134 protein-coding genes, 1 pseudogene and 3 riboswitches are annotated in these 115,343 nt (G+C 35.9%); of the genes and pseudogenes, 34 read left to right on the top strand and 101 right to left on the bottom strand.

All coding sequences use genetic code 11. The features are described 5' to 3' along the window. The first annotated feature begins 29 nt into the window (after positions 1-29). Complete coding sequence (locus AC2CGR_RS17330) at positions 30-281, top strand: DUF3932 family protein (RefSeq protein WP_000665709.1); 252 nt, start codon at positions 30-32, stop codon at positions 279-281. Positions 282-315: 34 nt separating this feature from the next. On the opposite strand, the gene AC2CGR_RS17325 is transcribed toward AC2CGR_RS17330, so the two are convergent. After that, positions 316-846 carry a hypothetical protein gene (locus AC2CGR_RS17325; protein WP_484481019.1) on the bottom strand — a complete coding sequence of 177 codons (531 nt, stop codon included), beginning with the start codon at positions 844-846 and terminating at the stop codon, positions 316-318. Between the two features lie 110 nt (positions 847-956). Beyond that, positions 957-1,124: riboswitch (M-box (ykoK) riboswitch) on the top strand. A gap of 331 nt (positions 1,125-1,455) precedes the next feature. Between AC2CGR_RS17325 and mgtA the strand changes: the two genes are divergently transcribed. Further along, positions 1,456-4,161 carry a magnesium-translocating P-type ATPase gene (gene mgtA, locus AC2CGR_RS17320; RefSeq protein WP_400501303.1) on the top strand — a complete coding sequence of 902 codons (2,706 nt, stop codon included), beginning with the start codon at positions 1,456-1,458 and terminating at the stop codon, positions 4,159-4,161. Positions 4,162-4,236: 75 nt separating this feature from the next. Then, positions 4,237-4,938, top strand: a complete 702-nt coding sequence (locus AC2CGR_RS17315; RefSeq protein ID WP_060632205.1) for an MgtC/SapB family protein — start codon at positions 4,237-4,239, stop codon at positions 4,936-4,938. 41 nt (positions 4,939-4,979) lie between these two features. Here AC2CGR_RS17315 and AC2CGR_RS17310 read toward each other — a convergent pair whose 3' ends face one another. Next, the gene (locus AC2CGR_RS17310; protein WP_087966066.1) at positions 4,980-6,218 is read right to left on the bottom strand and encodes a DNA polymerase IV; all 1,239 of its coding nucleotides are present in this window, start codon (positions 6,216-6,218) and stop codon (positions 4,980-4,982) included. Positions 6,219-6,369: 151 nt separating this feature from the next. Here AC2CGR_RS17310 and AC2CGR_RS17305 point away from each other — a divergent pair, with 151 nt between their 5' ends. Further along, the gene (locus tag AC2CGR_RS17305) at positions 6,370-6,570 is read left to right on the top strand and encodes a hypothetical protein (protein WP_087966064.1); all 201 of its coding nucleotides are present in this window, start codon (positions 6,370-6,372) and stop codon (positions 6,568-6,570) included. Between the two features lie 42 nt (positions 6,571-6,612). Here AC2CGR_RS17305 and AC2CGR_RS17300 read toward each other — a convergent pair whose 3' ends face one another. Both AC2CGR_RS17300 and AC2CGR_RS17295 read right to left on the bottom strand, forming a co-directional pair. Further along, entirely contained in the window at positions 6,613-7,731 is a 1,119-nt protein-coding gene (locus AC2CGR_RS17300; RefSeq protein WP_484481018.1) for a tripeptidase T, read from the bottom strand. A 127-nt stretch (positions 7,732-7,858) separates the two neighbouring features. After that, entirely contained in the window at positions 7,859-8,404 is a 546-nt protein-coding gene (locus AC2CGR_RS17295; protein WP_131102641.1) for a GNAT family N-acetyltransferase, read from the bottom strand. Between the two features lie 189 nt (positions 8,405-8,593). Between AC2CGR_RS17295 and prli42 the strand changes: the two genes are divergently transcribed. Next, positions 8,594-8,686 carry a stressosome-associated protein Prli42 gene (gene prli42, locus AC2CGR_RS17290; protein WP_000549038.1) on the top strand — a complete coding sequence of 31 codons (93 nt, stop codon included), beginning with the start codon at positions 8,594-8,596 and terminating at the stop codon, positions 8,684-8,686. A gap of 72 nt (positions 8,687-8,758) precedes the next feature. On the opposite strand, the gene AC2CGR_RS17285 is transcribed toward prli42, so the two are convergent. From AC2CGR_RS17285 to AC2CGR_RS17195, 19 genes are all read right to left on the bottom strand, one after another. Then, complete coding sequence (locus AC2CGR_RS17285; RefSeq protein WP_000281168.1) at positions 8,759-8,998, bottom strand: DUF3894 domain-containing protein; 240 nt, start codon at positions 8,996-8,998, stop codon at positions 8,759-8,761. Between the two features lie 66 nt (positions 8,999-9,064). Then, positions 9,065-9,625, bottom strand: coding sequence for a L,D-transpeptidase (locus tag AC2CGR_RS17280; RefSeq protein ID WP_029439875.1), 561 nt, complete (start codon positions 9,623-9,625; stop codon positions 9,065-9,067). Between the two features lie 16 nt (positions 9,626-9,641). Continuing rightward, the gene (locus AC2CGR_RS17275) at positions 9,642-10,610 is read right to left on the bottom strand and encodes an aromatic acid exporter family protein (protein WP_000472668.1); all 969 of its coding nucleotides are present in this window, start codon (positions 10,608-10,610) and stop codon (positions 9,642-9,644) included. A 100-nt stretch (positions 10,611-10,710) separates the two neighbouring features. After that, complete coding sequence (locus AC2CGR_RS17270; protein ID WP_000590218.1) at positions 10,711-11,433, bottom strand: amino acid ABC transporter ATP-binding protein; 723 nt, start codon at positions 11,431-11,433, stop codon at positions 10,711-10,713. Next, positions 11,426-12,085, bottom strand: coding sequence for an amino acid ABC transporter permease (locus AC2CGR_RS17265; RefSeq protein ID WP_001046917.1), 660 nt, complete (start codon positions 12,083-12,085; stop codon positions 11,426-11,428). The genes AC2CGR_RS17270 and AC2CGR_RS17265 overlap by 8 nt, the downstream gene beginning before the upstream one ends. Before the next feature lie 36 nt (positions 12,086-12,121). Beyond that, positions 12,122-12,901, bottom strand: a complete 780-nt coding sequence (locus AC2CGR_RS17260; protein ID WP_000735471.1) for a transporter substrate-binding domain-containing protein — start codon at positions 12,899-12,901, stop codon at positions 12,122-12,124. 248 nt (positions 12,902-13,149) lie between these two features. Further along, positions 13,150-13,563 (bottom strand): BrxA/BrxB family bacilliredoxin, encoded by a 414-nt coding sequence (locus AC2CGR_RS17255; protein WP_001979317.1) that lies wholly within the window; start codon positions 13,561-13,563, stop codon positions 13,150-13,152. Positions 13,564-13,705: 142 nt separating this feature from the next. Then, entirely contained in the window at positions 13,706-14,113 is a 408-nt protein-coding gene (locus AC2CGR_RS17250) for a YjdF family protein (RefSeq protein ID WP_000424196.1), read from the bottom strand. Positions 14,114-14,234: 121 nt separating this feature from the next. Next, the gene (locus AC2CGR_RS17245) at positions 14,235-14,699 is read right to left on the bottom strand and encodes an NUDIX hydrolase (RefSeq protein ID WP_087966051.1); all 465 of its coding nucleotides are present in this window, start codon (positions 14,697-14,699) and stop codon (positions 14,235-14,237) included. Between the two features lie 69 nt (positions 14,700-14,768). Next, positions 14,769-15,473: a DUF421 domain-containing protein gene (locus AC2CGR_RS17240; protein ID WP_087966050.1), complete on the bottom strand. Its 705-nt coding sequence runs from the start codon at positions 15,471-15,473 to the stop codon at positions 14,769-14,771. Between the two features lie 107 nt (positions 15,474-15,580). Next, complete coding sequence (locus AC2CGR_RS17235; protein ID WP_000831198.1) at positions 15,581-16,759, bottom strand: FtsW/RodA/SpoVE family cell cycle protein; 1,179 nt, start codon at positions 16,757-16,759, stop codon at positions 15,581-15,583. 340 nt (positions 16,760-17,099) lie between these two features. Beyond that, on the bottom strand, positions 17,100-18,419 hold the full coding sequence (locus AC2CGR_RS17230) for a dihydrolipoamide acetyltransferase family protein (RefSeq protein ID WP_087966048.1): 1,320 nt from the start codon (positions 18,417-18,419) through the stop codon (positions 17,100-17,102). Positions 18,420-18,434: 15 nt separating this feature from the next. Beyond that, a complete protein-coding gene (gene bfmBAB, locus AC2CGR_RS17225) occupies positions 18,435-19,418 on the bottom strand; it encodes a 3-methyl-2-oxobutanoate dehydrogenase subunit beta (RefSeq protein WP_000290076.1) in 984 nt (327 codons plus the stop codon). 13 nt (positions 19,419-19,431) lie between these two features. Beyond that, positions 19,432-20,433, bottom strand: coding sequence for a 3-methyl-2-oxobutanoate dehydrogenase subunit alpha (bfmBAA, locus tag AC2CGR_RS17220; protein WP_000852554.1), 1,002 nt, complete (start codon positions 20,431-20,433; stop codon positions 19,432-19,434). Between the two features lie 27 nt (positions 20,434-20,460). Beyond that, positions 20,461-21,882 (bottom strand): dihydrolipoyl dehydrogenase, encoded by a 1,422-nt coding sequence (gene lpdA / locus AC2CGR_RS17215; RefSeq protein WP_001051296.1) that lies wholly within the window; start codon positions 21,880-21,882, stop codon positions 20,461-20,463. 4 nt (positions 21,883-21,886) lie between these two features. Further along, complete coding sequence (gene buk, locus AC2CGR_RS17210; RefSeq protein ID WP_033691477.1) at positions 21,887-22,990, bottom strand: butyrate kinase; 1,104 nt, start codon at positions 22,988-22,990, stop codon at positions 21,887-21,889. 87 nt (positions 22,991-23,077) lie between these two features. Then, positions 23,078-24,178, bottom strand: coding sequence for a leucine dehydrogenase (locus tag AC2CGR_RS17205; protein ID WP_000171362.1), 1,101 nt, complete (start codon positions 24,176-24,178; stop codon positions 23,078-23,080). A gap of 34 nt (positions 24,179-24,212) precedes the next feature. Next, complete coding sequence (yqiS, locus tag AC2CGR_RS17200; RefSeq protein WP_000763073.1) at positions 24,213-25,112, bottom strand: phosphate butyryltransferase; 900 nt, start codon at positions 25,110-25,112, stop codon at positions 24,213-24,215. Positions 25,113-25,307: 195 nt separating this feature from the next. After that, a complete protein-coding gene (locus AC2CGR_RS17195) occupies positions 25,308-27,380 on the bottom strand; it encodes a sigma-54 interaction domain-containing protein (protein ID WP_087966044.1) in 2,073 nt (690 codons plus the stop codon). A 136-nt stretch (positions 27,381-27,516) separates the two neighbouring features. Between AC2CGR_RS17195 and AC2CGR_RS17190 the strand changes: the two genes are divergently transcribed. Continuing rightward, positions 27,517-27,750, top strand: a complete 234-nt coding sequence (locus AC2CGR_RS17190) for a DUF2627 family protein (RefSeq protein ID WP_400501318.1) — start codon at positions 27,517-27,519, stop codon at positions 27,748-27,750. Positions 27,751-27,798: 48 nt separating this feature from the next. On the opposite strand, the gene AC2CGR_RS17185 is transcribed toward AC2CGR_RS17190, so the two are convergent. Next, a complete protein-coding gene (locus tag AC2CGR_RS17185; protein WP_087966041.1) occupies positions 27,799-28,527 on the bottom strand; it encodes a glycerophosphodiester phosphodiesterase in 729 nt (242 codons plus the stop codon). Positions 28,528-28,577: 50 nt separating this feature from the next. Between AC2CGR_RS17185 and AC2CGR_RS17180 the strand changes: the two genes are divergently transcribed. Next, the gene (locus AC2CGR_RS17180) at positions 28,578-28,724 is read left to right on the top strand and encodes a YycC family protein (RefSeq protein ID WP_001247671.1); all 147 of its coding nucleotides are present in this window, start codon (positions 28,578-28,580) and stop codon (positions 28,722-28,724) included. Between the two features lie 188 nt (positions 28,725-28,912). Here the strand turns inward: AC2CGR_RS17180 and AC2CGR_RS17175 are convergent, their stop codons facing one another. From AC2CGR_RS17175 to accB, 15 genes are all read right to left on the bottom strand, one after another. After that, positions 28,913-30,439 carry a glycosyltransferase family protein gene (locus tag AC2CGR_RS17175; RefSeq protein WP_400501320.1) on the bottom strand — a complete coding sequence of 509 codons (1,527 nt, stop codon included), beginning with the start codon at positions 30,437-30,439 and terminating at the stop codon, positions 28,913-28,915. 287 nt (positions 30,440-30,726) lie between these two features. Next, the gene (gene spo0A, locus AC2CGR_RS17170) at positions 30,727-31,521 is read right to left on the bottom strand and encodes a sporulation transcription factor Spo0A (protein WP_033686380.1); all 795 of its coding nucleotides are present in this window, start codon (positions 31,519-31,521) and stop codon (positions 30,727-30,729) included. A 287-nt stretch (positions 31,522-31,808) separates the two neighbouring features. After that, entirely contained in the window at positions 31,809-33,107 is a 1,299-nt protein-coding gene (gene spoIVB / locus AC2CGR_RS17165) for a SpoIVB peptidase (protein WP_061687160.1), read from the bottom strand. A 118-nt stretch (positions 33,108-33,225) separates the two neighbouring features. After that, positions 33,226-34,965 carry a DNA repair protein RecN gene (recN, locus tag AC2CGR_RS17160; protein WP_484481017.1) on the bottom strand — a complete coding sequence of 580 codons (1,740 nt, stop codon included), beginning with the start codon at positions 34,963-34,965 and terminating at the stop codon, positions 33,226-33,228. Between the two features lie 267 nt (positions 34,966-35,232). Beyond that, complete coding sequence (gene argR / locus AC2CGR_RS17155) at positions 35,233-35,682, bottom strand: arginine repressor ArgR (protein ID WP_001032581.1); 450 nt, start codon at positions 35,680-35,682, stop codon at positions 35,233-35,235. 142 nt (positions 35,683-35,824) lie between these two features. Next, the gene (locus tag AC2CGR_RS17150; protein ID WP_001274742.1) at positions 35,825-36,664 is read right to left on the bottom strand and encodes a TlyA family rRNA (cytidine-2'-O)-methyltransferase; all 840 of its coding nucleotides are present in this window, start codon (positions 36,662-36,664) and stop codon (positions 35,825-35,827) included. Between the two features lie 3 nt (positions 36,665-36,667). Then, a complete protein-coding gene (dxs, locus tag AC2CGR_RS17145; RefSeq protein WP_484481016.1) occupies positions 36,668-38,560 on the bottom strand; it encodes a 1-deoxy-D-xylulose-5-phosphate synthase in 1,893 nt (630 codons plus the stop codon). A gap of 303 nt (positions 38,561-38,863) precedes the next feature. Beyond that, a complete protein-coding gene (gene ispA / locus AC2CGR_RS17140) occupies positions 38,864-39,754 on the bottom strand; it encodes a (2E,6E)-farnesyl diphosphate synthase (RefSeq protein WP_270184811.1) in 891 nt (296 codons plus the stop codon). Continuing rightward, on the bottom strand, positions 39,754-39,984 hold the full coding sequence (gene xseB, locus AC2CGR_RS17135; protein ID WP_000428423.1) for an exodeoxyribonuclease VII small subunit: 231 nt from the start codon (positions 39,982-39,984) through the stop codon (positions 39,754-39,756). The genes ispA and xseB overlap by 1 nt, the downstream gene beginning before the upstream one ends. Further along, positions 39,974-41,332: an exodeoxyribonuclease VII large subunit gene (xseA, locus tag AC2CGR_RS17130; RefSeq protein ID WP_000415266.1), complete on the bottom strand. Its 1,359-nt coding sequence runs from the start codon at positions 41,330-41,332 to the stop codon at positions 39,974-39,976. Before xseA ends, xseB begins: the two co-directional genes overlap by 11 nt. 26 nt (positions 41,333-41,358) lie before the next feature. Next, positions 41,359-42,219: a bifunctional methylenetetrahydrofolate dehydrogenase/methenyltetrahydrofolate cyclohydrolase FolD gene (gene folD / locus AC2CGR_RS17125; RefSeq protein WP_042875514.1), complete on the bottom strand. Its 861-nt coding sequence runs from the start codon at positions 42,217-42,219 to the stop codon at positions 41,359-41,361. A 23-nt stretch (positions 42,220-42,242) separates the two neighbouring features. Further along, positions 42,243-42,635 (bottom strand): N utilization substance protein NusB, encoded by a 393-nt coding sequence (nusB, locus tag AC2CGR_RS17120; RefSeq protein WP_000830249.1) that lies wholly within the window; start codon positions 42,633-42,635, stop codon positions 42,243-42,245. A gap of 347 nt (positions 42,636-42,982) precedes the next feature. Beyond that, complete coding sequence (locus AC2CGR_RS17115; protein ID WP_000807630.1) at positions 42,983-43,375, bottom strand: Asp23/Gls24 family envelope stress response protein; 393 nt, start codon at positions 43,373-43,375, stop codon at positions 42,983-42,985. A 22-nt stretch (positions 43,376-43,397) separates the two neighbouring features. Further along, positions 43,398-44,750: an acetyl-CoA carboxylase biotin carboxylase subunit gene (gene accC / locus AC2CGR_RS17110; RefSeq protein ID WP_484481015.1), complete on the bottom strand. Its 1,353-nt coding sequence runs from the start codon at positions 44,748-44,750 to the stop codon at positions 43,398-43,400. A 16-nt stretch (positions 44,751-44,766) separates the two neighbouring features. Continuing rightward, positions 44,767-45,255 (bottom strand): acetyl-CoA carboxylase biotin carboxyl carrier protein, encoded by a 489-nt coding sequence (accB, locus tag AC2CGR_RS17105; RefSeq protein ID WP_101164775.1) that lies wholly within the window; start codon positions 45,253-45,255, stop codon positions 44,767-44,769. A 471-nt stretch (positions 45,256-45,726) separates the two neighbouring features. On the opposite strand from accB, the gene AC2CGR_RS17100 reads away from it, so the two are divergent. Continuing rightward, entirely contained in the window at positions 45,727-45,921 is a 195-nt protein-coding gene (locus AC2CGR_RS17100) for a hypothetical protein (protein WP_033678013.1), read from the top strand. Between the two features lie 123 nt (positions 45,922-46,044). On the opposite strand, the gene AC2CGR_RS17095 is transcribed toward AC2CGR_RS17100, so the two are convergent. The 9 genes from AC2CGR_RS17095 to AC2CGR_RS17055 are packed head-to-tail and all read right to left on the bottom strand — an operon-like array spanning position 46,045 to position 51,566. Next, on the bottom strand, positions 46,045-46,701 hold the full coding sequence (locus AC2CGR_RS17095) for a SpoIIIAH-like family protein (protein WP_270184809.1): 657 nt from the start codon (positions 46,699-46,701) through the stop codon (positions 46,045-46,047). Positions 46,702-46,716: 15 nt separating this feature from the next. After that, positions 46,717-47,379 (bottom strand): stage III sporulation protein AG, encoded by a 663-nt coding sequence (gene spoIIIAG, locus AC2CGR_RS17090; RefSeq protein ID WP_270184808.1) that lies wholly within the window; start codon positions 47,377-47,379, stop codon positions 46,717-46,719. Further along, a complete protein-coding gene (gene spoIIIAF, locus AC2CGR_RS17085; RefSeq protein WP_001161047.1) occupies positions 47,369-48,001 on the bottom strand; it encodes a stage III sporulation protein AF in 633 nt (210 codons plus the stop codon). Before spoIIIAF ends, spoIIIAG begins: the two co-directional genes overlap by 11 nt. Positions 48,002-48,013: 12 nt before the next feature. Beyond that, positions 48,014-49,186 carry a stage III sporulation protein AE gene (spoIIIAE, locus tag AC2CGR_RS17080; protein ID WP_000943695.1) on the bottom strand — a complete coding sequence of 391 codons (1,173 nt, stop codon included), beginning with the start codon at positions 49,184-49,186 and terminating at the stop codon, positions 48,014-48,016. 10 nt (positions 49,187-49,196) lie between these two features. Next, on the bottom strand, positions 49,197-49,580 hold the full coding sequence (spoIIIAD, locus tag AC2CGR_RS17075; RefSeq protein WP_077317075.1) for a stage III sporulation protein AD: 384 nt from the start codon (positions 49,578-49,580) through the stop codon (positions 49,197-49,199). A gap of 23 nt (positions 49,581-49,603) precedes the next feature. Continuing rightward, positions 49,604-49,807, bottom strand: a complete 204-nt coding sequence (gene spoIIIAC, locus AC2CGR_RS17070) for a stage III sporulation protein AC (RefSeq protein ID WP_000020914.1) — start codon at positions 49,805-49,807, stop codon at positions 49,604-49,606. Between the two features lie 14 nt (positions 49,808-49,821). Next, positions 49,822-50,337: a stage III sporulation protein SpoIIIAB gene (gene spoIIIAB, locus AC2CGR_RS17065; RefSeq protein ID WP_000238698.1), complete on the bottom strand. Its 516-nt coding sequence runs from the start codon at positions 50,335-50,337 to the stop codon at positions 49,822-49,824. Continuing rightward, entirely contained in the window at positions 50,331-51,257 is a 927-nt protein-coding gene (gene spoIIIAA, locus AC2CGR_RS17060) for a stage III sporulation protein AA (protein ID WP_484481014.1), read from the bottom strand. The genes spoIIIAB and spoIIIAA overlap by 7 nt, the downstream gene beginning before the upstream one ends. 27 nt (positions 51,258-51,284) lie before the next feature. After that, a complete protein-coding gene (locus AC2CGR_RS17055; RefSeq protein WP_000816050.1) occupies positions 51,285-51,566 on the bottom strand; it encodes a YqhV family protein in 282 nt (93 codons plus the stop codon). 191 nt (positions 51,567-51,757) lie between these two features. Between AC2CGR_RS17055 and AC2CGR_RS17050 the strand changes: the two genes are divergently transcribed. Continuing rightward, positions 51,758-52,336 (top strand): GNAT family N-acetyltransferase, encoded by a 579-nt coding sequence (locus tag AC2CGR_RS17050; RefSeq protein ID WP_144514143.1) that lies wholly within the window; start codon positions 51,758-51,760, stop codon positions 52,334-52,336. Then, a complete protein-coding gene (locus AC2CGR_RS17045) occupies positions 52,317-52,619 on the top strand; it encodes a hypothetical protein (RefSeq protein ID WP_270184806.1) in 303 nt (100 codons plus the stop codon). The genes AC2CGR_RS17050 and AC2CGR_RS17045 overlap by 20 nt, the downstream gene beginning before the upstream one ends. Positions 52,620-52,657: 38 nt before the next feature. Here the strand turns inward: AC2CGR_RS17045 and efp are convergent, their stop codons facing one another. From efp to AC2CGR_RS17025, 4 genes are read right to left on the bottom strand one after another with little or no spacing between them, the layout of a single operon-like run. Continuing rightward, entirely contained in the window at positions 52,658-53,215 is a 558-nt protein-coding gene (efp, locus tag AC2CGR_RS17040) for an elongation factor P (RefSeq protein ID WP_029439892.1), read from the bottom strand. A gap of 21 nt (positions 53,216-53,236) precedes the next feature. Beyond that, positions 53,237-54,298 (bottom strand): Xaa-Pro dipeptidase, encoded by a 1,062-nt coding sequence (gene pepQ / locus AC2CGR_RS17035; RefSeq protein WP_270184805.1) that lies wholly within the window; start codon positions 54,296-54,298, stop codon positions 53,237-53,239. 4 nt (positions 54,299-54,302) lie between these two features. Then, positions 54,303-54,743, bottom strand: coding sequence for a type II 3-dehydroquinate dehydratase (gene aroQ / locus AC2CGR_RS17030; RefSeq protein ID WP_000757087.1), 441 nt, complete (start codon positions 54,741-54,743; stop codon positions 54,303-54,305). 52 nt (positions 54,744-54,795) lie between these two features. Then, positions 54,796-55,284 (bottom strand): YqhR family membrane protein, encoded by a 489-nt coding sequence (locus AC2CGR_RS17025; protein WP_226640699.1) that lies wholly within the window; start codon positions 55,282-55,284, stop codon positions 54,796-54,798. 244 nt (positions 55,285-55,528) lie between these two features. On the opposite strand from AC2CGR_RS17025, the gene AC2CGR_RS17020 reads away from it, so the two are divergent. Beyond that, positions 55,529-56,449, top strand: a complete 921-nt coding sequence (locus AC2CGR_RS17020; protein ID WP_000807116.1) for a DUF1385 domain-containing protein — start codon at positions 55,529-55,531, stop codon at positions 56,447-56,449. A gap of 79 nt (positions 56,450-56,528) precedes the next feature. Then, positions 56,529-56,930 carry an SA1362 family protein gene (locus AC2CGR_RS17015; RefSeq protein ID WP_270184804.1) on the top strand — a complete coding sequence of 134 codons (402 nt, stop codon included), beginning with the start codon at positions 56,529-56,531 and terminating at the stop codon, positions 56,928-56,930. Here AC2CGR_RS17015 and AC2CGR_RS17010 read toward each other — a convergent pair. The 3 genes from AC2CGR_RS17010 to splB form a co-directional block, all read right to left on the bottom strand. Continuing rightward, positions 56,927-57,589 carry an HAD family hydrolase gene (locus AC2CGR_RS17010; protein WP_270184803.1) on the bottom strand — a complete coding sequence of 221 codons (663 nt, stop codon included), beginning with the start codon at positions 57,587-57,589 and terminating at the stop codon, positions 56,927-56,929. The two genes, AC2CGR_RS17015 and AC2CGR_RS17010, sit on opposite strands and share 4 nt — an antisense overlap. A gap of 53 nt (positions 57,590-57,642) precedes the next feature. Beyond that, complete coding sequence (mntR, locus tag AC2CGR_RS17005; protein ID WP_001143073.1) at positions 57,643-58,071, bottom strand: transcriptional regulator MntR; 429 nt, start codon at positions 58,069-58,071, stop codon at positions 57,643-57,645. A gap of 144 nt (positions 58,072-58,215) precedes the next feature. Beyond that, a complete protein-coding gene (splB, locus tag AC2CGR_RS17000) occupies positions 58,216-59,241 on the bottom strand; it encodes a spore photoproduct lyase (protein WP_333491287.1) in 1,026 nt (341 codons plus the stop codon). Between the two features lie 156 nt (positions 59,242-59,397). Between splB and AC2CGR_RS16995 the strand changes: the two genes are divergently transcribed. The 3 genes from AC2CGR_RS16995 to AC2CGR_RS16985 all read left to right on the top strand — a co-directional run bounded on the left by AC2CGR_RS16995 (position 59,398) and on the right by AC2CGR_RS16985 (position 61,435). Further along, positions 59,398-59,715 (top strand): PadR family transcriptional regulator, encoded by a 318-nt coding sequence (locus AC2CGR_RS16995; RefSeq protein ID WP_270184801.1) that lies wholly within the window; start codon positions 59,398-59,400, stop codon positions 59,713-59,715. A gap of 5 nt (positions 59,716-59,720) precedes the next feature. Beyond that, positions 59,721-60,392, top strand: a complete 672-nt coding sequence (locus AC2CGR_RS16990; protein WP_270184800.1) for a DUF1129 domain-containing protein — start codon at positions 59,721-59,723, stop codon at positions 60,390-60,392. A 200-nt stretch (positions 60,393-60,592) separates the two neighbouring features. Then, entirely contained in the window at positions 60,593-61,435 is an 843-nt protein-coding gene (locus AC2CGR_RS16985) for a hypothetical protein (protein WP_197243923.1), read from the top strand. Between the two features lie 28 nt (positions 61,436-61,463). Here AC2CGR_RS16985 and AC2CGR_RS16980 read toward each other — a convergent pair whose 3' ends face one another. After that, positions 61,464-62,300, bottom strand: coding sequence for a lipoate--protein ligase family protein (locus tag AC2CGR_RS16980; RefSeq protein WP_242296082.1), 837 nt, complete (start codon positions 62,298-62,300; stop codon positions 61,464-61,466). 170 nt (positions 62,301-62,470) lie between these two features. Here AC2CGR_RS16980 and AC2CGR_RS16975 point away from each other — a divergent pair, with 170 nt between their 5' ends. Then, the gene (locus AC2CGR_RS16975) at positions 62,471-62,854 is read left to right on the top strand and encodes a rhodanese-like domain-containing protein (protein WP_000108655.1); all 384 of its coding nucleotides are present in this window, start codon (positions 62,471-62,473) and stop codon (positions 62,852-62,854) included. A 39-nt stretch (positions 62,855-62,893) separates the two neighbouring features. Here the strand turns inward: AC2CGR_RS16975 and AC2CGR_RS16970 are convergent, their stop codons facing one another. Beyond that, the gene (locus tag AC2CGR_RS16970) at positions 62,894-63,430 is read right to left on the bottom strand and encodes a DNA polymerase III subunit delta (RefSeq protein WP_484481076.1); all 537 of its coding nucleotides are present in this window, start codon (positions 63,428-63,430) and stop codon (positions 62,894-62,896) included. A gap of 314 nt (positions 63,431-63,744) precedes the next feature. Between AC2CGR_RS16970 and AC2CGR_RS16965 the strand changes: the two genes are divergently transcribed. The 5 genes from AC2CGR_RS16965 to AC2CGR_RS16945 all read left to right on the top strand — a co-directional run bounded on the left by AC2CGR_RS16965 (position 63,745) and on the right by AC2CGR_RS16945 (position 66,393). After that, positions 63,745-64,722: a LacI family DNA-binding transcriptional regulator gene (locus AC2CGR_RS16965; protein WP_029439903.1), complete on the top strand. Its 978-nt coding sequence runs from the start codon at positions 63,745-63,747 to the stop codon at positions 64,720-64,722. A gap of 96 nt (positions 64,723-64,818) precedes the next feature. After that, a complete protein-coding gene (locus AC2CGR_RS16960; protein ID WP_003267456.1) occupies positions 64,819-65,400 on the top strand; it encodes a TetR/AcrR family transcriptional regulator in 582 nt (193 codons plus the stop codon). 71 nt (positions 65,401-65,471) lie between these two features. Then, positions 65,472-65,804, top strand: coding sequence for a DMT family transporter (locus AC2CGR_RS16955; RefSeq protein ID WP_000312349.1), 333 nt, complete (start codon positions 65,472-65,474; stop codon positions 65,802-65,804). A 1-nt stretch (position 65,805) separates the two neighbouring features. After that, on the top strand, positions 65,806-66,120 hold the full coding sequence (locus AC2CGR_RS16950; protein ID WP_000312623.1) for a DMT family transporter: 315 nt from the start codon (positions 65,806-65,808) through the stop codon (positions 66,118-66,120). Between the two features lie 15 nt (positions 66,121-66,135). Further along, positions 66,136-66,393 carry a DUF3975 family protein gene (locus AC2CGR_RS16945; RefSeq protein ID WP_000265380.1) on the top strand — a complete coding sequence of 86 codons (258 nt, stop codon included), beginning with the start codon at positions 66,136-66,138 and terminating at the stop codon, positions 66,391-66,393. Positions 66,394-66,409: 16 nt separating this feature from the next. On the opposite strand, the gene AC2CGR_RS16940 is transcribed toward AC2CGR_RS16945, so the two are convergent. From AC2CGR_RS16940 to gcvT, 12 genes are all read right to left on the bottom strand, one after another. Further along, positions 66,410-66,598 carry a hypothetical protein gene (locus AC2CGR_RS16940; protein WP_270184797.1) on the bottom strand — a complete coding sequence of 63 codons (189 nt, stop codon included), beginning with the start codon at positions 66,596-66,598 and terminating at the stop codon, positions 66,410-66,412. Between the two features lie 248 nt (positions 66,599-66,846). Continuing rightward, a complete protein-coding gene (locus AC2CGR_RS16935) occupies positions 66,847-67,473 on the bottom strand; it encodes an ABC-2 transporter permease (protein ID WP_484481075.1) in 627 nt (208 codons plus the stop codon). After that, positions 67,457-68,080, bottom strand: a complete 624-nt coding sequence (locus tag AC2CGR_RS16930; protein WP_484481013.1) for an ABC-2 transporter permease — start codon at positions 68,078-68,080, stop codon at positions 67,457-67,459. The genes AC2CGR_RS16935 and AC2CGR_RS16930 overlap by 17 nt, the downstream gene beginning before the upstream one ends. A 32-nt stretch (positions 68,081-68,112) precedes the next feature. Further along, positions 68,113-68,745 (bottom strand): ABC-2 transporter permease, encoded by a 633-nt coding sequence (locus AC2CGR_RS16925; protein WP_001186557.1) that lies wholly within the window; start codon positions 68,743-68,745, stop codon positions 68,113-68,115. A 14-nt stretch (positions 68,746-68,759) separates the two neighbouring features. Then, positions 68,760-69,428: an ABC-2 transporter permease gene (locus tag AC2CGR_RS16920; protein WP_087954309.1), complete on the bottom strand. Its 669-nt coding sequence runs from the start codon at positions 69,426-69,428 to the stop codon at positions 68,760-68,762. Further along, positions 69,409-70,281, bottom strand: coding sequence for an ABC transporter ATP-binding protein (locus AC2CGR_RS16915; protein WP_484481012.1), 873 nt, complete (start codon positions 70,279-70,281; stop codon positions 69,409-69,411). The genes AC2CGR_RS16920 and AC2CGR_RS16915 overlap by 20 nt, the downstream gene beginning before the upstream one ends. A gap of 3 nt (positions 70,282-70,284) precedes the next feature. After that, positions 70,285-70,659: a GntR family transcriptional regulator gene (locus tag AC2CGR_RS16910; protein WP_001021346.1), complete on the bottom strand. Its 375-nt coding sequence runs from the start codon at positions 70,657-70,659 to the stop codon at positions 70,285-70,287. 118 nt (positions 70,660-70,777) lie between these two features. Beyond that, positions 70,778-70,969: a hypothetical protein gene (locus AC2CGR_RS16905; RefSeq protein ID WP_000535933.1), complete on the bottom strand. Its 192-nt coding sequence runs from the start codon at positions 70,967-70,969 to the stop codon at positions 70,778-70,780. A 70-nt stretch (positions 70,970-71,039) separates the two neighbouring features. Then, entirely contained in the window at positions 71,040-71,243 is a 204-nt protein-coding gene (locus AC2CGR_RS16900; protein WP_000262496.1) for a DUF3929 family protein, read from the bottom strand. Positions 71,244-71,534: 291 nt separating this feature from the next. After that, positions 71,535-73,010: an aminomethyl-transferring glycine dehydrogenase subunit 2 gene (gene gcvPB / locus AC2CGR_RS16895; RefSeq protein WP_000795698.1), complete on the bottom strand. Its 1,476-nt coding sequence runs from the start codon at positions 73,008-73,010 to the stop codon at positions 71,535-71,537. Continuing rightward, positions 73,007-74,350, bottom strand: coding sequence for an aminomethyl-transferring glycine dehydrogenase subunit 1 (gene gcvPA / locus AC2CGR_RS16890; RefSeq protein ID WP_131100727.1), 1,344 nt, complete (start codon positions 74,348-74,350; stop codon positions 73,007-73,009). Before gcvPA ends, gcvPB begins: the two co-directional genes overlap by 4 nt. Before the next feature lie 20 nt (positions 74,351-74,370). Next, on the bottom strand, positions 74,371-75,471 hold the full coding sequence (gcvT, locus tag AC2CGR_RS16885) for a glycine cleavage system aminomethyltransferase GcvT (protein WP_000631769.1): 1,101 nt from the start codon (positions 75,469-75,471) through the stop codon (positions 74,371-74,373). A gap of 393 nt (positions 75,472-75,864) precedes the next feature. Between gcvT and AC2CGR_RS16880 the strand changes: the two genes are divergently transcribed. Beyond that, positions 75,865-77,547: a DEAD/DEAH box helicase gene (locus AC2CGR_RS16880; protein WP_131100729.1), complete on the top strand. Its 1,683-nt coding sequence runs from the start codon at positions 75,865-75,867 to the stop codon at positions 77,545-77,547. Beyond that, positions 77,534-78,328 (top strand): YqhG family protein, encoded by a 795-nt coding sequence (locus tag AC2CGR_RS16875; RefSeq protein ID WP_001183971.1) that lies wholly within the window; start codon positions 77,534-77,536, stop codon positions 78,326-78,328. The genes AC2CGR_RS16880 and AC2CGR_RS16875 overlap by 14 nt, the downstream gene beginning before the upstream one ends. Before the next feature lie 33 nt (positions 78,329-78,361). Here the strand turns inward: AC2CGR_RS16875 and AC2CGR_RS16870 are convergent, their stop codons facing one another. Together AC2CGR_RS16870 and AC2CGR_RS16865 are read right to left on the bottom strand one after the other, a co-directional pair. Further along, positions 78,362-78,493, bottom strand: a complete 132-nt coding sequence (locus tag AC2CGR_RS16870) for a hypothetical protein (RefSeq protein WP_000064669.1) — start codon at positions 78,491-78,493, stop codon at positions 78,362-78,364. Between the two features lie 97 nt (positions 78,494-78,590). After that, a complete protein-coding gene (locus AC2CGR_RS16865) occupies positions 78,591-78,818 on the bottom strand; it encodes a hypothetical protein (RefSeq protein ID WP_000032702.1) in 228 nt (75 codons plus the stop codon). Positions 78,819-78,891: 73 nt separating this feature from the next. On the opposite strand from AC2CGR_RS16865, the pseudogene AC2CGR_RS16860 reads away from it, so the two are divergent. Together AC2CGR_RS16860 and AC2CGR_RS16855 are read left to right on the top strand one after the other, a co-directional pair. After that, a pseudogene (locus AC2CGR_RS16860) lies at positions 78,892-79,009 on the top strand (GTP pyrophosphokinase). Positions 79,010-79,138: 129 nt separating this feature from the next. After that, positions 79,139-79,771: a VC0807 family protein gene (locus tag AC2CGR_RS16855; protein ID WP_001073109.1), complete on the top strand. Its 633-nt coding sequence runs from the start codon at positions 79,139-79,141 to the stop codon at positions 79,769-79,771. A gap of 67 nt (positions 79,772-79,838) precedes the next feature. Here AC2CGR_RS16855 and AC2CGR_RS16850 read toward each other — a convergent pair whose 3' ends face one another. From AC2CGR_RS16850 to comGA, 10 genes are all read right to left on the bottom strand, one after another. Continuing rightward, entirely contained in the window at positions 79,839-80,039 is a 201-nt protein-coding gene (locus AC2CGR_RS16850) for a YqzE family protein (protein WP_000106081.1), read from the bottom strand. 38 nt (positions 80,040-80,077) lie between these two features. After that, complete coding sequence (gene aroK, locus AC2CGR_RS16845) at positions 80,078-80,575, bottom strand: shikimate kinase AroK (RefSeq protein WP_270184794.1); 498 nt, start codon at positions 80,573-80,575, stop codon at positions 80,078-80,080. A gap of 118 nt (positions 80,576-80,693) precedes the next feature. Next, positions 80,694-81,344, bottom strand: coding sequence for a 2OG-Fe(II) oxygenase (locus AC2CGR_RS16840; RefSeq protein WP_087966005.1), 651 nt, complete (start codon positions 81,342-81,344; stop codon positions 80,694-80,696). Between the two features lie 140 nt (positions 81,345-81,484). Then, positions 81,485-81,856, bottom strand: a complete 372-nt coding sequence (gene comGG, locus AC2CGR_RS16835; protein ID WP_073543559.1) for a competence type IV pilus minor pilin ComGG — start codon at positions 81,854-81,856, stop codon at positions 81,485-81,487. Continuing rightward, positions 81,853-82,323 carry a competence type IV pilus minor pilin ComGF gene (gene comGF, locus AC2CGR_RS16830; RefSeq protein ID WP_029439915.1) on the bottom strand — a complete coding sequence of 157 codons (471 nt, stop codon included), beginning with the start codon at positions 82,321-82,323 and terminating at the stop codon, positions 81,853-81,855. Before comGF ends, comGG begins: the two co-directional genes overlap by 4 nt. Continuing rightward, the gene (comGE, locus tag AC2CGR_RS16825; RefSeq protein ID WP_131100733.1) at positions 82,293-82,595 is read right to left on the bottom strand and encodes a competence type IV pilus minor pilin ComGE; all 303 of its coding nucleotides are present in this window, start codon (positions 82,593-82,595) and stop codon (positions 82,293-82,295) included. Before comGE ends, comGF begins: the two co-directional genes overlap by 31 nt. After that, positions 82,588-83,043, bottom strand: a complete 456-nt coding sequence (gene comGD, locus AC2CGR_RS16820; RefSeq protein WP_087966003.1) for a comG operon protein ComGD — start codon at positions 83,041-83,043, stop codon at positions 82,588-82,590. Before comGD ends, comGE begins: the two co-directional genes overlap by 8 nt. After that, entirely contained in the window at positions 83,040-83,339 is a 300-nt protein-coding gene (gene comGC, locus AC2CGR_RS16815) for a comG operon protein ComGC (protein ID WP_002194509.1), read from the bottom strand. Before comGC ends, comGD begins: the two co-directional genes overlap by 4 nt. Positions 83,340-83,350: 11 nt before the next feature. Then, the gene (gene comGB / locus AC2CGR_RS16810; protein WP_484481011.1) at positions 83,351-84,382 is read right to left on the bottom strand and encodes a competence type IV pilus assembly protein ComGB; all 1,032 of its coding nucleotides are present in this window, start codon (positions 84,380-84,382) and stop codon (positions 83,351-83,353) included. Continuing rightward, a complete protein-coding gene (gene comGA / locus AC2CGR_RS16805; protein ID WP_061658329.1) occupies positions 84,375-85,418 on the bottom strand; it encodes a competence protein ComGA in 1,044 nt (347 codons plus the stop codon). The genes comGB and comGA overlap by 8 nt, the downstream gene beginning before the upstream one ends. A 205-nt stretch (positions 85,419-85,623) precedes the next feature. On the opposite strand from comGA, the gene AC2CGR_RS16800 reads away from it, so the two are divergent. The 3 genes from AC2CGR_RS16800 to AC2CGR_RS16790 all read left to right on the top strand — a co-directional run bounded on the left by AC2CGR_RS16800 (position 85,624) and on the right by AC2CGR_RS16790 (position 88,189). Then, positions 85,624-86,319 (top strand): helix-turn-helix transcriptional regulator, encoded by a 696-nt coding sequence (locus AC2CGR_RS16800; RefSeq protein WP_000434132.1) that lies wholly within the window; start codon positions 85,624-85,626, stop codon positions 86,317-86,319. Between the two features lie 125 nt (positions 86,320-86,444). Then, positions 86,445-86,687: a DUF2626 domain-containing protein gene (locus AC2CGR_RS16795; protein ID WP_000440713.1), complete on the top strand. Its 243-nt coding sequence runs from the start codon at positions 86,445-86,447 to the stop codon at positions 86,685-86,687. A gap of 107 nt (positions 86,688-86,794) precedes the next feature. Beyond that, entirely contained in the window at positions 86,795-88,189 is a 1,395-nt protein-coding gene (locus tag AC2CGR_RS16790; RefSeq protein WP_001094339.1) for an L-cystine transporter, read from the top strand. 214 nt (positions 88,190-88,403) lie between these two features. On the opposite strand, the gene AC2CGR_RS16785 is transcribed toward AC2CGR_RS16790, so the two are convergent. Then, the gene (locus AC2CGR_RS16785; RefSeq protein WP_001008328.1) at positions 88,404-88,619 is read right to left on the bottom strand and encodes a DUF3912 family protein; all 216 of its coding nucleotides are present in this window, start codon (positions 88,617-88,619) and stop codon (positions 88,404-88,406) included. 252 nt (positions 88,620-88,871) lie between these two features. Between AC2CGR_RS16785 and AC2CGR_RS16780 the strand changes: the two genes are divergently transcribed. Further along, positions 88,872-89,183 (top strand): hypothetical protein, encoded by a 312-nt coding sequence (locus tag AC2CGR_RS16780; protein WP_001093243.1) that lies wholly within the window; start codon positions 88,872-88,874, stop codon positions 89,181-89,183. 36 nt (positions 89,184-89,219) lie between these two features. Here the strand turns inward: AC2CGR_RS16780 and AC2CGR_RS16775 are convergent, their stop codons facing one another. The 6 genes from AC2CGR_RS16775 to AC2CGR_RS16750 all read right to left on the bottom strand — a co-directional run bounded on the left by AC2CGR_RS16775 (position 89,220) and on the right by AC2CGR_RS16750 (position 96,917). Next, on the bottom strand, positions 89,220-89,708 hold the full coding sequence (locus tag AC2CGR_RS16775; RefSeq protein ID WP_042875547.1) for a hypothetical protein: 489 nt from the start codon (positions 89,706-89,708) through the stop codon (positions 89,220-89,222). 79 nt (positions 89,709-89,787) lie between these two features. Continuing rightward, positions 89,788-90,162 carry a nucleoside 2-deoxyribosyltransferase gene (locus AC2CGR_RS16770; RefSeq protein WP_001012338.1) on the bottom strand — a complete coding sequence of 125 codons (375 nt, stop codon included), beginning with the start codon at positions 90,160-90,162 and terminating at the stop codon, positions 89,788-89,790. Between the two features lie 90 nt (positions 90,163-90,252). Beyond that, on the bottom strand, positions 90,253-90,513 hold the full coding sequence (locus tag AC2CGR_RS16765; RefSeq protein WP_000817964.1) for a DUF3966 domain-containing protein: 261 nt from the start codon (positions 90,511-90,513) through the stop codon (positions 90,253-90,255). 96 nt (positions 90,514-90,609) lie between these two features. Beyond that, positions 90,610-91,668 carry an undecaprenyldiphospho-muramoylpentapeptide beta-N-acetylglucosaminyltransferase gene (gene murG / locus AC2CGR_RS16760; protein WP_071726656.1) on the bottom strand — a complete coding sequence of 353 codons (1,059 nt, stop codon included), beginning with the start codon at positions 91,666-91,668 and terminating at the stop codon, positions 90,610-90,612. An 18-nt stretch (positions 91,669-91,686) separates the two neighbouring features. Beyond that, positions 91,687-95,085, bottom strand: a complete 3,399-nt coding sequence (gene metH, locus AC2CGR_RS16755) for a methionine synthase (protein WP_484481010.1) — start codon at positions 95,083-95,085, stop codon at positions 91,687-91,689. After that, positions 95,085-96,917: a bifunctional homocysteine S-methyltransferase/methylenetetrahydrofolate reductase gene (locus tag AC2CGR_RS16750; protein WP_000770330.1), complete on the bottom strand. Its 1,833-nt coding sequence runs from the start codon at positions 96,915-96,917 to the stop codon at positions 95,085-95,087. The genes metH and AC2CGR_RS16750 overlap by 1 nt, the downstream gene beginning before the upstream one ends. 70 nt (positions 96,918-96,987) lie before the next feature. Next, positions 96,988-97,097, bottom strand: a riboswitch (SAM riboswitch). Between the two features lie 203 nt (positions 97,098-97,300). Then, positions 97,301-97,410: riboswitch (SAM riboswitch) on the top strand. A gap of 93 nt (positions 97,411-97,503) precedes the next feature. Between AC2CGR_RS16750 and metI the strand changes: the two genes are divergently transcribed. The 4 genes from metI to AC2CGR_RS16730 all read left to right on the top strand — a co-directional run bounded on the left by metI (position 97,504) and on the right by AC2CGR_RS16730 (position 101,171). Further along, positions 97,504-98,616 (top strand): cystathionine gamma-synthase/O-acetylhomoserine thiolyase, encoded by a 1,113-nt coding sequence (gene metI, locus AC2CGR_RS16745; RefSeq protein ID WP_484481009.1) that lies wholly within the window; start codon positions 97,504-97,506, stop codon positions 98,614-98,616. After that, complete coding sequence (metC, locus tag AC2CGR_RS16740; protein WP_484481008.1) at positions 98,613-99,776, top strand: cystathionine beta-lyase; 1,164 nt, start codon at positions 98,613-98,615, stop codon at positions 99,774-99,776. Before metI ends, metC begins: the two co-directional genes overlap by 4 nt. Before the next feature lie 158 nt (positions 99,777-99,934). Beyond that, a complete protein-coding gene (locus AC2CGR_RS16735) occupies positions 99,935-100,447 on the top strand; it encodes a cysteine hydrolase family protein (protein WP_042515900.1) in 513 nt (170 codons plus the stop codon). 433 nt (positions 100,448-100,880) lie between these two features. Then, complete coding sequence (locus AC2CGR_RS16730) at positions 100,881-101,171, top strand: ArsR/SmtB family transcription factor (protein ID WP_000894375.1); 291 nt, start codon at positions 100,881-100,883, stop codon at positions 101,169-101,171. 144 nt (positions 101,172-101,315) lie between these two features. On the opposite strand, the gene AC2CGR_RS16725 is transcribed toward AC2CGR_RS16730, so the two are convergent. Both AC2CGR_RS16725 and AC2CGR_RS16720 read right to left on the bottom strand, forming a co-directional pair. Then, complete coding sequence (locus AC2CGR_RS16725) at positions 101,316-102,428, bottom strand: class I SAM-dependent methyltransferase (protein ID WP_087965982.1); 1,113 nt, start codon at positions 102,426-102,428, stop codon at positions 101,316-101,318. Positions 102,429-102,437: 9 nt separating this feature from the next. Then, entirely contained in the window at positions 102,438-103,067 is a 630-nt protein-coding gene (locus AC2CGR_RS16720; protein ID WP_087965980.1) for an MBL fold metallo-hydrolase, read from the bottom strand. 170 nt (positions 103,068-103,237) lie between these two features. Between AC2CGR_RS16720 and AC2CGR_RS16715 the strand changes: the two genes are divergently transcribed. Beyond that, entirely contained in the window at positions 103,238-103,411 is a 174-nt protein-coding gene (locus tag AC2CGR_RS16715; protein ID WP_000524850.1) for a DUF2759 domain-containing protein, read from the top strand. Positions 103,412-103,491: 80 nt separating this feature from the next. Here AC2CGR_RS16715 and glcK read toward each other — a convergent pair whose 3' ends face one another. From glcK to AC2CGR_RS16660, 11 genes are all read right to left on the bottom strand, one after another. After that, on the bottom strand, positions 103,492-104,475 hold the full coding sequence (gene glcK, locus AC2CGR_RS16710; RefSeq protein WP_000391706.1) for a glucokinase: 984 nt from the start codon (positions 104,473-104,475) through the stop codon (positions 103,492-103,494). A 19-nt stretch (positions 104,476-104,494) separates the two neighbouring features. Further along, positions 104,495-104,695 (bottom strand): YqgQ family protein, encoded by a 201-nt coding sequence (locus AC2CGR_RS16705; RefSeq protein ID WP_000253699.1) that lies wholly within the window; start codon positions 104,693-104,695, stop codon positions 104,495-104,497. A 103-nt stretch (positions 104,696-104,798) separates the two neighbouring features. Beyond that, positions 104,799-105,377, bottom strand: coding sequence for a 5-formyltetrahydrofolate cyclo-ligase (locus tag AC2CGR_RS16700; protein ID WP_484481007.1), 579 nt, complete (start codon positions 105,375-105,377; stop codon positions 104,799-104,801). A 104-nt stretch (positions 105,378-105,481) separates the two neighbouring features. Then, complete coding sequence (gene rpmG, locus AC2CGR_RS16695; RefSeq protein WP_001265616.1) at positions 105,482-105,631, bottom strand: 50S ribosomal protein L33; 150 nt, start codon at positions 105,629-105,631, stop codon at positions 105,482-105,484. 69 nt (positions 105,632-105,700) lie between these two features. Beyond that, positions 105,701-108,055, bottom strand: coding sequence for a sugar phosphate nucleotidyltransferase (locus tag AC2CGR_RS16690; protein ID WP_029439933.1), 2,355 nt, complete (start codon positions 108,053-108,055; stop codon positions 105,701-105,703). Positions 108,056-108,431: 376 nt separating this feature from the next. Beyond that, positions 108,432-109,088 (bottom strand): phosphate signaling complex protein PhoU, encoded by a 657-nt coding sequence (gene phoU, locus AC2CGR_RS16685; protein WP_087965976.1) that lies wholly within the window; start codon positions 109,086-109,088, stop codon positions 108,432-108,434. 167 nt (positions 109,089-109,255) lie between these two features. After that, complete coding sequence (gene pstB, locus AC2CGR_RS16680; RefSeq protein WP_000226683.1) at positions 109,256-110,071, bottom strand: phosphate ABC transporter ATP-binding protein; 816 nt, start codon at positions 110,069-110,071, stop codon at positions 109,256-109,258. A 28-nt stretch (positions 110,072-110,099) separates the two neighbouring features. Continuing rightward, positions 110,100-110,966 carry a phosphate ABC transporter permease PstA gene (gene pstA / locus AC2CGR_RS16675; RefSeq protein WP_087965974.1) on the bottom strand — a complete coding sequence of 289 codons (867 nt, stop codon included), beginning with the start codon at positions 110,964-110,966 and terminating at the stop codon, positions 110,100-110,102. Between the two features lies 1 nt (position 110,967). Further along, complete coding sequence (gene pstC, locus AC2CGR_RS16670; RefSeq protein WP_484481006.1) at positions 110,968-111,918, bottom strand: phosphate ABC transporter permease subunit PstC; 951 nt, start codon at positions 111,916-111,918, stop codon at positions 110,968-110,970. Between the two features lie 27 nt (positions 111,919-111,945). Beyond that, positions 111,946-112,863 (bottom strand): phosphate ABC transporter substrate-binding protein PhoX, encoded by a 918-nt coding sequence (phoX, locus tag AC2CGR_RS16665; RefSeq protein ID WP_071716035.1) that lies wholly within the window; start codon positions 112,861-112,863, stop codon positions 111,946-111,948. A gap of 323 nt (positions 112,864-113,186) precedes the next feature. Further along, on the bottom strand, positions 113,187-115,310 hold the full coding sequence (locus AC2CGR_RS16660; protein WP_131100741.1) for a peptidoglycan D,D-transpeptidase FtsI family protein: 2,124 nt from the start codon (positions 115,308-115,310) through the stop codon (positions 113,187-113,189). Positions 115,311-115,343: the final 33 nt, after the last annotated feature.

Here is a 115,343-nt window from a genome sequence, read left to right as displayed (position 1 = left end):
TATACTACATTTTAAGGGAGCGTTTTATTATGAAAGAAGTATTTCGTTTACAAACTGATTTTTCATCTTCATTTGATCGCTGGGTAAGTTCTTTCGTGTCTGATCACCCAGCACAATTAGAATGGACTACTTTAAAGGAATTAATCCATGAATATACAACATCACATACAAATGATACGTTACCAGCATATATTTCTTCAGCTTTAACATATTACGCCCAACGTGTTTCAACTACAAACAGTTCAGAGATTGTTATTTTTGAAAACCCTACAATCTCGTAATCTATAATAAAAAAGCACTGGTTACAGTGCTTTTTTATTTATACTTATTTAACAAATGATCATATTCCGTCCAAAAGTCGGTATACATACTTCGCTCAAACTCATTTAAAATTATCTTTTCACTTGATTTTTTAAATAATTCTTTTGCTTGTAGTGCAAAAGAAACAATTTGTTTTCTATATTCATTTTCATTCAATTCTATATGAAGCCCTTCATAGTATATAGCCTTTTGATCAGTAGAAATAACTTTGACAAAGTCCTTTAAAATCACATTTTTACCTATATGGTTTATAGTCCAATGAATTGAAATTGGGCATCCTAACATTAGCATAGTGCCACATCCGTGCAAAATAACCCCCTCTTCATTTTCAATATCACAAATATATTCTTTATCTAAAGTTCGTAACAAAGCTAAAGCTGATTCACTTATTCCCCATTCCTCATCCATACCTGTCCGCGTAATAATCGTTCCAGCCACATTTAAATATATTTCTCCGTGTGAACATAAATCTTCCTGCTCATTAAACAACCATTTTTGATTCTCAATATTTATAATCAATATCATACATTTCATCCCACATATCTATTATAAATCCGTTTAATATTTTAAAAACACAGATAAAAAAGATATTGACACTACAATTTTACAGTGCTAACATTCAACATGTAATTGAATATGGTCTCTGTTAGGTGAGGCTCCTGTATAGAGAAACGCTGCTGCCCAAAAATGTCGAGAGACGCCAATGGGTCAACAGGAAAGGTCGGAATGAAGGCCTTTTTTAATGTAGCTGGTTTCAGTACCTATGCTATACAGTGCTAAAACTCAACGAGGGAGAGGTGCATGTATTTTGTCATACACAAAAACTGTTTTTATTTATATCTACTAACAGTCTTTGTTGTGGACTCTTTTAACTGCGAATTCAGACCTTTACTCGTTTTGAGTAAAGGTCTTTTTACGTCTATATGCACCTTACTATGAAACAAACATAGCATATTCAGAAACTACTAAATTGTACGGAGGTGAGGAACAGTTGGCAATTGATGATTCGGCCCAGATACCCATATGTTTTACGTTAATATTTCATCATGTAGGTAGGAAAGAAACTGTTCCTCCTAATTTCAAATAGTCGAGTAACAGATTGTTTCCTCCTTCATGAAAAAGGAGGAACTACCAATGTTAAATATACAAAGACAAGAAACAAAGCATGCTTACAATCAAGAGAGCATGCAAACAAATAACGAATTATTAGTGGCAGTCGCAACACAAGATGTAAACAATGCGTTACGCCTTTTAGAAACAACAGAAGATGGGCTCTCTAAACTAGAAGCGTCTCGTAGACTTTCTTTATATGGCCTTAATGAAATAGCTCATAATAAAACATCACCGTGGTACATTCAATTTCTACTGGCATTTAAAAATCCATTTATTTTTGTTTTATTAGCTCTCGGTGCACTCTCTTTTTTCACAGATGACATACAAGGAACGCTTGTCGTATCTGTAATGGTAATGCTAAGTGCAACGATTCGCTTTTTACAAGAATTTCGTTCTCAAAAAGCTGCGGATCAGTTACAGGCTATGGTTCGAACAACAGCAAGTGTCTTTAGAATAGATGGATTTGTGCACGAAACAAAAAATGTAAAAAAGTTAAAGCAAACTGAAACAACGGAAATTCCAATTGAGGAACTTGTGCCTGGCGATATTATTTCACTTTCAGCCGGTGATATCGTTCCAGCTGATGTGCGTATTTTATCCGCTAAAGATTTATTTGTGAATCAATCTTCTTTAACAGGGGAATCACTTCCTGTAGAAAAATACGAACACTGCTACCATACAGAAAATAAACATCTATTACCGAAAAGCACGAAAAAAAATTACAATCCACTCGATATGGAAAATCTTTGCTTCATGGGGACAAATATTGTAAGTGGTAGCGCAAAAGCTGTTGTCATCTCCACAAGTACCGATACGTATTTCGGCTCTTTAGCAAATAAAGTAATCGGTAAGCGCGTAGAAACAAGCTTTGATAAAGGGGTAAACAAAGTAAGCTGGCTATTAATTACATTCATGCTTATTATGGCACCTATCGTTCTTCTCATTAACGGATTCACAAAAGGCGATTGGCAAGAGGCTTTCTTCTTCGCTATCGCTATTGCTGTTGGTCTTACACCTGAAATGTTACCAATGATCGTAACTGCTAATTTAGCTAAAGGGGCAGTTAACATGTCTAAACAGAAAGTAATTGTAAAACAGCTGAATTCTATTCAAAACTTAGGTGCTATGAACATTCTTTGTACCGATAAAACAGGAACGTTAACAGAAGATAAAGTTGTACTTGTCCGGCACCTAGATCCTAACGGTAATACATGTAATCGTGTATTACACTTTGCCTATTTAAATAGCTTCTATCAAACAGGATTGAAAAATTTAATAGATAAAGCCGTTATGAAACATACAGAAGAAAACCAAAAATTTGATCCATCCGTTTTTCAAAAACTAGATGAAATTCCATTTGATTTTGCTCGTCGGCGTATGTCTGTCATTGTGAAAAACAACTCAGGTGAACATACAATGGTCTGTAAAGGGGCAGTAGAAGAAATTTTATCTATTTGCAACTACACTGAAGTAGATGGCAAAGTTGTTTCTCTTACCGATGACATGCGTTTACATGTAAAACAACTAAGTGAGACATTGAATAGTGAAGGTATGCGTGTTATTGCTGTAGCTTATAAAAAAGATAGAAGAATAAATGATACAGAGTACGCAGTAAAAGACGAAACTGATATGATTCTCGCTGGATATATTGGCTTTTTAGATCCCCCGAAACCATCTGCAGCTACTGCCATTCAAGCATTACAAAAACATGGTGTACAAGTAAAAATTTTAACTGGCGATAACGAAATCGTGACAAAAAAAGTTTGTAAAGAAGTTGGATTAAATATTGGCGAGCCTGTCCTTGGTTACGAGATCGATGCTTTACCTGATAAAGCATTAGCAAAACTAGCCGAAGAAACAACTGTATTTGCTAAACTAAATCCAATGCAAAAATCTCGTATTATACGAGTATTACAAGGAAACGGACACACTGTAGGTTATATGGGAGATGGCATTAACGATGCCGTAGCGTTACGTGAAGCTGATGTTGGCATATGTGTTGATACTGCAACTGATATTGCAAAAGAGTCTTCCGATATTATTCTACTTGAAAAAAGTTTAATGATATTAGAAGCAGGTATTTTAGAAGGACGCACTACATTTGGTAATATTTTAAAGTACATTAAAATGACAGCGAGCTCTAACTTCGGAAATGTATTTAGTGTGTTAGTAGCAAGTGCATTCATTCCCTTCTTGCCGATGCTTGCCATTCACCTTTTAATTCAAAACTTACTTTATGATATTTCACAATTGTCTATTCCATGGGACAAAATGGATAAAGAGTTTTTAGAAAAACCAAGAAAATGGGATACTGCAAATTTACGGAACTTCATTATTTGCATCGGTCCCATTAGTTCCATATTTGACATGATCACCTATGTGGTCATGTGGAACGTCTTCGGTGCAAATACAGTTAGCGAACAATCATTATTCCAATCAGGTTGGTTTGTCGTTGGATTACTAACACAAACTTTAATTGTTCACATGATAAGAACACAGAAGATTCCATTCATTCAAAGTACTGCATCAGTACCAGTTCTTTTGTTAACCGCTTGTATTATGGCAATTGGAATTTACATTCCATTCTCACCACTTGGAGCAGCTGTTGGATTACAAGCATTACCACTTAGCTATTTCCCTTGGTTAGTAGGAATACTATTAGGCTATGCTTTCTTAACACAGCTCCTAAAAAAAGTTTATATTAAAAAGTTTCATAGCTGGTTATAAAAATGAAAATGAGCGGGTACTCCCCGCTCATTCTCAAAAACATAACTTGGACTTATATGTATGGAGGTGACCATGATGGTATGGTATGACATTGTACTAAGATTATTTATTGCAATTATTGTAGGTGCTTGCATCGGAATGGAACGGCAATGGAGACATAGGATGGCTGGACTACGGACAAATGCTCTCGTATCACTTGGTGCCTGTATATTTGTTTTATTATCCGTCATGCTTGATCACGATGCTAGCCCCTCACGTATTGCCGCTCAAGTCGTCAGTGGGATTGGTTTTTTAGGAGGCGGCGTTATTATCCGCGATGGCTTTAGTATTAGAGGACTTAATACTGCGGCTACCCTATGGTGCGCAGCTGCTGTTGGTACTCTTACAGGCGCTGGTTTCCTCATTGCAGCTATATTAGGTGCAGCCGGCGTTTTACTAGCAAATATACTACTTCGTCCAATCGCTCTCTTTATGAATCAAAAATCAAAAGAAGAATCACCTGAACAAACGAACTACTTACTTTCTCTTACTTGTTCAGAAGAACATGAAGCCCATATTCGCTTTTTACTTATGCATATGGTAAGTTCTGAAGGCATCGGTTTAAAAGAATTGTATAGTGAGGACGTAGATTCTAATCAAAAAGTGTGTATACAAGCGACATTACACTGCAACACAAATACAGCAGTCTTAATTGAAAAAATAGTGAGCAGAATGCTATTAGAATCTGGCGTTACTGCAGCTGGTTGGAAAACTTCATTAAATTTAGAAGCAAGTTGAAAATGAAAGGTGTCATGATATTTACAGTTTCATGACACCTTCTACATAAACTTATTTTCTAATTTTTGCTGAAAAGACTTTTCTTGCTTACGTAATAATTGACTACCTCGTTGTAAAAGGGGCATTCCATACTTATCATTAATTTGATCAATGACAGCAAGTAGCGGCTCTTCTTTCGCATCTTCTTCAAATGAAAACAAATCTAATTGCTTCACCGATTCTGTCTTCCACTCTATTTCAGTAGCTGTAACACCTAGTAAACGAACAGAATCACCATCCCAATGTTGCTTCCATAAACGGGATGCTGCTTGAAAAATATCGCGTTCTTCCCAAATGGCATTTTTCAGTTGCTTACTCCTCGTTACTGTCCGCCTATCATGATATTTAATCATAATTTGAATATTATAGCTGACAAGAGTTCGCTTTTGTAACCTTTTACTCACCGATTTTGATAGCCGTTCTAACATATCAAGCAATTCTTTCTCTTCATCCATATCCTTTGAAAAAGTCATCGAATTACCAACGCTTTTATGTTGTCCCATTTGACTCGGGTCAACTTCTCTATCATCCACACCTTTTGCCCGCTTTTGTAAATCAACACCATGCTTTCCAATTTTAGCACGAATGATATGTTCGTTCCCTTTCGCTAACTGCTCAATTGTTTGTATATGAATATCATTTAATTTCTCCGCTGTTTTTTCTCCAATCCCATGCATCGCTCCAACCGGAAGTGGCCAAATCATTTCTGGAATATCTCGTTTTCGGAGCACGGTAATACCGAGAGGCTTTTTCATATCAGAAGCTGTTTTTGCTAGGAAAAGGTTTGGAGCAATTCCGATGCTACACGGCAACTGTAACTCTGTTAATAATGCCTGCTGAATCATCTTTGCTATTTCAAGAGGCGAACCGAGTGCGTAACAATCTGTAATATCTAAATATCCTTCATCTATTGAGACTGGTTGTATTTTTTCCGTAAAACGGGAAAGGATTTGAAACATTTGAAATGAAGCTTCACGATATAATGTAAAATTAGGACGCCTTACAACTAATTGCGGACATAACCTTTTCGCTTCCCAAAGTGGCATCGTTGTACGTATTCCATATTCTCTCGCCTCATAACTACATGTTATGATAATTCCTTTTCTTTCTTTTTCATTTCCAGCAACCGCTAACGGCTTCCCTTGTAATGATGGGTCATGAGCAATTTCAACAGATGCGAAAAAACAATTCATATCTACATGTAAAATAACACGACCTTTTTTTGGATACATTTCTCGCATAGTACTCACTCCCTAATCAGAACGTTCGTTCTTTTATTATATCAAATTTTGCACAATAATTATAATCATTACTTGTTCTTTTCTATCATATTTATTTCTATAATTTAAATAAAGTGGATATATTTGTATTTTTAAAAAAGGAGTGATTATTATGAAATCAACTGATAAACTCAATTATACGTTTCTCGTAATTATACTCATCGTCGCAATCAATTATTTACTTCTTCCTATTTTTGATATGAACATGGCTGGTTTCCTCCCTCGCCTAGTCCATGTAGTAACAACTTACATACTGCCATGGATTTTCTTGTATTGGCTTATCCGCCTTGTAAAAGCAATTGACTCAAAATAAAAAGCGTGTAAACCACAATTGATTTACACGCTCTTTTGTTTATTACTTCGCTACTTCCTCAATGATTGCAACAACTAATTCTGCTGTTTTCGCTAATTCTTCAACAGGAATCTTTTCGTTTGTTGTATGAATTTCTTCATAACCCACTGCTAAGTTAACTGTTGGAATACCGTGTCCTGCAATTACGTTTGCATCACTTCCGCCACCACTTTGGTGAAGAGAAGGTGTACGACCAATTTTTTCAGCTGCACGTTTTGCAACTTCTACAACGTGATCGCCATCAGCAAATTTAAATCCTGGATACATAACGTTTACTTCAACGTCTGCTCGACCGCCCATTTCTTTTGCAGTTGTTTCAAATGCTTCTTTCATTTTCGCAACTTGCGCTTCCATTTTTTCATTGATTAAAGAACGCGCTTCTGCAAAGATTTGTACATGATCGCAAACGATATTCGTTTGTGTACCACCTTCAAAACGGCCAATATTTGCAGTTGTTTCAGAATCAATACGGCCAAGTGGCATCTTCGCAATTGCTTTCGCTGCGATAGTAATTGCAGATACACCTTTTTCTGGTGCTACACCAGCGTGAGCTGTTTTCCCGCGAATAATCGCATTCACTTTCGCTTGTGTTGGAGCTGCAACAACGATTTCACCAACTTTTCCATCGCTATCTAATGCGTAACCGTATTTCGCTGTAATGCGCTCACGATCTAATGCTTTTGCACCAACAAGACCAGATTCTTCTCCAACTGTAATAATAAATTCAATTGTACCATGAGGGATATTTTTTTCTTTTAAAACACGGATTACTTCGAACATTGATGCTAATCCTGCTTTATCATCCGCACCTAATATCGTAGTACCATCTGATACGATATATCCATCTTTAATAGAAGGCTTAATTCCATTACCAGGAACTACTGTATCCATATGAGAAGTAAAGTAAATTGTATCAACACCATCTTTTGTTGCTGGTAATGTACAAATTAAGTTACCTGCACCATGCCCAGTAACAGCCATTGTGTCATCTTCAAATACTTCTACACCTAAATCTGTAAATTTCTTTGTTAATACTTTGCAAATTTCTGCTTCAAATTTCGTTTCAGAATCTACTTGTACTAATTCCATAAATTCATTTACTAAACGTTCTTGATTAATCATAAGACTGCGCCTCCTGCACTACCATTATGTATGTAACACTGTTAATTATAACAGAATTTCGCAAAAGTTTCGAAATACAAGACAAAAAACAGACGGTTTATATGTCTAGATAACCATCTGCTTTTTATTACTCATTTAACAATACCCAGCGCATATGATCTTCCCACACTCCATTAACCATTAACATCTTCCTAGACACGCCCTCATACTGAAAACCTATCTTCGTCACTACTTGTATAGATGCTAAATTTCGTGGCATAATCGGCGCTTCTATACGATGTAATCGAAATTCCTCAAAAGCAACTTGAATAGCTTTCCTAAGCGCTTCTGTCGTATAACCTTTGTTTAACTCTTCTTTATCTAATTTATAACTAAGTACGCAAGATTGGTAAATTCCTCGAACAATTAAATTAAATGAAATACATCCAATTATTTTCGTATCATCACCCTTTTTAAAAATCCATAATCGGATAATTTTACCTTCTGCGAACTCTTTTCTATCCTTTTGTAACTTTTTCTTTTGATAATCTAACGTAAAAAAATCCTCCGGTCTATACTCTTCCCAAGCTTTTAAAAACTCACGATTTCTGTCGTAATATTGAAGAACTTTTTCAGCATACGACTCATCAATTTCCCTTAAATGTAAACGATTTGTTTCATATATTTTCATCATCGTATCTCCATTCTTCAGCTTGTCCAACTAAAAATTAACAATATACCCTTTTACTATATTCTATACACATACTCAAATTTCCTGTTATATTTTGCAACCCCTCCCCGAATTTTGTCCTTACTCTCCCCTTGTCCACAATATCATTTCTCGTTACAATGATATTGTACTGATTTGCAAGGAGGTTTAACGATGCATAAAAAAGCTCAAAAAGTTATGATTTATGTAATGCTAATTTCTATGCTTGTAACAACATTACTTGCTGGCGCAAGTATGTTTTGGTAAAAAGGACGACCTGTTCGTCCTTTTTTTACTTTTTATACATAACAAAATAAACCATCTCGAAATCGAGATGGTTTATTTTATGTAAAGCACAATCGCTACAATACTAAAGGAAAATGACATTACAAGTGCTATTACAAAACTTGTATATTGTTTCTGCTGAAATGCCCCAATAACAAAAGTAAGATTGAGTAATGCCATACATACAATCGCTACAAGATAAGAACATATATTAAAAGTTGCCAATATGAATGTAATAACAAATAGAAATCCCATAAAAAACTGCATATACGAAAGTTTTGGATTCAAGTACATATGAGCAACCCCTTTATCTAATTTTATCTTTCTATACTCTCATTAACTCATGCTTATGTACACATGTCAAGACAACTTATTACAATAGAAAAAGCCAACTTTGTCGTTGGCTTTTTCATATGCAATGGCTCCCTTTTCTTTTGCCAATTGCTGAAATGATTTTTTCGATTTTACAATCCACACTTTCGTTCCAATTGGAATACGATCAAATAAATATTCCACATCGTTTTTCTTCATTCTTATACACCCTTGTGAAATATACTTCCCAATTGAACTCGGTTGGTTTGTTCCATGTATTCCATATTTACTCCCATCAGTTCCTCTTGCATTAAATCCCATCCACCTAGATCCAAGTGGATTTTTCGGTGATCCCCCTGGAATATCTTTTGCAATATAATACGGATCCTTTGCTTTCATTACAATATCAAAAGTTCCTTCTGGCGTTAATTCATTTGTTTTTCCTGTCGCGACTGGAAAAACCTTTTGAATCTTCCCATCGTCAATATAAGCTAGTTTATTCGTCGCTTTATTTACAATAATAAAAGGATCCCCGGCACGCGGATTATCACCAAGAGGCCAAATAGGTGATAGAGAAAGACATAATATGAAAGAGAGAAGATACGGCATAAGTAATTCCTACCTTCTATATAAGTTCTTTTATATTATCCTTTCCCTTAAAGCGACTTTTAATGAGTAAATATTGTTCCATTTCGTATACAAGTTGAACAAGTTTTGCACGTATCTCAAATTCTTCACGTGTAGCCGGCAAAGGCATATCTCTAAATAATTCTCTCATTTCTTGCAGCTGTCTTAAGGAAATAACCCCGGTACTCTGAGGGCTAATAGCATTACCAATGTTTTCAACCACATCCGCAATCATGTCAGCTTGTTCATATGTCCACGATAAAGAAGCTGCTAACGGAATCATTCGCTCTAAAATTTCGAATTGTTGCATGCGCATATTAAAATAACGATAATAATAGTCATCTTCTCGCATAAATGCATTCTCAAGTTTCTTAAACGATAAATCTCTAGCTTCATTTAGCATATTTTCAGTTTCAATAAGTTCTGCCCCGCTCCAACTACTTTCTCGATTTCGTAAATACACAACCATTTCAAACAAAATCGTTTTAAAATTACTTTCTATTTTATCTTGATACTCTTTTAGCTTATTTTCACTACTTGGCATATACATATTCACTAATAGAGCCACGCTAATCCCTATCGTTAATATAGCAATTTCATTCCCAACAATAAGCCATGTAATTTGTTTCAATGAATACAGGTGCATAACAATAACTGAGCTCGTGACAATACCTTCTTGAATTTTGAGCATAACTGCAGTCGGAATAAATGTAAGTAATAATACACTAATTGCAAATGGTGTATATCCAATTGTTTCAAAAATGCAAAACGCGAACACCATTGATAATACACAAGCTAAAAAACGATGTAATGATACTTGAAGTGATTTTCGTTTCGTATTTTGTACACATAATATAACTAAAATACCCGCTGAACTATAAAATTCTAATCCTAATAACTGAGCAATAAAAACGGCTGCGCCAGTCCCTATTGCTGTTTTTACTGTACGGTATCCAATTTTGAACATATCATTGCTCCTATATGTATAAACGTATTTACAGCTAGTATAAAAAAAGGATGACACAATGTCATCCTTTTCTACTTATTATTCACATATCCTTTACATATTACAATATTTTTTGTAAAAATTGTTGCGCACGCTCACTTTTCGGTGCCGCAAAAAATTCTGCTGGTGCACTATCTTCTACAAGTTTCCCACCATCTAAAAAGAGAACACGATCTGCTACTTCTTTTGCAAATCCCATTTCATGTGTAACGATAGCCATTGTCATTCCTGTCGTAACTAATGATTTCATAACTTCTAACACTTCTTTTACCATCTCTGGATCTAGTGCAGAGGTCGGTTCATCAAATAACATTACTTCTGGTTCCATTGCTAACGCTCTTGCAATTGCTACACGTTGCTTTTGCCCTCCTGAAAGACGATTCGGATACGTATCTTTTTTATCTAATAAGCCGACCTTTTCTAACAGTTTTTCGGCTTTCTTTTCAGCTTCTTGTTTCGTTACTCCTTTTACATTGATAGGAGCATACGTAATATTTTCTAATACAGTCATATGAGGAAATAGGTGAAAATGCTGAAATACCATTCCGACATTTTCACGAACGTGCATAATATTCGTTTTCGGATTCGTTACTTCTTCCGTTCCAATCCAAATGTGACCATTTGTTGGTGCTTCTAACACATTCATACAACGTAAAAATGTTGATTTCCCTGATCCAGACGGTCCAATAATTGCTACTACTTCCCCTTTTTCAATCGTTGTTGTAATCCCTTTTAATACTTCGTTTTTCCCAAATGATTTATGAAGGTTTTCAATTTTAATCACTTTTCTTCATTCTCCCTTCAATTGCCTTCCCGACTAGTGTAAGAATAATGACTAACATATAATAAATCAGCCCAACAAAAAGTAATGGTTCAAGATATTTAAACGTTTCACCGCCTACAATGTAAGCACGGCGCATTAAATCCGTCGCGCCTATTACTGTTACTACAGCCGATTCTTTCGTAAGTGTCGCAAACTCGTTTACAAGTGCCGGTAATATATTTTTTAAAGCTTGAGGAAAAATGATATTTCGCATCATTTTTCCGTATGGAATTCCTAAAGCCATCGCCGCTTCTGTTTGTCCTTTATCAACCGCTTGAATGCCGGCACGGATTACTTCTGACATGTATGCACCTGAATTCAAACTAAATGCTAGTACAGCTGCCAAGAATGCTGGTATTTCATAACCAATTATTTGCGGGACACCGAAATAAATAATCATTAATTGCAATACAAGTGGTGTACCACGGAAAATTGATGTATAAAGATCTGCCGCTATATTTAATGCTCTTATTCTAGCAATTTTGCAAAGTGCTAATAGCGTTCCTAAAATAAATCCTGCTAAAGCGGATACTGCTACAATTTTCAAAGTAACTTCTAGACCTTTTAATATATACGGTATCGAAGGCGTAATCGCCGAAAAATCTAAGTTCATTCTTTTCATTCCCCTCACAGAAAAGTGAAAGGCAGCTTATTTTTCGCTGCCAAACCATTTCTTCACTAATTTATCCATTTCTCCATTTTCTTGCATTTTTTTAATTACTTTATTAAATTCAGCTGTTTTATCACTGTTTTTCGGAAGGGCAATTGCTGCTCCAACTTCTTCTGGCGCTTCTTTAATTTCAATTCCTTGTAAATCTTTCATTTTCTCTAAATAATTTTTAGCAACTGTGTCTTCTATAATTGCAGCGTCAAAACGACCAGCTTTAATTTCTTGTACGATTTCTGGTATACGGTCACGTCCCTCAACTTTGAAATCTACTTGCTTTTTAAATTCTGCTGCTTTCTCTTCTTGAATAGATCCTGTTTGTACCCCTACTTTTTTCCCTTTTAAATCCTCTATAGATTTAATGTTAGAGTCCTTTTTAGAAACGACCATGTTTTTCGCAACAAAATAAATATCTGTGAAATCAACATTATTTTTACGCTCTGCAGTTGGCGTCATACCTGCCATTACGAAATCAACTTTTCCTGAGCTAAGAGATGCTAATAAACCACCAAAATCCATATCTTTCACTTTCACTTCATAACCAAGTTCTTTTCCGATATATTTAGCAACATCAACATCAAAACCGATAATTTCATCACTTTTTGAAGCTTCCACGTATTCATATGGTTTATAATCTGCTGAAGTCCCCATAACGAGTACTTTTTTATTTTTTCCAGTAGCCTTTTCTTCCCCGTTACTACAAGCACTGAACATACTTACAATTAAAATAAGTGCAAACGATATTGATAATAACTTCTTCATCTTTCTTCCCCCTAATGATGTATATTTAAAAGTTTAATAGAATATTTATTCGATGTTTGTATTGTATCAGCACTTTTATTTTTATGCAATATATAAAATAAAAATAAATAAAAAATCATTAAAACCACTATTCATAATGCATAAAATAATGCATAAAACAAAAAACACTGTATATCCTATCATTTTGAATAATAAATAAAAAAGGCGCTACACCCACTTAATTGTGAGCGTAGCGCCTTTTCAATTATTTATAGTTCTTCGCAATTCTCTTCGAAATACGATTGTAGTTTTGCAATAACTTGCATCGGTTCATGACCTTCAATTTCATGACGTTCTACCATCGTTACAATTTTTCCATCTTTTAATAAAGCAAATGATGGAGAAGAAGGTGGATACCCTTCGAAATATTCACGAGCTCTTGCTGTTGCTTCTTTATCTTGACCTGCAAACACCGTTACAAGATGGTTAGGACGTTTATCATAATGTACAGAATGCGCAGCAGCAGGACGAGCAATGCCACCTGCACAACCACATACAGAGTTTACCATTACAAGTGTTGTTCCATTTCTTTTAAACGCTTCTTCTACTGCTTCTGGCGTCGTCAATTCTGTATATCCAGCAGAGACAATCTCTTCACGCGCTTGGCGGACAACATCATTCATAAAAAAGTTAAAATTAATCAATCTTTTCCCTCCTCTAAAACTACCTATTTGTATCTTACCAGTTAATGTTTATGAAATACAAGTAAGTTTACTTGTATTTGAGCATAGAAAAGGTGTTAGAGCCCTGCTCTAACACCTTTTCTTAATGACCACGATGTTTTTGCTTTGCTTTTTGTACTTTGATTAAACGTCTTCTTTGTTTTTCAGCCTCTCGCTTCTCCTTAGATTGCACTTTCTTTTCTTGTTTATGCAGTTCATAAGATAAGCTAATTGCCTCTTGCGCCTTAGTAAAGCGGTTTACATTTACTTCTTTTGCTGCTTGTCGTATGATTCGCTTTATATTTTTGGGACGCTGTTTTTCTTTCACTTCCACGCCACATTTTGCAAAGTGCTGAAAATACGCTAACATTGAACCGTTCACAAATATAAGCACTTCTTCGTCTGAAGGTTCCGCTCCAAAAATATACCTCGCTCCATACAACTTCCCTTTTTCTTTACATGTAATGATTCCAACAAAAAATTGACCATCATGATATACTGTCAACTCCATTGACAGCCCCTCCTTAAAAAAATTAGAAATACGGGACATCCCGGAGGGGAAGGTTACTGACATGAAATCATGCGTCTGGACTACCAACCAGAACTGTGTTTTTGTATTTCTTTCACTATTATTATATCTTTTTTTCCATAATCTTCATATATTCACTTATCATTTTTTTATGTGATCCTACAATATAGTCAGGTAGTTCTGTTAGTGGGAAGAATTTAAGCTGAACCGCTTCTTCTTTATTCATAACAAAATCTCCATCGTATTCATCTGTATAATAAGCAGTCGTTACAGATTGAAATTCATCACCGTTTGCTAATTTTGTAAAATAGTTCGCTCCAGAAAACACATTGATTAGTCGTAGGTTCTTTACTTCTATTCCCGTCTCCTCGTATACTTCACGGCAAGCTGTTTCTTCTGGTGATTCACCAAGCTCCATGAGCCCCCCAGGTAGCCCCCATTTTCCGTAAGGCTCTGTTCTTTGCTGTAATAATACATATCCATGTTCATTTATAACGAGTACAACGGCACCAACTAAAATTAAAGGGCGATGACCAACTATTTTCCTTAATTCTTCTACATATCCCATCGTATCCCTCCTTTTTCGTTGTCCACACTATTGTATCATATGTATGAAACGACAAAATGCGTATATTTTTCATTTTTTTAACAAAATATTTATTTTATGTGCTTCATCTACTGTGGCTAACATAATAGATTCGACTTCTGTATTCTCCTCTAGAAATTCTCTCGCCCACGCTTCTGTTTTTCCTAATAAAGCAAGAACATCTTTCTGAACCCTCCCATCCTTTACTAATACAAAAGAAACTGGAGATTTTTTTCCCGCCACTTTAAGATCAAGTCGCGAAACTGCTTCATATTCTGGATACCGAAATATAGAAACGACACCGTTCGCTTCCCATAATGCTAATTTGATCGTTTGAATATCGCTCACATTTCGCATACGAAGTTCAGAAAATAAATATTCCACGGTAATTCTCGCTTTTTTCAAATTGCTAAAATCAATGGCACCATTATGTATAAGAATGATAGGTGCCGGCTCTAAAAAACGTCTCCATCTATCCCATTTCAGCATTAAAACTGAGCTTATAATATGAAGGACAACGAGTATGAACGTTGTAATCATCGAGCCCAGTAACCCTACTTTTTCATCAGACAATGCGTTAGAAATATTGCCACCAAGCAATAACACTAATACAACATCTAAAAAACGAAGTTGTGCGATAGACCTTTGCCCCATCGCTTTCGCAACTAATATTAAAAATATGTATGCTATAATAGCCCGAATAACCCATTCACTATTAGAAAGATGCCGTGCTCCTTCAAAAATATGCATATGCATCACTTTACACTCCTTACGCGTCTCAAACTGCTATCCAGTTTTAGTTTGCAACGTTTAAGAGCATATATGTAAAAAAGCTGATTCGTTTAGAAACGAATCAGCTTTTTTTACTTGACGGAAAACATATACTTTTTATACGTTTTTCGTACCGATAATATGAGACCCATCATAATCATATTCGAGAACAAGGAACTTCCCCCATACGATAAGAAAGGCAATGCAATCCCTTTTACAGGCATTAATCCAACGATCATACCGATGTTTTGGAATATTTGAACCGTTAATATCCCAATTGATCCAGCACATAATAATGTACCGAATAAATTATCAGCAGAATAACCAATAATAATTGTTCTATATAGTAGTAATAGGAACAAGAACACAACTAACGCTGCTACGATAAATCCACCTTCTTCGGCAATTGTAGCGAAAATAAAGTCAGTATGCTTCTCAGGGATATAGACGTTCCCTTCGCCAAATCCTTTCCCTTCCATACCGCCACTACCTACAGCTAAAATCGATTGCTGTGTTTGATAACCTTGATCTGTATGTTCAAATGGATCTAACCAACCTAAAATACGTGATTGTTGGTGAGGTTTTAGTAACGTAACTAACTTATTAAAGAAGAAATCCTCATACCTTACGTAAATAAATATTAACGTAGTTAATATGGTGACTGGAATAACTGTACATAACGCTATCAATTTCTTCTGAATACCTGACATAAATAAAATACATGCAATTGCAGCAGCATATAAGAACACCATCCCTGTATCCGGTTGGCTATATACAACAGCCATAGGCGGGAGGGATACTAGCACAATTTTACCTACTAATTTTAAGTCCGTTTGGAATGTCCTTGCCATATACTGTGCATTATGTTTCACTGCTATACTTGCTACTACGAGAAGCAATGAAATTTTGAAAAACTCAGACGGCTGAATTTGTCCAACTAGCGGAAATACAAACCATCTTTTTGCACCTAATTTTTCAGGTGTGAAAGTCGAAACCGGTAGTATTTTTAAAAGAATAAGTGAAGCAAATCCAACGATATAAAGTGGCCAAGACAATTTTTGTAATTGATCTAGGTCAATGCTTGCAACAAGCAATAACAATACAACCCCAATTATGTAGTTCAAACCCTGTTTCATCGCAAAGTTTGCCTCTCCATATTGGCCAGTTTGCTGACTGCTATATATAGCAGCTATACTCGTAACACATAATGCAAACAAAATTAATATTAATTTTACATCTAAACTTTTTAGAAACTCGGTACTTCTTTTCATGACATCCTCCTGAAACATTGTTACAGCAAAATAAAAAACCAGGAGTCAACATTCCTCATGTTTTGACGACTGATTACACATTATCTATAAAACACTTATATAGAATAACTCTCTTTTTCATACAATACAATATATTATACTACAGTTTCGTCAGTAAGATTTGCCAAAAAAATTATTCTTTTCTTATTTTATATCCATATACCATATATCAGCAATGTATTTTCATAAATTCCTAATACATAATCGTTCATTGTAAGATTACTGGGAAAGGTATTATACATATAGTAGAATGTAGATGAAGAAATAAGATGATAAAAAGCTCGCATAAGCGAGCTTTTTATTAGTATACAGATGTATTATTTTCTGACGTATTTTCTAAAATTTCTTTTACACGTCCTAAGAACTTACCACAAATTAAACCATCTAGTACACGGTGATCAAGTGATAGACATAAGTTAACCATGTCGCGAGCACCGAACATACCATTTTCCATAATTACTGGGCGTTTTACAATTGATTCAACTTGTAAAATAGCCGCTTGTGGGTAATTAATAATCCCCATAGATTGAACAGAACCGAATGATCCTGTGTTATTAATTGTAAATGTTCCGCCTTGCATTTCGTCCGCTTTTAACGATTTCGTACGTACTTTTCCTGCAAGCTCTGTAATTTCACGAGCGATACCTTTAATTGTTTTCTCGTCCGCGTGTTTAATTACTGGTACAAATAGTTCGTCCTCTGTCGCAACAGCGATAGAAAGGTTAATATCTTTCTTCTGAACGATTTTATCGCCAGCCCACATTGAATTAATTTGAGGGTACTCTTTTAACGCTTGTGCTACTGCTTTTACGAAGAAAGCAAAGAACGTTAAGTTAAAGCCTTCGCGTTTTTTGAAATCACCTTTAATTGAATTACGGTATGACACAAGGTTTGTCACATCTACTTCAATCATCATCCAAGCGTGTGGCGCTTCGTGTTTACTACGTAACATGTTCGCTGCGATTGCTTTACGCACACCTGTTACTGGAATTTCGATATCGCCAGGCATTGTTGGTACAGAAACTGGTTTCGCAGCTTCTACTTTTTGTGCTACTGGCGCTGCTTTTGGTGCTTCTGGACGCGCTTCTACTACTACCGCTACCGCTTCCTCTTTCTTCGTCGCACCTGCTTGCGGAATATTTCCAGATTCCACTAGCTTTAAAATATCTTTACGAGTGATACGGCCGTTTGCTCCCGTACCTTCTACTAGATCTAAATCAACGTTATGCTCACCCGCAAGTTTTAACACAGCTGGTGAAAAACGAGGTTTTCCATCAGTTGGTTGTTTTGCTTTCGGTGCTTTTTCAGGTGTAGCTACTTCTGCCTTTGGTTCTTCTTTTGTTTTTTCCTCAACTGCTGTTGCTGCTACTTCATCTGCGCCTTCTATTTGAATCACACAAACTACTTCACCTACAGCTAATGTATCACCTTCACCGGCGATTAACTCTTTCACGATACCAGTGAAAGAAGATGGTACTTCAGCATTTACTTTATCAGTCATTACTTCTGCAAGCGGATCATATTTGTTTACGTGATCGCCAACATTAACGAGCCATTTACTAATTGTACCCTCTGTAACGCTCTCCCCGAGCTGAGGCATTGTAATATTTTCTACAGCCATGTATAGTCCCCCCGATTAAAATTCCGCAAGTTCACGCATTGCTTTTTCAACTTTATCTGGATTTACCATAAAGAATTTTTCCATTGTTGGTGCATATGGCATTGCTGGAACGTCTGGACCTGCAAGACGTGCGATTGGTGCATCTAAATCAAACAGACAGTTTTCAGCGATAATTGCTGCCACTTCACTCATAATACTTCCTTCTTTATTGTCTTCTGTTACAAGAAGAACTTTACCTGTTTTAGAAGCTGCTTCAATGATTGCTTCTTTATCTAATGGATATACAGTACGTAAATCAAGAATGTGTGCAGAGATACCATCTTGTGCTAACTTTTCAGCTGCTTGAAGAGCAAAATGAACACATAATCCGTATGTGATAACAGTAATATCATCACCTTCACGTTTTACATCTGCTTTTCCGATTGGTAATACGTAATCATCTTCTGGCACTTCACCTTTAATTAAGCGGTATGCACGTTTATGCTCAAAGAATAATACTGGATCTTCATCACGAATTGCAGCTTTTAGTAAGCCTTTTGCATCATATGGTGTAGAAGGGATAACGATTTTTAAACCAGGTTGGTTTGCAAACATCGCTTCTACAGATTGTGAATGATACAACGCACCGTGAACACCGCCGCCAAATGGCGCACGAACTGTGATTGGACAAGTCCAATCATTATTAGAACGGTAACGAATTTTTGCTGCCTCAGAAACAATTTGGTTTACTGCTGGCATGATGAAATCCGCAAACTGCATTTCAGCGATTGGACGCATTCCATACATTGCTGCACCAATTGCGACCCCAGCGATTGCAGATTCTGCAAGTGGTGTATCTAGCGCACGATCTTCACCAAATTGATCATATAATCCGTGTGTCGCTTTAAATACGCCACCTTTTTTACCAACATCTTCACCTAAAACGAATACTTTCTCATCGCGTTCCATTTCCTCGCGCATTGCTAATGTAATAGCATCAATATAAGACATTACAGCCATGAAACGTTCCCCCCTATTCTGCGTATACGTGCTTCAATGCATCTTCAGGTGCTGCATACGGAGCATTTTCTGCATATTCTGTTGCTTCGTTTACGATATGCATAATTTCGTCTAACATTTGTTTTTCAGATTCCTCAGTTAACACGCCAACCTCTTTTAAATAAGCAGCAAATGTTATAATTGAATCATTTTTCTTCGCTTCTTCTACTTCTTCTTTATCACGATAAACACGATCATCATCGTCACTTGAATGTGCTGTTAAACGATATGATACTGTTTCAATTAAAGTTGGGCCTTCACCGCGGCGGCCACGGTCTGCTGCTTCTTTTACAGCTTTATATACTGCAAGCGGATCGTTTCCGTCTACTGTATATCCAGGCATACCGTATCCAATTGCACGGTCTGATACATTTTTACATGCTAATTGTTTTTCAACTGGAATAGAGATTGCGTATTTGTTATTTTCACACATGAAAATAACAGGTAACTTGTGTACGCCAGCAAAGTTTGCACCTTCATGGAAATCACCTTGGTTAGAAGAACCTTCACCGAATGTAACAAACGTTACTAAATCTTTCTTTTCCATTTTTCCAGCTAATGCAATACCAACTGCATGTGGTACTTGCGTTGTTACTGGAGATGAACCTGTCACAATACGATTTTTCTTTTGACCGAAGTGACCAGGCATTTGACGACCACCAGAGTTTGGATCTCCAGCTTTCGCGAAACCAGATAGCATCAGTTCTTTCGCTGTCATACCAAACGCTAGTACAACACCCATATCACGGTAGTATGGTAATGCATAATCTTTCTCCCTATCAAGAGCGAATGCTGCTCCAACTTGTGCTGCCTCTTGTCCTTGACAAGAAATTACGAATGGAATTTTACCAGCACGGTTTAATAACCACATACGTTCGTCGATTTTACGTGCAAGTAACATCGTACGGAACATTTCTAATACTTGCTCATCACTTAAGCCAAGCTCTTCATGGCGCTTTTCTTTTACTTCTGCCATTTTTCATAACCTCCTAAATCCACATTTTTATGCGTGTAACGCTTTTCCATCTACAGCTAATGCTGCTTCACCAATCGCCTCAGATAATGATGGATGCGGATGAATTGTATGTGCTACTTCCCAAGGTGTTGCATCAAGTACTCTTGCAAGACCCGCTTCAGAAATCATATCTGTTACATGTGGTCCAATCATATGAACACCGAGAATGTCATTTGTTTCTTCATCAACTACAAGTTTTACAAAACCATCTGATTCGCCGTATACAAGTGCTTTTCCGATTGCACGGAATGAGAACTTACCTACTTTTAACTTATAGCCTTTTTCTTTCGCTTCTTGTTCTGTTAAACCGACAGAAGCAACTTCCGGACTGCTATATACGCATTTTGATACCATAGAATAATCAATTGGTGTAACTTCTTTACCAGCAATATGTTCTACTGCAACAATTCCTTCATGAGAAGCAACGTGAGCAAGCTGTAAGCCACCGATTACATCCCCGATTGCGTAAATATGAGATTCTTTCGTTTGATAAAACTCATTTGTTTGAATGTATCCTTTTTCCACAACGATATCCGTATTCTCTAAACCAATATTTTGCGTATTGGCTTGTCGTCCTACAGATACAAGCATTTTTTCTGCTTTAAATTCTTTATTCTCACCGTTATGTTCAGCTTGAATTGTTACTCCATTATCTTTTACCAATGTTTCTGGTAATACTTTTGCACCAGTTACCACTTTAATACCTTTTTTCTTGAATAGACGTTGCATTTCTTTTGAAACGTCTTGATCTTCTAGTGGTAGTATCGTTTTCGCATACTCTAATACTGTAACTTCTACACCGAAGTCAGCAAGCATAGATGCCCACTCAATACCGATTACACCGCCACCAACGATAATAATCGAACTAGGAAGCGTTTCCATTTTTAGGGCATGATCCGAAGACATTACGTACTCCCCGTCTAATTCTAAACCTGGTAATGAATTTGGACGAGAACCTGTTGCAACAAGTACATTTTTTGGAATTAACATTTCATTCTCTTCTCCACTTGCAAGTTCAACTGAAATTGTCCCTGGCATCGGAGAGAAAATAGACGGGCCAAGAATACGGCCAATACCTTCAAACACATCAATTTTACCTTGTTTCATTAAATGTTGAACGCCTTTATGAAGCTGCGTTACAATCTTCTCTTTACGCTCTTGTACTTTCGCAAAGTTTAGTTCTACATTGCTTGCAATAACTCCGAACTCTTCGCTTTTTTTAGCAGTTGCATATACTTCCGCACTACGTAAAAGAGCTTTACTAGGAATACATCCTTTGTGTAAACAAGTACCACCAAGATTTTCTTTTTCGACTAGTGCAGTTTTTAACCCTAGTTGTGATGCACGAATTGCAGCAACATATCCACCAGTACCGCCGCCAACGATGACTAAATCATATTCTTTTGCCATTATCTCAACCCCTAGCTACCGTTTCTTTTTCACGTACAACATATTCTTTTGGAGCTTCTTCTTCACGTAATACACGAAGTGCTCCTTCTGCTAATGCTTCTAACTCATCTTCGCCTGGATGTACGATAACATCTGCAATCCAGTCCACTCGCTCTTTTATTTCATCGACAAGAATTTTACTGTATGCCAGTCCACCAGTTAATACGATTGCATCGATTTTCCCGTGAAGTACAGCGCTAGCTCCGCCAATCTCTTTTGCAACTTGATACGCCATTGCCTTATAAATAAGAGTTGCTTCAGGATCACCTTTTTCAACCATTTGCTCTACTTTAATCGCATCATTTGTACCAATTAAACTTACAAGTCCACCTTGTCCGACAAGTTTTTTAATCATTTCATCTCGGTAATACTCACCAGAGAAACACATTTCTACTAGTTGTCCTACTGGTACTGTACCAGCGCGCTCTGGACTAAATGGGCCTTCTCCGTTTAAACCGTTATTCACATCGATTACTCTTCCTTTTTTATGGGCACCAACTGTAATACCGCCACCCATATGTGTAACTAATAAATTTAAATCCTCGTATTTGTGATTTAACTGTTTAGCTACTTTACGAGCAACTGCTTTTTGATTTAATGCATGGAAAATACTTTTGCGTTCCATACCAGCAATACCACTTATACGAGCAACTGGCTCCATCTCATCTACAACAACAGGATCCACAATGAATGCAGGAATGTTTAATCCAGAAGCAATTTCATATGCTAAAATGCCTCCAAGGTTTGAAGCGTGATGACCGCTAAAGCCATTTTTTAAATCTTCTAACATCGCATCGTTTACTGTATACGTACCGCCTTCGATTGGACGAAGTAATCCACCACGCCCACAAACAGCGTTTAATTTTGAAATGTTAATACCGTGAGAATGTAAAACTTCTAAAATCGTTTCTTTTCGAAACTCATATTGGTCGATAATTCGCTTATATTTTCCAATCTGTTCTACGTCATGACGAATCGTTTCTTCTAGAACGGGTCTTTCATTATCAAAAACACCTATTTTTGTGGATGTACTACCTGGATTTATAACAAGAATTCGATTTACAGACAATGTTGCTACCTCCACTAATAAATTCAAAAGGAAGTGGGGACCTCATAAGAGGTAACCACACCTTTTGTAAAAGTTATATATGAATGATTAGCGACGGCTAATAATATCGTGACCGTTGCGTAAGTATGTGCTACGAGAATTTTTCAAGCTTGCGATACGCTCTTCAGCTAGACGATCTGCCGCTACATAAGTTGCTATGCCATCGCGTTTTGAAATTTCGATTACTTTTGCAATTGTGTCATAAATTGACTCAACACGTTTTAGTGCACGTTCTCTATTGTATCCATATAATTCGTCTGCTACGTTAATTACGCCACCTGCATTAATTACATAGTCTGGTGCGTATACAATACCCATTTCATGAATGATGTCGCCGTGACGATCTTCTTTTAATTGGTTATTTGCAGAACCTGCGATTACTTTTGCTTTAAGTTGTGGAATAGTTTCGTCATTAACTGTTGCGCCTAATGCACATGGTGCGTAAATATCACATTCAACACCGTAAATTTCATTTGGTTCAACTGCTGTTGCACCGAATTCTTCTACTGCACGTTGTACAGCTTCTTTATTAATATCTGTAACGATTAGTTTTGCTCCCTCAGCGTGTAAATGTTTGCATAGGTGATATGCTACGTTACCAACGCCTTGAACAGCAATTACTTTTCCTTCTAAATTATCAGTACCGAAAGCCTCTTTCGCAGCAGCTTTCATACCACGATAAACACCGTATGCAGTTACTGGAGATGGGTTACCAGAAGAGCCGAATGATGGTGAAATACCTGTTACAAAGTCAGTTTCTTCGTGGATAATATCCATATCATCTACTGTTGTACCAACATCTTCAGCTGTAATGTAACGTCCGTTTAGTCCTTGAATATAACGACCTAATGCACGGAACATCGCTTCGCTCTTATCTTTACGTGGATCACCGATAATTACTGTTTTCGCACCACCTAAGTTTAAGCCAGCTGCTGCGTTTTTGTATGTCATCCCTTTTGCAAGACGCAATGCATCTTCAATCGCCGCTTCTTCAGAATCATATGTCCACATTCTTGTTCCACCAAGAGCAGGTCCAAGTGTTGTATCATGAATTGCAATAATTGCTTTTAAACCTGATTCTTTATCTTGACAAAATACTACTTGCTCATAATCATATTTTTCTAAGTATTCGAAGATTTCTAATGTCATTGTCGTTTCCCCCTAATGTTTTACCCTATTTGGTTTATTTTGAAGCAGTGGCAACTGCCAATGCTAATGAATATACTTTTGTTTCTGCTGAATCAGCACGAGATGTTAAAACAATCGGTGCTTTTGCGCCAGCAATCATTGCTCCTACTTTTGCATCCGCAAAGTATACGAGTGATTTATATAGCACATTTCCAGCTTCAATTGTTGGGACGAGTAAAATGTCTGCCTTACCTGCTACATCACTTACTATGCCTTTATGTTCTGCTGCAATTTGTGATACTGCATTATCTAAAGCAAGTGGCCCATCAACAACACAATTTTTAATTTGTCCGCGGCGATTCATTTGAGTTAACATCGCTGCATCAATTGTCGCTTGCATCGCAGGATTCACAACCTCTACCGCTGCAATTGGTGCTACCTTTGGCAAATCAATTCCTATTGCTCGGGCAACTTCTACAGTATTCTGTATAATAGCAGCTTTTTGTGTTACATCAGGTGCAATGTTCATCGCTGCATCTGTAACAAAAATGAGACGATTGTAGTTTGGAACTTCAAATGCTGCAACGTGTGAAAGTACGCTACCTTTACGAAGTCCCCACTCTTTATTTAATACAGCTTTCAAAATATTTGCTGTTGGGATGTTCCCCTTCATAAGCACATCTGCTTCGCCATTTCTTACAGCTTTAACAGAAAGTTCTGCAGCCTCAGCACTTGACTGTGCTGCAATCACTTCAATATGTTCTGAAGTTTGTAAACTATGTTCTTGTAGCATCCCCATTATTTTTTCTTGGTTTCCATATAGACGAAATTGAGCTAGCTGTAATGTAATTGCTTTCGCTACAGCTTCAATTACCTCATGATCTTCAGCTACTGCTACAGCCACAGTTTTTTTAGGTTGGCCTGCCGCTTGATCAATTAAGTGTTCTAACTTCATATTTTGTAATCAACCCTTTCCGTCGTCCCTCGTCTTTTTATTAAGCAAATACCGTGCCAACTTTTAAAAGTGGTCTTACCAATAATGAAAACGCATTCAAAACACAGTAAAATCAATACTTTGGAAAATAACAAAAAATTCTGTCTTATTTTGTCGCTTTTTGTATACCATGCAATAAATTGCACGGTACGCAATTTATTGCATGCTATTTTTTGCACACTCATACTTTTCTAGCTTGTAATATAAATTTCGAACCGAAATTCCTAACGCTCTTGCTGTTTGTGTTTTATTTCCACCAAATCTCTCTAAATATTCATGAATGATATTCCCTTCAAACTCCGTCACTAAATGCTCAAGTGGCTTTTCTTCTAAATCCGGTAATAAATGAGCTTGCTTTGACTCCACCTGCTCTTCGTTATGTAATGGCGGTAAATGTTGTACATCAATATAGGTCTCGTTATAATTCATAAAGATAATAGCTCTCCCCAAAATATTTTCAAGTTCCCTCACATTCCCTGGCCATTCATATGATTGTAAATATGAAATAGCAGAATTAGTGAGCCCCTCTATATTTCGACCATAATCTTGGTTAATTTTTTGAATTAATCTGTCTGCGATTGCCGGTATATCCCCTTTACGCTGACGAAGAGATGGAATTTGAATTGGAATTTTATTTAATCGATAATATAAATCCTCCCTGAACTCTCCTTCTAAAATGGCCTTTTCTAAATTCACATGCGTCGCTGCAATTACTCTGACATTGATAGGAATTGCTTTCGTTCCACCAACTTTTACAATTTCTTTCTCTTGCAAAACGCGAAGGAGTTTCGCTTGCGTATTGGCAGATAGCTCCCCTATTTCATCTAAAAAGATACTGCCGTTATTCGCTTCCTCAAAAAATCCACGTTTTCCGCCTCTTTTCGCGCCAGAAAATGCACCTTCCTCATAACCGAATAATTCACTTTCTAACAACGTCTCCGAAATAGCTGCACAGTTTACACGAACGAACTTATTATACTTTCGATTGCTTCCATTATGGATAGCATGTGCAAACAATTCTTTACCTGTCCCAGATTCCCCGCGTAGTAACACTGTTGCTGGTGTATTCGCCCCAAGTTTCGCCTGTTCAATAGCGGCCGTTGTTTCATCTGAATTTCCGACAATGTCATCAAATGAATATTTCGCTTCTAACGTTCGAATGATTTGCCTTGCTCTATTCAATTCATTTGTTAATTTTTGAATTTCTGATACGTCGCGAATTACACCGACGCTTCCTTTCAATATTCCATCCACAATGACTGGTGCTACGTTTACAATTACATCTCGCTTTTTTTGTCCGATTTTCATATGTATGCCTCGTACTGCTCTACGTGTTCGAAGTACTTTCATATGCATACTTTCACCTTCTACAATATCGGTTGTAGCTGGCTTCCCAATAATGTCTTCTTCTGTTAAACCTGTTAATTTCGTATAAGCAGGGTTAATTACTAACCCTCTTCCTTTTTCATCCACGACCGAAATCGCTTCCTCAGACGAGTTAATAATCGCTTCAAGTAACGTTTGAATCTCCTTTAAATCTGTAACTTCTTCCGCAAGATCTACCACTTCTGTTATATCTTTAAAAATCGCAAATGCCCCTTGTACTTCTCCTCCCTCTTTTAATATCGGAATACGGGTTGTAATAATTTTCTTTTCATTCTCCAGCGTCAATTCATAATTCACTTCTATTTGTTTCGTACGTATAATACGAAGCAACTTACTAGTCGGAATAACTTCTAAAATATATTTCCCTACCGCATCTTCTTTTTTATACCCGATAATACGCTCTGCACTTTTATTAAATAGGCGAACTTGTCCCTCTCGATCAATCACAATCATACCGTCATGCGTAGAATTTAAAATTAAATCCCCTTGCTGCGTCTGTTCTTCTAACTTTCCAATTAAATCTTCCTTCTCATGTGCTAATCTCGTAACAATTTTTGCAATATCACCTGGTATAAGAAGAGTATCTTTATGCTTTTTCTTTAATAACTCTTTATGTAAATCATCATCACCTGTCATATCAAACATTACATCAATGTGCATAGAAAGAAACGGCGTTACACTCTCTCCAATGGTAACCCCGTATTCCTTAGCCATTTGCAATCCTTTTGCTACCGGATTTATATCAATAATCCCTATAATTTGAAATATATTTGAACTTTGCAACAGATTCAGCAATGTACTGCCACCTTCACCTGCACCAACAATTAAAACTTTTTGTTTCATGTATTACACTTCCTTTCGAAGTATCTCTGCAAAATTTTTCACACCCTTATCTTACTCGTTCAGCCCCCTCTTGACAAACCCCCTTTTCATATAACATCATTAAAATAAACGAAATAATCTGAAAAGGAGAGTTTATATGCAGCGTTACCTTGCTCTATTATTAGCACTCATCCCTATTTCATTAGCTGTGTTTGGCATTAAATTAATGAGAGATACCGTATTCGGGATTCTATTTCCTCCACTCTCCATGCTTTGGTTACAATTTTTAATTGGCGCTCTCTGCTTCGGGTTCGGGTTTTATATTTTTGGCGGCTTCGTCTTACACCGAGACCGTAAACGAAATAAAGTACAAGCTCGCTTTAGAAGATAAGAAAGCCCTACTATTTATAAATAAAAAATGAGACCGTTACACGCGGTCTCATTTTTTTATTGGCAATAACGTTCTTGCCGTTTCAGGATAATCCGTAATAATCGCCGATATATTCATATCAAAATATTTACGCATAAGTGTTTCTTCATTAATTGTATACGGCCGAACCTCTACATCACTTTCCATCGTTAATTCAGCAATGGCATCTTGAAGATAACGATAATTCGGATGCACTGCTGTAGCGCCCATTTTTTTCGCATATGCCCACGGGCTGTGCAAGCCTTCACGATATAAAATCGCTGTTTGAATATCAGGAGCCATCATATGACACCTTTTCATACTGTAATGATTAAATGAAGAAAATATAACACGATCTTCTAGATTAAATTTCCGTACAAGCGTTATAACTTCTTCCTCTAAACCTCTGTATGGAATTTTATTGTTTTTAAGTTCAATATTAAGTAGCAACTCTGTTTTTTCAATCCATTTTAACACCTCTTCTAAAAGAGGTATTTTACAAAATCCTACTTTATCACCAAATTTATAGCTCGCATCTAATTTACATAAATCCTCATATAAATAATTTCGGACCGCACCTTTTCCATTCGTTGTCCGATCCACCGTTTCATCATGAATGACGACAACCTTTCCATCTTTCGTTAATTGAACATCAAGCTCAATTCCGTCCGCTCTAAAAGCCTCCGCCGCTTCAAATGAAACCATTGTATTTTCCGGATACGTTCCCGCTGCACCACGATGTGCAAATATAAGAGTCATCCTCACTCCCCCAATCTTATGCTATACTATACGAAAAAGGAGGTACTTCTATGAGACCATTACAAATTTCTCCAGACACTGCAGTCCGCTTATCAAAAGCATTAGGTGTTCCACTTGAACAACTTATGCATATGCCGCAGCACATTTTGATTCAAAAGTTAGTTGAATTAGAAAAACAAAATAAAGACGAAGAATAATACAGTCCTGTTTTGCAGGACTTTTTATTATTTTCTATTATATCACGGATGACTTGCTCGCTAAAATCCCTTAACCGATATACTATGATTCCATTTAATCTTTTCTTCAAACATTTATAGTCAATTAAATGAAACCCCCTCTTTTAACAAAAGAGGGGGTTTCTCACTACTCGTTTTAGTTACTCAAATTATACATTTTGCTTTTCTTTGTTAAAAATCATAAACAATTTATACAATCCTAAAGAAGCTGGAATATTCATAAATGCAAATGCCTCATACGTATAATGGGGAGCTGTTTCCCATAGTAACAAGAAAGCAAATACCCCTAATGTACTAATTATCGTAATTCGTATAACTTCCGATTCATTTTCATCTTTCTTTTTATAAAGAATAACAGCCGCCAGGACAGCTATATATACGAATAATTTGATAACATACGAATATATGGTAACAATTTTATAATTTGTTGTACTATAGTTCGATACGTAATGAGTTACCGTGTCATTTTTCTGCTCAAACCATTCTCCAATACGATACATAGAGAACTGACTTGATACCCATTCTCTAGTTATTTTTTCATTTAAATGTTGTACATAACCCATTACACCAAGTTCATTGAAACGCTGCACAATAACTTCTTTATTGTGTTCATTCATATCCTTCGTATTCTTCATGCTTTCATCATCAATATAAATTGAATCTGCCTGATTCCATACACCATACGTATCTTTGTTCAGACCCATTTTCACCCAATGAGTAAATGGAATTTTTTCAATTTCATTATCGGTACTGAGATTTAACTTTGTCGTTATACCTTTAAAACTTACAATAAGGATTAAACAAAATAAAACACTACTTAACACCTTTACAGAATATGCCTTACGAAACTTAAAAATATTTTCAATTACAATCGCTAACGCTACGGCTAATGCTGTCGGTCTTATAATATAAGTACAAGCTGCAAAAACCCCTAATAAAATCCATAAAGTAATCTTCCTTCTTTTTGTTTCCGCCGTTTTCAAGCACAAATATGTATACATCGTTGCTGAAATAAAAAATATTACTAATGTATGCGTATAGAAAACTGGTGCCTGCCAATAGATAAAAATATTTAGCACAGATAACACGATCGATATGTGAGCAACTTTAAAGTTTGTAATTTTCCTTACAATCAATACATTTAAAATAATACTACCTGTTATACAAGCTATTGGTAATATTTTTATCGCTACATCTACGCTTCCTACCAATTTAGCAAAATATCCTCCTAATAATACAATATGTGTATTATATGGATAAAATAGAAGCTGTCCCATTTCTAAAAATTTCTTATCTCCATTAAACACAGAGACAATTCCTTGTTTAAGAATGGCATAATCCCCTACAACAGGGTTAAATGCTATGGAAGTAATAATTATTTCTATCGTCAAAATGATTATGATACCTAAAGTAATCATAATATTTGTGTACGTTCTTTTCATTGTACTAATAACCCATTTATAATACATAAAGAAGAGCGCAAATAAAAATAACGTAGCTGCTATAACAATACTAACTTTTATTGTAGTATACTCCTCAGTCGGATAAGGAAATTCACTACTCATCAAAATTGTTTTTGGAATAAAAAATTTACTTACTATCATTGAAAATATACATAAAAACAATATCTTAACAATGATTAGGTAAGCTCGATTCACTATTTTTTTTACAGTCATTCTTCCATTCTCCTATTTCTCTATTTTTTCCAAATCAATGATACGTTATAGATATTATGATGTCAAACCTTCGTATTTTCTGTACATATCCTTATTTTCACTGCATTTTTCTATATAAATATGTATTCCTTTAAAATCCTTAAATCGAAGTAAATAAAAAGACCAACGAATTCTAACATTCATTGGTCATTAAATAAAAGTTTCATTGGTTTTAAATTTACTATCGAGTATAAATTTCGAGAATTATTAAGCTTTACTAAAACTTAACTCCCTTACTTCTTCTATTCTCAGCTAGCCTTATGTTCAAGTCTCAGCTTATCCGCAACCATTGCGATGAACTCGGAATTCGTAGGTTTTGCTTTTGACATGGATACTGTATAACCGAATAAGGACGAAATAGAATCAATATTCCCACGACTCCATGCTACTTCAATTGCGTGACGGATTGCACGCTCAACACGGCTTGCTGTTGTATTATATTTCTTCGCGATATCTGGATACAATACTTTCGTAATAGATCCAAGTAATTCGATATCGTTGTACACCATAGAGATCGCTTCCCTTAAGTACATATACCCTTTAATATGAGCAGGCACACCAATTTCATGGATGATACTCGTAATGCTCGCATCTAAGTTTTTCGGCTTGCCATCTATTGTCGTTGCTGAACGGAAAGATGGAAGTGGACGTTTAATGGTAGCGTTCGCTTTACCGCTCACTTGACGAATATGACTCGTTAAATTCTCCATATCAAATGGTTTTAATATGAAATAGGAAGCACCTAAGTCAACCGCTTTTTTCGTCACATCTTCTTGACCAAATGCTGTCAACATAATTACGCTAGGCTGTCTTAACCTTTCAATATGTCGCATTTTCTCTAGTACAGCTAAACCATCTAAATGTGGCATAATAATATCTAAAACAAGTACATCCGGCTGCTTATCTTTTAATAAATTTAAACACTCTTGACCATTATAAGCAGTACCGATTACTTCCATATCATCTTGAGCAGCTACATAACTCTCTAACATTGATACTAATTCTTTATTATCATCCACAAGACATACTTTAATTTTCTCCACAGCTTTTCCTCCCTTACCGAATCGATTCTCCGACATGTGTATCCTTCTAGGCTACATGAATTGTTCGACAATTGTGTGAAAATTCCCTTTTAAAGTTTGTTACTTTCCGATAAAATCACAAAAAAATATGTTTATCGTTCATTTATTCCCTTTCGCAACACATTCCATCATAGAAATACAACGAAACGTTCAACCCTTTTCTTTTATTTTACAACAAAAAACACCTCTTGCGGAGCTTTTACAAAATTTCAACGAATTTTTCAATAGAAAAGCGAGCTAATTATTAATTAGCTCGCTTTTCTTTCTTGATCATAAATGTTAATTCCAGCCTCATGTAACATCCATTCAATATGAACACCATACCCGGATGTTGGATCATTTACAAATACATGTGTAACAGCACCAATTACTTTCCCATTTTGTACAATTGGACTTCCGCTCATCCCTTGTACGATACCACCCGTTTTTGCTAATAAACGTTTGTCTGTCACTTTTATTACCATGCCCTTTGTTGCCGGAAACTTTTGCGGTACTGTACTAACAACTTCAATATCAAACGCTTCCACTTTATCTTGATCAATAACCGTTAATATTTTTGCTGGTCCCTCTTTTACTTGATGAGATAGTGCAATAGGCATTGCTTTATCCATTACGCCATTTGTCATATTTGTATTCAATTTGCCAAAAATACCAAATGGACTATTTATTGTAATATTACCAATCACTTCACGATCTGGTGAGAACCTCGCTAATTTCTCTCCTGGATTCCCATGACTACCTCTTTCAATTGATGTAACTGTCGAACGCATAATTTGTCCATCTTCGACTTGAATCGGCTTTTTCGTATCGTTATCAGAAATGACGTGACCAAGTGCCCCATACTTCATAGAATCTGGATGAACAAATGTCATTGTTCCAATTCCAGCTGCCGAATCACGAATATATAAACCAATGCGATAAGACGATTCTCCACTGTCTTTTTGTGGTGTTAATTTAGTGCGGATATGTTTTCCATCTCTTAACAAAACAAGATTAAGTGGTTCACCTGTTTCACCACTATTATGAATAAATGGTGCTACATCGCTCATCCTTTCAATTGTTTTGCCATTAATTTCAGTAATCATATCTCCAATTTGTACACCAGCTGTTTCACCAGGAGATACTTTCCCTTTTTCAGTTTGAATTAAATGATGGCCTACAACAAGTACTCCTTTTGTGTTTAACTTCACACCAATTGATTGTCCACCTGGAATAACTTTAAAATCTTTTAATACTTTCACATTTACTTTTTTCACTGGAAAACCAGCAAGTTGAAACACCATATCCGCTTCACCATTTTGATGAGAATTTACCATAAGTCCTTGTTTTTGTTCATTTGAACTCACTGTAAACACATGACGATCTGTTGATGCAGCTTTAAATACTGGTAATGAAGCTATTTCTGATTGTTGTCCTTCAAAAACAACAAGTTGCTTCGGGGATGAAATAAACGTACGAAGTGGTTTAAAACATCCAATAAAAACTAAAGAAACAAGGAGACAAATACCTATTATTTTGCGAAATCTTTCTAATTTCAATTTGTTCACTCTCCTCGCTCCTACCCCACATTCAGCCTCTTGGCTTCACTTTTTAATCTCTCCTTGCAATGCTTTATTTATAACCGGAAGAATTAAGAAATCATCATTTGAGAAAAAAAGCTATCCATTACTGGATAGCCTCTGCTGTCTGTTTAAAATGATGCGCTTGCGTAAGTAATTCTTTCGCATGTTCTGTCGTTAAATCTGTAATTTCTACACCCGAAATCATTCGAGCTATTTCTGTTACTTTATCTTCCATAGTTAAAACCGTAACGGATGTAATTGTTCGATCATTCGCTACTTGTTTTCGAATAAATAAATGCGAATCCGCCATTGATGCTACTTGAGGTAAGTGCGTAATACAAAGTACTTGTGAGTTTACTGATACTCGATAAATTTTTTCCGCAATAGCCTGTGCAACCCGGCCACTTACACCCGTATCCACTTCATCAAAAATAACAGATGCAACACCTTGATGCTTAGAAAAAATGCTTTTTAAAGCTAAAATAATACGAGATAACTCTCCGCCAGAAGCCACTTTTGAAAGTGGTTTTAGCGGCTCACCTGGATTTGTTGAAATATAAAATTCCACATGATCATAACCATCCGCCGTAAGTCTTATCGGTGCTCCCTCCACGAGAGGCTCTTCCGCATTTCCTTCTCGCTTCATAATTCTCACTTCAAATTTTGTTTTTTCCATATATAATTCTTTTAATTCCTGATGAATGGCATTTGTAAGATGCTCTGCAAGTTCATGACGCATATTACTTAACAACGTTGCTTCTTTCAGAATAACACTTTCTAATTCCTTCAACTGTTTCTTCGTCGTTTCAATATGAACGTCTTTATTTTCAATCGTAAAAATCTCTTGTTCAATTTTATCAGCATACGCTAAAATCTCTTCTACAGTATTTCCATATTTTCTCTTTAGCATACGAATTTCATTTAAACGCGTTTCAATTTCATCTAAACGATTCGGATCATATTCCATCATATCGAGCTTTTCTCTCAGTTGGTACGCTACTTCTTCTAATAAGTAATAGCTATTTGCAATGGAATCATGATTTTCTTGATACACTTCATCTAAATGTGTAATACTCTCCATTTGTCCCATTGCGCTTCGTACATTATCTAATCCTTGTCCGTCAGCACTTAACGAGCGATATGCATCCCCTAATGCTTTGTAAATTTTTTCAAAATTAGAAATTTGCAATCGTTCTTCAGTTAAGTCATTTTCTTCATCCATCTTTAAATCCGCCTTACGGATTTCTTCATGTTGGAATTGGATTAAATCTAAGCGATGCGCCATTTGTTGTTCATTTTCACTTAACGATTTTAACTGTTTTTTTAACTTCTCATAGTCAGCGTATACGTTTTGGTATATATCCAATTGTTTAACAATACGATCTCCATCAAAATGATCAAGCATAAATAGATGACGTTCTTCATTCATTAAGTCTTGCGTTTCGTGCTGCCCATGAATATCAACAAGTGTTTTTCCAATTTCTTTTAATACACTAAGGGTAACTAGTTTTCCATTTACACGACATACACTTTTTCCGTTTGCAGCGATATCACGCTTCAAAATAATCATGCCGTCTTCTATTTCTATGTCCAACTCTTCAGCCTTTTCAATACATGGATGCTTATCATCTTCTACATAAAATAGCCCCTCTATTTCAGCTTTTTCTGTTCCGTATCGAACAAATTCTGCTGAACCACGGCCACCTACAAGTAAACTAATCGCATCAATAATAATCGATTTTCCGGCCCCTGTTTCACCACTTAAAACCGTTAATCCTTTTTGAAAAGAAATATTTAATGCCTCAATAATAGCAAAGTTTCTAATCGATAATTCCGATAACAATGCCCCATTCACCTCGTTATAAACTAATCCCCTATGAAGGGCTTTTCTCAGTTCTTTATTCAAATAGTCATACTATATGTTTGTATGTATAAATTACTTTTCTAACCGCTCCATTGTACCAAACATTTGTTTTACGGGTCAATCCACCTATTTTCTAATTTTATTCAAAGAAAATATTATATTACAATTAAGAATTCACGTTTTTAACCAATAAAAATATCCTGTTCACTTTCCACTTTACAGAGGAAAGCAAACAAGATTTTTTTGTTACAGCATATTTAAGAAACGATCAGAGACAACACCTGTATCTTCAGGTGTACGGCAAATAATTAAGCAAGTATCATCACCACAAATGGTTCCGATGATCTCATCCCACTCTAAATGATCAATAAGTGCTCCAAGTGAATGAGCGTTACCAGGCAATGTTTTTAGCACAAGCATATGTCCTGCCGTGTCTAATTTTACAAATGAATCCACTAGATTGCGTTTTAATTTTTGTAACGGGTTAAATCGTTGATCTGCTGGCAAGCTATATTTATAGCGACCATCATGTAATGGCACTTTCACTAAGTGCAATTCTTTAATATCGCGCGATACTGTTGCTTGCGTTACATTAAATCCCTCATTACGTAAAATATCAACTAATTCATCTTGTGTTTCAATTTCTTTGTTCGCAATAATTTCCCTGATTTTAATATGGCGCTGACCTTTATTCATACATTTGCACCTCACACTATCTCTTACCATAGTTTAAACATTGGTATACTTCACTTATTTATGTTAACTTATAATTCGTTACTTGTACACAATTGTTTTTACAATCATTATACAATTACAACAAAAAGAGGAACAACATATGTTATTCCCCTTTCCCTTTTTGTTTTAGGACATCATGTGCCTCTGTAACTACTTGCTCAACAGAAACTGGAGAATGATTTTCGCCATTCTCACGTTCACCATGCCATTTCAGATGAATTAAAAATTCAATATTACCATCCCCGCCGGTAATTGGTGAGAATGTTAAACCTTCTACGTCGTATCCTTCTTTTATAGCAAAGTCGACAATCATTTCTACGACAGCCTCATGTACTTTTCGATCACGAACGATACCCTTTTTACCAACTTGCTCTCTTCCAGCTTCAAACTGCGGTTTAATTAACGCTGCTACATCCCCATTCGGCATAAGCATCGTTTTTAAAACTGGCAATATAAGCTTTAATGATATAAATGAAACATCGATACTAGCAAATTGCGGTAAACCACGTTCTAAGTCTGCTGGTGTTACGTAACGGAAGTTTGTTCGTTCCATTACGACAACACGCTCATCTTGACGTAATTTCCACGCAAGTTGATTGTACCCTACATCTAATGCATAAGATAATTTCGCTCCATTTTGAAGCGCACAATCGGTAAAGCCACCAGTTGATGAACCAATATCTATCATAACTTTATCTTGTAAATCAAGATGAAATGTCTCTAATGCCTTTTCAAGTTTATAACCACCACGGCTTACATACGGCATAACTTGCCCCTTCACCGTAATCTCTGTATCTTGTGGGATTTTTTCTCCTGGCTTATCCAATCTCATCTCATTCGCATATACAAGGCCGGCCATAATGGCGCGTTTTGCTTTCTCACGTGTTTCTATAAGCCCTCGCTCTACTAATAGTACATCTACTCTTTCTTTTTTTGCACTCATTTGTTACGCCCTTTTTTGTTTTGATGGAATCATTGTATGAATACGGTCTATAACAGCATCTGTCGTTAAACCGATTTCTTCTAATAATTTTGTTACACTACCGTGCTCTATGAAACGATCTGGAATACCCATTCGTTCAACTAACGCACTATGGTACCCGTTCTCAGACGCAAATTCAACTACTCCTGTTCCAAAACCACCGATTAAGCAAGCTTCTTCAATTGTTAAAATCGGTATATTTTTTCCTAAGAGATCATGTAAATATGCTTCATCCATTGGCTTAATAAAGCGAGCGTTCACCACTTTCACTGAAACTCCAGCCTTTTCAAGACGCTCAGCCGCTTCCATTGCCATTGGTATTGTCGTACCAAATGTTAAAATAGCTGCTTGTGTACCTTCTTTTAACGTTTCCCATGAACCGATTGGAATCGCCTTTAATTCTTCATCCATATGAACGCCAAGTCCATTACCGCGCGCATAACGTAATGCGATCGGCCCATCTTCATATTGCATCGCCGTATATACTAAATGTTGCCCTTCATTTTCATCTTTTGGCATCATAAGTACCATATTCGGCAAGTGGCGTAAGAATGAAATATCAAATACACCTTGATGCGTTTCACCATCTGCTCCTACTAAACCAGAGCGATCGATTCCGATAAAAACATTTAAATTTTGACGGCATATATCATGAACAACTTGGTCATATGCTCTTTGTAAAAACGTTGAATAAATTGCTAAGAATGGCTTCATACCTTGCGTTGCCATACCCGCTGCCATTGTTGTAGCATGCTGTTCTGCAATACCTACATCAATCATACGATCTGGGAATTCTTTTTGGAATTTCTCAAGTTTTGATCCAACAGGCATTGCAGGGGTAATTGCAACGATACGCTCATCCGTTCTCGCTAGCTTAAGTACTGTTTCACTTACAACAGCACTCCATGCTGGTGCAACTTCTTTCGGTTTAACGAAGTCACCTGATTCAATTTTATAAGGTCCTGTTCCATGCCAAGTGCCAATAACATCACTCTCAGCTGGTTTGTAGCCTTTTCCTTTTTTCGTAATAACATGAACAAGCACTGGGCCTTTTGTTTTCTTTGCATATTGCAACGTTTCGAATAACTTTTCATAATCATGTCCATCGACTGGACCTAAATATGTAAAGCCTAACTCTTCGAAAAAGACACCGGATACTAGTAAATATTTAAGACTATCTTTTATTTTCTCTGCTGTCGCAGCAACTTTCCCGCCAACTGCTGGGATTTTCTTCAATATATACTCTAGTTCGTCTTTTACCCAATGGTATTTTCCTGCGGTACGTAGACGTCCAAGTACATTATGAAGTGCACCAACGTTTGGCGCAATTGACATTTCATTATCATTCAAAATAACAATCATGTCTGTTTTTTCATGTCCAATATGGTTCAATGCCTCTAAAGCCATTCCGCCCGTTAAAGCACCATCACCAATGATTGGTATAACATATTCTTTCGTTTTCTTTAAATCACGTGCTAGAGCCATTCCCATTGCAGCAGATAATGATGTTGAGCTATGGCCAGTTTCCCACACATCGTGCTGACTCTCGCAACGTTTTGGGAAACCACATAGACCTTGATATTGCCTTAATGTGCCGAATTCTTTTGCACGTCCTGTCAAAATTTTATGTACATAGGATTGATGTCCTACGTCCCATAAAAATTTATCTTTCGGACTATCAAATAATTTATGCAGAGCAATTGTGAGTTCTACTACACCTAAATTAGGTGCAATATGTCCACCTGTTTGAGAGAGCTCTTCAATTAAAAACTTACGAATATCCTCACTCAATCCCTCTAGTTCGCTGATAGACATATCTTTCAAAAAACTAGGGTTTTGAATTTGCGTTAGATCCACATGGATCACTCACTTTCATTTCATAATCTGTCAACATGTCAAATATTATAAAAAACATTTACACCAAACAAGAAATTCTCTTTTTTTTATCTTTTACCTTATCCTGCTATTAGCCAGTCTATTGCGCCCTAATCCTATTATAAACCATATTTCTTTAGGCGATGAAAAAAATAGCCGCTAACACGAAGTGATAACGGCAATGTAATCTACATATATTTTTGCCAATAACAAGAAAAGAAAAACCTTTTCCTACATTTATATCATAAAATGATGAATGACTCAACAAATGAAAACGCTGTTATATTAGTTATTACGTTTTGCAATCAAATCGCAAATAGATAGTAAATATTCATCTTGTAATTGCAAGGAACCAATAGCATCTTTTGCTTTGGCAATAGTTTCTTCTAAAATATCCTTTGCTCTATCTACAGTAAATAACGTCGTATATGTGCTCTTTTCGTTAGAAACATCACTACCAATTGGTTTTCCAATCTCTTCTTCGGTTCCTTCCACATCTAAAATATCATCTCGAATTTGGAAAGCTAAGCCGATATATTTTGCAAACTCAAGTAGTTTTTCTTCCTGTTCTTCTGTCGCATCAGAAAGTATCGATCCTGCAAGTACAGCGAATTCAAGTAGTTTTCCAGTCTTATGCTTATGAATATACTCCAACTCATCGATCGTAAGCTGTTTCCCTTCCGCTTCCATATCTGCCACTTGTCCGCCAACCATTCCTTCTGGTCCTGCCGCTTTTGCAAGCTCAAGTACAAGTCTTACTTTTTTCTCAGCAGAGATTTCCTTTTGTTCATATGCCATAATAACTTGAAAAGCATATGTCAACAAACCATCTCCTGCTAAAACTGCCATCGCTTCACCAAATACTTTATGATTTGTGGGCTTCCCTCTTCTTAAATCATCATCATCCATACAAGGTAAATCATCATGAACTAACGAGTATGTATGTATCATTTCAAGAGCACAAGCTGCACCTACACCAAGATCTTTTTCTTTACCAAACGCTTGTAATGTTGCAAATAAAAGTAACGGGCGGAGACGCTTTCCACCCGCTTCCAAAGAATATGCCATCGCTTCACGAAGTACATTTGGACATTGTAATTCATTTGCATAGCTTACAAGCTTCTCTTCTACGAAAGTTTTACTTTCTTTCAAAAAAGTATCAAAAGCAATTGTCACTATGCTTCATCTCCTAAAGCAGTAAACGGTTCAAGCTCTCCATCTTCCCCAAGAATAACTGCCATTTGTTCTTGTACGTTCTTCAACTTCTCATCACAAAGCTTAGATAATTCCATACCCTCTTTAAAATAAGAAATTGCTTCTTCTAAAGGTACGTCACCTTGCTCTAGCTTAGAAACGAGATGCTCAAGTTGCGAAATTGCCTCTTCAAAGCTTAATTTATTTTCCATTATTCAATTCACGCTCCTCTATGCCTGATACGCTACAATCTAGTATTCCATCTTGTAATTGAACTGAAACAGCATCTCCAAGGCTGACATCTTTCACACTTTTTAACACTTGCTTCTCTTCATCATATACAAGCCCGTACCCTCTCATCATTACTTTAAGCGGACTTAGCGCTTCAAGTTTTTGAGCAGCTCTTACAAAGGCAAATTCTTTCGTTTGGAGTAATGTTTGCATTTCACGTTGCAATTGCTTTTGCAATGTTTCAACTGCTACCTTCGTTTGCATAATTTTTTGAGATGGGTGGTGCTTCTCTAAATAAAATGAAAGCTGTTTTAACTGATTTACCTTTTTATCAATATAGCGCTCTTTCGCTAACACAAGCTGTTCTAACGCTCTATCCAATTGCTCTTCTTTTTGCTCATATACTTGTCTTGGATAACGGAACGCATAAGATTTTTGCAATACTTGTAGTTTTTCTTCTTTTTTATGTACTAACTCTCTCATCGCTCTTTGCAATCTTAGAGTTCTTTGTAATACCTTTTCTTGTAATTCTATAATATTAGGCGCTGCCAACTCAGCCGCTGCAGTTGGTGTTGGTGCTCTTAAGTCGGCAACAAAATCCGCAATTGTAAAGTCTGTTTCATGACCTACTGCTGAAATAATAGGGATCTCACTCTTGAAAATAGCTCTTGCAACCATTTCTTCATTAAACGCCCACAATTCCTCAATAGAGCCTCCACCGCGCCCAACGATTAGGACATCTATCCCTTCCATTTCATTCGCTGTACGAATCGCTTGTACAATTGAGGGAGCTGCTGACTCCCCCTGTACAAGTACTGGAAACACAATTACATTTCCAATTGGATAACGACGTTTAATCGTTGTTATAATATCACGAATCGCTGCCCCTGTTGGTGACGTAATCACACCTATTGTTTTCGCGTAAGGAGGGATTGTTTTTTTGTAAACTTGAGAAAACAAGCCTTCTTCCTCTAAACGAACCTTTAATTGTTCGTAAGCTAAATGCAAGTTTCCGACTCCGTCAGGCTGCATGTCTTGAATATAAATTTGATAAGAACCACTCGCCTCGTAAACAGAGATTTTCCCTTTCACGAGTACCTTCATCCCATTTTCAGGTCTGAATTTAATATTACGATTATGACCCGCAAACATAACCGCTGCGATTCTTGCATTTTCGTCTTTCAATGTAAAATACATGTGGCCACGGCTATGATTTTTAAAGTTGGAAATTTCACCTTTTAACCAAACAGACTGCAAATGCGGATCATATTCTATTTTTGTTTTTATATAGCGTGTTAACGCTGTAACGGTTAAATATTGTTTCTCCATTTCTCTCTCCTCATAGCCGATTCAAATTATTTACAAACGACACCTGCACGCTTAGCCGATTCAACAGTATTATGAAGAAGCATTGTGATTGTCATTGGACCAACACCCTTTGGCACAGGTGTAATGTAACCTGCAACATCTAGCACGTTGTCAAAGTCAACATCACCACAAAGTTTTCCTGTTTCTAAACGGTTTACACCAACGTCGATTACAACTGCTCCTTCTTTCATATAATCAGCTGTTATCATTTTAGGTCGTCCTACTGCTACGATTAAAATATCAGCTAACTTCGTTAACTCTTTCATATTTTGCGTCTTAGAATGACAGTATGTGACAGTTGCATTTTCATTTAAGAACAATTGTCCCACTGGCTTGCCGACAATATTACTTCTTCCAATTACTACAACATGTTTTCCCGAGATATCAAGATTTGTTTCTTTTACTAACTCTACAATACCATGCGGTGTACAAGGAAGGAATGTATCTTGTCCCGTCATCATACGTCCCACGCTGATTGGGTGAAATCCATCTACATCTTTTTCTGGTGAAATTCTTTCAATGATAGCTTTTTCTTCAATATGTTTTGGTAAAGGTAATTGCACTAATATGCCATTAATACGGTCATCGCCATTTAAGCGATCGATTTCAGCAAGCAAACGCTCCTCCGTAATTGTTTCAGGAAGTTCAATTAGCTCTGAATAGATTCCTACTTGTTCACAGCCCTTTTCTTTTCCTTTTACATAAGAACGAGATGCTGGATCTTCTCCAACTAGAATAACTGCTAATCCTGGTACAATCCCTTGCTCTTTCAACTTCACAACTTCTTCTGTTAATTGTGCTCGTTTTTTCTCCGCAACTTCATTTCCTTTGATGATTACTGCTACCATTTTAAGATTCCCCCTTAAAGAAATTACAGTGTATCTTTTATATTAGATAAAACGCCGTTAATAAAACGACGAGATTCCTCATCCCCAAATGTTTTAGCAATTTCAATTGCCTCGTTAATTGTTACGTTGTGTGGAATTTCTTCCATGTATTTCATTTCATACACAGCTACACGTAAAATACTGCGATCAACAATACTAATACGCTCAAGCTTCCATTTTTTTAAGTTTTGACGAATCGCTTCATCAATTACTTCTTTATTTTCTACAAAACCTACTACAAGTGATTCTAGAAACTCATTTGTTTCTTCACCTTCGTCTAGCGTGTTCTCCACCGCTACTTTCGGTTCTAATTCACCTGTAATATCCATTTGATATAATGCTTGCATAGCTCTTTCTCTAGCCGTCCTACGTTTCATTGTAACTCTCCTTTATGCTTCAAGTCTTTCCTTATACTTTGTTATATTATTATAATTTATAAGCCGTCAATTCACTTACTCTTACAGTTTTCATTGATTTTCCAACCTTATAATACAATGATAATAACACAATTTATCGTTTCACACACGGGTTACAAGGCTGAAAAATAATAAAAAGATTAACTTCAAGTTCCATATCTTATCACAATGTACGTTTTTTGGTAAAACGAAACATTTTCTTTTTAATTTCTTATTTTTTGAAATAGTATAATAATTAGAGGTTTTTAATTTGTGAAGAAATGAAACGATAAAAAAGATGCCTATGTTACTAGGCATCTTTTTCATTCTTACACTGGTTCGATTTCTGTTTTTTGTGTTTCGAATGTTACGCCAACGATGTGAACATTCACTTCTTTTGGCTCAAGCCCTGTCATTGTAAAGAGTGCTTGGCGAATGTTGTCTTGAATCTTTTGTGCAACAACTGGAATTGCTACCCCAAAGTACATCACAACATAAAGGTCAACGATAATATCTTCGTTTGCTAATTCAACCTTTACACCTTTACCATGATTTTTCTTACCTAACTTCTCAACAACATCTGTAGCAAAATTGCCACGCATTGCCGCTACGCCTTCTACCTCAGCAGCTGCAATACCTGCAATTACTTCAATTACTTCTGGTGCAATTTCTACTTTACCAAGAGTTGTATCTTGACCCATATCTAACATATGTTCAGCCATGAAAAAAACCTCCTTTAATGTATCACTGCGTCACAAGTTCATGCTCTTCCAAAAATTTCGTATTAAACTCACCTTTTACAAAATCAGGATGATCTAACAATTGCAAATGGAACGGGATTGTTGTATGTACGCCTTCAACGACAAACTCACTGAGTGCACGCTTCATTTTTGCAATTGCCTCTTCACGTGTTTTTCCGTGAACAATTAATTTAGCAACCATCGAATCATAGAAAGGTGGGATTGAATATCCCGGATATACAGCTGAATCGACGCGAATACCAAATCCGCCTGGTGGCAAGTACATTTCTACTTTACCTGGAGATGGCATAAATTTTTTGGCAGGGTTTTCCGCATTAATTCGGCATTCAATTGCCCAACCATTAAATTGTACTTCTTCTTGCCGTAACGATAACTTTTCTCCAGAAGCAACAAGAATTTGTTCTTTAATTAAGTCCATCCCTGTTACCATTTCAGTAACTGGATGCTCAACTTGAATTCTCGTATTCATCTCCATGAAATAAAAGCTTTTCGTTTTATATTCATAAATAAACTCAACCGTACCAGCACCTGTATAATCAACCGCTACCGCCGCTTTAACTGCCGCCTCACCCATCTGCTTACGCACATTTTCATCAAGTGCAGGTGATGGACTTTCTTCTAGTAGTTTTTGCAAGCGACGCTGAATTGTACAATCACGCTCTCCTAAATGAATGGCATTTCCGTGTGTATCTGCCATTATTTGAATCTCAACATGGCGGAAATCTTCAACGTACTTTTCTAAGTATACACCAGGGTTCCCAAAAGCGGTACTAGCTTCTTGCTGTGTAATTTGAATTCCTTTTACAAGCTCTTCTTCATGGCGCGCAACACGAATACCTTTTCCGCCGCCACCTGCAGTCGCTTTAATAATAACTGGATATCCAATTTGATTAGCAAGTTCGATCGCTTCTTCGGTATTTTTAATAATTCCTTGTGAACCCGGTACAATCGGAACCCCTGCTTCTTTCATTGTATCACGAGCAACGTCTTTTGTGCCCATCTTTGAAATAGCTTCTGGACTTGGACCGATAAAAATCAAGTTACATTCACGGCATAACTCTGCAAAATCTGCATTCTCTGCTAAAAATCCGTATCCCGGATGAATCGCATCGCAGCCTGTTAACTTCGCAACACTAATAATGTTCGTCAAATTTAAATAGCTTTCTTTCGAAATCGTTGGTCCTACACAATACGCCTCATCAGCAATTTGTACGTGAAGTGACTCTTTATCTGCTTCTGAATAAATTGCAACTGTTTCAATATCCATTTCTTTACAAGCACGAATAATTCGTACAGCAATTTCTCCACGATTGGCTATTAATACTTTTTTTATCATCACAAAGACTCCCTTATTACGCTTTTACAAGAAATAGCGGTTGTCCATACTCAACAAGCTGTCCGTTATTAACAAGAATCTCAACAATTTCGCCATCTACATCTGCATCGATTTCGTTAAATAATTTCATAGCCTCGACAATACATACAATAGAATCTTTCGATACTCTATCCCCTACACTTACATATGGAGGTGTATCAGGAGAAGAAGATGAATAGAATGTACCTACCATTGGTGATGTAATTTTATGTAGGTTTTCATTTTGAACAGCTTTTTTCTCTTCTTGTTTTGGCACTTCCACTTGCGCTGCCGCTACTGTTGTTTCAACTTCAACAGGTGCTACTGGTTGCAGGGCTTGTTTTGCTACAGGTGCTTGCACCGCAACAACTTCATTACCACGCTTTTTCATTTTGATTGTCGTACCATCTTTTTTGTATTCAAATTCATCAATATTAGAGCTATCAATTAATTTAATTAATTCACGAACTTCTTGAATTTTAAACATGTAAAATCCACTCCCATACTCTTGTTTGTCCCGTTTTTACAGATTTCTCGTCACTAAAAACTAGATTGACTGTAAAAATACGATGTACTCTATTAGAAAATGCGTTTCATTTACTAATAGAAATAGTTACTATTTCCATCTTACGATAAATTTTTTAAACATTCCAATTTATATTTCTTTATAATAAATCGAAACTCCTGTAAAAATATTATTCCAATAAAAAATTATTACCTAGTAATAATACCAAGTTTCACACAAAATTGGCAAGACCACTTCCTAAAAAACATTTCTTACTTTTTCAAAATACTACAAAATAAACCTACCATTACCGCTCCACTCTTCACCTCATCTATAGTCAATAACATATTTTTACCAAATATTATTTTTTTGTTTACACTTCGTTCATCATTCCTTCATATAAGAATAGTATGTTCAAAGTGTAGAAAATATATCGTATCGAGGTGTGGACATATGATATGGCTCATTCTCTTCTTACCTGCCGTAATGGTCTGGGCATTCGTTCTCTTCATCCACGTCAAATCCGGAAAAAGTAATCATCGCTACCATGAACCACTAATCTTTTACTCACAACGTATTTCTCCGTTCCGAGTTGAACATAGTAAAAACAATTACAAAGACGAAACAGAAAAAAGCTATCGAAAATGATAGCTTTTTTCTGTTATTATTTTTACTCCACTGATTAAAGTTCCACTTTATCTAACTATTTTCAAACAATCCGATTCTTAAAAACTAATAATCCGCGAAGGATTTCCCCGCGGATTATTAGTTTTATTTTGTTGGTGGATCAAATTTTACACCTACATCTTTTGATCCGCCTTCACTTCTTACAAGTTGTATAATTTTATTCGCTTCTTTTTGTGAATGTTTTGCTGCTTTTACAGTTACTTTAATGTCCGTTCCATCAGCTCTTACAAGAGCATCTTTATATCCACCTTGAGATTTAATTACTGTCTCAAGTAATTCTTGTTTCGTTTCCATTGTAGTAATTGCATCAAAATTATCTTTTGCTTTACTCTTTTCTGTTGCTGAAGATTTTGCTGAATTCATCACTTCTTGTAATCTTGCTTTTTGTTCACTTCGCTGATCTTCCATTTGCATACGTAACGCTGTGAAATTTTCATCACTTGATTGAACTGTTACGTTAGCTTCTTTTTTACTTGTTTCTTTTGTGGCACTCTCTTTTTTATCTGTTTCTTTGTTTGTTTCTTTATTTGATGTTTCCTTGTTTGCATTTTCTTTTTTAGGCGTTTCTTTAGGCGCTTCGTTTGTTACTGCTTTATCAGTACCTTGTTTTTCTTGTCCAATCTTTTCACCTGTTGCTGGCGATGCTGTATTCATTTTGTCTGGAGTTGTTACGTAATACACAGATAGTACAACAACTAAACTTAACATCGTTAATAGCCAAACCGTTTGTTTTTTTAACACTTTATTTCCTCCCTATCAATTTTTCGGTGAAACTGAAACGCGATGGGCTGGCACATCTAGTAGCCGTATTACAGCTTCTTTTACCATCGCTTTAACTTGTATATTATCCACTCCCTTTGCTACGACAAGAACACCTCGCACTTTCGGTTTCTCTGTTCGTAAAACAACGGGAGTTTCTTTATCCCCTTCACGTATAATGACTGTCTTTTCATCAAGAGACTCGTCTTCTACTTTCCTCTGACCGCCTGTTTTATCTGTTTCACCTGTTGTTTGTGAACGTTTCACTGTATTTTTTTCTAATATTTTTTCCTCTGATGAATCTAAATTTACATTAATCGTTACATCTTTTACTCCTGCTATTTCTTCTAAGGCTGCTTTTAATTCTTGTTCATACGCTTTTTCATATTTTTCTACATTTGACATATTATCATTATTTTTTTGTCCAAAAGTTGGTACATCTTTTTCCTGGTTTTGAGTTTTTTGTTCTTTAAATACAGGTACGTCTTCTTTTTTACTTGAAAAAAAACTACTAGAAAACATAAGCAACATTCCAAGTATGAGTAGGACAAGTAAGAACTTAGGTGTTACCTTTTTTCCCTTCTCATTACTTTCTTTTTCATCTCCATTCAATAAGTTTCGAAAAAATGAGAACTTCGAATTTTTATCTTTATTGTCCATTTACTCTACCTGTCCTCCCTTCCATTTGAACTTGGATTTGTTTATTCTCTAGTTGCCACCTGCTTGAAAAGAAGTCTTTCATTTCTACATTCGTTTCCTCTACTTTTTTCGGTGGTTCTTTCGTATTAATTTCAACTGGTTTTACTGTTTCGATTGCATCATTTTTACTACGTTCTTTTTCTTTCAACGTCACAACAACAGATTGAATATCTTTCGCTGCCTTTACTTCCGCTGTGCTTTCCGCTGCGACTATTTGTATTTCAGAGACTGACATACCATACTGTTTCTCAAACTCTTTTCCTACTTCTTTTTTCATTTTGGTAGCCATCTCTTCTAAACTATATGCACGTGTTAGAGCTTGTATTTCTTTTTTCTTCGAATCTATTGAATTTTTTACAGATCCTTCTGCTACGTACTTCTCTTCATTAAAATTTGCGATTACTTCATTTACATCTGTTTGCAATAGTTTAAAAAGGGGCGTTAAAATTAAAACAACTAATAATAGACTTACAACGAATTTAACGTACTTTTGTAAATTAGAATTTGGAAGAATAAGATGAAGCATTGTCGCTAAGAGTAAAAAAACGATAATATTTCTAATCCACTCTGTAACAAATTGCATACCCTTCACCTCCTACCGCATCATAAGTGTAATGTTCCCCGCAGCAATAATAATTGTGATACTTAAAAAGAACATAAACGATACGATAGCTAAGCAAGCAAATACATAAATGATGCTCCGTCCAATGATATCTAAACATTGAATAATTGCTCCTCCGCCAACTGGCTGTAATACTGCTGCTGCGAACTTATAAATAAATGCGATGCAAAAAATTTGAATCGCTGGAAAAGCGACAATTAAGCATAGAATGACGAGCCCGATAATTCCGACTGTGTTTTTTAATAATCCCGACGCACTAATAACGGTATCCGCCGCCTCTGTAAACATTCTTCCTACTACGGGAATAAAGTTCCCTGTTACAAATTTAGCAGTTTTCACAGCGATTCCATCAGCAACAGCTGTTGCTGTTCCTTGTACAGATAATACCCCTAAAAAAATCGTTAAAAAGATACCGATAATCCCAACGCTAACGTTTTGCAGAAGCTTGGACAATTTCGTAACTTTATATTGATCACTCATCGTACTTACAATACTTAATATCGTTGCAAGTAATAAAAGTGGTAGAACGATATAATTCATCAAAAGCCCACTCGTATTCATTAAGAAGATGATAATCGGATGAAAAAACGATACGGATACAACACCGCCCCCTGTTGCTATAAGTGCAAGCAAGATTGGCAATAACGCTAATATGAAATCTACCATTGTTTGTATCGTTTCTCTTGCATATGTCATGACGACATAAAAGCTATTTAAAGCGAAAATAATTAGTACCATATATACAACTGCATCGGCTATTTTGCTTACGCTACTCTTTGAAAATGCAGATTGCAACGATTGCAACAATGCACTAAAAATTGTGAGCATAATGAGCGTTCCGAGTAGTTTCCCATTTGCAACAAGTTCGTGAAATAAGTACTTTAATAAACCTAGCATCCACTCTTTTATAGAGATTTCCTTTTCTCCCTTTACAAACTCCATAAAGCTACCTTTTTGACTCTCTGGTAAATAGCCTCCATATTTTGTAACAAGCCCGTCCCAAAATTGCTTCACATCTTCAATTCCGAGCTTATCCAATTGTTGATCAACGACGTTTGTTTCTACAGGAGAAGCTTGTACAACAACCGGTAAAGAAAAGAAAAGGAAGCAAGCAAATAGCAGCTTAGCTCCAAACCCCCTCAACATTCACTCCCCCTTATCCCGTCGGTAAAAATCCGAGAATAGTTTCAATTACAACCGTCAAAATAGGGATCGCCATAACGAGAATTAAAATCTTTCCAGCTAATTCAATTTTCGAAGCGATTGCCCCCTGCCCTGCATCCTTTGTAATTTGCGCTCCAAACTCAGCAATATAAGCAATTCCAATAATTTTTAGCAACGTTTCTACATATACGTTGCTAACTTTCGCTTCACTCGCTACTCTCTCAATCATTTGTAAAATAGCGTGAATTTGATCGATTAATAGAAGGAACATTACGCTACCTACGAACACAATAAATAATGACGTAATGCTAGATTTATGCTGATTTAATACAGCTGCTAAAAACGTAGCAACGAGGCCTAATCCGACAATTTGTATAATTTCGATTCGAACCGCCCCCTTTACTGGAAGAGAAAGACACTTTTAATCTTGTCGAATAGCGTATTAATTAAAAATGCGACATGAAATAAAATAACGACAAAACCGACAAGGATAACCCAATTTGCAATATCCTCACGCTTTAATTCTTTTAGTACAGTATGAATGAAAGCTAAAACAATGCCGATTCCGGCGATTTGAAATATTAATCCAACATCAATGGACATCGCCTTTCTCCCTCCTATAGCAGTAAAATTACGATAAGTAGCCCCGCTAGTACTCCTAAGCTCTTAATCATCTTTTCATATTGCATTTGTAATACTTTCGCCTCTTCTTCTTCTCTCTCTAAATGTGTAATACATAAGCGAATATGCTTTTGCTGTGATTCACGATCATGTTGTCCAAGCGTTTCACCAAATTGCTGCAAAATCTCATACTCAGTTTGTTGAAATGCTGTTAGCTTCCAATTTTCTTTCAAACTATCTATCCAAGCTTCTCTTACTGTTTGTTCTCCGCTTTCTAGCCTGCTAGCGAAACTTTGAAATATCCAATTTAACGGCTTCGGCATTTGTTTTACTAATCGCTCAGCGGCTTCAGACAAAGGTGTATGCCCGTACATAATTTCTGCCTCTAGTGATTGAAGTGCCGCTTTTAATAATCTAAGTTGCCTTGGCCTCTCACTATATCTTTTAGCGTATGAAAACCCGAAGAAGGTGCTGACCGCAACGATTAACACTGCACCAAATATCTTTACCATACGCCCTCAGCCTTTCTATGAGGTAATACCGATTTTCCATTCTTATCTTTCACTTGCATAACTGTTCCTGGCCCTCTTGCTTTTGACAATTCCACAAACCTATCAAAAACGCCGAGCTCTAGCACTGCCTTTAATGATGGGCGTTTCACAACATCATCATAAGAAAATCCATGCGCGCTTATAAAAAGCTGAACCCCTGCATGTACTGCCTCCATAATTGCTTCACTATCTTCTTTACGACCAATTTCATCCACAATTAATATATCTGGGCTCATAGAACGAATCATCATCATCATTCCTTCAGCTTTTGGACATGCGTCTAACACATCTACTCGTGTGCCAAAGTCATACTGCGGGATGCCTTTCACGCAGCCAGCAATTTCTGACCGTTCATCAACGATCCCTACTTTACACGAAGGTATTTTCGAAGCACTTACACCTTGACTCATGCAACGTGCTACATCTCTTAAAAGTGTTGTTTTCCCCGTTTGCGGCGGCCCAATTACCATCGTGTTTAACCATCGTGATTCATACAAATATGGCAAAAGCGGTTCAGCAATCCCTATTTTTTGACGAGCAATACGAATATTAAAGGAAGAGACATCACGAATCATTTTCACTGCGCTTTTTTCTGTAATGACTTTTCCTGCTAACCCGATTCTATGCCCCCCGCGAAGCGTCACATACCCACGTTTTAATTCCTCTTCCATCGTATAAATTGAGAATTGACTTAACTTATTCAACAAGTAAATAGCATCCTCTGCAGTAGTGATATAGTCATAAAAAAACACCTTTCCGTGTGCAATACACTCTAGCGGTCTTCCAATTCGAACACGAATTTCCTCTAAAGCATCGTATTGCTCACATTCTTCAATTAAGTACTTCATCGTTTTTGGTAAAACTTCTAATACCTCTTTCATCGGCTTCTCCCCACTATACTCGACTTACTATTTCAGTAATGCGATAAAAATACAGCAAATTCCAAGCGCTAGAAAAAAGAGCTTCAAGAAAGAAATTTCACTTGCTACACTCGCTATCCCAATTGTCATTGTTAAAATTAATACAGTAGGTCCAACAAACGCTAACATACCATTTATAAACAACGCTTTCTTCGCATCATTCACATAAAGCATAAGCAAAGCAGCAAATATCTCCGCACTACCTGAAAATAATCGAAGTGCCCCCATAACAAGCACGGATGTTTCCATTGCCGCTAGCCACTGTTTCATTCTTCCACCTTCTCCCGTAACAGTTACTAACTTCGTATTCTAAAAAAGAATATATTTGTACAACCATATGCAGAGGTTGTCTATTTCAGAAGTAAAAACATAATTTTTCTCTAAAGTCTGAATTAAAATCTGAATATTCATATTATTACACGGTATATTATGGTGTATTTAGTTTAAAAGGGGTTTAAACCATGCAGCACGTCACTTTATTACCACTAGATTTATGCTATACAAATATGATTTTCGAGCTATCAAGTGATCCACATATAAAAAATGCATTGGGGATAACGGTAGAAAACATCGAAGACACGAAAACATTTCTTCTTTTTGCAATAGAAGAAGAGCGTCAAAAGAAATCCTTATCGAGAATGATTGTGAATGAAGAAAATGAAATAATTGGCCTCACCACACTTAAACATATTAATAATGAGAAAAAGCAATCTCACATTGGTAGTTGGCTCGGCTATCCGTACTGGGGAAAAGGCTATAACGAGGCTGCTAAAAAAGAAATCTTTAAAATCGCCTTTTTAGACTTACAACTTTCCTACGTATTTGCTGGTGCTAAAACGAATAATATTCGCTCTTTAAAAGCACAAGAAAAACTACCTTATATTTCATTGCATGTGGAAAACAAGTTTCCAGACGAACACGCTGCACTAGAGAAAGAAGTAAAGTCACCTTGCTCTCTGCACGTTGTGTCACGTGAAAATTTTTTAAACTGGTTGAAATTACAGAATGAGGAGGCAAAATATGAAGGTATTGAAAGTTAGTTTAACAGTTGTAGTAGAATTAGCTCTTATTTATCTTTTTTCATTATTGGTCGGTTGGTCATTTATGGAGGCCTTTTTCCTTGGTAGTTTAGCGATATTCGGGGCAATTTGGCTCATTGCTTTAAATATAAACCAAAATAACAACATTGATCACACTATATATAAAACAGGTACGGTAAAACCTTTTCAAATGACATGGAGTCCTTACACAACAGGTGCTGCTAGTCTTACAGCTTTCAGTTTTATAATAACCACTATTTATTATCTGCCCTATTTCCTATAAATAAAAAAGCACTCGTGATAATCACGAGTGCTTTTTTACTATGCACGAGAAACGTATTTACCTTCACCAGTGTTGATGATAAGCATTTCGCCTTCGTTAATGAAGATTGGTACTTGTACAACAAGACCAGTTTCTAATGTAGCTGGTTTTGTTACGTTAGAAGCAGTATCACCTTTAATACCTGGCTCTGTTTCTGTAACTTGTAATTCAACTGTGTTTGGAAGTTCAACACCAAGTACTTCGCCTTGGTAAGTCATAATAGATACTTCCATGTTTTCTTTTAGGAATTTAAGCTCGCGCTCGATTTGATTTTCACCAAGTTCGATTTGCTCATAAGTTCCGTTATCCATAAATACGTGAGCCTCACCGCTTGCGTATAAGTATTGCATACGACGGTTTTCGATGTGTGCTTTTTCTACTTTCTCACCTGCACGGAATGTTTTCTCTTGAACAGAACCTGTGCGAAGGTTACGTAGTTTAGAACGAACGAATGCAGCACCTTTACCTGGCTTTACGTGTTGGAAATCAAGTACTTGCCAAAGGCTATTATCCACTGAAATTGTTAAACCTGTACGAAAATCGTTTACTGAAATCATGTAAAAAAATCCTCCTGTGTATTACAAAATAATAAGTTCTTTTGGTGATTTCGTAATTACTTCATTACCTTCACTTGTTACAATGATATCATCTTCAATACGTACGCCGCCAATACCTGGAATATAAATACCTGGTTCTACTGTTACAGCCATACCTGGTTCAAGTACTGTATCAGAACGGAACGCTAAACCTGGTGCTTCATGGATTTCAAGACCAATTCCATGACCAGTAGAGTGTCCGAAGTATTCACCGTATCCTTTTTCCGTTATGTAATCGCGCGTTAACGCATCCGCTTCACGGCCTGTTAAACCAGCTTTAATACCGTTCACACCACGTAATTGTGCTTCTAAAACGATATTATAAATTTCTTTCAATTTATCAGATGGTTCACCAACTGCGATCGTACGAGTAATATCAGAGCAATACCCTTTGTAATAAGCGCCGAAGTCTAATGTAACGAAATCTCCTGTTTCTATCACTTTTTCAGATGCCACGCCGTGCGGTAATGCCGAACGAAGACCTGAAGCAACGATAATATCAAACGAAGAAGATGTTGCTCCTTGTTTTCTCATGAAAAATTCAAGTTCATTTGACACTTCAATTTCAGATACTCCCGGGCGAATGAATGATAGAATATGTTCAAAGGCAGCATCTGCAATCTGTGCAGCTTCCTTTAATATCTTAATCTCTGAATCAGTCTTTATCAAGCGTAACTTTTCTACAAGCCCAGAAGTTGGGATAAATTCAGCATCGATCGCTTCTTTATGAGCTGAATAAGAACTATATGTAAGAGTATCTTGCTCAAAGCCAAGCTTTTGAATTCCTAATTCTTTCACTTGCTTTGCAACTTCATCAATGATTAATCCTGCATGCTGTACAATCTCGTATCCGACAGCTTGTTTACTAGCCTGCTCTACGTAACGGAAATCTGTAATAAAATGAGCACGATTTTTCGAAATCAGTACAACACCGGCTGTTCCTGTAAAGTTAGCCATATATCTACGACTATGTTCATTTGTTAACAAAATACCGTCAATACCAGCCTCATCAAATGCACTTCTTAATCTTTCGATTTTCTCCATTACTTTATGCCTCCCTCAATTTCTCCATTAATGCAAATAACGCTAACTTATAGCCATAAAAACCAAATCCAACAATTTGTCCCGCACAAACAGCTGCCGTCACAGATTCGTGACGGAACGACTCACGCTGGTGAATGTTAGAAATATGTACTTCAATAACAGGAATCGAAATGCTCGCAATTGCATCTCGAATCGCATAGCTATAATGCGTAAATGCTCCAGGATTTAAAATGATCCCTTCATATATATCTTCCGCCTCATGAATACGATCGATAATCGCACCTTCATGATTCGATTGGAAACATTCTAATTCCACTCCCATTGTTTCTGCCTCTTGCTTCATATCTGCTTCAAGTGTCGCTAGCGTGCCCTTTCCATATACATTTACCTCCCTGACACCGAGGCGATTTAGGTTAGGACCGTTTACGAGGAGTACCTTTTTCATATGCTTAAAACTCCTTAGTATTAAATGTCTATACAACATTTTAACATAGGAGTTACTTATTTGAATAGTTTGTCTTCTCTCCCCCTTCTCGCTCGGCCTTATTGGTATTTACTGCGTAAGAAACAGAGTATGCTATAAATACACCATACAATATAAAAATGCATATCGTCGTAACAATTGTTTCTTTCGGTAAATGGAGTGCACTTTTAATAGCAGGCGCTATTAACCCCATTCCGAAAAATAATAACGCCCACCAAAATAAACCATAAATCATCCCTGGAAGAATTCCTTCAAATTTTGCCAAAAACGCTTTATATAAAAAGGCAATTAAAATCGAAAGTAGTCCCATACAAACAATTCCTGACACATTGCCCCATACCCCTTCTTTCCAGTTTCCAAAGGCAAATGGTAAAAGTAAATAGTTCGGTCCGGCTTCTGTAAATGAAAATATATGAAGGAAATACCATATTCCTCCCCAAAAGAGTCCACCAAATAAACCAATTTGTACAAAATTCCTTGTTCCTAATTGTTCTTGACTCACATCGACACCTCCGCTCAATAGTATGCCCGAAACTATTTTGAACCATGTTTAAATACTGCGAAATTTGTCTATAAAAAGAATAAGAAATGTCCGACTCTCGTAACATTTTTCCTTGTCATATACTTGTATTTGTCGATAAAATAAAGGAAACTCGGTGATTGTCTTATTTCAAAATGACAGAACCCAGTATGACAATTGCCTCTTTTTCTACATAAGAGAGAAACAAATACAGGTTGGTGTTAACATGGCAGAAGAGTCAAAACAAATATATGGCGGGCAAGCAGTCATAGAAGGAGTTATGTTTGGCGGTAGAGAATATACTGTTACAGCGGTTCGTCGTAAAGATAAATCGATTGAATTTTATCGATTACCACGCGTTCGTAATAAAGCATTATCTATCCTAAAAAAAATTCCATTTTTACGAGGGATTGCCGCTATTGTGGATGCAAGCGCGAACGGGGCAAAACATTTAAACTTTGCTTCAGAACGATTTGATGTCCACCCCGAAGAAGACGAACAAATCGCAAATAACAAAGAAGAACAATCGAAATTAACGATGGTATTAGGAGTTGCAGCAGTTGGTGTTTTATCTTTCATATTTGGTAAAGTCATTTTCACAGCAGTTCCTGCACTACTAGCTGAATTAACGAGACCGATTTTCCCCTCTCATACAGGGCAAATCATTGTCGAAAGTGTCATTAAGCTCATGCTATTATTGAGCTATATATACTTTATTTCTTTAACCCCACTTATTAAGCGGGTATTTCAGTACCATGGTGCGGAGCATAAAGTAATTAATGCCTATGAGAATAATCTTCCAATGACTGTAGAAAATGTGCAAAAACAAACTCGCCTTCATTATCGTTGTGGCAGTAGCTTTATTATATTTACAGTCATTATTGGAATGTTTGTTTATTTCCTTGTCCCTACTGATCCACTTTGGGCCAGAGTCGTAAACCGAATTTTATTAATTCCAGTCGTTCTCGGCATTTCTTTTGAGGTGTTACAATTTACCAATCGATTACGCGACATTCCAGTATTACGCATACTTGGATATCCGGGATTGTGGCTACAACTATTAACAACGAAAGAACCAACAGATGATCAAGTGGAAGTAGCCATTGCATCGTTTGAAGAATTATTACGTTTAGAAAACAAACAATAATTATTTAAAAATGGTGTTCAACTCCTTTCCTCATCGTTAATATACTATTTTTAATATATGTTTTTAGGAGGTGTTCCTTATGAACGGTCGTTCGTTTACTTTCGCTATATTTGTGCTTATTATCGGATTAGCAATATTCGGCCTTGTTTCATCTGTCATTACAAATCCAATGGGAGTGTTAAGAAATATCGGTATCATGTTGGCTGTCGTTGGTATCTTTTATTTACTCTACAAAATGTTTACAAACTCTAGTGGTTCTGCAAATTCGCAAAGCTCTTATAAGCGTGCTGCAAAACAATCGAACCGCAAACATGGGAAACAAAATGTAGCACCCCTAAGCAATTCTTTCTTTAAATCAAACGCTTCTAATGACAAAGGGAAAAAAGGCACTCCTTCCACTTTGAAGCGTAAAAGAAAACAATCTCATTTAACTGTCATTGAAGGTAAAAAGACAAAAAAGAAAGACCGTGCTTCCTTTTAGGAAATACGGTCTTTTTTTATACTTTGAAGCACTTCTTTCAAACTTTTATCTTTCATACTTTCAATTCGAAGGTGATGATTTTCAAAGGGTAAATTCCGTGTTACATCATTCGGTACAACAACGCACGTTAACCCTGCCGCAATCGCTGCTTTCAATCCGTTTAATGAATCCTCAAATACAACAGCTTCAGACGGATCAATCCCTAAATCTTCTATCGCAATTTGATAAAGTGCTGGATCTGGTTTTACCTTTTCAACATCTTCTCTCGTTTTAATGACTTCAAAATAATCTCGAATTTGTAGCTCTTCCAAAAAAGGAATAACCCATTCTCTAGATGAACTAGAAGCTAATGCGATTTTCAATCCCATTTCTTTCGCTTCCTCTAAATATTCTTTTACACCGTCACGAGCTTCTGTTATTTTCATTTTCTCTTTATGTAAAGTTTTCACTTTTTCTTTTAATACATGCTTGTTAAACTTCTCTTTTAATTGCTCATTTAAATATGCATATAGTACATCATCTGTCGTTCCAATACATTTTGCAAATTCCTCTAAAGGTAACTCCCCGCCATACTCACGAACGGCTTCTCTGAAAGAGTGAAACCATATTGTTTCTGTGTCCACAATTAATCCATCAAAATCAAAAATAATTGCTTTCATAATTCTCCCATCCTTTACAGTTGAAATAAAAAAGGAAACGACATACGTTCCCCTTAATTACTTTTCTCTTCATTTGCTTTTTGAACACCGCGAAGAGTTTCCACTCGAACCTCATCTTGTTCAAAGTATTGCACTAAATCACCAATGCGGTCAATTGCTTCCCAGCTTAAATGATGTTCAATTCCTTCTACATCATTGTAAATTTTACTTTCATCCACACCGATAATACGCATAAATTGCTCTAGCAAGTCATGACGGTATACGAGACGTTCTCCGATTTTTTTACCTTTTGATGTTAATACAAGCCCTCTATATTTTTCATAAATTAGATATTCATCTTTGTCTAATTTTTGCACCATTTTTGTTACAGAGGATGGATGTACACTCAGCGCTTCAGCAATATCAGATACGCGGGCATAACCCTTTTCATCAATCAACAAATAAATTTGTTCAATATAATCTTCCATACTAGGGGTAGGCATCGGTTTCCTCCATCCAATTTCATTTTGCTCATTCCGTACGAAGCAATCAATAAAATGATACACCAGAAAGAATAACGTGACAAGTTGAAAACAAGCCTAAATATATAAAACAAAAAAGAATCTGTATTTGTATACAGACTCCTCTTAAGTAAAGTATTGTATTTCTGCATCAGGAAAAAACTCATGTATATAACCTCTTATTGTTTCTTCCAATACTTCTGCATCATCTTTTTTATATACGTATTTCCCGATTCCGTATCGTCCCCATTTATATTTACGCTTCTCTTCATCCATTTCAAGTTTCGTTTTCGGATAACGCTCTTGAATGACCTTTTTTGCCGGTTTTGTAAAGCGATGTTGAATTAATTCAAACGTTAAATTCGGTATCGACACATCTTTTAGTGCATTGTACAGTCGTTCAAATAATTCACGGTATCCTTCTTCCCATCCTTCATGCATATAAAGTGGCGCAACTATAAAACCAAGTGGATAACCAGCGCCTGCTACTTTACGTGCTGCTTCAATACGCCCTTCAAAGGGTGATGTCCCCGGCTCAAAATTTTTAATCACATACCGTGAATTAATACTAAACCTGAAACGAGTTTTCCCGTTATGTTTTGCATCTAACAAATGATCAACGTGCGAATATTTCGTAACGAAGCGTAAACGCCCATGCTCACTTTCTCCAATAAATTCGATTGCCCGCTTTAATGCATGTGTTAAATGATCAATCCCAACGATATCTGATGTACAAGCAGCTTCAAATCTTGTTATGTCAGGTGCTCTTTCATCCATATATTGCTGTGCCTTCTCAAATATTTCATCAAGATTCACATACACACGAACGTAAGGCTTACTTCCAAGTGTCGTTTGCAAATAGCAATAATGACAATGTCCCATACACCCTGTTGCAAGCGGAATTGCATATTCAGCTGACGGCTTTGACGTATCAAACTTTAATGTCTTCCTCACCCCAACGACAAGCGTTGCCTTTGCATTGCGATACTTTTGCAAATCATTTTCACCTGGCAAATTTCTAATTTGATTATGGGATGTCGTTTCACGAATTTCTAATCCCATCTTCGTAAACCTCTCATACAGCTCTTTTCCAAGTGGATATTCAAGTGCCTTCGGTTCAAAGTAAACGAGTTTTGGCATAAACGGTTTCATATACTTCCCTCCTCTCGTTAGTATGAGGAACGTGGAAAAATTAAAACGCATTAAAGTTTTCCACCTCAGTAACTTGCGTTGCAAGTTACTGAATGTTATAATTTGGATAACAGCTACCTTGCACAGCAAGTTACCTGAGTAAAAGGTGGTGAAATCATGCACAGCCAAATGTTAAAAGGTGTACTCGAAGGTTGCATCCTATACATCATTTCACAAGAAGAGGTGTACGGATATGAACTGAGTGCAAAATTAAATAAACACGGATTTACATTCGTAAGCGAAGGAAGCATATATCCGTTATTGTTACGTATGCAAAAAGAAAAATTGATTGAAGGAACATTAAAAGCCTCCTCACTTGGTCCAAAACGTAAATATTATCACATAACCGATAAAGGATTAGAGCAGCTTGAAGAGTTTAAACAAAGCTGGGGAATGGTTTCAACAACGGTGAACAATTTATTACAGGGGGAGTGATGAGGATGAATGCACAAGACATGATTAAATTGAACAACAAACAACGCGAACTTCTAACACCTGAAAATGAAGTTGCTTATAGCGATATGCTAGTTTATCTTCGTTTATCTAACGTGCCAGAGCAACAAGTAGAAGAACTATTACTAGAAATATTAGACCATCTCATTGAAGCACAAGCAGAAAATAAAAATGCTTATGACATTTTTGGTGATGACTTACAATCTTATTGTGATGAACTCATATCGTCTTTGCCGGTTCAAACAATGTTAGAAAAAACTTCTTTAATCGGCTTTGTTATTAGCTTACTTCTCGCTATACAGTTTGGAATAGATACCATTGCTTCTCTTTTCATTTTCTTTTTTGAAAAGAATACCGAAATAATAAGTCCACCTTTTAGTATCCTTGGAACTACTTTGTCTGTTTCAATAATTATACTAGGTATACTATTCATTTTATATTTATTAAAGCGGTACTCCTTTGATCAGAAAATGAATTGGAAAAGAAGAATTCTATTTGGATTCGCATTTGCTACCCCATTTTGTTCCGCTATATTCTTAAATATTTATTTTAAAAAACAACCTTATCTCATTTATCATCTAACCTTTTGGCAAAACGCTTTAATCGCTATCCTATTTTATGCTTTATATAAATTCCTATATACAAAATCTAAATTTTAACAGCCCTTCAAAAGGCTGTTTTTCTTCTGTCTAATTTTACAAATTGAAAAATTTCATAAAGAAAATAAGAAAAATGCAAAATAATTAAAGTTAATTGTTGACGTGATGCTTTTATTATCGGTATCATAAATCTTCGTGAGCAATTATTTTTCGTTATACGATTTTTTTATTATTACTGAATTTTTGAGAGGAGAAATTAGATGTCAGTTAAGAAGAAAACGCAAGTACGCACCGGCAAAATGGTACGTGAACTAATGTTAGCAGACGAAGATGTAAATGCTTCGCTAATTATGGTATATAGTGAAAACGGTGTAAACGCAGAAATTAAAATCGAGGGCTTAACGCCGAAATGTAACGAAGAATTATTTTTGAGCGGAAACGTGGATTGGAACAAGAGTGTTATTTATAAAATTGTTGATTTCACTGGAAACGCTGAAGTTGGTAAAGTTACATTAACAGCGATGAACAAAAATAATGTTTCTCTAGAAATAGAACGCGTTATGTGGAGTAAAGAAAATAAAGAGGCTGCTGAACAAGAAGAAACAGTTGTAGAAGCTACTCCGAAAAAAGAAGTAGTGGTAGAAGCTCCAAAAGCAGTTGCACCTGCTCCAAAGCCTGTTACACGTGTGGAAACACCTGCTACAGCACCTAAACCTACTCCGGCACCGACACCGAAGCCAGTAAGTGTAGAAGCAGCTGTAGAATTATCTACTCCAGCACCTGTGAAACGAGAAGTACCAACTCCAGTTACAAAGCAAGAGACAGCACCGGTCGCGCCTGCAAAACCGAAGCAACCTGCTTTGACTGAAACAAATTCAAAACTACAAGAAAATTATGTGAAACTCGTGAAAAAGACAATTGAAGTTTGTCAAGATTACGAGCTTGGCATCGACATAGATGATTCTATTGAAAGCTTAAAAGAAGAACTACAAAGCCAAGGTATTAGCGTTACATTTGACAAAGAAATTATGGACGTTGTCAATCGCCTTCGTTCTTTACAAGATAAAGGAATCAAAGTAGAAAAAGTACTTAATTTACTATAAAAAAATAAGAGGCGGCAATTGCCACCTCTTATTTTTTATAATTCCATTCTTTACTTTCATACTTTTCTTTTGCTAATGTTTGCACTTCCTGTAATTGTTCTTCCGTTAATTCATACGGAACAAGCTCTACATCTAATCCTTTTTCAAACCCAACCTCAAACGCTTTAATTAACTGCTCGATTGTAAACGTACGGTCTGTTAATTCATTAATTGCTACCGCTTTAGAAGAGAACATACTCTTCATACGTTCTTTTACACGTTCATTCGGGAATAAAAACAAATCATATAACTCATCTAAATCTATTTCTAACGGAATCGACCCGTGCTGTAAAATAACACCTTTTTGACGTGTTTGCGCACTACCTGCGATTTTTCTTCCTTCAACTACAATTTCATACCAAGACGGCGCATCAAAACATACGCCTGAGCGTGGATTTTTTAAATTTTCACGATCTGCTTCTGTTTTTGGAACTGCATAATACGCTTCTAACCCTAATGCTTTAAAACCATCTAGTAAACCTTGCGAAATAACACGATACGCTTCTGTAACTGTTTTTGGCATATTCGGATGATCTTCAGACACAATAACACTGTACGTTAATTCTTTATCATGTAGTACACCCCTACCGCCTGTTTGACGACGAACGAAGCCATATTTCTTTTCGTTAACTACATCCATATTAATATCTTTTTCAACACGTTGGAAATACCCGACTGTTAATGTTGGTACTTCCCATTCGTAAAAACGAATGGTTGGTGGCATTTTCTTTTCACTTTGCCAATTTAATAAACATTCATCTAACGCCATATTAAATGCCGGTGAACATTGACCAGAGTTAATATAACACCATTTTTCTTTTCCCATCCTGCACCTCATATAACCAATTATTTTTCACATTCTCTAGTCTACCAAATTCGACAAAATTTGTGAAAGAATACGAAATTTCTTCTTATATACAAATGAATCTGTTGCATAAATACATACGGGCATTATAATATTGAAAGTAGGATAAGAAAAAAGGGAGCGATAGAATCGTGTCAACAACTTGGATTATTTTATTAGCCGTAATCGTAGCGTTCATCGGTTACACTGTATGGATGTATTTCTATCAGAAAAAATTAATTACAACACTTTCAGAAGAAGAGTTTCGCGCTGGCTACCGTAAAGCACAGCTTATCGATATTCGCGAAGCAGACGAATATACTGCAGGGCATATTTTAGGCGCACGTAACATTCCGTTATCACAAATTCGCCTTCGTCATAAAGAACTTCGTAAAGATCAACCAGTTTACTTATACTGTCAAAGCGGATTCCGTACTGGTCGTGCGGCTCAATACTTAAAGAAACAAGGCTACAAAGATTTCTACCAATTACAAGGTGGATTCAAAACGTGGACTGGAAAAATTAAAAAGAAATAATAACATACAAAAACTAGCTGAATGATTCAGCTAGTTTTTTCATTCCATATTATTTGCAATGTATACTAAATTTTTCTTAATCACATCTTGATCATTTTCTTGTGCATTACGATACAGCAGCTGATATTCAAGTCCTTTCTCTTTCCATATAAGTGCAGCAAATTCATCTCCTCGCTCAGAGCCATCCTTATTTTTAAAATAAGCGAATGCTCCATTATTCAATTTCATTTGTTCTTGAAATCGCTTCTCTTCCACAAGATCCGGAAAACTATAAGGAAAGTTCGCAACATTTAACTCAATATAATCATTTCTACCTGACTCCTGCTGTTTATATTTAATCATTAAGACAGCGTTCTTTTTTCCAATCGTTCTGACTTCCCCCTTCACATCACTCGTAATGTCATACGGTAAAAACGCCGGAACTTTAAATTTCACTGGAAAATATTTCGAAAGCTCTTTCAGCGGAATTGGATCCGTAACACGATCCATAGCTCCCCCTGTTGTTCCCACAAAGTGTTTTTCTTCTTGCATCGTTTGCTGAAACGAACATGAACTTAGCACTAGACTAGAAAACACGAAACAAATGATTCCTTTTTTCAATTTGTTTCCGCCCTTTCATACCGCTATCTTTATGAATCAAGTGTTTATATGCTATTCATATTCGCCTTATTAACAAACTCCCCCTTTGAAAACTTTCCACGTTATTCTCACACATTTTGACAAAACCTTTTTACAAACCAAAAAGACCCCTATCATTCTTACGCCCAAGTGAAAAGGTTACGCGAATAAAAAGAAGCCTTATTAATAACATAGTTTGTGAAAAGCTTTTCAGGTCAAGATTTTTTCATTCTTATTATTTTCCCTTTATAATAAGGAGAGAGGTGATACATATGGCCAATATAAAACAAATTGCAAAAACCGCTGGTGTATCCATATCAACTGTTTCTCGCGTCCTGAATAATCACCCTTACGTAAAAGAAGAAAAACGTAAGCGTGTTCTAGATGCTGTTGAAGAATTGAACTATGCCAAAAATATAAATGCTATTCATTTAATAAAGGGAAAAACATATACGATCGGTGTTATGCTCCCTTTCATTAACCTTCCATACTTCAGTACCATTATTGAAGGAATCGGCAACGAAGCGTTAGCAGCTGGATATCACATTAATTTATGTCAAACGAATTACGATAGTATCGAAGAAATTCGTGTTCTTGAAATGATGAAAATGAAACAATTCGACGGGATGATTATTTGCTCTCGAACGAGTTCATGGGAACAAATTGAACCTTTCGCAAAATTTGCTCCTATTATTTCATGCGAAAAAATGAAACACCCCCTCATTTCATCTGTCTACGTAGATCATTATGAAGGCTTCCGTCTCGGCACCGCCTATTTACTCAATAAAGGCCATGAAAAAATCGGGATTTGTTTAGCAAGAAAAACAAGTGTAAATTCCATGGAACGTGAAAAAGCGTTTGCTGATACACTTCGTAACGAAGGCAAAACGTTACATCCCGAATGGATTTTTCATCAATGCTATACAATGCAAGACGGTGCACAAATACTCCATCGTATTTTAAACATGAAAAATCGTCCAACCGCTATTTTTACAGCGAACGATCAAGTTGCAGCTGGTTTATTAACAGAGGCTCGAAAACAAGGTCTTCGAGTACCCGAAGACCTTGCTATCCTTGGATTTGATAATCATGAAATTTCAAAGGCGTTAGAAATTTCAACAATTGAACATCCCGGTCTCGAAATGGGCTCACATGCGTTTTCTTTATTCCATAAACAAATCCAAAGTGAGCAAATTATCGGGAACGCAAAAGAGCTTTCATTCCATTTAATTGAGCGAGATACTGTCTAAAAGGAGCGTTACCTATAGCGCTCTTTTTCGGCTCTTCATCTATTGACTTTATATTTTTACTCGCATATAATGAACCTAACGAACGGTAGGTAGGGGATGAAAATGACAGCAAACCGCATTAAAGCTGTAGCACTTTCTCATTTCGCACGCTACGGCTACGAAGGAACTTCATTAGCAAATATTGCTCAAGAAGTCGGGATTAAAAAACCATCAATTTACGCACACTTTAAAGGAAAAGAAGAGCTATATTTTATATGCTTAGAATCCGCTCTTCAAAAAGATTTACAGAGCTTCACAGGCGATATCGAAAAGTTTTCAAATTCGTCTACTGAAGAATTGCTCTTACAATTACTAAAGGGCTATGCAAAACGATTTGGTGAAAGTGAAGAATCAATGTTTTGGTTACGAACTTCTTATTTTCCGCCTGATGCATTTCGCGAACAAATTATTAATAAAGCAAATGTACACATTGAAAACGTCGGAAAACTTTTATTCCCTGTATTTAAAAGAGCAAGCGAACAAGATGAGTTGCATAACATTGAAGTAAAAGACGCCTTAGAGGCTTTTCTATGCTTACTTGACGGTCTTATGGTTGAACTACTATACGCAGGTTTAAATCGTTTTGAGACACGTTTAGACGCTTCTTGGAAAGTATTTTGGCGTGGACTTTCAAACTGACGGATTGCTCCTTTGCAATGCGTCGTTTTTAAGCCCTTTACCTAACGACTGGTAGGAAGGAGAAATGACATATGGCATGGATTTATGTAATCTTAGCTGGTATTATTGAAATCTTTTGGGTAATTGGATTAAAACACGCGGAGGCTCCACTTGAATGGGCTGGTGTTGCGTTATTAATTACAATTAGTTTCGTCTTATTATTTAGAGCTTATAAAGATTTACCTGTTGGTACTGTATACGCAGTCTTCACTGGAATTGGAGCTGGCGGAATCGTTCTTACAGAAATTTTCGTTTTCGGAGAGCCATTCTCTATCGTAAAAGTATTATTAATTGGTTTAATCTTCTTCGGCGTAATTGGTTTAAAACGAGTAACAGAAGAAAAAGAAGCGAAGGAGGCCGCATAAAATGGCTTGGGTATTTTTAATTCTAGCTGGTATTTGTGAAATTATTGGTGTACTCTTTATGAAAGTAGCCACTGAAAAGAAAGGCTGGGCACCAAAAGTTATTTTAATCGCTAACTTCGGCGTAAGCTTCTTCTTCTTATCCCTTGCGATGAACACATTACCGATGGGAACTGCTTACGCGATTTGGACTGGAATCGGAACTGCCGGAAGTGCACTTCTAGGCATCCTTATTTTCCGCGAATCAGCGGATTGGCGTCGTCTTGCTTTCTTAAGCTGCATTCTATGCGGCGCTGTTGGCTTAAAACTATTAAGCTAACGCGAGGTGAATGTCATGTGGAAAGAAAAAGGGAAGCAACTGTTAGCATGGATCACACTTGGTATCGTCATTCTATTACAAATAAGTTTTCACATAATAGAATGGTTGTTTCATAAAGTAGTATCCATTCTCACATTCCTTCCTAACATGACACTTGAAATGATATCAATCGTCTGGTCCATTATTGCCTCCATTGCAATCGTCATTATATGGAGTATCGCCAAGCTATGGAATAAGTTATTTAAAAAGGACAGTTCTTCTGAAAAAGAGTAACTGTCCTTTTTTATATTCATTCAGACTTTCTGTAGAAGTTTGATGTGATAAGACAAAACAGACCGACTATGGCAATACTTATACCCACCGCTTTATGCAAATTAGGAAATGGTGATGGTATATCGGAATAAACATTTCCTAATATGAGACCGATTGAAACGAAAAGTACCCCTATTCTATATAACCATTTTCTTTTGTTCATCATTCTCCCCTCCTGAAATTTTTCATACACTCCTTTCTTTTGGACATACTACCTAAAAAAGGAGTGGATAATATGCAAAATTCTATACATAAGCAAATCCTATTTTTATTTTTCCTCTTTCTTATTCTCGTTATCGTTTTCAGCTTTATATTACATACTCCAAAAGATGTTGTACCGAGTAATCTCTCTGTTTATAAACTTTTACTTTCCTATTGTCGTTATTGAAGAAGGTGCCTTTTATAGGGCACCTTTTAAAATTCTTTCTTCTCATACAATTTCACTGAAACGAAGATAGATACTATGAACATGCATATTGAACTAACGAATAACACGCTGTTGTATAGTTGAATTTGTTCTAAGTCAATTTGAAACAAAGCTTCTAAAACAACTATCGGTGCCATGAATATTACTATCGTAATGAAAATAGTTTTCTTATACCCTAGCCAAAAGGATATTGGTAAAACAAAGCTTAAATACACTAAAATAAAGCTAATACTAGCAACCATTGTCGTTTCAATAAATTCAAATAGGTTAACCCCATTCTTCATTCCCATCGTAAAACAACCGACCATTACACTTATAAAAAGAATAATAATTGCTACTATATATTTTGCAAATACAATATGTTTTTTCAATATTGGTAAACTATTTACTATAACTTCACTCTCATTTTTACTATCTGCTTCAAATGTTTTTACTGTTGCCCCAATTGTAATAATTACCGACATAATTATGAACAGATTTTCCGTATCTGTTAAGGCCATATAAAAGAAAACAGGATACAATATGTACCAAATTAAAAATTTCCATTGAATGATGAAATCTTTTAAAATTAGTTGTTTCAACGCTATTTTCCTCCTCTCACAGATCACGTTCATTGTACAAATGAATTGAGAAAAACATGGACATAACATATAAAAGAAGCAATCCTGCTATAAAACAAATATTTACGACTAAACTCGTGTTCCAAGCATTTTCTACATCTAACCAAACGTTACTTACAATCAATCCACTCAAATATCCCAATGCAAGTCCGGCGAACGGAGCAATTTGTTTGGCACTGCTATATCCTACTGAGAATTCAATCGGAAGTACAATTATGCTACAAACAAACCCACCTGTTATACCTCCGAGAATTTCTCCCCACAGCATAAATCCAGTCATATGCTCATTTTGCAACTGTATTAAACCAACCACTAGTGAGAAACATCCACCTAGAGCAACTAAAATACTTACAAATATGTATTTCCCTATGACAAGATCTTTACGGTCAAACGGTAAACTATTTACTATCAGTTCACTTTTATTTTTCCCCTCATAACTCATTGACAGTATCATGCCAAGAGCAGGTATAGACAGACTAAATGTCATCAAAAAACTATCACTACTAAAATCAACAATGAGCAGGAACAAAAAACATATAAGATAAACAAACCCTAACTTTCTTTGCATCATCATATCTTTTAAAACTAATTGCTTGATCATGTATTGCACCTCCTAATATGAAAATGTCCCTTCTATAACTCTGCCTGCTGAAACATTTTCATTGATAGGAACATTGATATGAATATACTCACTAATACTCCAATACCAAGAACACCCATTGCTTGTGTAGCCTCTTGAGAGTGAAGTACTTTTAACATAATTGTTTTATCACCAAAAATATTGCACATAAGACCAATCATACCTATTAAAGGAAACAGCATAATCAAATTCAAGACTGTAATAACTTTATATCCCCCAATGTAATTAGTCGGTATCGTTACTACACAATAAATCAAAGTTGCTACTATCGCTGAAAACACTGCATATCCAGGCATGACTATATCCCTGTCCAATAAAATATTTCCTAATATTACGACTATAAAAGTTACACTTAAACCAGCCATAATAAATAATGTGCTTGAAATATATTTAGCTATAATTATCTCTTTTCTCGTTATAGGTAAACTCACTAATACTTTTTCCGCTTTACTTTTCTCGTCATAATAAAAAGAAATATATATAATCGTACTACACGTTATAAATAATCCTATTGCAATCCCCATTGGTTCGACGGAATTCTTAAAGATAGATAAAATAGGGATTAAAAAATAGAAAGGAAACATCTTCTTCTGTAAAAAAAACTCCTTCAAAATCAACTGTTGCATATGAATTCTCCTCTCTATAAATCACGCGTTTCATAAATTTTAATTGTAAGAAGCATAGAAACGATATAGACACTAGCTAATATAATTCCTCCAATTATAAATACACCAATATGCAGCGGATTCATAATCCACTCAATGAATGAAGGTGCTGTTTCATTCAGCCCATCACTAATAAACATCCAAAAAATTACACCTACTCCCATTGACGCTGCTGATACTATGCTTCTTACTATCTTCGATTTTGTACCGTAATAACTAGGGAAAAGTATCACAACAAAAAACAAGGCGTAAATAGCTCCATTTATTACTTCATACCATGGAATTTCAATGTATAGATTAGGATGATAGGCACCAATATCACCAATGACCACAATACCTCTTATAAGAAAAACAACTAACATCGTAGAAAGCATGCCACCTACAATAAATATTGCACAGGAAATATATCTAGCAATGACGATATCCTTTCGACTTACCGGTAAACTATTTATAACAATGTCACTTTTATTCCTTTCATCCATAAAGATTAACGTCATAACCGAGGAAAGTGTTATAAATAGACAACTCATCGGAAATAACCCTTCACCATTTGGATCTAACATAAATAACAAAAGTGGCATAACAAAATTCACTAACCACGTTACCCGAAAAAAGAACAAATCTTTATATACGAGCTGACGCATAGGCATCTCTTCCTTTCGCGGTGTAAACGATAATATCATCTAATGTAGGCTTTTCTAGTACAACCTCATTTCCAAACCAATCTATAATTGCTTGTTTATCCTTCGCTAAACCTTCGAAACCAAATTTATTTTTTCGCAATCCAACAAATAGTTCTTTTCCTTCTCGGTCTAATAAATCATTACTTCCTTTTACGATGACGTAGTTCTCCATTAAGTCTTCTTTTTCACCAGTAAATATAATTTCTCCATTATTGATGAACGTAATATAATCTGCGATGCGCTCTAAGTCTGTTGTAATGTGCGTTGAGAATAAAACAGATACTTCATCTTCCATTACAATTTCTTGCAGCATATCAAGTAATTCACTTCGAACAACTGGATCTAATCCTGCTGTCGGTTCATCCATAATGATAAACTCTGCGTGATGCGAGAGCGCGATGGCAATCGCAAATTTCATTTTCATCCCTTTTGATAGTTCTTTAATTTTTTTATACTTTGGAACTTGCAATCTATGCATATACGATTGATACTGCTCTTCATCCCACTTTTTATATAACGGTGCAATAATGCGCTTCATTTGTTCACACGTTAAATCTTCGTAATAATGATTTTCATCATATACAAAGCCGATATTTTGTTTTATTTCCTTTTCGGCTTTCTTATTGTCCTTGCCAAAAATTTTTATATCTCCACTATCTTTTTTAATTAAATTCATAATCATTTTGATCGTCGTACTTTTCCCGGCTCCGTTCGGTCCGACAAATCCCATAATATATCCGCGTGGTAATGTAAAACTTATATTTTTCACTGCAAAATCTTGATAACTTTTACAAACATTTTTTAGCTCCAACACCCTTTATTCCCCCTCATATAAACACGCTATCATCTGCTGTAAATCTTCAAGTGAAAGCTGCAACGCTTTACTTTCATTCACAATCTCTTCTGCTTTACTTTCCAATAGGCGAAGCCGCTGTTCTTTTAATAGTTCATTATTTTTATGTGAAACATAAGTCCCCTTCCCAGCAACAGTTTCTATATATCCTTCTTTTTCAAGCTCCTCGTACGCACGCTTCGTTGTAATTACACTAATTTGCAATTCCTTCGCTAAGCTACGAATAGACGGTAATTGGTCTCCACCCTTTAAACCACCATTTAAAATAAGCTGGCTTAATTGTTTTCTTATTTGCACATAAATAGGGTCTTGGGAAGAATTCGAAATAATAATATTCATGTTTTCCTCCAGTGTGTGTATATACTGTATATACCTTATATATACAGTATATACACAACATCCTATTTTTGGCAAGAAAAAAAGACCAACATTTTCCTGTTGGTCTTTCGTATATGTATCACTTTTCAAAGCGATCTAACATCTCGTCTCTCATTCCGAAACTTACTACTGCAATTCCTATATACATAAACAGAAGGAATGCCGGATGAACCGTGTTGTACCAGCTGCTGTCAACAATTAAATAAATCGTTAATGCCACAACAAGAACAAACGCTAAGATAAACATATAAAAGTGTCTTGTACTACCCATGATAAACTCCTCTCTTCTCACTTCACCATTCAACAGTTTATTTTATCGAATAATTCGATATGACTCAAGGTTAACTTTCTGTTATGTAATCAAGTTCCACTTTTACAATATCCTCACATGCTATTGAAATGATTGTTCCTTGTTTATCAATCGCCGTCACTTCTCTATTATCCATCACACGATTTGCTACTCTTTCTAATACTTTCCCTTGGTCTCGATAGCAAAATTCTTTTACATCTTTAATTGTTTCTCCATTTTCTAAATGGTATACCATTCTATAACATCGATATCCCACACTTTCACCCCCGTCTTGCTCGTTTTTTCACATATACATAAAAATGAGTAATTTTTGCCTCATCACATCTTCTTAATTTCAATAAAATTCTAACAAAAATAAATACTTTTATCAAACCGACTTTTTCAACAAAACTACCTATAAAACTACACCTTTACACCATTAGGAAACAAAAAATATAATTTTTTAACATTTTCTTCACTATTTCTGCACAAATTCTCCATACAAAAAAAGAACCCGCCGCAGCGAGTTCTTCTTTCGTTATTCTAATCAAACTTGTACAGGAGCTGGCTTCGCATAACGTAAAACTGGTTTACGTGCAGCCATCGTTTCGTCTAAACGTTTAATGACTGTCGTATGCGGTGCTTCTTGTACAACTTCTGGATTTTCTTCTACTTCTTTAGCGATTTGAATCATCTTATCAATGAAACCATCTAATGTTTCTTTTGATTCTGTTTCTGTCGGCTCAATCATAATACATTCTTCCACATTCAATGGGAAGTAAATTGTTGGTGGATGGTAACCGAAATCAAGCAGACGTTTTGCGATATCTAATGTACGTACACCAAGTTTCTTTTGACGACGACCTGATAATACAAACTCATGCTTACAATGTCTATCGAATGGAAGATCATAGAATGGTGCTAATCTTCTCATCATATAGTTCGCATTTAATACCGCATACTCTGTTACTGCACGCAAGCCATCTGGACCCATAGAACGAATGTATGTGTATGCACGAACGTTAATTCCGAAGTTACCATAGAATGGTTTTACGCGCCCAATTGCTTCTGGACGATCATAGTTAAAGTGATAGCCATTTTCCGTTTTCTCTAAAATCGGTTTTGGTAAGTACGGAATTAAATCAGCTTTCACACCTACTGGACCAGAACCTGGGCCTCCGCCGCCGTGAGGACCTGTAAATGTTTTATGAAGGTTTAAATGGACAACGTCAAATCCCATATCTCCTGGGCGCGCTTGGCTTAATACCGCATTTAAGTTTGCACCATCATAGTATAATTTACCGCCTGCATTATGGACGATTTCTGCCATTTCTAAAATATTTTCTTCGAATAAACCTAATGTATTAGGATTTGTTAACATAAGTGCTGCTGTTTCTTCATTTACAACACGTTTTAAATCTTCTAAGTCAACAAGACCATGTTCATTTGATTTTACTGTAATTGTTTCAAAACCAGCTACAGTTGCAGATGCTGGATTCGTTCCGTGAGCAGAGTCAGGCACAATTACTTTCGTACGGTTAAAGTCACCATTTGCTTCATGGTATGCACGAATTAACATTAAACCTGTCCATTCTCCGTGTGCACCAGCTGCTGGTTGTAATGTAACAGTATCCATACCTGTAATTTCAATTAAATGCTCTTGTAAATCGTACATTAATTCCATTGCACCTTGTACTGTCTTTTCGTCTTGTAATGGATGAATATTTGCAAATCCTGCGAAACGAGCTACACTCTCATTAATTTTTGGATTATATTTCATCGTACAAGATCCAAGTGGATAGAATCCAGAATCAACACCGTGGTTACGGTTTGAAAGTGCTGTATAGTGGCGCATAATATCAAGTTCAGATACTTCTGGTAGCTCTGCATCTTCTACTCGAATATAATCGCTCTCAAACACATCTTCTAGTTTTACTTCTTCTACATCTAATTTTGGTAAGCTATATCCTATGCGTCCTTCTTTACTCACTTCAAAGATAAGTGCTTGGTCTTGGTTCTTCATTGGATAGCCCCCATTTCGTTTACAAGTGTGTCAATTTCCTCTTTTGTACGAAGCTCAGTTACCGCTACAAGCATATGGTTCTCATGCTCTTTATAATCACGGCCTAGATCGTAACCGCCGATAATATTCTTTTGTAATAATGCATCGTTTACTTCTTTCACTGGACGCTTGCAATCTACAACGAACTCATTGAAGAATGGACCAGCAAATGTTACAGTGAAGCCTTTCGCTTCGAATTGGCGTTTTGCGTATTGCGCTTTAGAAATGTTCTGACGTGCCATTTCTTTCACACCTTGTTTACCAAGTGCTGTCATTGCAACAGAAGCTGCTAATGCATTTAACGCTTGGTTTGAACAAATGTTAGACGTCGCTTTATCACGACGAATGTGCTGTTCACGTGCTTGTAACGTTAATACAAACCCACGTTTCCCATCTGAATCTACAGTTTGTCCAACAAGACGTCCTGGAATTTTACGCATAAATGCTTTCGTTGTTGCAAAATAACCACAGTGTGGTCCACCAAACTGCGTTGGAATACCAAATGGTTGCGCATCACCAATTACAATATCAGCACCAAATTTTCCTGGTGGTGTTAATGCGCCTAATGATAATGGATTTGAAGAAACGATAAATAATGATTTTTGTTGATGAACGATTTTTTCAATATCAGCTAATTTTTCAACTTGTCCGAAGAAGTTTGGATATTGAACGATTACACAAGCAACTGTATCATCTACTTCACTTTGTAATACATCTAAATCTGTTACACCATCTTTATGATTAATTTCAACAACTTCAAGATGTTGACCTTTTGCATACGTTTCAAGTACTGCTCTTGATTCTGGGTGCACTGCACTAGATACAAGAATTTTCTTTTTACGAGTATGGCCAGCCGCTAGCATCGCGGCTTCAGCTAAAGCTGTACCTCCGTCGTACATAGAAGAGTTTGCTACATCCATTCCTGTTAATTCACAAATCATTGTTTGGAATTCAAAGATTGCTTGTAATTCCCCTTGTGAAATTTCTGGTTGGTATGGCGTATAAGCTGTATAAAATTCTGAGCGAGAGATAACATGATCTACAATCACTGGAGCGTAATGATCGTATACGCCTGCTCCTAAGAAAGAAGCGTAATCTTTTAAGTTCGCATTTTTACTAGCCATTTGAGATAACTCTTTTAAAAGCTCTGGCTCTGATTTTGCTTCTTTAATTTTTAAATCCCCTTTAAAACGAACACTCTCTGGAATATCAGAGAATAACTCATCGATCGTTTGAACGCCGATCGTTTGTAACATTTCTTTTTTGTCTTCTTCTGTCATTGGAAGATAACGATGCAACATGAAATCTACCCCTCTCCCCGTTACTTTGAACGTTTATAAAATGGTGTTGGAACAACTACTGCTTTGACGCGTTTATTACGAATTTCAATTTCTACTTCTGTATCAACTGCTGCGTATTTTACATCAATTAGTGCTAAACCAATGCTTTTCTTTAACGTTGGAGATTGTGTACCACTTGTTACTTCCCCGATCTTTTCTTCTCCAATAAATACAGGGTAATGCGTACGAGGAATTCCACGTTCAATTACTTCGATGCCGACTAATTTGCGAGGCGCACCGTTTTCTTTTTGCTCTTTTAACGTTGCTTTTCCAAAGAAGTCTGCTTCTTTATTTGTTTTTACCGCAAAGCCAATTCCAGCTTCAATCGGTGTAATATCTTTTGATAATTCTTGACCATAAAGTGGTAATGTTGCTTCGAAGCGAAGTGTATCACGAGCACCTAAACCACATGCTTTTAAGCCTTCTTCTGCTCCAACTTCAAGAAGTTTCTCCCAAAGTTTTGCTGCATCTTCACTCTTACAGTAAATTTCAAATCCATCTTCACCTGTGTAACCTGTACGAGATACAAGTGCTGGAATTCCATCTACAAGAATATCGTTTTTAAATTTAAAGAACTTAATTTCTTTCAAATCTTCTGACACAACTTTTTGTAAAATGCCTTCTGCTTTTGGTCCTTGAATTGCAAGCTGTGCAACTTCACTAGAAACATTGACTACTGTCGCATCGCCAATTACATGGCTAGCTAACCATTCGTAATCTTTCTCGATATTTGATGCGTTGATAACTAATAAATAGTCTTCTTCACCACGTTTGTAGATTAATAAATCATCTACTGTGCCACCATTTTCATAGCACATAGCTGTATATTGTGCGCCCCCTACCTTTAAGGTAGATACGTCATTTGTAACAACACGTTGTAAAAATGCTAAACTATCTACACCTTTTACCTCAACTTCTCCCATATGAGACACATCGAACAAACCTGCCGCTGTACGTACAGCTTCATGTTCTTCTTTAATGCTTGAAAATTGAACTGGTAACTCCCAACCACCGAAGTCGATTGTTTTCCCACCATACTTCGCGTATACATCAAATAACGGTGTACGTTGTAATGTAATCATGATCTCTCCCCCTTATGCTCTGACAAATCAATAAAAGTTGTTACTCATTTCTAAACATTTTCATTCTAAAAAGATAGGATATACGGAATCTCATGATATTTTTTTATGAAAGCGTAAATAAAAAATCACTTTCTTGGATAAAATACGAAAGATTCCACACATTTCACACCATTATCCTAACATTATTCGCTATATTTCATCAATATTCTAGCATAAAAAATAATTTAGAATTTTTTATGCTTAATCTTATTACATACAGTTTTTAAGATTTAGTCCTTTATCTTTGCTTATTCTTTAACTTTCAGTAAGTGTAATAGCGCCTTATTACAAGGCTTATATAGTAAAGATTTTTTTCATATATTACTTTAATTTATAAAAGGTGGGAGAGTCGTAATGAATGTCGATATTTCCATAGATCGAACGTGGCAAAACAATTTTTTAAATAGAATTGACGAAGATGGTCCTTGGACAAACTGGGATTTATATCATTTAGCTTATGAAACAGAAAAATCATTACTTGTTCCTACTTTTGATGGATTACAAGCACCGAAACATTTATCCCATTTCACACCACTTCCTCATCAATTAGAAGTCGCTCAAAATGTCATTGAACAAATGAATGGTAAAGCAATTCTAGCAGATGAAGTAGGACTTGGAAAAACGATTGAAGCTGGACTTATTTTAAAAGAATATATGGTCCGCGGCCTTGTGAAAAAAGTACTTATACTCGTTCCAGCCTCCCTCGTATCACAATGGGCATACGAATTAAATACAAAGTTTTTCATTCCAGCTGTAGCCCAAAAGAAAAGCTACTCGTGGGAACAAGCCGATGTAATTGTATCATCGATTGATACCGCAAAACGTTCACCACATCGTGACATCGTTTTGAACTTAGAATATGACCTTATTATTATCGATGAAGCACATAAACTTAAAAATAATAAAACAAAAAACTATGAATTTGCACAGCGATTAAAAAAGAAATTTTGTTTATTATTAACGGCTACTCCTGTTCAAAATAAGATTGATGAAATTTTTAACCTCGTTTCTTTATTAAAACCAGGGCACTTAGGCAATCAGTCCAACTTTGAAGAATATTACGCTTCAAAAAATCGTTCATCCGAATCTGATGAAGATTTAAAAGCTCTTATTAACAAAGTGATGGTCCGAAATCGACGTCATAATACTGGGATTGATTGGCCAAAGAGACATGTACGTACAATTTTTGTTGAGTTTAATGAAGAAGAGCAAGATTTATATAACAATATTGAAAATTGGCGAGGACAAGATGCCTTCACATCCGCTTTCTCATCATTAACTTTAAAACGAGAAGCGTGCAGTAGTCGTGAGGCTGTTTACTATTCATTAAAAAAACATGTAGAAAAACGACAGAAGGAAAATGAACATTACGTAAAAGATCCGCATATCGATGTGCTAATGGACAAAATTAATCATATTCCTTTTAACTCAAAAGCAAATAAAGCGCTAGAGCTTATAAAAGAAATTGACGATAAAGTCGTCATCTTCACAGAATACCGAGCGTCACAAATGTACTTACAATGGTTTTTACAACAACACGGTATTTCTTCCGTCCCATTCCGCGGTGGATTTAAACGCGGGAAGAAAGATTGGATGAAGGAACTTTTCCAAAATCATGCGCAAGTGCTAATCGCAACGGAAGCTGGTGGTGAAGGAATTAACTTACAGTTTTGTAGCCATATGATCAATTACGATTTACCATGGAACCCAATGCGTCTTGAACAAAGAATCGGACGTATTCACCGTCTTGGTCAAAAAAATGATGTTCATATTTATAACTTAGCTACAAAACACACTGTTGAAGAACATATTTTGAAACTGTTATATGAAAAAATCAATTTATTTGAGCGTGTTATCGGGGAACTTGATGAAATTTTAACGAGAATTAATATGAAAAACATCGATGCACACATTCAAGAAATATTTGCGCAATCAAAAAGTGAAGGAGAAATCCGAATTAAGATGGAAAACTTAACATCTATTATCGACTTTGCGAAACGAAATGAAGCTGAGGTGCAAGGCTATGCAGCAACATGAAATTCATAATTACTTATACAATTTTTTTGAGGCGAATAACTGTGAAATTTTAGAACGTTCTCCTCATCTATTGGATGTGCAATTAACAATTGAGATGGATAAATTATTAATGAACCGTCCTTTTTATTGGCACTATCTTGAAAAAACAGGAGGCGTACCGAATCCGATGCGCCTTACTCTTATTACAAATCCAGAAAATGAAGAAAACGATGGTGAACTTATTCACTACGGTTCACCACGTCTTCATCAAATTTTTCAAACGACAAAAGAATTAGGCTCTTACATACGCTTATATGAGGAAGTACGGCATAGCGGAGCGACACATACACCGCTCCATCCGTGGCTCGGTGTAAATATAAAAGTTTCCTATCAATGTGATCGAAAAAAAGATATCCTCCACTCCATTGGCATTCATCTTATTTCTGGCACAATGATTGCAAACTTTCATGAAACATTAACAAAAATTAAACTTACACCGAAAATACCTGACTTTTGTTTTACGCTCTCGCCTATTATTAAACCGCAAAGCGGTTTACAACGCATAGAGGATGCTTTAAAAAGCATTATTGCAGAAGATGACCATACGTGGGCAAAAGAAGCAAGAGTGCGCTGGAATCACGATTTGGACCTTTTAAATCGTTTTTATGAAGAAAGTGATGAGCTTCCTGAAAGCTATGAAATTGAAAAACAAGCACTGCAAGAACAATATGAACCCCGCATTACAGTGCAAATTATTAACGGTGGACTCTTTTATGTTACCGCGAATCATTTTCTAACTTAAAAAGCCCCTTCATTTTTGAAGGAGCTTTTTGAGTTATCCTCTATCGCCATTACGCTCTTGTTGTTTTTGCTTTGCCATGCGTTTTTGATACGCACGATCCTTTGCGCTCACATGATTAGCATCAGTTGGAAGATTTTCTTTTGAACGACCAATTCCATTGCTCATTATTTCCCCTCCTTTTTATATCTTTCAAAATACACCCTTATTTTCAGCTAGAGACACCATCCTTATACAAAAAAATAAGAGCAGCCATTGGCTACTCTTACTCACTCACATATTTTTGAAACATATCATGGATGCCTTTATTTACTAGGTTCGAGATCTGCTCGTCAGATTTATTCGGATAACGATCACGCAATCTGATAGATGCCTTCACCATTAAATTTTCTAATACAGAACGGCCACCTTCTCCATAAATAATTTCAGCATACTTAACAAGCCTTCCATCCTCTACTGTTGCTGGATTATGATTGAAGAAAAATTTACTCATTGTCTCCACCTCTCTCTTTTGATAACGTTTACATTTATATAGATTATTTATGTTATTTATTTCACAATATTGTATGCATGTATATTTAATTAGTTTCATTATAAAGCAACATATCGATAGTAAATATGTGATTTTCCGTCCATTTTGTGAACAAACCAAAAAATGAAAGCGTTTCCTTTATTATATACTAAAAAAACTTACTACGCTAGGGGCAATTTTTTTCAATCTACTAATCATATACTTTTTCTTTTCCCACTAAACTTTATACAATTTTCAGAAATTATATTATAAAATATATGTATGACTTAAGGAGGATTTGTATGAATCAAAATAAAAAAGCTATATTAGATCTTGTCTTTTATCTCGTAATCCCATTCCTCATTTGGAAATTTGCAAAACCTTATATCGATCCTTATTACGCAATGTTACTTTCCTCTGTTCCGGGGATTATTTATACACTGTATACCTTTAAAAAAGAAAAACAGTTTAACGTAACAGGGTTCTTTATTTTAATTACACTCATTTCTAATACAACGGTAGATCTATTATCCGGATCAGCTGAACGAATGTTATGGAACGATGCGTATTATCACATCGTACTCGGTATTATCGTTATATGTACAATTTTTATAAAAAAACCACTTATGTTATATTTCGCAGCAGATATTGCTGCACTGCAAGGCCATGACCGTGATAAAAGTCGTGAACTGTATCGTGATAGTCGTATCTATCCAGCACTGCAATATTTAACGCTCTTTTTCGGGCTACAATTCATATTAAAAAGCTTCTTAAAAATTTATTTTATCTCTGTTTTCGGTGTAGATGGCTATGGTGAAATGAGAGCAATTATGACCGCTGTTGGGTGGGGCATTTCCATTTGTATCGGAATAGGGTTCGTATGGGTGAACAATAAAATACATGCCGTTACAGAAGAGAAAGAGTCTATGCAGTAAATGAAAATCCCCTAGTAGTATGATGCTACTAGGGGATTTTCATTTTACTACACATATTACGAAATCATTAACTTGATTTTTTTCTTTTATTTTTTACGTTTCGATAAAACAAAGCAGCACTTAACGGCATAACACCAAACCACTTATTCATAAATGGCTCTTTTTCAGCACGTCGTTGTTCTTTCTTTTGTTTTCGATCTTCTTTTGGAGCATCCATATACGACACAAACTGCTGCGTTACAAAGCGAACATAATCATTAGTAGACATATTATCATCACCTCTACTTGATTAGTATGTCCACTTTTTTATTCATTAATCTTTTCTTTTAATTCATTCATAATTTGCTTTACAGACTTATTCGTCGTATCGATATGAATATGAGCCTCTTCATAATAAGCTCGGCGCGATTCGAATTTCGTTACAAATGCATCTATATCTTTCTTCTGAAATAGTGGACGTGTCGTATCTTCACGAAGCCTTTCTGCAATTACATGTGGATCACAATATAAATACACGACAGTTCCATTTTCCTTCATCCACTTTCGGTTTTCCTCTCGCTCAATGATTCCGCCGCCAGTTGTAATAATTGCATTACGAACGGGTAGTGAACGTAACATCTCACTTTCATATTCCCGAAAAGCCATTTCACCTTCTTCGGCAAAAATAGCACGAATTGCTTTTCCCTGCTTCTCTTCAATCTTTTGATCGGTATCTACAACATCCATATGAAGTTCTTTACTTAATGCTTTTCCAATTGTTGTTTTCCCAGCTCCCATATAACCGGTTATGTATATAGATTTCATGTTCGTTCCTCTCAATCATCCGTTATTATTTGTTATTATAACGAAAGATTACATTATTGAATAAAAAAACGTCTTGTTCTCATTATGCAATGAAGAACAAAACGTCACATACACGCTTTTACTTGTAAGTACCTCTTCTCACCCACTGCGTTGCAATCCATTTCTCGCCTTTCGTTACAGGGGCCCCTCCATGTAGCGTAAGCTCATTTAATGATTGGTCTTGATAGAAATACTCAAAGTATACTGCCATTCCCTTTCTAGGGTGCACAGAAAGATTTAATTTTGGAAAGAACGTTTCTCCGCCTTCTTCTACATCATTTAAGTACATGACAAGCGTACTAATACGATTATTAGCAGCTGATCTACTATGTTCTGCAAAATAATCATAGTGCGCTTTATATTGTTGATCCACTTCATAATTTAAAATGTGTAATCCTTCTCCATGCGACGCAGGAACATTCATGATAGATGCAATTCGTTTTTCAATCTTCGTAGTAAGTTCATTATCGTCTAAAAATGCACCCTTACTCGTTCGAATATCATTTACATCACGTGATGAACCAACTTTAGAACGTGCTAACTTACTTTTAGACAATTCAATTAATTCGTCACATTCTTCATCGCTTAATACATTTCCTAATACGACAATAAGAGGTTCTTCGAATTTTGAAATAATGTGTATTTCCCTATCTTCCGTCATAATTGCATTTCCTTTATGATCAAAAATAGTTTGTTCCTTATTTTCACCTATTTGATTGTTATTTGTCATTTCCCTATTCTCCCTAAAAAAATATGTTTGGATAGCTTGAATATATCATATTCTTTCTACCTTTCTCTTTTTTGAGAAAATTTAAACTTTCAACTGTTTTAAAATGAGAAATTATGGTTTTTGTTCACACATTAAACAGACTATCCTTCTATCCAATCGAATATTTTTTCATCCTTTTTTCTATATCGAAAGCTTACTTTATAGAAAACTTCCTGCTTTATTTTGCACTGCAACGAAACGAGAATAACATCGTTTTCAAATACGTAATTTCCACTTGCTTCGCCCTTTTCATATGGAAAGAAAAAAGTATCTTCCTTTTCTTTTTGCTGTAATTCTTTTTTTATATTTGTAATAGATCGATTTAGTAGTTCCTCCAATACAAACTTTTGCTCTATTTCAGTATAAAATTTTTTATCTATAAGCATCATATTCGTTTCGTATACAAAGAACGAAGTTAATAATACAAGAAAAATGATTGTTCCTGGCATCGTAAATCCATCTTGTTTTCTCATGCATTTATTTCCATTTCACTATACCTGATAGCTACCCCTTCATATATTGTCCCACCCATATCTTTCACATTTATAAAGAGCAAATGAGGTGTTACTTCATACGAAACCATTTCAACATTTTGTAATATAACTTCTCTTCCGCGCATGTTCACTTTTCTTATAAGATGATTATTCAATTTTTCATACGTCACTTCATCTCCAGTGCGAAGACGAAAGCGTAACATACTCTCTTTATTTTCAGGAACTATTTTTTCCACAAATGATACTTCACGAAACTCTAACTGTACTTGTCCTACAAACACATCCCATTCCCAATTATTTAACCCTTTTGATTGCTTGTTTTCTATTCCAATAAAGTTTAAACGTGGTAAGAGTAAAAAGAACAGTGATAACAGAAAAAAACATACGATCATTTCTATTAATGTAAACCCAGCTTCTAATTCATTTTTTCTCCTGCATAAAAGCATTGTTCCATCATTTTTCCTTTCACATCTTTCCACATCGCACAAACTTCATTTCCTCCCCAATATGTGTAATATACATTTCCGTTTATGACTTTTTCTTTCTGTTGTTTTGCCTCATTCTCATACATATATAAAGCTGCTTCTTTTTTTAATAATACAAATGCCTTATAACGAATTTGTATGTTTTTTCGTTCTTGCATAATCAATACTGTTTGCGGAAGTAGCAAAGATACCACCATCATTAATGTACTTAATGCTACAAGCATTTCAGCCATCACTGACCCTTTTTGACATTTCACGATACGTAAATCTCCCTCTTCCAAGTTGAAATACGATCTCATATTTATAACTTCGATACGAAAGTAAAATCGTGCCACCTCTATTAATATTTCCACTCGGATTATATGTCATCGGATTTGGAAAAGTATTCAAATCCAATTGTATATCACTATCATATTCTCTTTTAATGATAGAAAGATCCGTACTCGATTCCCCTATATAATACATATGTCTATCTTTATGCCATCGTAGTGTATAATGTTTTTGACGGTTTATCGCTAATTGTTGCATATACAAAATATCATTTGAAAACTGTCTTAAAAATTGTTCGATTTTTTGTTTTTCATATAATGAATGGACATTAAAATACGTGACCATACTTAATACAGAAATTGCAAATAAAACGAGTAGTATTTCTAAAAGGGTAAAACCTTTTTGCTTCACTGTTTCCCACTTGTTACTGTGCCATCATTAGAAATATGAATAGCTTCACCATTCGGACACTTATCAGCTGTAATATATTTTTCATCACTTAACTCTTTTAGTGTAGGAATTTTATTATGTTGTAGTTGGTATACTTGTACTTGTGCTTCTATAGATTTCACATAGGCTTTACATCCTTTTCCTTCGACGGATGAACGCTGCGTAACTACATTAGGAATAATTAATAGTAATAATACAGTTATGACGACCATAACTAATAACATTTCTAAAAGGGTAAACCCTTCCTCATTCTGCATGTAAATGCCTCCTATATAGAATTCATCATTTGAAACATTGGCATAATCATCGCTAAATACATAAGAACGACTATTCCGCCAATACACGTAAATAAAATCGGTTGAATAATCACTAACATACGGTTAATTTTTTGCTCCATCTTTTCCATAATAAGATCGCTGTAGTCACCTAATTCAATCGCCAAATTACCATTTGCTTGTCCATGTGTAATAACATAAGAAAGTTCTTCCTCATAATATCCACTTTTAGCAATAATAGATTGCAACGGTTCTCCTGCAATTAATTGGTGTTCAATTCGGCCTGCTTCATATTGAAAGAACGGATGATATTTTTGCTCCATCATTATTGTTAAAGCCTCAAGTACTGATAGTCCACCGTTTAATAAACCGCTCAATTGAGTGGCGAAATAATGCGAATGCTTTAAAATAAGAAATGTTTTTACGAGGGGGATACGAAGCATAATTTTTACCTGCTTCATATGCGGGATTTTCCGAAAGTACAATATATATACACTAGAACCCACCATAACAATAAAAATAGTGCTAAAAATAAGGTAGGGTAGTAACTTAATTGTACTTAATATTTGTTCTGTGAATAACGGTGCTGTAGAACCAAATGAACTATACACCTTATCAACCTGTGGTAATAAAATGCGATTAAAAATCAAAATCATGATTATTAAAAAAAGTGCTAAAAACATAGGATACTGCATTATTTTCATCATATCTTTCCTATACTTATCCTTTTTATAAAGAAGTGCACTCCCTTGTTGCAATGCAAAAGAAATATCACCATGCTGCTCAGCATAAAATAAATAGCTCAACATCTCCTGATGGAATTTTAATTGATAAAAAGAATCGTGTAGACTTTTTCCATCTTTTAATCCGTCAATCATGTGCTGCAATTGTACTTTCTTTTCTAAAGATAATTGAAACCGTAAAAATTCTAATGCCTGCAAAAGGGAGTATCCTTTTTCTAATAGTTCTCCTAATCGTTTCAGTAATACTACTTGATCACTTAAACTCCATATTTCCTTAAACATAAACATCCTCTTCTAAAAATCCTAAAGCGTATCCTTTTCTTATCGAAGATTCTAACGTTTCATGCTTGGATGTGACGCATTCCCCGTTTGCTCCTTTAATCGCTTGTTTTAATTCATATCCATATAACAACTCATAAATACTCGCTTGTCTTACTTGCCTCATTGATTTACATAAAGTTGAGCACTTTCTTTTACAAAACGGACACTTTAATTCGACAAGTCTCTGTGCAGCTATAGCTAATAAAGATTGTTCAATCTCTTGCCTCGTTATGCCAAAATCTATGAACCTGAGTATCGCCCCTCTCGCATCATTTGTATGCAGTGTCGTCATTACTAAATGTCCAGTCAAACTTGCTCTTATAGCAATTTTCGCTGTTTCTTCATCACGAATTTCACCGACTAAAATAACATCTGGATCATGACGCAAAATAGCCTTTAGTCCAGCCTCATATGTGATACCTGCTTTTTCATTTATTTGAATTTGTAATAAATCGTCACTTCTTTTTTCAACTGGATCCTCCAGTGTAACGATGCGGCGTGTTTTCTTTTTTCTAATTACCTCTAATAATGCATACATCGTTGTTGTCTTCCCAGAACCAGTCGGTCCAGTAAATACGAGTAACCCATGGGAATAATGTAAAAAAGAAAGTAGTTTCTTCGCTGTACTTGGAAATAACGAAAGATGAGATAACGGCTGAATAGATGCTTGTAAATGAAGACGAATAACGAGACTTTCTTGATATACAGTTGGAAGCGTAGAAAGACGTAAATACACTTCCTGTCCATCCATTTGTAAATACAGCGAACCATTTTGTGGCTTCCGCCTCTCCCCTATATCCATGGATGCTAAAAATTTAAAGTGTGAAACAAGTTTTTCTCCAAACTCCTTTTCAATGCATTGTTTCGTCATTAAATCTTTCCCTATACGCAGTTGAACCACTACATCCTTCTGTCGGGGCACAATGTGTAAATCCGACGCTTGTACCCTGCACGCTTCTTTCAAAATCGTATTCGCAAAGCTTTCAATTCCATTCATCATTTTTCCCTCCCCACTATGTATATAGCATCAAAATACAGATAAGAAAAATCGGTATTTTTGCATTTTCACTAAAGGAAAAAGGAAAAATATGTTTGTGAAATTATGAACAATTTCCGAATTATTGTCTGAAATTACCTATACTCATGTTTATCTGTATTATAATGTTATTATCTTGGATAAAGTGATAAAGGTGGAGATCCTCATGGAACAAGCTTTAAAAATTACTGGTGTATTATCTGACCCAACTCGTTATTACATTTATAAATATATTTCTCAAAAACATAGTTACGTAACTGTACAAGAAATTGCAGATGAGTTTGAAATTCATCCAAACGTAGCGCGTTTACATTTATCTAAATTAGAAGATGTTCATATGCTGAAATCCGAAACGAAGAAAACTGGAAAAGGCGGAAGACCAAGCAGATTATATGTATTATCTGAAGATGTTATCCAATTACAATTTCCATTCCGTGACTATCAATTGTTAGCAAGAATAGCGTTTAATTCTTTACTTAGCCTTGGTGCTGCTGGTGAAAAAGCGCTATACGAAACAGGGAAACAATTCGGGGCCGAATTAATGCAACAACATATGCAGCGTTTAAATGTGAGTGAAGATGCTTTAACAGTGGAACAAAAAGTTCAAATTGCAAAAGAAGCCTTTTCAACAGCTGGCTTATCACCTGCATTTGAATTAAGTGCAGATGGAACAAAAATTTTCTATGATGTACACAATTGTCCATTTAAAGAAGTTGCTGTTCATCACCCAACTGAAATTTGTAATATGCACGGGGATATGATGAAAGGGATTTTTGAAATCCTATTCCCTAACACGGAATTAACACGAAATGATAGTTTACTAGATGGATGTAAATCTTGTAATTATAAACTAACAATTTAATTTTTCATATAAAAAGAAGCCATTTATAAATGGCTTCTTTTTATATGAACGAATATTTACAATAGTAAGAAAAATAAACTATAATGAAGTGAGGTTTACTTTTTTTAGAAAAGGAGGGAGATGGCATGGAGCGCATGTTTCGCGTTCTCGGCTTTTGGACTGGAATTTTCTCGGTTATGTTTTACGTAGGGGATATGCATTCGACTGCACTACTATTTTTAGGACAAACAGGCTTCTTCGTACTTTTAAGCTATTTAAAATTAACAGAGCGTATGTATATATACGTATTCGGGGCATATTTGACTGTTTTCTTCATAGGATTTACATACTACACGACATTCTTACTTGTGCCTGGGGCTGGACATTAAAAGATGGCATTTTGCCATCTTTTTTTTAATTCCGGAATTTCCTAGTTGACTTATAGGTTTTATTGACTTATATTCTATATAACAGATTGGAATTAGGGGGAATCAACATGAATACACTGCTTGTCGGAATTAACGTTGCAGTCATGCTCATTTTAGTTGGCGTATTATATTATATGCAACGTAAGCATGTATCTTTTAATAAACGCGTATTTACCGCTTTAGGAGTCGGGATTATCTTCGGTCTTATATTACAATTTATTTATGAGCCAACTTCTAAAGTAATTATTGAATCAAATACTTGGTTTGGCTTAATCGGTAACGGTTATGTGAAGTTACTTCAAATGATCGTTATGCCACTTATTTTAGTATCTATTATTTCAGCATTTACAAAATTACAGTTAACGAAAAATCTTGGTAAAATTAGTGGTCTTATTATCGGAATTTTAATTCTTACTACAGGAATTGCTGCTGCTGTCGGTATCGCTGCAAGTGCAGGATTTGATGTATCTGCAACAGGCCTGCAACAAGGTGATGCAGAATCTGCTCGTCTGAAGCTAGTTGAAGAAAGATTTACTTCTATTGAAAAAACAACAATTCCAGATAAATTATTAGAACTATTGCCTACAAATCCATTTCTTGATTTAACAGGCGCTCGTCCAACATCAACAATTTCTGTTGTAATATTTGCAGCATTTATCGGTATCGCCTTTATAGGTGTAAAACGAAAATATCCAGAACAAGCAGAGCTATTTAAGAAAATGCTTGATGCTGTATATGCAATTGTAATGCGTATGGTAACATTAATTTTACGCCTTACTCCATACGGCGTATTAGCTCTTATGGCAAAAACAGTTGCTGGTAGCGATATAAATGCTATTTTAAAACTTGGTAACTTCGTGTTAGCGTCTTACGTAGCACTTATCGTAATGTTCGTTATCCACTTATTATTAATTGCTCTATCTGGTTTAAATCCAATTCAATATTTAAAAAAGGTATTCCCTGTATTAACATTCGCATTCACATCTCGCTCTAGTGCTGGTGCAATGCCATTAAATATTGAAGCACAAAAAGAAAAACTTGGTATTTCTGAAGGAATCGCTAACTTCGCAGCATCATTTGGAGTATCTATCGGTCAAAACGGTTGCGCAGGTATTTATCCAGCAATGCTTGCAATGATGGTCGCTCCAACTGTAGGAATTGATCCATTACAACCACAATTTATTTTAACTTTAATCGCTGTCGTTGCTATTAGCTCATTCGGTGTTGCCGGCGTTGGTGGCGGTGCAACATTCGCAGCATTAATCGTACTATCTACAATGAACTTACCAATCGGTATTGTTGCTCTAGTGATCTCAGTTGAGCCATTAATCGATATGGGTCGTACAGCTCTTAACGTAAGTGGTTCTATGACAGCAGGTCTTATTTCAAGTAAATGGCTTGGCGAATTAGATCAAGATACGTACAATCAAGATGATACAAAAACTGGTGAAATTGCTTCATAATAAAAAGGACGCTAACAAAAATGTTAGCGTCCTTTTTTAGTTCTTTTCATCTTCCTCTTTATCTTTTATACATAAGGCATAACATATTGTTTCAAACACTATGTAAAATCCCGTTCTTTATACTTCATTTTCATCTCCTTAACACGGAAAAAGAGAATACAATAACATATTCTCTTTCCTCAAATATATTTCATTATCTCACAGCCCGTCCTTTTCACAAATAACCATTTTGTTCGCACCATTTATGAAATTGTCCTACGTCTACTCCAACTAACACGATATCCTTTAGCTCTACATCAATGATTTGTTCTCCAATTGCAATAGCAAACTGCGATTCTAATTTTGTCTCGTTTTTCTTTACAATTCCAATTCGGTTCCGATGCGGTCCATCTTTTATATATGCTTTTTGTCCTACAATATCAAAGTTCAAGATCTTCACCTCTTTTACTGCGCTCAAATTGGAAATACGATCTCCACCTCGGAAAATTTCCTTTCATTGCACTATTTCTCTATATATATGACGAAACAATAAAAGAGTCCTTCCTTCTTTACAATTATTTTTTCTTTGTTTCATTTTTGTGATTGAAACGTAAAGTTTATAATAAAATACACTTGGAAGCGCTTTCTATGTAATTTTTTATGTTATAATATATAAGTAGAACTTCGTAAAGAGGGTAAAAAAATGAATACAAAAATGATAAAAAAAGTAATTGAAGCATTAAAAGTATATGGCTTTCAGAATGTATCATTCTGTGACAAAACGAAGCAATTTTTATTTCATAACGAAACCGATATTATGAGCGGCTATGCAGAAATAACATATAGTAGTCAATTTGAAAAATTCAACGTACAAATTCATCCTATTGAAACGCATCACCAAGCAGAGTTACAAGAGGTTGAAAGACATATACAAGCCTGTATAAGAAAAGTGGAATATTTAAACGCACTTCTTAGCGGACAAACGAAACTAGATGATAAAATTATTATAATGTAAAAAAAGAACGTGATAGCCTCACGTTCTTTTTTTACATTATACATTCATCTTTTCTTTCAGTTGTAATCCTGTAATAGACTCTAATACATCCATTGCTTCTCCAAATGTCATGTCAAAAATTGTTTTATCTTCTATGTATGGAAATTGTCTAAAACGCTTTTCTAACATTTTCACAGCATCCGACGTAAAGTGTGCACTATCGATGCCAAATTCTGTTTCAAGAAGAACGATCCAATCTAACACATGAAAACCTAATCCATTTACGAATGAAATAAGTTTTTCTTCTGGCTGTGAAGATAAGAATACGTGTCGTTCCATCTCACTAAAAAGTTCTTCTCCTAAAATATCAGCTAATTCATCATCATGTTCGCGATCAATGATTTCTTCATAACCATAATCATCTACAAGCTCCTCAACTTCTTCACTATCTGCAAAAAGTAATTGGCTAAGAAGTGCCTCTTTCTTAAATTCACTATTTTGTACGACTTCTAAAAAGCTCGTTTCCCATCCATTTTCTAATTTCATATTATGTACTCCTTTATATATGTTTCTTATCATCACTGTACCCAAAAGATCACTTTTATAACCTTTTAGATAGTTACTATTATTTCACATGATTCATAACATAAGATGCAAATTCTGCTGCATCTCCTTCAAAAATATTTATTTCTGGCAAATGATAGAACGTTGTTTGGAGCGGATTTCCTTCATGATATACATATATATTTTTCTCTAACGCGATCGCCATTCCAAACTCTGTATGGCTCCCGTTTCCGCCATCTAATATAAGTAAAAATATATCCGCTTCTTTAATAGCATTCTTTTCTGCCTGACCAATTTCTCTTAATTGCTCTTGATTCACAGCTCTTTCGTTTCTTGTCCAATCATATGTATGGTGCCATCCTGCATATTTCAGTTCATTTGCTATAGAACGTACAAGATGTTTATTTTGGAATCCTGAAGCGATATAAAAATTCATTTATATACACCCCTTCTTTATATACGGGAAACTCCTTTTTAGCGTTACTTGCTATATAATAAAAAACGACTTCAAAAAAAATCCCCATCTTTAAAACTTATTTGCGTTTAAATGATGGGATGCTTCATGATCTTCTTTTATTTTTTGCTTTTTATAACTTTCATCAGCTAACATTTCTAGTTCAGCTGTTATCTCTGATTTTTCAAGCTCTCTTTCTTGCGAAAACTTCCTTGAAATATAAACAATAACACTACCAACGTACAACACAAAGCATATAATAAGTGCAGTATTTTCATAGAGACTTAGCTCCAACACAGTCACTCCTAATCCATTCGTATTTTCACGCTTCATTAATTGGAATTTCCCTACTAATCCATTTGCTATTGTAACATAAAAACACCGTTTCTTGGAATCTTTCATCCTATTAAAAGAGGCATGATTGTTTCATCATGCCTCTGAAATATGTTGAATGATTGTTTGAATTGCTTCTTTTCCATTATATTTTTTTAGAGCTGTTTTATACATTTCATTATTTTGACTTAATTCTTCGACATGCTTTATAAGAGAGTTCACAGTCACATCTTCTTCATACAATACGGAAGCATATCCTTGTCTCTCAAAAGACTCCGCATTTAGTATTTGATCTCCACGACTTGCAAATTTCGATAGTGGAATTAAGACCATCGGCTTTTGCAATGTTAAAAACTCAAAAATGGCATTAGAGCCCGCACGTGAAATAACAAAATCTGTTATCGCTAATATATCTGGCAATTCTCCGTGTACATACTCAAATTGTCTATATCCTTCTTTATTTTGTAAACTATCATCAAGGTTACCTTTTCCGCAAAGGTGAACAATTTGATATTTTTTCAGAAGTTCTGGTAACGCTTCTCGAACCGTTTCATTAATTTTTTTTGCGCCCAAACTTCCTCCCATGATTGTAATAACTGGCTTTTTACGTGAAAAGCCTAAAAATGCTAAACCTTTTTCACGATTTCCCTTTAGTACTTCTTCACGTACAGGAGATCCTGTATAAATTACTTTTTCTTTCGGTAAATGTTTCGCAGCTTCTTCAAATGTAACAAATATTTTCGAAGCGAAACGGAGCGCAATTTTGTTTGCTAGTCCTGGCGTCATATCAGATTCATGTAATAAAACTGGTACCCTGTTTAACCATCCGCCTATTACGACTGGTACAGATACGAAACCACCTTTTGAAAAAATCACATCCGGTTTTAGTTTTCGAATCCTTACATACGCATCCATAACACCCTTCATTACAAGAAAAGGATCTTTTATATTTTTCAAATCAAAATAACGGCGTAGCTTTCCGCTCGCAATACTATAGTACGGAATGCCTTCCTTTTCTATAATCGTTTTCTCAATTCCTTGATGAGAACCAATATAAGAAATATCCCAATTCTGTTCTTGTAAATGTGGAATGATGGCTAAATTAGGTGTTACATGCCCTGCCGAACCGCCACCTGTAAAGACTATTTTTTTCATACGTCTCCCCCTTCTAGACTATAATACACTAAAATATCTTGCCTCGGGGTGAGAAAATACCATAGCCGTTACAGATGCTTCTGGCTCCATCATAAATCCTTCCGTTAATGAAATACCTATTTCCTCTGGATGAATTAAGCGAAATAGCTTTTCTTGATCTGCGAGTTCTGGACATGCTGGATAACCGAAGGACACTCGTATCCCTCTGTATTTCGTACGGAAGCGTTCTTCCATCGTCAATTCTGGCGAATCTGGAATACCCCAGCGATCACGAATGAGCATATGTGTTTTTTCAGCAAGTCCTTCTGCTAGTTCAAGCGCTAACGATTGAATGGCATGACTGCGTAAATAATCACCTTTCGCCTTCCACTCTTCAGCAATGTCCCGAACGCCTTCCCCAACCGTAACGGATAGGAAAGCAACATAGTCCATTTCATCTCCAATTGGTCTTAAATAGTCACCTAAAGTACGATATGGTGCTTTTCCTTGTCTCGGGAATGTGAAACGCTCTATGACACGCGTATGATCTTCTGGATCATATATTACAATGTTTTGTCCGTCGCTTTGCGCTGGGAAAAATTGATACACCGCTTTCGGTTTTAACCAAGATTGTCCTTCCTGCAATAATTCGTCTATTAAATCATTTAATTCGTGTGCTCTTTTATCTCCTTCTCGCAAAAGCTTCTTCACACTTCCTTTTAATCCAAGGTGATGTCCAAGTAGCATTTGTCTATTTAGAAATGGTGCGAGATGTGAAACAGGAACATCTCGTAATACAATTCGTTTTGTTGAATCAGGTACCATAACCTCTGATTTTGGTAATGGTTCAATTACCGCTGGAATTTCTACTTTCTTTTCTTCTTTTGTTACGATATGAAGATGACGTTCCTTTTTATCCTGCTTCATCTTCTCACGCTCTTCTTCTTTTTGAAGCTTATTAATAATATCAAGCCCCGTCATCGCATCACTCGCATAACATACGAGCCCTTTATAGGATGGCGAAATGCGATTATCTGTAAACTTTCTCGTTAACGCTGCCCCGCCTACAACGATTGGAATATCAATATCCGCCGCTTTTAAATCTTCTGCAGTCGTTACCATTTGTTGAGCCGATTTAACTAATAAACCAGAAAGACCTATAATATCTGGCTTCTTTTCTTGTACTTCTTGAACAATTCGATCTGAGCGCACATTGATTCCTAAATTAATAATCTCATATCCGTTATTCGCTAAAATAATTTCCACAAGATTTTTCCCAATATCATGTACGTCACCTTTTACAGTTGCTAGTAATACTTTCCCTTTTTTTGCACTATCGCTAGATTCCATATGTGGCTCTAAATAACTTACAGCAGCTTTCATACTTTCAGCACTTTGCAATACTTCAGCAACGATAAGCTCATTATTATTAAATAATCGTCCTACCTCATCCATTCCTGTCATAAGCGGACCATTAATAATATCCAAAGGTTTTCTTCCTTCTGTAAGTGCGAGGCTTAAATCCTCATGTAACCCTTGTTTCGTACCTTCTACAATGTAATTTGCTAGCCTTTCATCAAGCGTTAATGTTTCTTGGATAATGATATCTTTCTTCTTTGCCGCACGATAAAAGTTTGTAAATTCTTCTAACGTCTCTTGCGTCGTTTCAAAAAGTAATGCATCTGCAAGACGTTTTTCTTCCTCAGGAATTGATGCATAGCGCTCTAATTTTTCCGTATTCACAATCGCGTAATCTAATCCTGCTTTCGTTGCATGATATAAAAAGACGGAATTTAATACTTCACGTCCAGCTGGTGGTAAACCAAATGATATGTTACTTACACCTAAAATCGTTAAACACTCTGGTAATGTTTCTTTAATAAGGCGAATTCCTTCTATCGTCGCTGCCGCCGAGCCGATATATTCTTCATCACCTGTCCCTACAGGAAATACAAGTGCATCAAAAATAATATCTGACGGGCGTATACCATATTTCGTCGTCAATAATTCATAACTTCGTTTCGCAATTTCGAGTTTTCGTTCCGCACTTACTGCCATACCGTCTTCATCAATTGTCCCTACAACAATAGCTGCACCATATTTCTGAAGAAGCGGCGTCACCTTTATAAATCGTTCTTCTCCATCTTCTAAATTAATTGAATTAATAACAGCTTTTCCTTGAATATAAGTAAGAGCTCGCTCCATCACATTTTCATCTGTTGAGTCAATCATAATCGGTACTTTTAGCACTTTTGTAACTTCTGCCAAGAAGTTTTCCATATCCTCTATTTCATCCCGGTCCGGGTCTGCCATACAAATATCAATAATATGAGCATTTTTCTTCACTTGTGCTCTTGCGACTTCAGCAGCCTCTTCAAATTTCCCTTCTGCTACTAATCTTTTAAATTTTCGTGACCCAATAACATTCGTTCTTTCACCGACAAATAACGGTCTCATAGAGTCATCATATTGCAGCGCCTCTAATCCACTAACCCCGTGTCCAGCTCTTTCTTGCTGTTCACGAGGCTTAAGAGACACTAACGCGGATTTCATTGCTTTTATATGTTCTGGTGTTGTACCACAACAACCACCGATAATATTAACCCATCCTTCTTCAGCAAATCGCTTCACTTTTTCGGCGAGAGAAGATGGAGATTCATGATAATGTCCATCTTCATCAGGAAGACCTGCATTTGGATAACAAGAAATGTAACACTCCGATAAATCAGATAGTGAACGAATATGGTCTCTCATAAACTCCGGGCCAGTCGCACAGTTTAATCCAACAGATAATGGCTTCATATGTTCTACCGATAAGTAAAAAGCCTCGATTGTTTGCCCAGCTAGGGTCGTTCCCATCGGTTCAATCGTTCCCGAAATCATGATAGGTACAATTTTATTTAGTTCATCAAAAGCCGCTTGAATTCCAATATAAGCAGCCTTCACGTTACGCATATCTTGACTCGTCTCAACGAGTAATACATCAACTTCTCCTTTCAACAATCCTCTTGCCTGCCGTGTATAGGCTTCAATTAATTCTTCAAACGTCACACCACCAGTAACACTAATCGCTTTCGTTGTCGGTCCCATTGCTCCCGCAACATATACTTCCTTCCCACTTTCTTCGACTGCTTGCTTTGCTAAACGCGCTGCTTTCTCATTTAGCTCCTCGTCTAAATGAGATAACTCATAATCACTTAGTACAATATTTGTCGCCCCAAATGTATTTGTTTCAATAATATCCGCTCCAGCTTCAATATAGGCTTTATGAATCTTTAAAATAACATCTGGTCTTGTTTCTACTAAATACTCATTACAACCTTCGTACTCTTCTCCTCCGAAATCTTCCGCAGTTAAGTCCTCTTGTTGGATCATCGTTCCCATTGCACCATCTAATAGTAAGATGTTATTTTGTAATTTTTCTTCTATACATTTCATCAATTAATACCTTCTTTCACTTCTTGCTTTTCTCTCACATACTTAACAAGATGTTCTGTAATTTCATATTTTAGAAATGGTGTAATCAGATAAATGCCGTTAAAATATTTCATCGCCGCATCAATTAGTTCTTGTGAAATGCGAATTCCTTCCTCAATTGCTGCCTCTTTCGTTTCATGTCCATCCATTCTCTCCCTTACTGCTTCAGGTAGCGTAATTCCTGGCACCTCAAAATGAAGAAAATCTGCATTCCTTTTACTTATTAATGGCATAATCCCAATAAAAATGGGTTGTTCTAAATGCTTTGTCGCTTCATACACTTCTTCAATTAATGCGATATCATAAATCGGCTGCGTTAAGAAATATTCCGCTCCAGCATCTATTTTCCGTTCCATTCGCTTAACCGCTGCTTTTAAATGTCTTACATGAGGGTTAAATGCGCCGCCTACAGAAAACCTTGTTGCTGGCCCTATCGATTTCCCTAAAATAGAGCGCCCATCATTCATTTCTTTAATCATTTTAATGAGCTCAATAGAGGACAAATCATATACAGAAGTGGCACCTGGAAAATCACCAACACGCGCTGGATCTCCAGTTAAAGCTAACACTTCTTCCATACCTAACGCTGATAGACCTAGTAAGTGAGATTGTAGTCCGATGACGTTATGGTCTCTACATGTTAAGTGCGTCAATACCGGAATATCATGCTTCGTTAATAATGCTCCCATTGCCATATTCGAGATACGAGGCGATGCTAATGAATTATCTGCTAGAGTAATAGCATCTGCTCCAGCTCTTTTCAATGCTCTTGCGCCTTCAAAAAACCGCTGCGTATCTAACGTTTTCGGTGGATCTAATTCCACTACTACTGTCGTTTGTTTTTTTGCTTTCTCTGCTAAAGTGACATGAGCTTTTGAACGTTTCTCATGTGTATGAACTACTTTTGGTCTTTGAATCGTATCCTTTTCTATTACAGGCGTAACATTTAAAGTAGCACGTTTCATACTTTCAATATGTTCTGGAGTCGTGCCACAACAACCACCCAATAACCGAATACCTTGCTCAATAAATTTCGGTGTCATCGCTTCGAAATAAGCTGGACTTCCCTCATATACGTAGCGTCCCTCCACATAATTTGGGAGACCTGCATTTGGATATGCTGACAAGTAACCATTTTTCGGAATCGATATCATTTTAAAAGCTTCCGTCATATGAAGTGGCCCTAGTTGGCAGTTCAACCCAACAACATTGGCACCGTAATCTAAAAGCTGTTTTAATATTTCATTTACATCATTTCCATTTTGAGTCGTACCCGCCTCATGTAACGCCAATTGTGCTACAATTGGAATATTCGTTTCTTTTCGTAACACCTGAACAGCATGAAGTAATTCAAACTCATCATAAAAAGTTTCTAATAGCAGTCCATCAACCTGTTCTTCTAATAATGCACTTGCCTGTTCCAGTAACATAAATTCTCGCTCCATATCAGTTGTCGTAACCGCTCCGATATGTTTCATACCACCAATTGTTCCTAAAATTGCATTTCTGTCTGTAACAGATGCTTTCGCCAGTTTTACTGCCGCTCGATTAATTTCTGTAACTTGATTTTCTAAACCATACATACGTAATTTCGCTTCATTTGCTCCGTACGTATTTGTTTGAATCACATCTGCCCCAGCAGCTACATATTGCTTATGAATCGATATAATTAAATCTGGATCAGATATATTCAATTCTTCAAAACTACTTTGCAAACCATGTGAATGTAATAACGTCCCAACCGCACCATCACCTATTACAATTCCTTTTGATAATAAATCTAGTAATTTCACAAATCTCCCTCATTTCTATCAATATAAAAACCCCCTCTTCACTTTGAAGAGGGGGACATAATCGATCCTCCTCTTATTATGCAAAACATTCGTTTTGCAGGTATTAGCACCGTTTCAAACATTTCGTTTGAAGGTTGCCGGGTTTCACAGGGCCTTTCCCTCCACCGCTCTCAATAAGAGTTTGTCTTTATTATTTTATTTATGTAGCTAAAAGGAAATGCGTTCCCCTTTTAACAATGTTTGTTAATTTTTTAATAAATTTAGCACGCACAAATACAAAAGTCAATGACAGTTGCGGAAAAATAAAAATTATTTAAAATAAAGTTGCAATTCAATTATCTTTTGTTGTAAAGTTAAAACCATAATAAAATTTCATACGAACATTCTTATCTAGAGAGGTAGAGGGACTGGCCCTATGACGCCTCAGCAACCATTAACATTTGTTAATAAGGTGCTAATTCCAGCAAATTGTGAACGATTTGACAGATGAGAAGAAGACTCTATTCAAACCGAAAGCCTTCTTCTTAGAAGGCTTTTTTTATTTTATATTCACTTAATTGTTCATTTAAAAAGGAGGAATTTTTACATGTCAACTATCGAAACAAAACTAGCACAAATCGGAAATCGTAGCGAAACTACAACAGGAACTGTTAATCCACCTGTTTATTTCTCAACCGCTTATCGTCACGAAGGGATTGGTCAATCTACTGGTTTTGACTATTCACGAACTGGCAACCCAACTCGTGGCCTATTAGAACAGGCAATCGCAGACTTAGAATATGGCGAACAAGGCTATGCCTGTAGTTCAGGAATGGCAGCCGTTCTCCTCGTCCTTTCCCTATTCCGTTCCGGAGATGAACTTATTGTATCCGAAGACCTATACGGGGGCACTTATCGATTATTTTCTGAGCACGAAAAAAAGTGGAATGTTCGATGTAGATACGTAAATACACAATCTATTAAACAAATTGAGCAAGCTATCACAACTGAAACGAAGGCTATCTTCATAGAAACTCCAACTAATCCATTAATGCAAGTTACTGATATTGCGGCTGTCGCAACTGTAGCGAAAAGACACGGACTACTTCTTATTGTAGACAACACATTCTACACGCCTTATATACAGCAGCCATTAACAGAAGGTGCCGACATTGTACTTCATAGTGCAACAAAATATTTAGGGGGACATAACGATGTACTAAGCGGACTTGTTGTTGCAAAAGGAAAGGAACTTTGTGAGGAAATTGCTCATTACCATAATGCATCAGGCGCGGTTTTAAGCCCATTTGACTCATGGTTGTTAATTCGCGGTATGAAAACGTTAGCGCTTCGTATGAGACAACACGAAGAAAATGCAAAAGCAGTTGTCGCTTATTTAAATGATGAAGACGGGGTGACAGATGTATTTTATCCTGGAAGAGGCGGCATGATCTCATTTCGTCTGCAAAATGAAACATGGATTAATCCATTCTTACAATCTTTATCCTTAATTACATTTGCTGAAAGTCTCGGTGGTGTTGAAAGTTTAATGACATATCCAGCAACACAAACACATGCTGATATTCCTGAAGACATCAGAACAGCAAACGGTGTATGTAATCGTCTTCTTCGATTTTCCGTTGGCATTGAAAATAGTAACGATTTAATTCAAGACTTACAGCAAGCCATTAAACTTGTAAAAGAAGGTGTAAGAATATGAGTTATTCTATAGATACACTCTTACTGCATAACCAATATAAACATGACTCACAAACAGGAGCTGTTAACGTTCCCATCTATAATACATCAACATTCCACCAATTCGATGTAGATACATTCGGGAAATATGACTATAGCAGGTCAGGCAATCCAACTCGTGAAGCCCTTGAAGACATCATTGCTTTATTAGAAGGCGGAACAAAAGGATTTGCCTTCGCATCAGGAATTGCAGCGATTTCTACTGCATTCCTCCTTCTTTCACAAGGTGATCACGTACTCATTTCAGAAGACGTATACGGAGGCACTTACCGAATAATAACTGAAGTTCTCTCCCGTTACGGTGTTTCACATACATTTGTTGATATGACCAATTTAGAAGAAATAAAGCAAAACATTAAGCCAAATACAAAACTCTTTTATGTAGAAACACCTTCTAATCCACTTTTAAAAGTAACAGATATTCGTGCTGTTTCTACACTTGCCAAATCTATTGACGCCCTTACTTTTGTTGATAATACATTTTTGACACCACTATTCCAGAAACCACTTGACCTTGGCGCTGATGTCGTTCTTCATAGTGCCACAAAATTCATTGCCGGTCATAGTGATGTTACTGCCGGATTAGCGGTTGTAAAAGATGCCGAACTCGCTCAAAAACTTGGCTTTTTACAAAATGCATTCGGCGCTATTCTAGGCCCGCAAGATTGTTCTCTCGTACTTCGAGGTCTAAAAACATTGCATGTACGTCTTGAGCATTCAGCTACTAACGCCAATAAAATTGCACACTATTTACAAGAGCACGCTAAAGTTCAAAATGTCTATTATCCCGGATTACAAGCACATCTTGGATTTGGCATTCAACAATCTCAAGCTACATCAGCAGGAGCCGTCCTATCTTTCACTTTACAATCAGAAGACGCACTCCGCCAATTTTTATCAAAAGTAAAATTACCTGTCTTTGCGGTTAGTTTAGGAGCTGTTGAATCAATTCTTTCCTATCCGGCTAAAATGTCACATGCAGCGCTGTCACAAGAAGCTCGTGATGAAAGAGGGATTTCTAATTCATTACTTCGGTTATCCGTCGGCCTTGAAAATGTTGACGATTTAATATCCGATTTTGAAAACGCCCTTTCTTATGTAGAAGAACCTGTAAATGCATAGAGCGAAAAGAAGATATGAAATTAAATTTTCATATCTTCTTTTTATGTTTTCGATTATACTTTTTACTTTTCGTATAGTTCATAAAAAAAGAAAGAGTACATCCATTTCCAAGTAATGAATTAATTGATATATTAAGAAGTAAAAAAGGGGCAAAAATAATGGATACTTGTGCAGATATTTTAATCGTTATCGATCTACAAAATGGAGTATGTTATAGCGAAGAACATTTATTTGACTTACAAAACTTACTTACAAAAGTAAATAAAAGAATTTCTTCATACAGAAAATCAAATAAACCAATTCTGTTCGTTCAACATTGTGATGATGATTTAGTACCCGAAAAAGAACTTTGGGCTATTCATGCTGATTTAGATGTTCAAGAACAAGATTTTTTTGTAAGAAAAACACATGCCAATTCATTTTATAAAACAAACTTAAAAGAGATTTTAGCTCAATTATCTGTACACCGTATTGAATTTTGTGGTGCCCAAACAGAGTACTGTATGGATGCTACGATTAAATTTGCCCATGGACTAGGGTACGAAAACTTCATGGTACAGAAAGCAACGTCTACGTTAAATAATCCATTTATGTCCGCAAAAGAGACAATTAATTTTTATGAAAATATATGGAACCACAGATTTTTAAAATTGATGAAAGATGAAATCTAGAATACATAACTAATGTCTTGGTAATTCTAAGATTTATCAGCTATATTCAAACATTTCATTTTCACCATAAAGAAGCTGATTACATTCAGCTTCTTTTCTTTTAACCTGTTTTATATTCTATATATAACATTATAATTCCTTTGTCATATTATTTTAAAAATTTTGTATATTCATTTGAAAGAATAAGAAAATCATGATAAAATTGTGTTACAAATATATCTATATCTTTCAATTTTTAAAACGCATCGAAATTTTCACCCAAAAATGTCATTTTACAAAACCGTGCTAAATCATCTACTTTATTTACATCAGGGTCTCTTTTCTTACAATTTCTTTACTTTAGGACTTTTTTTCTGCAACAACTGTTTTCTTTTCTTTAATTTTTTGGTATGTATAGTATGGTATAATAGCTCACACGGAGGTGGAAAAGAACATGTTAGAAACCTTTCAAAAAGAAATAGAACTATATGAAAGCAATGCAGAATTATTGAAAGTACTTGCTCACCCTGTTCGCTTATGTATTGTAAAAGGATTAATTGAACGTGGTCCAAGCAACGTTTCTACAATGTACACTGGCTTAAACATGCCACAATCTACAATTTCACAGCATTTAGCAAAGTTAAAAAGTGCTAAAATCGTTTCAAGTGAAAGAAAAGGATTGGAAATTTATTACAAAGTAGAAAACGAGACAATTATTCAACTCGTTCGCGTATTATTGGGTTAGGGACTCATAAACAGAGAAAAAGGACGTATTTTATATTTTTTATCTCATATCTTTAATATAAATATATATCATGAGAGGAAATATATGATGCTACATAAGTCGTATTAAAAAACAAGACACAGAAATATTCTGTGTCTTGTTTTTTTATATTTTTAAATACCGCCCCAAGTGTAGCTGTTGCATATGTTTCGTATGTATAACAACATCAAATGCACTCCCTAATCCGCCGCTCAAAATCATAGAACGAACTGCACGATTTTGTTTTTGAGTTTCAGAAAAAGGATTCCTATCTTGATGATTCGTAAGCTGTTCTAGTATTCCTGCTGCTAACAAAAACTCAGATTGTTTCTTATGCCATACGGTATTCATACCTTGCAGGCTAAACATCTCTTTCATTTCGTCCCAATGAATATGAGTAGTAAGATCCATTTCACCTGGATGTGCTAAAGGATTACGAATTAACTTATGCTCGTAATATCCTCGTAAACTTCCTTCTTGATGTGCAGGATGCATCCATTCTTCTTTTGTATATCCATAATCAACTGTAATACATACACCTCGTTGAAACCATTCCGCAATTTCTTTTATATATTCTTCCATCGCAATCGGCACTTCAAACCGCTGGCCTTCAGCAAGATGAATATTATATTTCAATAAGTATCGACCAATTGTTTTATGTAACGGCCTACATACTTCTACAAGTTTCCCTTCCTCTGTGTACGTAACTCGTACTTCATACAATATTCCATTTCTCTTCTCAATTACTTCAACAGGAAATGCATCAAATAACTCATTCGAAAAAAGAATCCCTTCAAACGATTCTCCCATTTCATTATGCGATCTATAATATGACACATTAGAAAACGAACAAAGATTTTCCTGCTGTAATTTTCTATGAAAAGGGCTCATTTCAATCATTGAATAGTTTAAATCAATAAAGGTTTCCGGTGATAATTGCTTCCATTCTTGTAAAACATCATAAGCAAACCTTCCTGTTCCTCCACCAATTTCACAAATATTCGGAGCAACTTCACCATTTTCAACAAGACGAATAAAAAATTTAGCAAATGTTTTTGCAAAAACAGAGGATACGTTGCTACTTGTAAAAAAATCCCCTTGTCTTCCAATTTTTTCACGTTCTTTCATATAGTAGCCATGCCCCTCTGCATACAATACAAGGTTCATATACGTACTATACGAAATTGAATAATCCTTTTCTTTCCCCATCCATTCTTTTAAAATGAGTTCCATCCCCATAATGACTCCTTACTGTAAAAATGGATTATTTTCTTTTTCAAAACCAATGCTTGTTTCTGGACCATGTCCACATAACACTGCTGTTTCATCAGGTAATACAAATAATTTTTCTTCAATACTTCCAATCAATTCAGCAAAACTTCCACCAGGTAAATCTGTTCTTCCGATGCTCATTTGGAACAATACATCTCCAGAAAATACAGCATTCGCCTCTTTACAGTAATAAGAAATACTGCCGGGAGAATGTCCTGGTGTCTCAAATACTTCAAAGTTAAATGAACCAATTGCTAATGTACCTTCTGCATCAATAATATGATCTGCTGGTTTTGCTGTAATGCTGCGATTCATCATAAAAATTTGAGAACCATTTACAGTTGCATCGCCTAACCAATCTTCTTCTTCTTTATGTACGTACACAGGAATATGAAAAGCGTCTCTTACCGCATCAACAGCGCCAATATGATCAAAGTGAGCATGTGTTAATAAAACAGCCAATGGCTTTAATTGTTCTTCTTGTAAATATGTAACCAGCTTCTCTCCTTCATGACCAGGATCAAAGATAATACACTCATTTTGATCATTCGTTAAAATATAAGCATTCGTTTGTAATGGGCCTAACGGCATTTGTATCCATTTCATATGAAAATCTCCTCCAATTATTAAACTTACTTTCAATGATACAACATTTTTTTCTCTTAGGAAAAGAAAGGATGCTATCTCGACAATCATTTTTAAAACATGTACAATATAAAAGAGTAAATATTCCAAAAACTCATATTAAGGAATGGGTAGACAGAGGAGGATATTGTATGGGCCTTGTTATTATTTTTACACTTGTCACTCTGTTAGCTGTATTTGCTACGCTTAGAACACTTCGCGAAAAGAATTTTTTCGCGGGCGGCTTCGCAATTGCAACTGTACTCGTTTTCGGATGGTTTACAATCATGACTGTTCTATATAACGGGTACCCACCAGCAGCTTAAGTCATTTACATGTTATTCTTCATCAAGATATCGCACAAAAAGAGGAAGGGTTTCCCCTTCCTCTTTTCATTGTTCACAACTTATATCATCTTCGCTTCGTATTTGTGCTTTTTTACAAGCCAAGCTCCTCCGATAACACCTGCATCATTACCAAGTGTTGCAATAGCTAACTTCGTGCTCTTTACAGCACGTGAGAAAGCATATTGCTCGAAATAACGTTGAATTGGTTCTAATAGTGCATCTCCAGCTTTAGAAACGCCTCCACCAATAACGATTTTCTCTGGGTTCAACGTGCTCGAAAGGTTCGCTACAGCTAATCCTAAATAAGAAGCTACCTTTTCTACTACTTCGCCTGCTAGTTCATCACCTTGTCCATGTGCTTCAAATACGTCTTTTGATGTAATACGCCCTTCTTCCGCTAACATAGAACGTAGAATGCTTTCTTTATCAGTCTCTTGTATTTTTTGCATAGCAACACGCACAATACCTGTTGCAGATGCTACAGTTTCTAGACAACCAGACTTCCCGCAATTACACGGGAAAGCATTCTCTGTAACTACTGTAATGTGTCCAATCTCACCTGCAGCGCCACTTACGCCGTGTACAATCTCACCATTGGCAATTACACCGCCGCCAACACCAGTGCCAAGTGTCATACAAATTAAATCTTTTGCTCCTTCACCAGCACCCTTCCACATTTCCCCAAGCGCTGCTAAGTTTGCATCATTATCAATAACAACAGGTAATCCTGTTTCTACTTCTAATAAATCTTTTAACGGATAGTTTTTCCACCCTAAATTAACCGCTTCATAAATCATTCCAGACGCCACGTGTACAGGGCCAGGAGCTCCCATACCAATACCAATTAACTTACTTTTTAATTCGCCTAACTCTTCTAGCTTTTTATCAATAGCTTTCGCTACATCAAGCGTAATATGTTTTCCTTGCTCATTTGTATTCGTAGGAATTTCCCACTTATGTAAAATTTCACCGTACACATTAATAAATGCTAATTTAATCGTTGTACCACCAAGGTCAACACCAACTAACCATTTCTCTTCCATGTTGCTTACCTACCTTTATCTAATTCTTATTTAGCTCTTTTTGAATTTCTTGCTTCAATAAAAATAAAGCTGTTTGATAGTCTTGTGGATCGATTAGCTGTGATTGATTTAATTCACGCAATTCATCTTGCATTAATTGTAAATCTGCAATTCGATCACCCGTATAAATAATCGTACCAAATTTCTTTAGCAATTGCTGAATATCATATATAGATACCATTTCATCACCCTCTATGCTCACTTACTATAAAAAATTATAATAAGAAAACGTTCACATATTTTATTATAATCAAGAAGAAAAAGTCTCGTCAATTTTTATTTGTCTATACAAGCCCATTTTTAACCATTGTTCCTTTTTCTGTAATAATTTTTTCTACATTTTTATCAAACGGCTCTACTGGAATATGTTCTACCATTTGAAAACTATAAGCTAATGATAGCGTTTTCCCTTTATAACGAACGAGATAACGATCATAATAGCCACCACCATATCCAATCCGTTCTCCTCGCTCTGTATAAGCTACGCCTGGTACGATTTGAAGGTCAATTTCATCTGCATTCACTTCTTCCGTAAGCGCTGGAATTGGCTCACGTAAATTCATGTACACTGTTTCTAATTGATCAAAATTACTAATTTGCCTAAAGGACATCGTTCTTGTTTCTTTATTACACTTCGGAACGACAACTTTCTTTCCTTCTTCCCAAGCTTTTTCGATAATAGGATATGTATTCACTTCATTTTCCATTGAGAGAGTGATTCCAATTATTTTAGCTTCAGCCCACTCTTTTTGCCCATACAACGAAAATGCAATTTGCTCTGATAAAGTTGTATACCGTTCTTTTGATAAAGAATTCATGTGCTCTATTATTTGTTTACGTAAACGTAGTTTCTCTTCTCTCACACATTTTCCCCCTCACAGTGATACTTTGCTCTACGATGATAGTGTATCACTTTTAAGAGAGGAATCGAATAAAAAAAGAAACAGTAGGAAAATATTCCTACTGCTTACTTTGTTTCACGGTGTAACGTAGACTTCTTGTCACGCTTGCAATACTTTTTAAGCTCGATACGCTCAGCGTTGTTACGTTTGTTTTTCTTTGAGATATAGTTACGATCTCCGCATTCTGTACATGCTAGAGTAATATTCACACGCATTCTTATTTCCCTCCAGTACTAATAACTTAAATCAGACTATACTATAATACCACTTTTAAAATAAAAATTCTACACCTTTTGATATTGTCTAATTTTTTCTATAAGATTTTTCATGTTTTCCCTTGCTATTACTGGGTTTCTAGCATGCGAATACACTAAAAATTTCGGTTGTTTTGTGTCAGAAACGATATAAGACCACTCTTTTTCGGTATATTTGAACTGCACTCCTTCAAATATACCTTCTTCCTTTCTTTCCATATCAGCTAATAATTTCCTCATTACTTTTCCTTTTTCATTCCACGAACATACAACTTCATCACAAAGTAAATAGAGCGGCGGTGATTGCTCTACTATGCTGAGAAATGTTTTTCCCTGCAGTGCTATTAGCTCGAATAATTTTCCTATTCGATATAAAATATCTCTCTTCCATCTCGCTTGAAACGACTTCTTTTCATCCTGCGTATAAAACAGAAGGTAACATTCTCCTAATTTCAAAGACATTGGGTAAATATTTCCTGTAGATTCAAGTAATAAATCTGGAATATCTACCTCCTCAAAATCTGTTCCTTGGTAAATATTACTATGATTATCATATAACTCGAAATAATTTCCTTGCTCTGAAAACATAAGCGCCATATTTGCTTTACTTGATTTCATCAAAGCTTTCACATGATCCTTTTGTTCACCTGCATAAATCCATGTAACTGTGCATCCGAGCCTTTGCAAAAAGAGCATAAGTAAATGTTGTAACATATCATTTCTCTTATTAATAAGAAGATGGAACTTCTGTTTTTGTATTTTCTCAATATCAATGCGCTCTAATACAGCCTCTATATAATCATGTAAAGAAACGTGGACTAGCTTATTGCGTCCCATTTCTTTCTCACATACGTAATAAAACGACTCAGACATATATACTTGTTCTATCACTTTTTGCTGCTTATACGTTAACTGTACCCCATCCTTACCATACAACTTTATAACAACCTCTTTTTCATTTTCTAGTTGAATGAAAACCCCACCTGCACATTGTAAATCCTGAATGCTATACTGAAAAAACGATTCGTTCATTTCTTTGCATTCCATCGTATGAATCCCAATACCATGAATCGCATGAAGAAAAAGATTTTTATAAGAAGTCGTTTCTATATGTTCTTGACTCCCGATTAATATACTTTCCCCTTTTGCAAAAAGAGATCCGTACGCCATCGCAACCTTTACTATAAATTGAGGATTGATCTCAACGTTACCTCTTCCTACAATGCGACTTTTTTGCAACCATCCTGCACTCTTTTCACCTTCTTGAACACCAGCCGATCCTACTACCGAATAGCTGTCAATCGCCTTATATGGCCATAGTTTTCCCTTTTGCTTAATTACCGTACTTTTCCCTATATGACAATGATCTGCTACAATGCTTTTTTGAAACAGTGTAACGTCATCTTCCACCATTGTATGCTCTCCTATTGTTGTTTCTAATAACTCGCAATATTGCCCAATGTGCGCATTTGCAAAAACAATACTTTTTTGAAGATGAGAATAACTTGAAACAATACTATTTTTCCCAATAATAGAGTACGGCTCAATTACAGCTCCCGCACCAATTTTTGCTCCCTCTCCAATAAAAGAAGGACCGTGAATTTTCGTTCCTTTTCCAATCGTCACCCCTTCCCCCATCCATACCATCGGCAATACTTCGGTATAAGGAATAGGTACTTGCAATTTTTTCGTTAACAAATCAAATTGAGCTTGTCGATATTGATCAAATGTACCGATATCTAACCAGTAACCTTCTGACAAATATGCAAATAATGCGTTCTTATTTGCCAATAATGGAAACACATCTTGACTAAAATCAAAAAATTCTCGGGGCGGTATGTAAGAAAAAATTTCTGGTTCCATAATATATATACCTGTATTCACAATATTAGAGACTACTTCATTCCAACTCGGTTTTTCTATATATCGTGTAACCTCTTGTTCTTTGTTCATTACAACTAAACCGAATGAGAGTGGATTTTCTACTTCCTTTACAAACATAGTTACCATTCTTTTCTGTTGTTCATGAAACGTAATTCCTTCTGATAATTGAAAATCAGTTAACGCATCCCCACTTATGACAACAAACGTTTCATCCAAAAATTTTTCCGCTTGTTTAATACTCCCTGCAGTTCCAAGCGGTGGAGAGTCTTCAAAGTAGTACAAGTTAACGCCCCATTTGCTACCGTCACCAAAATATTGCTTGATGGCCGTACTCATATACTGAACAGTAATTGCAATCTCACGTATACCATGCTGACGTAATAATTCGATATTGTATTCTAAAACTGGCTTTTCTAATAATGGCAACATCGGCTTTGGAGTATTACATGTTAATGGTCTAAGGCGTCGTCCTTTTCCTCCAGCTAAAATAACCCCCTTCATATACTTCAGCCTCCACTTATATAATGTTAAGTAACTTCATATACGATATGTATATTATCTACCCCACATTAACTAGCAGTATAAAATGAAACTTTAATCAGCGTGGGGTTTGTTCCTCTCGCACTGATTGTGAGCCCTGACCACTCGGGCTTTTACAGGCGGTAAAACTTCCTATATACATGTATCTTTCAAATACCAAAAGAAAGCGCTTACTATTAACTTAGTAATATATTACTTAATAAGCGAACAATATATATGTCCTATTTTTCCCATTATATTATGATACATCTTATCATCATAAACTAAAGGAAACAACGAGCTTTTTTTGTCATGTTTTGACTAAAAAAAGCAGGTGATATTTCACCTGCTTTTTTCTTTATTCATTTAATAAGTAATGCTTTCCTTTTACTAAATAAAAAACATTTTCAGCAATATTTGTAATATGGTCTGCTACACGCTCAATATATCTCGCTACAAAGGATAATTGTGTAATTTGTGTAATTGCTTCTGGTTGCTCTGGAACTGAAGATATAAATTCACGAATCGCTTTCCCATATATTTCATCAACAGAATCATCCATTTCGGCAATTTGTTTCGCAAAAGTTAAATTTTCTTGCTCATATGCATCTAACGCTAACTGTAACATCTTATTTGCAATTGCAAACATCTCATCCAGATTGTGCAAACTAACAGATACGTCTTTTTCTCCGAGACGAATTGTTGATTTTGCAATATTAACAGCATGATCTGCAATACGTTCTAAATCTGTCGCTGTTTTAATTGAAATGAAAATCCTTCTTAAATCACTTGCTACAGGTTGTTGCTTCGTAATAAGCATAAGTGCAAGATCATTTATTTCCTCTTCTAAATTATCCATACGATAATCCCCATCTATTACCTCTAACGCTTTCTCTACATCTTTTTTATGAAGACCTTCCATAGCAAGCAATAAAGCTTCCCTCGCTAGTTCGCCAAGCTTAATCACTTTTTGCTGCAACGTTTTTAAATCACATTGAAATTGTTCTCTTACCATTATTTCTTCCCCCTCAATATTATGTGCCATTATATATAGATTTCCTACCTAGCCCACTTATAATAAGCCTTAAGATAGGAGAAGTATTACTTCTCTGATTTAAATGAGGTAAAAATAAGAAATACCCTCTGTTAAGAGGGTATTTGCTCTTAGCCTTGCTAGCGACATCAACCGAATCGGCCCGTAATATAATCTTCTGTACGCTTATCTGAAGGTGTCGTAAATAATTTATTTGTATCTGTATACTCCACAACTTCTCCACTTAAGAAGAAAGCAGTTTTATCTGAAATACGCGCAGCTTGTTGCATGTTATGCGTTACGATAACAATACTAAAGTCTTTCTTTAACTCTTGAATTAATTCTTCTACTTTTAATGTTGAAATTGGATCTAGTGCCGATGTTGGCTCATCCATTAAAATAACGTCTGGTTCAATCGCTAAACAACGTGCGATACATAGACGCTGTTGCTGTCCACCGGATAAACCGTATGCATTATCATGCAAACGATCTTTTAACTCATCCCAAATCGCTGCTCCACGTAAACTTTTTTCAACAATTTCATCCAATGTTTTCTTGTCGCTAATACCATGAATTTTCGGGCCGTATGCTACATTTTCATAAATAGATTTTGGAAATGGATTTGGTTTTTGGAACACCATTCCTACATGTGTTCGTAATTCTTCAACTGGGTATGATTTATCAAATATATTGCGCTCTCTATATTCAATTACGCCTGTAGTTCGCACGATTGGTACTAACTCTACCATACGATTTAATGTTTTTAAGTACGTTGATTTACCACAACCACTTGGCCCGATAATTGCCGTAACTTCATTCTCATGAATGCTTAAGTTAATATCTTTTAAAGCATGGTCTTCTCCGTACCATAAATTTAAGTTTTTCGTATCAAATACTACTTTCTTTGGCGCAGTCTCAATTTTCTCCTCGTTTTTCACCTGTACATTTACTACTGTTGCTACCATTTGAATTCCCCTTTCATCCATTTCCAACTTATTTTCGATTTCGTAACCATAGGACAAATATATTGATCAAGAGTAATAAACCTAACAAAACAATCATCCCAGCAGCTGCTACATACTGAAATTCTTCTTGCGGTCTACTCATCCAATTAAAAATTTGAATTGGTAAAACTGTAAATCTATCAAACATACTAAACGGAACATAATTTGCAAATGCAAGTGCCCCAATAACTAATAACGGTGCCGCTTCTCCAATCGCTCTTGATATCGCTAACGTACAACCCGTTATAATTCCTGGGAAAGCATATGGCAATACAATTCGATACATCGTTTGCCACTTCGTAGCACCTAATCCGTAAGAAGCTTCTAATAATGAGCTTGGTACTGATCGTATCGCTTCTTGACTTGCTACAACAACTGTAGGTAAGACGAGTAAACTCATCGTCAGTGCCGCAGCAATGATACTCTCGCCTAAATGAAGAGCATATACAAAAATAGTTAAGCCGAGTAATCCAAATACAACGGAAGGTACTCCTGCTAACGTTTGATTATTAATTTCTATTACCTTTTTAAATATAGATTCCTTCGCATATTGTTCTAAATAAAGAGCAGTTCCGACTCCAAATATAAAGGAGACTGGTATAAGAATACTCATAAACAATATTGTTCCTGACAATGCCGCAGCAATCCCAACTTCTTTCGGATTACGCGAAGCGAAGTTTGTAAAGAACTCTAACGAAAGATAACTTATACCTTTTTCAAAAATTTGAAAAAGCAAAATAAGCAGTATGACTATTGAAAACAAAATAGCTATATAAAATAACATTTTGTAAACTCGATCTTTTAAAAAACGTGATGCCATATTTTCTTGTATTTTTTTATGATTCAACATTCGCATATTATGTCACCCTCCTAAAACGGCGCATAATAAACTGAGAAATGATGTTCATTATAAAAGTAAATAAGAATAACGTTGCGCCTACAGCGTACATGCTGTAATAAGTAATTGTTCCATGCGGAGCATCACCTAAACTCACTTGCACAATATAAGCTGTTAACGTTTGAATAGAGTTTGTCGGATCGAGCGATACGTTCGGCGCGGAACCCGCTGCAATTACAACGATCATCGTTTCACCAATTGCTCTGGAAGCAGCTAATATAATCGCTGCCATAATCCCTGTAAAAGCTGAAGGAAACACGACTTGTTTCACCATCTCAAACCGAGTTGCTCCAAGTGCTAACGAAGCTTCTTTCGTTCCTTTCGCTACAGCTCTCATTGCGTCTTCAGAGAGAGAGGCAATTGTAGGTATCATCATAAAGCCAATAACAATACCTGGACTAATCGCATTAAAAAACTGTAAATCAGGTATAATCCGTTGTAAAAGCGGTGTAACAACTGTTAATGCAAAAAACCCATATACAATTGTTGGGATACCTGCTAATAGTTCTAACATCGGTTTTAATACTTTTCTTGCACCGTTTGAAGCATATTCGCTTAAAAATACAGCACACGCTAAACCGATAGGAGTTGCTACGCACATAGCAATCGCTGTTACAAGGACCGTTCCACATATAAGTGGTAATATACCAAACTTAGGATCTTCAAAAAAAGGTAACCATTCTTTTTCCGTCAAAAAGGAGTGTAATGGTATTTTTTGAAAAAATATTATTGTTTCATTGGAAAGCGTAAAAATAATTCCAAGTGTCGTCACAATAGACACGCTAGCAATTATTTTTAGTAATAATGGAACGATTCGATTGATTCGCTGCGTTTTTTTTCTTTGTTTTGTATTTCTTTCAATCAAATGTTGTACAGAAAATGTAATTTGACTTTTGTCATTATAAGCCAAAGATGAAAACCCCTTTCCACCCTGACATTACCTTTTTATTTCTGTTAACATCCGCAGCTGTTCATTGTATTTTTCTTTTGGTAATTTTACATATCCTACCTCTTCAGCGAGATTACCAACATGCTGAATCATAAACTCAATATAATTTGCTACATTCATTTTATTTCGGATAGACGCATGATTCACATAAGCAAATAGCGACCTAGATAATGGCTTATACTCACCTGATTGAATGGTATCTTTCGTCGGAAGTACACCATTCACTTTTATTGCTCTCACCTTATCTCGATTGGCCATATAATAAGCATATCCTACAAAAGCAATGGCATTTTTATCATTCATTACCCCTTGCATAATAACTTGATCATCTTCAGACAAAGAGACTTTTTTTACAATGCGACTTTTTTGTAAGATGACATTTTGAAAATAATCATACGTACCAGAGTCTACACCTGGCGCATAAAACTTTACCTGTTCACGTGGCCATGATGAATGAATTTGTGACCATCGCTTTTCACTTTCATCTTCACTCCATAATAGACGTAACTCGTCTACCGTTATATTGTCTACCCAAGTATTTTGACGATTCACAACGATTGTAAGACCATCATAAGCGACTTCAAACGGTGTAAACTGAATGGAGTTTTTCCTCATTTCATTTTCTTCCACTTGTTTCATTACTCTCGAAGCATTATTTATATCTACTTCTCCTTTACTGAAACGATTAAATCCTCCTCCTGTCCCAGAAACACTGATGGAAATTTTCACGTTCGGATGCACCTTTGTATATTCCTCCGCTACTGCTTCTATAATAGGAAAAACTGTTGAGGATCCATCAACTCTCACTTCTCCCATTTCATTCACAGCAAATGCAGTAGACGTGCCAACATAAAAGAAACATGTCGACAGTATGAAAACTTTAATCGATGCACTTATCCATTTCACGTGTTCTTCCTCCTAGAAGTAACCGGAAATAACAGGATTACAGATATAAGAATACTGCTAAACTATTAATTCGGTTTTAATTGTTTGTAAAAGTTTTGTAAAGTTCCACAAGAATCAACATTAAGTAACATGTTAATCCGTAGCCACCGTTCCTTCACTGATGATTGGTCCATAAAATTGCCCCCATAGTGAATGATACGTATCATTTGTAAGGTGCCTTACATTCCCGATATGATACGCTTGTCCACTTGATTAAAACGTATGCATGAACCATAAAAAAAAGCACACTATCTTTTCAGATAGTGTGCTTTTTTTATAATTTTTTATTCATCATCTTGTTGTTTATTTTTCTTATCTATTTCCTCTTTTGTAGCTTCGCCATTTTCTATTTTTTTCAAATCAAAGTACGCGTCCATAATGTCACGGCTAATATATCCGTTAATACCTGATGTATCATCTACCCAAGGTACAACAACAGAAAATGCTACTTCAGGATCTTCAAGTGGGGCATAACCTACTAATGTTAAGTTATATGTTTCTTTACGCTCACCGTTTGCTTTTCTACCAATCTCTTTATCTCCGCCATACACAGTTTGAGCTGTACCTGTTTTACCAGCAGCTTTATATGGTGCACCTGTAAAGTACTTCGTAGCTGTACCACCAGAATCGTTAAATACTTGTCTAAATCCTTCCTGAACACGTTTAATTTGTGATTCAGGCATATCAATACGATTTAGCACTTTCGGTTCCATTGAATGAACGACTTTTCCAACCTCATCTGGTTTCGCTGCCGGTTGGCGAATTTCTTTTACAACTTGCGGTTGCATACGGTAACCACCATTTGCAATTGTTGAAACATACTGCGCTAATTGAAGCGGTGTATACGTATCATACTGTCCAATTGATAAATCTAATAAGAAACCTGGCATTTTATCTGTTCTACCTCTTTGTCCAGCTGTTTCATTCGGTAAATCAATTCCAGTTTTTACACCAAGTCCAAACTGACCGAAATAGTAACGCATCGTATCATATGATTTCTGTTGTATATCTAACGTACCGCCTCGCACATAGGGAACACCAGCGATATTCATCGCTGTTTTAAACATATATACGTTAGAAGACATTTTTAATGCTGTAAGGTCATTAATATATCCCATCGTCTTCCAAGAAGATTTTTTTAGCGGTCCTTTTAATACAATGGGTTCATCGAGTTGAACTGAACCTGGTTGAATTGCACCTGTTTGATATCCTGTAAGTATCGTCGCACCTTTTACGGTCGATCCCATTGGATAAGAACTTGTCATCGTTCCTAATGCGAAATCTTGTACTTTCGTTTCGCCATTTTCATCCACTAATTGTTTCCCTGCCATAGATAAAACTTCACCATTTTTCGGATTCATCATAACAACGAATGCACGATCTAAAAGCGGTTGCCCACCTTTATATTTCAATAAATTTTTGGTGATAATTTCTTCTACACGCTTTTGTAACTCCATATCGATTGTTAAATTCAGATTGTTACCACTTTGTCCTTTTGATACATTAATCGTTTCTAAAATATTACCGTTTTTATCTGTAACATTTTTCACTTCTGCCTTCGTACCGTGTAGGCTATCCTCATATTGCTGTTCAAGATAACTTTTTCCTACTCGTTCATTTCGATTATAATCACGAACAAGATAGTAATCTAGTCTTTCTCTCGGTAAACCTTCATCAGACGTTGACACCCCGCCAAGTACACTTCGGAATAAATCATCATAAATATACTTTCGATCCCAATCAACATTCGTATCTACACCCGGTAATGTTGCTAGATTTTCACTAATAATCGCGTATTCTTGTTCTGTAGCATCCTTTTTAATGACTTGTGGCGTCATCGCATATCCGCCGTCCATTTTGCTTTTAATCGCTAGTATCTCTAAATCTTTTGCGGATAATTGATTCACTTCTTCTTCTGTCACGCGATTTCGTTGACGTTCATCTAATTCTTTATCATCAATTTTTTTATCTTTAAACTCTTGACGATCTTTATTCGTAATTTTCCCTTTAGCTTCCTCTTTATGAATAGCAAGCCAATAATCTTTTTTATCGCGATCTGTTAATTTATCTGTCGGTACTTCAATCAAATCTGCTAATCTTTTCGCTGTTTCTAAGCGAGCCTCTGCAGTTGATCCTTTCATTTTTGTAAATGTAATCGTACGAACAGCTGCATTATCTACTACAGCTCGCCCATAACGGTCAAATATTTTCCCACGTGGTACAGGATTACTAATCGTCGAGTTTTCTTTCCTCTCCACTTCATTCTTATATTCCTCACCGCGAACAATTTGTACATATCCAAGCCTTACAATAACCGCGGAGAACATTAAAAACACGCAGAAAAACAGCACGTTTAACCGAAAAGGAACGTGAGTCTTTTTCTTTTGTTGTTTCTGTTTCTTACTCATACAAACCCCCTCTACCAACAGCTATGTAATGTG

It is taken from the genome of Bacillus sp. LSHTCR4 (assembly GCF_057197025.1).
This window is presented reverse-complemented; position numbering and strand designations above follow the sequence as displayed.

Bases quoted from the DNA above. Each gene is read 5' to 3' on its own strand.
- comGC (WP_002194509.1), bottom strand. From the start codon at position 83,339: ATGCAGAATGAGGAAGGGTTTACCCTTTTAGAAATGTTATTAGTTATG.
- AC2CGR_RS16795 (WP_000440713.1), top strand. From the start codon at position 86,445: ATGGAGCGCATGTTTCGCGTTCTCGGCTTTTGGACTGGAATTTTCTCG.
- pstB (WP_000226683.1), bottom strand. From the start codon at position 110,071: ATGGTAGCAACAGTAGTAAATGTACAGGTGAAAAACGAGGAGAAAATT.
- AC2CGR_RS17250 (WP_000424196.1), bottom strand. From the start codon at position 14,113: ATGGAGTTGACAGTATATCATGATGGTCAATTTTTTGTTGGAATCATT.
- AC2CGR_RS17240 (WP_087966050.1), bottom strand. From the start codon at position 15,473: ATGCATATGCATATTTTTGAAGGAGCACGGCATCTTTCTAATAGTGAA.
- rpmG (WP_001265616.1), bottom strand. From the start codon at position 105,631: ATGCGTGTGAATATTACTCTAGCATGTACAGAATGCGGAGATCGTAAC.
- aroQ (WP_000757087.1), bottom strand. From the start codon at position 54,743: ATGAAAAAGGTACTCCTCGTAAACGGTCCTAACCTAAATCGCCTCGGT.
- comGF (WP_029439915.1), bottom strand. From the start codon at position 82,323: ATGCTTTTATGCAGGAGAAAAAATGAATTAGAAGCTGGGTTTACATTA.
- AC2CGR_RS16930 (WP_484481013.1), bottom strand. From the start codon at position 68,080: ATGATCAAGCAATTAGTTTTAAAAGATATGATGATGCAAAGAAAGTTA.
- AC2CGR_RS17015 (WP_270184804.1), top strand. From the start codon at position 56,529: ATGAACGGTCGTTCGTTTACTTTCGCTATATTTGTGCTTATTATCGGA.
- xseA (WP_000415266.1), bottom strand. From the start codon at position 41,332: ATGGAGAAACAATATTTAACCGTTACAGCGTTAACACGCTATATAAAA.
- AC2CGR_RS16950 (WP_000312623.1), top strand. From the start codon at position 65,806: ATGGCTTGGGTATTTTTAATTCTAGCTGGTATTTGTGAAATTATTGGT.
- AC2CGR_RS16960 (WP_003267456.1), top strand. From the start codon at position 64,819: ATGAAAATGACAGCAAACCGCATTAAAGCTGTAGCACTTTCTCATTTC.
- aroK (WP_270184794.1), bottom strand. From the start codon at position 80,575: ATGAAATCTATATACATAACCGGTTATATGGGAGCTGGGAAAACAACA.
- spoIIIAC (WP_000020914.1), bottom strand. From the start codon at position 49,807: ATGTCCATTGATGTTGGATTAATATTTCAAATCGCCGGAATCGGCATT.
- AC2CGR_RS16765 (WP_000817964.1), bottom strand. From the start codon at position 90,513: ATGAAGCGTGAAAATACGAATGGATTAGGAGTGACTGTGTTGGAGCTA.
- AC2CGR_RS17295 (WP_131102641.1), bottom strand. From the start codon at position 8,404: ATGATGAAAATATATGAAACAAATCGTTTACATTTAAGGGAAATTGAT.
- AC2CGR_RS16965 (WP_029439903.1), top strand. From the start codon at position 63,745: ATGGCCAATATAAAACAAATTGCAAAAACCGCTGGTGTATCCATATCA.
- AC2CGR_RS17325 (WP_484481019.1), bottom strand. From the start codon at position 846: ATGATATTGATTATAAATATTGAGAATCAAAAATGGTTGTTTAATGAG.
- AC2CGR_RS16840 (WP_087966005.1), bottom strand. From the start codon at position 81,344: ATGACAAATAACAATCAAATAGGTGAAAATAAGGAACAAACTATTTTT.
- metC (WP_484481008.1), top strand. From the start codon at position 98,613: ATGAGTTATTCTATAGATACACTCTTACTGCATAACCAATATAAACAT.
- AC2CGR_RS16730 (WP_000894375.1), top strand. From the start codon at position 100,881: ATGTTAGAAACCTTTCAAAAAGAAATAGAACTATATGAAAGCAATGCA.
- AC2CGR_RS16925 (WP_001186557.1), bottom strand. From the start codon at position 68,745: ATGCAACAGTTGATTTTGAAGGAGTTTTTTTTACAGAAGAAGATGTTT.
- metH (WP_484481010.1), bottom strand. From the start codon at position 95,085: ATGAAATGTATAGAAGAAAAATTACAAAATAACATCTTACTATTAGAT.
- accC (WP_484481015.1), bottom strand. From the start codon at position 44,750: ATGATAAAAAAAGTATTAATAGCCAATCGTGGAGAAATTGCTGTACGA.
- glcK (WP_000391706.1), bottom strand. From the start codon at position 104,475: ATGGAAGAGAAATGGTTAGTTGGTGTTGACCTTGGTGGTACAACGATT.
- efp (WP_029439892.1), bottom strand. From the start codon at position 53,215: ATGATTTCAGTAAACGATTTTCGTACAGGTTTAACAATTTCAGTGGAT.
- AC2CGR_RS16690 (WP_029439933.1), bottom strand. From the start codon at position 108,055: ATGAAGGGGGTTATTTTAGCTGGAGGAAAAGGACGACGCCTTAGACCA.
- xseB (WP_000428423.1), bottom strand. From the start codon at position 39,984: ATGGAAAATAAATTAAGCTTTGAAGAGGCAATTTCGCAACTTGAGCAT.
- AC2CGR_RS16920 (WP_087954309.1), bottom strand. From the start codon at position 69,428: ATGCGTCAGCTCGTATATAAAGATTTGTTCTTTTTTCGGGTAACGTGG.
- AC2CGR_RS16945 (WP_000265380.1), top strand. From the start codon at position 66,136: ATGTGGAAAGAAAAAGGGAAGCAACTGTTAGCATGGATCACACTTGGT.
- AC2CGR_RS16870 (WP_000064669.1), bottom strand. From the start codon at position 78,493: ATGAGCAATGGAATTGGTCGTTCAAAAGAAAATCTTCCAACTGATGCT.
- AC2CGR_RS16800 (WP_000434132.1), top strand. From the start codon at position 85,624: ATGGAACAAGCTTTAAAAATTACTGGTGTATTATCTGACCCAACTCGT.
- AC2CGR_RS17115 (WP_000807630.1), bottom strand. From the start codon at position 43,375: ATGGCTGAACATATGTTAGATATGGGTCAAGATACAACTCTTGGTAAA.
- AC2CGR_RS17285 (WP_000281168.1), bottom strand. From the start codon at position 8,998: ATGTACTTGAATCCAAAACTTTCGTATATGCAGTTTTTTATGGGATTT.
- gcvPA (WP_131100727.1), bottom strand. From the start codon at position 74,350: ATGTTGCATCGTTATCTTCCAATGACAGAAGAAGACAAAAAAGAAATG.
- AC2CGR_RS17245 (WP_087966051.1), bottom strand. From the start codon at position 14,699: ATGGGATATGTAGAAGAATTAAGGAAAATAGTTGGTCATCGCCCTTTA.
- AC2CGR_RS16985 (WP_197243923.1), top strand. From the start codon at position 60,593: ATGTCAGTTAAGAAGAAAACGCAAGTACGCACCGGCAAAATGGTACGT.
- yqiS (WP_000763073.1), bottom strand. From the start codon at position 25,112: ATGAAGTTAGAACACTTAATTGATCAAGCGGCAGGCCAACCTAAAAAA.
- AC2CGR_RS16955 (WP_000312349.1), top strand. From the start codon at position 65,472: ATGGCATGGATTTATGTAATCTTAGCTGGTATTATTGAAATCTTTTGG.
- AC2CGR_RS16770 (WP_001012338.1), bottom strand. From the start codon at position 90,162: ATGAATTTTTATATCGCTTCAGGATTCCAAAATAAACATCTTGTACGT.
- AC2CGR_RS16660 (WP_131100741.1), bottom strand. From the start codon at position 115,310: ATGAGTAAGAAACAGAAACAACAAAAGAAAAAGACTCACGTTCCTTTT.
- AC2CGR_RS17055 (WP_000816050.1), bottom strand. From the start codon at position 51,566: ATGAAACAGTGGCTAGCGGCAATGGAAACATCCGTGCTTGTTATGGGG.
- comGA (WP_061658329.1), bottom strand. From the start codon at position 85,418: ATGAATGGAATTGAAAGCTTTGCGAATACGATTTTGAAAGAAGCGTGC.
- pepQ (WP_270184805.1), bottom strand. From the start codon at position 54,298: ATGGAGAAAATCGAAAGATTAAGAAGTGCATTTGATGAGGCTGGTATT.
- AC2CGR_RS16720 (WP_087965980.1), bottom strand. From the start codon at position 103,067: ATGAAATGGATACAAATGCCGTTAGGCCCATTACAAACGAATGCTTAT.
- AC2CGR_RS16940 (WP_270184797.1), bottom strand. From the start codon at position 66,598: ATGATGAACAAAAGAAAATGGTTATATAGAATAGGGGTACTTTTCGTT.
- mgtA (WP_400501303.1), top strand. From the start codon at position 1,456: ATGTTAAATATACAAAGACAAGAAACAAAGCATGCTTACAATCAAGAG.
- AC2CGR_RS16900 (WP_000262496.1), bottom strand. From the start codon at position 71,243: ATGGTATACCATTTAGAAAATGGAGAAACAATTAAAGATGTAAAAGAA.
- AC2CGR_RS16705 (WP_000253699.1), bottom strand. From the start codon at position 104,695: ATGGTATCTATATATGATATTCAGCAATTGCTAAAGAAATTTGGTACG.
- AC2CGR_RS17190 (WP_400501318.1), top strand. From the start codon at position 27,517: ATGCAGCGTTACCTTGCTCTATTATTAGCACTCATCCCTATTTCATTA.
- AC2CGR_RS17230 (WP_087966048.1), bottom strand. From the start codon at position 18,419: ATGGCTGTAGAAAATATTACAATGCCTCAGCTCGGGGAGAGCGTTACA.
- murG (WP_071726656.1), bottom strand. From the start codon at position 91,668: ATGAAAAAAATAGTCTTTACAGGTGGCGGTTCGGCAGGGCATGTAACA.
- AC2CGR_RS17180 (WP_001247671.1), top strand. From the start codon at position 28,578: ATGAGACCATTACAAATTTCTCCAGACACTGCAGTCCGCTTATCAAAA.
- gcvT (WP_000631769.1), bottom strand. From the start codon at position 75,471: ATGATTACATTACAACGTACACCGTTATTTGATGTATACGCGAAGTAT.
- mntR (WP_001143073.1), bottom strand. From the start codon at position 58,071: ATGCCTACCCCTAGTATGGAAGATTATATTGAACAAATTTATTTGTTG.
- AC2CGR_RS16910 (WP_001021346.1), bottom strand. From the start codon at position 70,659: ATGAATATTATTATTTCGAATTCTTCCCAAGACCCTATTTATGTGCAA.
- AC2CGR_RS17280 (WP_029439875.1), bottom strand. From the start codon at position 9,625: ATGCCGTATCTTCTCTCTTTCATATTATGTCTTTCTCTATCACCTATT.
- spoIIIAF (WP_001161047.1), bottom strand. From the start codon at position 48,001: ATGCAATTTGTTACAGAGTGGATTAGAAATATTATCGTTTTTTTACTC.
- AC2CGR_RS17045 (WP_270184806.1), top strand. From the start codon at position 52,317: ATGAAGGTATTGAAAGTTAGTTTAACAGTTGTAGTAGAATTAGCTCTT.
- AC2CGR_RS17235 (WP_000831198.1), bottom strand. From the start codon at position 16,759: ATGAAAAGAAGTACCGAGTTTCTAAAAAGTTTAGATGTAAAATTAATA.
- spoIIIAA (WP_484481014.1), bottom strand. From the start codon at position 51,257: ATGAAAGAGGTATTAGAAGTTTTACCAAAAACGATGAAGTACTTAATT.
- AC2CGR_RS16875 (WP_001183971.1), top strand. From the start codon at position 77,534: ATGCAGCAACATGAAATTCATAATTACTTATACAATTTTTTTGAGGCG.
- AC2CGR_RS17185 (WP_087966041.1), bottom strand. From the start codon at position 28,527: ATGACTCTTATATTTGCACATCGTGGTGCAGCGGGAACGTATCCGGAA.
- AC2CGR_RS16855 (WP_001073109.1), top strand. From the start codon at position 79,139: ATGAATCAAAATAAAAAAGCTATATTAGATCTTGTCTTTTATCTCGTA.
- AC2CGR_RS17050 (WP_144514143.1), top strand. From the start codon at position 51,758: ATGCAGCACGTCACTTTATTACCACTAGATTTATGCTATACAAATATG.
- AC2CGR_RS17195 (WP_087966044.1), bottom strand. From the start codon at position 27,380: ATGAAACAAAAAGTTTTAATTGTTGGTGCAGGTGAAGGTGGCAGTACA.
- AC2CGR_RS16935 (WP_484481075.1), bottom strand. From the start codon at position 67,473: ATGAACGTGATCTGTGAGAGGAGGAAAATAGCGTTGAAACAACTAATT.
- accB (WP_101164775.1), bottom strand. From the start codon at position 45,255: ATGTTTAAAATTCAAGAAGTTCGTGAATTAATTAAATTAATTGATAGC.
- phoU (WP_087965976.1), bottom strand. From the start codon at position 109,088: ATGGTAAGAGAACAATTTCAATGTGATTTAAAAACGTTGCAGCAAAAA.
- AC2CGR_RS17305 (WP_087966064.1), top strand. From the start codon at position 6,370: ATGAAATCAACTGATAAACTCAATTATACGTTTCTCGTAATTATACTC.
- nusB (WP_000830249.1), bottom strand. From the start codon at position 42,635: ATGAAACGTAGGACGGCTAGAGAAAGAGCTATGCAAGCATTATATCAA.
- AC2CGR_RS17330 (WP_000665709.1), top strand. From the start codon at position 30: ATGAAAGAAGTATTTCGTTTACAAACTGATTTTTCATCTTCATTTGAT.
- AC2CGR_RS17315 (WP_060632205.1), top strand. From the start codon at position 4,237: ATGGTATGGTATGACATTGTACTAAGATTATTTATTGCAATTATTGTA.
- AC2CGR_RS17020 (WP_000807116.1), top strand. From the start codon at position 55,529: ATGGCAGAAGAGTCAAAACAAATATATGGCGGGCAAGCAGTCATAGAA.
- spoIIIAG (WP_270184808.1), bottom strand. From the start codon at position 47,379: ATGGACAATAAAGATAAAAATTCGAAGTTCTCATTTTTTCGAAACTTA.
- AC2CGR_RS17310 (WP_087966066.1), bottom strand. From the start codon at position 6,218: ATGCGAGAAATGTATCCAAAAAAAGGTCGTGTTATTTTACATGTAGAT.
- AC2CGR_RS16735 (WP_042515900.1), top strand. From the start codon at position 99,935: ATGGATACTTGTGCAGATATTTTAATCGTTATCGATCTACAAAATGGA.
- spoIIIAB (WP_000238698.1), bottom strand. From the start codon at position 50,337: ATGGTAAAGATATTTGGTGCAGTGTTAATCGTTGCGGTCAGCACCTTC.
- AC2CGR_RS17205 (WP_000171362.1), bottom strand. From the start codon at position 24,178: ATGACATTAGAAATCTTCGAATACTTAGAAAAATATGATTATGAGCAA.
- spoIIIAE (WP_000943695.1), bottom strand. From the start codon at position 49,186: ATGTTGAGGGGGTTTGGAGCTAAGCTGCTATTTGCTTGCTTCCTTTTC.
- pstA (WP_087965974.1), bottom strand. From the start codon at position 110,966: ATGCGAATGTTGAATCATAAAAAAATACAAGAAAATATGGCATCACGT.
- metI (WP_484481009.1), top strand. From the start codon at position 97,504: ATGTCAACTATCGAAACAAAACTAGCACAAATCGGAAATCGTAGCGAA.
- comGE (WP_131100733.1), bottom strand. From the start codon at position 82,595: ATGGCTGAAATGCTTGTAGCATTAAGTACATTAATGATGGTGGTATCT.
- AC2CGR_RS16775 (WP_042875547.1), bottom strand. From the start codon at position 89,708: ATGAAATTAGAAAATGGATGGGAAACGAGCTTTTTAGAAGTCGTACAA.
- AC2CGR_RS17265 (WP_001046917.1), bottom strand. From the start codon at position 12,085: ATGAACTTAGATTTTTCGGCGATTACGCCTTCGATACCGTATATATTA.
- AC2CGR_RS16980 (WP_242296082.1), bottom strand. From the start codon at position 62,300: ATGGGAAAAGAAAAATGGTGTTATATTAACTCTGGTCAATGTTCACCG.
- AC2CGR_RS16715 (WP_000524850.1), top strand. From the start codon at position 103,238: ATGGGCCTTGTTATTATTTTTACACTTGTCACTCTGTTAGCTGTATTT.
- AC2CGR_RS17150 (WP_001274742.1), bottom strand. From the start codon at position 36,664: ATGAGTGCAAAAAAAGAAAGAGTAGATGTACTATTAGTAGAGCGAGGG.
- bfmBAB (WP_000290076.1), bottom strand. From the start codon at position 19,418: ATGGCTGTAATGTCTTATATTGATGCTATTACATTAGCAATGCGCGAG.
- argR (WP_001032581.1), bottom strand. From the start codon at position 35,682: ATGAATAAAGGTCAGCGCCATATTAAAATCAGGGAAATTATTGCGAAC.
- AC2CGR_RS16995 (WP_270184801.1), top strand. From the start codon at position 59,398: ATGCACAGCCAAATGTTAAAAGGTGTACTCGAAGGTTGCATCCTATAC.
- folD (WP_042875514.1), bottom strand. From the start codon at position 42,219: ATGGTAGCAGTAATCATCAAAGGAAATGAAGTTGCGGAGAAAAAACGA.
- AC2CGR_RS17260 (WP_000735471.1), bottom strand. From the start codon at position 12,901: ATGAAGAAGTTATTATCAATATCGTTTGCACTTATTTTAATTGTAAGT.
- AC2CGR_RS16790 (WP_001094339.1), top strand. From the start codon at position 86,795: ATGAATACACTGCTTGTCGGAATTAACGTTGCAGTCATGCTCATTTTA.
- gcvPB (WP_000795698.1), bottom strand. From the start codon at position 73,010: ATGAAGAACCAAGACCAAGCACTTATCTTTGAAGTGAGTAAAGAAGGA.
- splB (WP_333491287.1), bottom strand. From the start codon at position 59,241: ATGAAACCGTTTATGCCAAAACTCGTTTACTTTGAACCGAAGGCACTT.
- AC2CGR_RS17300 (WP_484481018.1), bottom strand. From the start codon at position 7,731: ATGATTAATCAAGAACGTTTAGTAAATGAATTTATGGAATTAGTACAA.
- AC2CGR_RS17275 (WP_000472668.1), bottom strand. From the start codon at position 10,610: ATGTTCAAAATTGGATACCGTACAGTAAAAACAGCAATAGGGACTGGC.
- bfmBAA (WP_000852554.1), bottom strand. From the start codon at position 20,433: ATGGCAGAAGTAAAAGAAAAGCGCCATGAAGAGCTTGGCTTAAGTGAT.
- AC2CGR_RS16850 (WP_000106081.1), bottom strand. From the start codon at position 80,039: ATGTCTACTAATGATTATGTTCGCTTTGTAACGCAGCAGTTTGTGTCG.
- AC2CGR_RS17100 (WP_033678013.1), top strand. From the start codon at position 45,727: ATGATATGGCTCATTCTCTTCTTACCTGCCGTAATGGTCTGGGCATTC.
- lpdA (WP_001051296.1), bottom strand. From the start codon at position 21,882: ATGGCAAAAGAATATGATTTAGTCATCGTTGGCGGCGGTACTGGTGGA.
- AC2CGR_RS16880 (WP_131100729.1), top strand. From the start codon at position 75,865: ATGAATGTCGATATTTCCATAGATCGAACGTGGCAAAACAATTTTTTA.
- AC2CGR_RS16865 (WP_000032702.1), bottom strand. From the start codon at position 78,818: ATGAGTAAATTTTTCTTCAATCATAATCCAGCAACAGTAGAGGATGGA.
- AC2CGR_RS16905 (WP_000535933.1), bottom strand. From the start codon at position 70,969: ATGGGTAGTACAAGACACTTTTATATGTTTATCTTAGCGTTTGTTCTT.
- AC2CGR_RS16725 (WP_087965982.1), bottom strand. From the start codon at position 102,428: ATGGGGATGGAACTCATTTTAAAAGAATGGATGGGGAAAGAAAAGGAT.
- AC2CGR_RS17255 (WP_001979317.1), bottom strand. From the start codon at position 13,563: ATGAATGATGTTGTCCGCCAAGCGCGTGAAGAGATTGTCTCTGCTGGA.
- comGG (WP_073543559.1), bottom strand. From the start codon at position 81,856: ATGAGAAAACAAGATGGATTTACGATGCCAGGAACAATCATTTTTCTT.
- AC2CGR_RS16990 (WP_270184800.1), top strand. From the start codon at position 59,721: ATGAATGCACAAGACATGATTAAATTGAACAACAAACAACGCGAACTT.
- AC2CGR_RS17010 (WP_270184803.1), bottom strand. From the start codon at position 57,589: ATGAAAGCAATTATTTTTGATTTTGATGGATTAATTGTGGACACAGAA.
- AC2CGR_RS16780 (WP_001093243.1), top strand. From the start codon at position 88,872: ATGAATACAAAAATGATAAAAAAAGTAATTGAAGCATTAAAAGTATAT.
- comGB (WP_484481011.1), bottom strand. From the start codon at position 84,382: ATGTTTAAGGAAATATGGAGTTTAAGTGATCAAGTAGTATTACTGAAA.
- AC2CGR_RS17175 (WP_400501320.1), bottom strand. From the start codon at position 30,439: ATGACTGTAAAAAAAATAGTGAATCGAGCTTACCTAATCATTGTTAAG.
- prli42 (WP_000549038.1), top strand. From the start codon at position 8,594: ATGCATAAAAAAGCTCAAAAAGTTATGATTTATGTAATGCTAATTTCT.